Below are 112,463 nucleotides of genomic sequence, written 5' to 3'. Positions count from 1 at the left end.
CGGCGCACGCCCCGGTCCCCGCCACTGAGCAGGGCACCGCGCCGCTCACCGACGTGGTCCCGGACTCCGTCACCGACTCGGTGGCCACCGTGGGGCGCTGACCGGATCAGTCCGGCAGGGCGCGCCGCAGCGCCTCGTCCAGCCGCCGCGCCAGTTCCGCGTCGCCCGGCGGGTTCTCGGCGAACAGCGCTCCCAGCTCGGCGGTGAAGGTCTGGGTGAACGCGCCGTACAGCGGCGTGCGCGGGCGGTGGACCGCTTCCCTCAGGGCGGGCAGCAGGACGTCGCGGGCGTACGCCGGCCGCCCGGCGGCGTCGCGCGGCACGGTGTCGGCGCCCTCGCCGGTCGGGGCCGCCGAGGGCGTCGCGGCGGCCACCGCGCACGTCACCGCGTCGTCCGTGTACGCGGAGGTGCGCGTCGCCGCGAAGCCGGCGTCGAGCAGACACCGCTCGCTCTCCCTGCCGGTCAGGTACCTGATCAGCTCGGCCGCCTTCGTCGCCCGCGGGGACCCGGCGGTCACGGCGAGGTTCTGGCCGCCGAGCACGGCCCGGCCCGGCAGCGCGGTCACGCCGAGCCGCTCGCCGCCGGGGAACGACTGGTGCAGGGCGGGATACACGTACGGCCAGTGGCGCAGGAAGGTGGTGCGGCCGGCGGCGAAGTCACCGAGGGAGGCCGCCTCGTCGGACGTGAACGCGTCCGGCAGGACGGCCCCCTCCTCGGTGCGGCGGCGCAGCTCCGTGATGCCCTCCGTCAGCTCCTCGACGGTGGCGGTGTAGCGGCCGTCCTCGTCGGTGAGCGCGAAGTCGTCCCCCGCGGCGGACGCGAACGCCTCCACGGCGTTGACCGTGCGTCCCTCATAGCCGGCGAGCTGGGTCGTCCACCCCTCCTCGTAGCCCTCGGGCCGGTGGTCGTCGAGGGTGGAGATGAGCCGCTTCAGCCGCGGCCAGTCCAGGCCGCCCGTCAGGTCGGGGCGCTCGACGCCCGCCTGCCGCAGGTGGTCGCGCCGGTAGTAGAGCAGGCCGACGTCGCTGTTGAACGGCGCGGCGTACACCTCGCCCTTCCAGCGGGCCGTGCTCGCGACGGCCGGGATGACGTCCTCGTCGAGCAGCGACCCGGGCAGCGGGCTGATCAGGCCCGCGGCGGCGAACTCCGGGACCCAGGTGACGTCGAGGTTGACCACGTCGTAGGCGGCGCTGCCGGACTGGAGCGCCCCGAGCAGCTGGCTGCGCTGTTCGTCGGCGTTGCCGGGCAGCTCGACCAGCCGGGCGTGGTAGCCGGTGCCCGCCTTCTCCTGCTCGGTGTTCCAGGCGTCGATGAGCCGCTGGCGGATGCCGTTCTTGCCGGTGACGTCCCGGCCGCTGGCGAGCACGATGTCACCGGGGACACCGGTGGAGGAGGCGGTGGCGGGACGGTCACCGTGGCCGTCGTCGCCGCCGCCGCACGCGGCCGGCAGGAACAGGAACAGCGCGGCCGACAGCACGGCGAGGCGCCGGCGCCGTGGCCGCGGTGGCCGCCGGGCCCGCCCGAGTCGCTCCGCTCGCTGCCGCCGGTCCATCAGGCCTCCCCCGTACCGATGCGTGCCACCTCGTCGTGCAGGGCGGCGCCGAGGTCGTCGTCGGCGTCGACGCACCGGCCGCCGCTCGCCTCGGAGACCCGGGCGTCCGGCTTCCCCTCGTCGCAGGCGCCACCCTTGAACGACACCATCGCGACGGGTACGTCCAGCGCGCGGGCGAGGGCCAGCAGGTCGCCGAACCGGTCGCCGCGCAGCGCGCCCACGTCCTCGTCGTCGGTGACGAAGACGATCAGCCCCGGACGCTCGTCCCCGGCGCCCCGCTGCTCCATGGCGTCGAGCGCGGACCGCAGGGCGCCGAGCGGATCGGCCTCGGCGTCCCGGACGCGGACCTCGCGGTCGATGGCGCGCTCGGCCTCCGCGCGGGTGTGCGCGCCGAAGGACAGGACGGTGTCGTACGTGTCGCCGCCGGTGTCCGCCACCTCCCACACGGCGTACTCGTCCCGCTCGCCGAGCCCGCCCAGGGACTGCTTGAGCAGGCCGGGACCGCCGCTGGGCCCCTCCCACTGGCCGGCCATCGACCCCGAGGCGTCCAGCAGGAACAGCACCCGGCCGGGCCCGTTGGCGTTCTTGTAGCCCTCCAGGGACGCCTCCATCGCGTCCCGTCCGGCGGACTCGGTCAGCGGCGACGGCGCGTGCAGCACACCGTCCCCGACCTCGCCGGTGTCGAGCAGGGCCCGGTCGCCGTCGGCCGCGCGGAAGCCGTCCCGGGCGAACGCCGCCCGGCCGCCCTCGCCGCCGAGCCACCGCCGGAAACCGTCCGCCGCGCGGTCCCGGTCCGCCGCGTCGCGCTCGGCGCCCTGCCAGCGGACCCGCACGAACAGGGGCTCCAGCCCCGGTACGTCGCCGGGGTACTGCGCCATGCGCGGGGTGCGGCGGGCGCTGTCGCAGCCCACGCCGCTCTTGAGCAGGAACTCGGGGACGAGGGCCGCGGTGCGGTTGTCGACGGCGTCGTCGTCGGGCAGCGCGCACAGCAGCTCGGCGGCGGTCGGCGCGGGCGGGCCGGACTGGGCGACCCGGTCCTCGGCGCGGCGCGGGTCCGGGTCGGACGCGTCGCCGGTGCCGCGGTACAGGCCGATCGTCGCGAGCAGTCCCGTGGTGGTGTGCTCGGGGTCGGGACGGCGCACCCCGGCGGCCGGGTGCCGGGCGCGCAGGGCGTCGATCATGCGGGTGAGCGGGGGGCCGACGCGCTCGTCGCGGGCGTCGGCGGCGAGCTCCTGGGGGACGGCGAGCACGACCGGTGAGTACGCGAAGGGCTCGTCGTCGGCGTCCAGTACGGCCACCGCGTCGGTGTCCTGGCCCGCGGTGACCCGGGCGGCGTCGGCGGGGGAGCCGGGTATCCACACGTCGGGCTGCGGGCCGACGTCGCGCTGCGGGTTGGTGTCGTCGTCGCGGGGCTCCTGCCAGGCCCGGGTCTGCTTGCGCAGGGCGGTGACCGCGTCGGCGGCGCCCGCGCTGTAGACGGTGATGCCGCTGAGCCGGCAGCCCTCGCCGGTGGTGTTCTCCGCGGACGTCAGGTAGGCGTCGGCGGCGGCCCGTACGGTCGGTTCCAGGTCGGGGTCGGTCAGGACGCGCAGCTCCAGGGGCGTGGCGCAGGAGGGCGGGGCTCCGCCGCGGCCGGTGAGCTGGTGGACGCCGAAGCCGCCGGCGACCAGGACGAGCAGTGCCGCGGCCCCGACGACCAGGCGCCGGGCCCGACCGCCCTGCTGCGGGCCGGGCACCAGGGAGTCGGCGACGCGCACCATGCCGCGGACCAGCGCCCGCCCGGCTCCCCCGACGGCACCCGGCAGCCCGGCCGGCCGCACCAGTGCCCGGCGGACGAGTCCCGGGCCGGGGGCGGGGCCGGGAGCGGGGTGGGGGTCCGGGCCGGGCGTGGGAACGGGCGCGGGGTGGGGGTCCGGGCCGGGGGCAGGCGCCGGACCGGGGACGGGCGCGGGGCCGGGGACGGAGCCGGGGCCGGGACCGGGGCCGGGACCGGGTGGTTCGTCGAGGGTCTTCGTCCCGGCGGCGAGGAGCACGTCCTCCCCCGGCTCGACGCGGCTCTCCGGCTCCCACGCGTCACCCCGCACCGTCCGGTGACCGGCGGCGGCCATCCGCGCCCGCAGACGGTCCGTGAGAGCGCGGAACCAGACGTCGCCGCCCTCCTCCAGCAGTGCCGTGAGCTCGGCGGTGAACGGCGTCGGCGTGTCGGGCCCGCCCGCGTCGATGCGGTGGTTGGCCTGCACGCTCATCAGCAGCAGCACGCGCCGCTTGTCCCGCGGGTCGGGGCGGATCCAGGCGGCGTTGCCCGCGAAGCAGCAGTCGAGGACGACCACGATCCGCCGGGCCCGGCTGGCGGCGAGCACCGCCTGCACGATGCTGAACGTCTCCGCGCCGGGGAAGACCGCGTGCCCGCCGGCGACCACGCGCGCGTTGCGCATCTGGAGGAACAGCTCGTCGCCGGCGTTCGGTATCGCCCCGTGCCCGGCGAAGTACAGCAGCAGGACGCCCTCGGCCTCCTTCGTGGCCGTCCACAGCTCCCGGCCGAAGGTGACCTGGTCGGGAGAACGGCACACCGTGATCTCCCGGTCGCCGAACACCCCGCCGTGCCGCAGTGCCTCTTCCAGCCGGTTCAGGTTGTGCTTGACCGCGGGGAGGTCGCCGGGCACACCGTCCGGAGGCGCTGTGTTGTCGTACTCGGACACCCCGACCAGCAGCGCCCGGTTCGCCTTTCCACGCGGGTCGTAACCGGTGTTCGCCTTCCCCCGCGAGTCGTGACCGGTCACCGGCCGCCTACCTGTCGTCGGGACGCACCGGCTCGACGCTGGCCTCGGGAGGCTCGCCGTCCTCCACCGCACGGCGGTTGGCCCGCCAGGCCTCCACGGAGCGGGAGACCTGGTCCACCACCGTCTGGAACATCGCGCCCGCCGCGCCCCCGATCACCGCCACCACGATGTCCATGCCGGTGCCCATCGGGGCTCCGGCCTCGTCGGTCCGGCTCCGTTCGTCGATGCGCAGCTGGTCGGTCCGGGCCAGGTCGGCGAGCGGTTTCTCCCGTTCGAGCCACTTGTGCAGCGCGCCGACGTCACTCTCGCTCGCGGTCCCGTCCAGCCGGATGCGGATACCGCGCGTCACCACTCCATCCCCCTCAGCCATAACTCGACATCATGGCACCCCTGTTGCGCGCAGGGGAGGGCCTGTACGCCGCTGACGTGACGTGCGCGCGGGCGCACGGGCCCAACGGGAGCGCACCCGAGCCCGTCGCACGCCGGGCGCCCGCCCCCTCGCCCCCTACCGGCGGCGGATGCCGGGCGCCGCGCTCAGCCCTGCGTCTGCAACCGGCTCAGCTCGCGCCGCACATGGTCCAGTGCCCCCTCGCGCCGGCCCGGCACCCGGCCCCGCAGCGCGGCGAGTGCCGTGCCCAGTTCCCGGGCGGCCCCGTCGTCGCGGACCCGGCCCCACTGATGGTGGGCCCGGTCGACGGCCGCCTCCACGGCGGGCGCCCCGGGCGGCTGGCCGGCGTCCAGGCGCGTCTGGGCCACCGTCAGCCAGGCCCGGCAGCTGCGCGCCGGGTCCCCCGCGAACATCGCCAGGTCGGCCCGGACCTCCGCCCAGTGCAGCGCGTCCTCGGAGGCGGGGCCGCGCGCGTGGGCGGCGGCCAGCTCGTGGCGGGCGGCGCGAGCGCGCGGCGTCCGCGTCCGCCGTCCGGACCGCACGGCGGCGGCGAGGACGGCGTGCGGGTCGCCCGCGGCGGGCCCCGGCGCCGTCAGCACCAGGTCCGCCCCGGCCGGCGCGCCGCTCGCCGCGGCGTCGGCCGCGACGCGGGCCAGCGCCTGTCGGTGCAGCTGGTCGACCGGCGGCCGGTGCCCGCTGCGCAGGATCGTCGCCACCGCGCGCATGTACGCCGGGGCGGCCACCGTCCGCCGGGACGGCGGCGGCGCGATGCGCCCGTGCACGGCGTTGTTGCGACCGCAGTCCAGCGGGTTGGCCCGCAGCCACTGCCAGGTCTCGGGGTCGGCGTGCAGATCGAGCAGCAGCGTCGTCGCGCCGCTCGGCCGCAGCCGCAGCTCCTCCTTGATCCAGTGCCAGGGCAGCGCCGTGTAGCGGACGGTCGCCGGGGTGGTGCGGGCCAGCGCGAGGTGCGGCAGGCGCTGGCGCCGGTCGAGCTGGAGCTGCCCGGCGACGTAGACGGTCAGCGGTCCGGGGGCCGCCGCGGCGGCGCGCAGCCGGGTCAGGACGGCCTGCGGCTCCAGCGGGTCGGCGAGCTCGACGACGTTCGCGGTGTCGGTGCCGGAGAGCACGGCGGGCTCCACGGCCGCCAGTACCGGAAGCACGGAGGCGGCGTCCACCAGGCACCCCTTGCCCACGGGCGACGCCGCGAGCAGCAGCACGGTTCCGGGCATGTCCCCTCCCCCTGTCGATCACGTACGGCAGCACGTTAACCGCTGCGGCTGCGAAGCGGGGCACTCGGCGGGGCACTCAGTCGCGGGCCGGCCCGGCCCGCCGCCGTACCGCGAAGATCGTGGTGTCGTCGGACAGCCGCCCCCGGCAGTGCCGCAGCGTGCCGTCCCGCACGAGCGCCACCAGCCGGGACGGCGCGGCGTTCGCGGGGTCGGCGGCGACGGCGCGGGAGACCCGGTCGGCGTGCGGGTAGAAGCAGCCCTCGGCGTCCCGGGCCTCGGTCACCCCGTCGGTGACCACCAGCAGTGTCTCCTCCGGGGCGAGGTACAGCCGCGAGACCGGCGGCGCCCCCGGGCCGGGGAGGAGGAGGTCGCTCATGCCGAGCGGGAGCCCGCCGCCGGCCGGCAGGTACCGTACGCCGCCCGGCCCGGCCGCCAAGGGGGCCTCGTGGCCGAAGACCACGGCTTCCACGGCGTCCGGCAGGTCCGGGCGGAACCCCACCAGCACGGCGGTGGCGAAGCGGTCGCCGTCGGAGCGGCCGAGGGCCGCGGTGTGCGCGCGATGGCGCCGCATGCGGATCTCCAGGCGTTCGGCGACCGTGGCGAGGTCCGGCTCGTGGTAGCCGGCCTCGCGGAACGTGCCGAGCAGCGCGGCGGCCGTCTCCACCGCGCCCAGCCCCTTGCCCTGCACGTCGCCGACGAGGACGCGGGTGCCGTGCGGGCCGGGCTGGATGTCGTAGAAGTCGCCGCCGACCCGGGCCTCGCTGTCCGCGGAGAGGTAGACGCCGGCGTGGTCGAGGTCTCCGAAGCCGGACGGGAGCGGGCGCAGCACGGTGCGCCGAGTGGTGTCCGCGATGTCCCGCATGTGCAGCATGCGCTGCTCGCCGCCGACCCGGACCGCGGCGGCCAGCACGGCGATGACCCCGCCGAGGACGACGAGTATCAGGCCGGGCAGCCCGGTCTCGTCGCGGTGCTGCCAGGTGGTGTCGGCGAGGACGTAGACGGTGGCGGCGGCCACCGCGAACACGGCCGTGGCCCGCACCCCGCAGATCGACGCGGCGACACCGGGTACGAGGACGGTCCAGGAGATGATGTGGAACGCGCCGGTGGCGGTGTCGATCGCGGCGATGGCGACGAGCATCAACAGCGGGAACAGCCAGGCCACGCTGTGCCCGCGCACGCTGAGCAGTTCGTGCCGGGACACGGCGTCACCCCGGCCGGCGGCATGGACGAGCCGGCCGAGCGGCCGCCACCGGCCGCGCACCGGCCTGCGCACGCGACCCCTCACGGACCCCAGCGAAACACGCCCTCCTGCGGCCCGCATCCTGACTTGCCGGCCGGCGCGGGCAGGTGTGCCCTGGTAGGCGGGGGCGAGCGAGAGGAGTGCTCCCATGGCTCACGCGATACCGACAACCGGCACCTCCGCCGGCACCTCCACCGCAGCGGCCGCACGCGGCCGTCCGCCGAACGCCCTGCCCGACGTGTTCAGCGAGCGGACCCACGTGGTGGTGAGGTGGACGCTGCTCGTCATGGCCGGGCTGGTCTACGGCTACTGGGCCGCGTCCATCAGCCGTCGCGGCGGTCCCGTCACCGGCTGGAACCTGCTGTTCGGCTTCATGACCGCACTCGCGTTCGTCGTCCTCTACGCCGTGGTCCGCGTCCTCGCCCAGCGGCTGCCCCGCGAGGGCCACGCGGTGCTGTGGGGCGCGTTCGCGGGGAGCGCGGTGGGATTCCTGTACTCCAGGAGCGGCGTGGCCATGTTCACCTGCGTCCTGGTGTCCCTGCTGGTCGCGGCCGCGGTCACCGGCGCGTTGTTCTACCGCTACTACACCTGCGAGGACGCGGAGGGCCACCGCATCGCCTGACCGGGCCCGGTCCGGGACCCGGGAGCCACGCCGGGGGCGGCCCCGCCGAGGGCGCACGGGGCTCGATCGAGGCCCCGCCCGGGGCCATATGCAGTCACGCCGGTCGCCCCCGCCGCCCGCGAGGCCTTGCCTGGAAGGGTGTCCCCACGTCCTCGCAACGTCCTGTCGGCCGCCCTGATCGTCCTCGCCTGCCTGCTCGCACCGTGCGGCGCGCTGGCCGGATGGGCGGTGTACGGGCTGGCCGACACCGGGCGGTACGTCGCCGTCATGGCGCCGCTCGCCAAGGACCCGGACGTGCGGGAAGCGGTCGCCGACGCCGTGGGCGACGGCGTCGCGGGCGAGGTAGCGGCGGCCGGCCCGCTGCACGGCACCGTGCGGGACTTCGTGCAGGACGCGGCACGGTCGTTCACGCTGACCGACGCCTTCCGCGAGGGCTGGAACGAGGCCAACCGGACCGTGCACGCGGCCGTCCTGCGCGCCCTGCGGGACGACCGGACGGCGGGACGCCCGGTCACCGTCGACCTGGCCCCCGTCACCGCCCGCGTCAAGGACCGGCTGGCCCAGGGCAACGTGCCCTTCGCGCGGCGCATCCCGGTCCGCCGCACCGAGGTCACGGTGCTCCCGGCCCACGAGACGGACCGGCTCAGGAAGGGCTACCACGTGCTCGACGTCGCCGCCTTCTGGCTGCCGCTGGCGGCCGTCGTCTTCGCGCTCACCGGCATCGCCGTCGCCGCCTGCCGCCGCCGCGCGGTCACGGCCGCCGGGATCGGCACCGCGCTCGGCGGCGCACTGCTGGCCCTCGCCGTCGTGATCGGCCGCCGAGTCACCCTCGCCGGTCTGCCCGGCGCGGACGACCCGGCCGCGGGCGTGGTCTACGACGCCCTCACCGAGACCCTGCGCACCGCCGCCTGGCTGCTGGTCGGCCTCGGCCTCACGGTCGCCCTCGCCTCCTGGCTCACCGGCCGGTACGGACACCTGCTGCGCCGCCGCCGGGCCCCCGCGGGCACCCCCGTCGACCCCGCACCGTCCCGGCCGCCCCGCGCCCGCCGGTGAACCACGGGGGTGCGTACGGGGGTGTGTACGGGGGTGTGTACGGGGGTGTGTACGGGGGTGCGCAACTTTCCGCCCGCGGTTCCCGTCTTTGAGGGAGGATTCGGGCATCGCACCAAGCGCAAGAACAGGCACCGCACCCGCGAGTGGAGGGCCGGGACTTGGACACCGACACGGCGACCGGCGAGTGGACGGCCGCACGCGAGGGGCAGACGACCCGCCGCACCGGGGGCCGGCGGTTCGGGGCCTGGTGCGCGGGGCTGCTGTTCGCCGCCGTGAGCGTGGTCGTCGGCTGCCGCGCCGCCGACACCGACGGCGTCACCCCCGTACCGCAGCTGCTCGCCTTCCTGCCCTGGCTGCTCGTGCCGACCGGTGCCGGACTGCTGCTGACGCTGCTCGCCCGGTGGTGGACCGGCGCGGTGTGGGCAGTGGCGCTGCTCGGACTGCTGGCCTGGTTCATCGAGCCGTACGGCAAGACCTCCGAGCCCGCCGGGCCCCCGGTCGCCGAGGTGCGGGTACTGACCTCCAACGTGGAGTTCGGCCAGGGCACCGACTCGCTGGTCTCCGCCGTACGGCGCGAGAAGCCCGACCTCGTGTTCGTGCAGGAGTGCGAGTACACGTGCGACGCGGCGCTGCGGCGCGAACTCGCCGCCGACTTCCCCCACCGGCGGGCCGTGGCGGGCGGCGGCTCCGAGGGCTCGGTCGTCCTGAGCGCCTTCCCGCTCGAGCCCACGCCCGGCGTCCCCGCCACCATGGGCATGCCCGGCGCCGTCGCCGACGTGCGCGGCCACGCCGTACGGCTCCAGCTCGCCCACCCGATGCCGCCGCTGCCGGACCAGGTCGGGCTGTGGCGCGAGGAGCTGGACGCGCTGCGCGACGCCGTCGCCGGGGACGACGGCACCCCCACCGTCCTCGCCGGGGACTTCAACGCCTCCCAGGACCACGCCGCCTTCCGCCGCATCCTCGACACGGGGCTGAGCGACGCGGCCCGGCTGGCCGGGGCGGACCGTACGGTCACCTGGCCGGCCCGGACCGCGCCGGCGTTCGGCGTGCAGATCGACCACGTGCTGGTCTCGGAGGAGTTCGCCGCGCACCGCGCCCGGTTCCTGGACCTGGCCGGCACCGACCACCGGGCGCTGGTCGTCGACCTGACGCTGCACGGGGCCGGCTGACACCGGCCCCGCGTGTTCCGCCGGGCTCAGACGCCGATGTCGCGGCCGTCCTCGCGCCACACCGCCACGACCGCCGGGCGCACGTACGTGCCGGGCCCGTCGGGCCAGGTGCTGGCCGGCTCCGCCACCGAGGCGCCGTCGACCTCGCCCGGGTGCTGCACCGCGACCAGCACGCGCCGGTCCTGGATCAGCGGGCCGCAGGTCTCCGCGCCGGTCGGCACGGTCAGGAACTGCTTCAGCTCACCGCGCCGGTCGCCCCGGGTCGCCACACCGAAGAGACCGTCGTGGCTGCCCAGCTTGTTGCCGTCGGTGGACAGCCACAGGTTGCCGTGGTCGTCGAAGGCGACGTTGTCGGGGCAGGAGATCGGGCTGACCCGGTCCTTGGGGAAGCCCGCGAAGTAGGTCGCCGGGTCCTCCGGGTCGCCCGCGACGAGGAACAGCGACCAGGCGAAGCGGGTGGCGTCGGCCCGGTTCCAGCGCTCGGTCAGCTCCAGCACGTGGCCGTGCTTGTTGCCGTTGCGCGGGTTGGCCTCGTCGGGGCCGGCGTAACCGGTCTTGCCGCGGTTGGTGTTGTTGGTGAGGGCGACGTAGACCTTGCCGGTCTTCGGCGACGGCTCGATGTCCTCGGGCCGGTCCATCTTCGTGGCCCCGACCTTGTCACCGGCGAGCCGCGTGAAGACGCACACCTCTTCGGCGGTCATCCCGTCGACGTGCGAGACGGCACCGTCCTCGGTGGCGGTGACCAGCGGAATCCACGTGCCGCTGCCGTCGAACTCGCCGTCGCGCGGCAGCTTGCCCGTGCCGTCGATCTCCATCTCGGGGGAGTCACCGCTCAGCTTGGCGACGTACAGCGTGCCCTCGTCGAGCAGCGAGAGGTTGTGCTCGCGCGCCCACCGGGAGCTGCCGTGCCGCATCCGCTTGCTGCCGACGAACTTGTAGAAGTAGTCGAAGCGCTCGTCGTCGCCGGAGTAGACGACCGGGCGCCCGTCCCAGGTCAGCCGCACGGTCGCCGCCTCGTGCTTGAAGCGGCCGAGCAGCGTGTGCTTGCGCGGGGTGGAGTCGGGGTCGTACGGGTCCAGCTCGACGACGTACCCGAAACGGTGCACCTCGTTGGGCTCCTGCGCGACGTCGAACCGCTTGTCGAACCGCTCCCACTTGCGCTCGGTGGCGCCGGTCCCGATCCCGTACCGCTTGTCCGTGGCGCTGCCGCCGTTGGCGAAGTACTGGTTGAAGTTCTCCTCGCCGTGCAGCGTGGTGCCCCACGGGGTGGTGCCGCCGGAGCAGTTGTTGAGGGTGCCGAGGACCTTGCGGCCGGAGCGGTCGGCGGAGGTCTTCACCAGGTCCGACCCGGCGGCCGGGCCGGTCAGCCGGAACTCGGTCGTGGCGGTGACCCGCCGGTTCAGGCGGTGCCGGGTGACGGGCGTCAGCTTCCCGCTCCGGCGCTCCTCCTCCACGACCACGGCGGACAGGCCGTGCGCGGCCCAGGCGATCTCGACCTGCTCGCGGGTCGGGTTCTCGGGGTCGTAGTCGCGGAACATGAGCACCTCGTCGGTGTACTCGTGGTTGGCGACGAGGACCTGGCGGCCGTGCTCACCGCGCAGCGGCAGCAGCGCGAGGAAGTCGTTGTTGTACCCGAACTGCCCGGCCTGCGCCTTGGCGCTCTGCTTCTCCGGGTCGAAGGCGGGCGCCCCGCGCAGGATCGGCTCGCCCCAGCGGATCACGACCTCCTGCCGGTACCCCTCCGGAACGGTCACGACGTCGTCGGTGTTGGGCGCGACGGGCGCGAACCGCAGCCCACGCGCACCGTCCGTCTTCGACGGTTTCCCGTGCCCGTGTCCGTGCCCGTGCCCCCTTCCGGCCGCCGGCGCGGCCTGCGCCGACGGTGCCCCGGCCACGACCGTGGCCCCGGCGCCCGCCGCGGCCACGGTGACGACGGCGGCGGCACGCATCATGGAGCGGCGGCTGAGGGCGCCGGCGATGACGTCGCCGACGTACTCGTTGGAGCTGGTGTTGGGCACCTCGTGGAAGCAGGCGTCACCACACCGGAAACGGCAGGTCATGGCGGACCGGCCGCCGGGGTGCGAACCGGACGGCGTTCCGATCAACGGCAGCAGCTTGCGCACTGTGTTCTCCCCTTGAGAATCCCTGGATGCCCTTGGTGTCAGCGCGACCGTAGGTGCACATACGTGCGGGAGACGGGCGCCGCGGTGAACGACGGGTGAACCCGTGGAAGCCGGAGGGGAATTGCCTCGGCGGCTCGATCCCGCCTTGACGCGCCCGTCCTTCCGTGGCAGACCCTGCACAAGATCACAAGCCGGGGCCGCTAACCTTACGTGTCCGTCCTGGCCAGGGATCGACGGGGATCAACTCACGCGAAGGGTTGCGCACATGGGCATTCTCACTCTCCTGCGGAACGCGTTCGGCCGCTCACGCAAAGAACGAGCCGCCCAGGCGGAGGGTGCGGTGCAGGAGGCGGCACCGCCGGCGCCGCAGCTCCCGTCCCAGCCCACGGCACCCGGGGAGCCGGCCGCCTCCCCGGAGACCGCCCGGCTCCCCGAGCCCCGTCCGGAACCGGCCGCCCCCGACGAACACGAACTCGTCAAGGCCGCCTTCGCCAACCTCACGGTCCCGAAGCCGACGAAGTCCCAGGACCCGGTACCGATCCCGGAAGCCGAGGAAGCGCCGGCTCGGAAGCCGGAAGCAACCCCGCAGACCGAGCCGACAGCGCCCCAGGCCACCAAGCCGACGCCGCCCTCGGAGGCCGAGCCGAAGCCGCAGGCCGAGTCGACGACTGAGCCCGAGCCGACGACTGAGGCCGAGCCGGCGGCGGAGGCCGCGGCGAAGCCGGAGGCCGAGGCGACGGCTGAGGCCGAGCCCGTGCCCCAGCCCGAGGCTGAGGCCGGGCCGGAGCACGACACGAAGCCGAAGACCGAGGCCGAGCCTGCGGCGCAGCAGGAACCCCAGGCTGAGGCGGAGGGCAAGGCCAAGGCGGAACCCGAGGCTGAGCTTGTGGCGAAGCCGGAACCCGAGGCCAAGCCGGAGCCTGTCGCTGAGGCGAAGCCGGAGCCCGAGGCTGAGGCCGAGCCTGAGCTTGTGGCGAAGGCGGAGCCCGAGACTAAGCCGGAGCCTGTCGCTGAGACGGAGCCCGAGGCCAAGCCGCAGCCTGTCGCTGAGGCCAAGCCGGAGCCCGAGACTAAGCCGCAGCCTGTCGCTGAGGCGGAGGGCAAGGCGGAGCCGGAGGCTCAGCCGGAGCCCGAAGCCGAGACGAAGTCGGAGGCCGAGACGGAGCCCGCAGCCAGGCCGGAGGCCGAGGCGGAGGCTCCTCCCTCCCCCGCCCCCACCCCCGCAGCCGCCGACGGCGAGCAGCCCCCACAGGGGCCACCCGCACCCGACGACGAGAGCAGCACGGGTGGTGCGGGTGGGAACCCCGGGGCCGAAGGCGCAGCCGAGGCCCCGAAACCCGCGACACCCCCCACCCACCTCCGCTCCCGCGCCCCCGGCCTCACCACCGCCTACAAGGCCGCCGCCGCCACCCTCAAGAAGCACGACCTCACCGGCACCCGCGCCAAGGTCCACCTCGTCCTCGACCGCTCCGCCTCCATGCGCCCGTACTACAAGGACGGCTCCGCCCAGGCCCTCGCCGAGCAGACCCTCGCCCTCGCCGCCCACCTCGACCCCGAGGCCACCGTCCACGTCACGTTCTTCTCCACGGAAGTGGACGGCACCGGCGACCTCACCCTCACCGACCACGAGAACAAGATCGACGAGCTGCACGCGGCGCTCGGCCGCATGGGCCGCACCAGCTACCACGCCGCCGTCGAGGCCGTCCTCGCCCACCACGCCGAGGAAGCACCCCCCGGCACCCCGGCCCTGGTGGTCTTCCAGACCGACGGCGCCCCGGACGCCAAGACCCCGGCCACCCGGTCCCTCACGGACGCGGCCGCGAACCACCCGAACGTCCACTTCTCCTTCGTCGCCTTCGGCGACCCGGAGAACAAGGCCTTCGACTACCTCCGCAAGCTCAAGACGGGCAACACCTCCCACTTCCTGGCCGGCGAGACCCCCAAGGAGCTCACCGACAAGGAGCTCTACGAGGGCGTACTGGCCACCTGGCGCCCGTAGGGACACGACGGCGGACAGGGAGGCCCGCACCGCCGCCCCCTGTCCGCCCCCCGAAACGCGTGTGAGCCGATCTCCACCGGACCAGTAGGATTTCGCCCATGGCGGCCACTGGAACCGAGAAGCAGGGGGCGAAGGCGTACTACGTCTCGACCCCCATCTACTACGTGAACGACGCTCCTCACCTGGGCCACGCCTATACGACCGTCGCAGGCGACGTGCTCACCCGCTGGCACCGCCAGCGCGGCGAGAAGGTGTGGTACCTCACCGGCACGGACGAGCACGGTCAGAAGATCATGCGTACGGCCGAGGCGAACGGGGTCACCCCGCAGGCCTGGGCCGACAAGCTCGTCACGGAGTCGTGGAAGCCCCTGTGGGAGCACCTCGACATCGCGAACGACGACTTCATCCGCACCACGCAGAAGCGGCACACCGACCGCGTCCAGGAGTTCGTGCAGGACCTGTACGACAAGGACGAGATCTACAAGGGCGGCTACGAGGGCCCGTACTGCGTGGGCTGCGAGGAGTACAAGCTCCCCGGCGAGCTGCTCGACGGCGAGGGCGAGTACGCGGGCCAGAAGCTGTGCCCGATCCACAAGAAGCCGGTGGAGATCCTCAGCGAGGAGAACTACTTCTTCAAGCTGAGCGAGTACAGCGAGAAGCTGCTCGCGCACTACGAGGCCAACCCGGGCTTCATCCAGCCGGAGTCCGCGCGCAACGAGGTCGTGAACTTCGTCCGCCAGGGACTCCAGGACCTCTCCATCTCCCGCTCGACGTTCGACTGGGGCGTGCCGGTCCCGTGGGACGACAAGCACGTGATCTACGTGTGGGTCGACGCCCTGCTGAACTACGCGACGGCGGTCGGCTACAACGAGAACCCGGAGAAGTTCGAGTCGACGTTCCCCGCCGACGTGCACCTGGTCGGCAAGGACATCCTCCGCTTCCACGCGATCATCTGGCCGGCGATGCTGATGGCGCAGGGCCTGCCCCTGCCCGGCAAGATCGCCGCGAACGGGTGGCTGATGGTCGGCGGCGAGAAGATGTCGAAGTCCAACCTGACCGGCATCAAGCCGCAGGACCTGACCTCGCACTTCGGCGTGGACGCGTACCGCTGGTACTTCCTGCGCGCGATCGCTTTCGGCCAGGACGGCTCGTTCTCCTGGGAGGACTTCTCCGCCCGCTACACCAGCGAGCTGGCCAACGACTACGGCAACCTCGCCTCCCGCGTGGCGGCGATGGTCAACAAGTACTTCGGCGGCGAGCTGCCGGCCGCGACGGCCGACGGGGACGCGGAGAAGGCCGTCCACGACGGCCTGACCAAGGCGGTCGCGGAGGCCGACCGGAAGATCGGCGAGGAGCTGGACTTCCAGGGCGGCATCCTGGCGGTCTTCGACTTCGTCAAGCAGGTCAACGGCTACATCACCGAGCAGGAGCCCTGGAAGGTCGCCAAGGACGATTCGCCGGAGGGCAGGGCCCGCCTGGCGACGATCCTCTACACGGCCGCGGAGTCCCTCCGCGCGGTGGCGGTCCTCCTCAACCCGATCATGCCGGACACCTCCCAGAAGCTCTGGGACTCCCTGGGCGCCGAGGCATCCCTCGGCGGCCTCGCGGACCAGAAGGTCCAGGACGCGGCGGACTGGGGCCGGCTGCCGGCCGGTTCGACGGTCACCAAGGGCGCGGTGCTGTTCCCCCGTCTCGAGGAGAAGCCGACCGCGTAACGCACTCGCTACAGCACGGGCCCGGGAGAGGGCAGACCTTCTCCCGGGCCCTGCTCGTTTGCGAGGATCGGACGCGAAACCGGCACACATGGGGGGATCGTCCATGGCACTCTTCGGCAACGCGCACACCGTCAACCCGGCCAAGGCCCAGCAGGACTACGCCCGGCTCCTGGGCCACGGCGAGCAGATCCACGCGGCCTACCTGCTGATCCGCGACACCATCCTGTTCACGGACCGGCGCCTCATCCTGGTCGACAAGCAGGGCATCACCGGCAAGAAGACCGAGTACCACTCGATCCCGTACCGCAGCATCACGCACTTCTCGGTCGAGACGGCCGGCCACTTCGACCTCGACGCCGAACTGAAGATCTGGCTCTCCGGCACCCCGGCCCCGATCGAGAAGACCTTCACCAAGGGCGTCGACATCTACGAGGTCCAGGCGATCCTGACCCAGTTCGTAGCGCGCTGACGCGAGCACCGGGGCCGGAGCGAACGATTCTCCGACCCTCGAACGAGTGAATGCCCCGGCATATGCCGAGCGCTCCTGCCATGACCGCGCTTAATTGGCGCTCATGGTCAAAGCAACACACGAGGCCTCCCACCGGCTCTTCCAGGAGCATTCGGAGGCTCTCGCGCCCGCCTTCGAGGCACTTGGGCTTCCGCCGCCCTCGAAGGACGACTTCGACGAGCTCTCCCCCGACGCCACCGAGATCCGGCCGTTGGAGCGCCGTGTGGACACGGTGCTCAAATTCGCACCTGACATGGGGGAGAACTTCGTGCTCGCCCTCGAGTCACAGACCAAGAAGGACCCCGACAAAGCAAGAAGCTGGTCGTACTACGTCGCGTACCTGTGCGCGAAATACGACCTGCCGGTCGTGCTGGTGGCGGTCTGCCGGGACCGTGCCACGGCAGAGTGGGCCATGGGCCCCTTCGAATGCACCGTGGCCTCCTGGCCGACCCAGACCACCCGGCCGATCGTCCTGGGGCCCCAGACCGTCCCCGAGGTGACCGACGAGGCCACAGTGGCCCGACGCCCGGCATTGGCGGTGCTCTCCGCCATCGTCCACAGCGAGAGCCGCCGTGCGCCCGCCATACTGGAAGCCGTTGCCCGCGGGCTGCTGTCCTTCGAGCCGGACATCACGAGGTACTGGTTCGAATTGGTGGAAGTCGGTCTGGAATCCACTCCGACCAGGGAGAACTGGAGAAAGCTGATGCAGAAGGTTGTCACCCACTTTCCGGGACACAGGACGCTGTTCGAGGAGAAATACCTTGAGGGAAAGGCCGAGGGCGAAGCCCGCGGCGAGGCCAGGGGTGTGCTGCGGGTACTGGAGGTGCGTAACCTGGTGATCACCGACGCCGTCCGTGAGCGGATCGTCACATGCTCCGACCTCACCGTCCTCAACGACTGGCTCGACCGCGCCGGCACGGTGGAACGGGCGGAGGACCTGTTCAGCACCAGCCCCGAGTCGCCTCCGATGCCGGGCCGCTGAACCGAAGTCAGCTTCCCGAGGCGTACGCCACGAACTCGGCCCACGCCTCCGGCACGAGGGCGAGACGGGGACCGGCGTCCCGGTGCTTGGAGTCGCGGACGTGAACGGTGCCGGGGGTGGCGGCGACCTCGACGCAGGAGTCGCCGTCGGGGCCACTGCTGTAGCTGCTCTTGAACCACGCCGGTTCGGAGGCGTCAGCAGCGAGAGCCTTGCGGATCATGTGTCCCCCAGCAGTTGCTCGATGAAGGCCAGCGATTCCCCTGGCGGGAAGGCCTGCGCCCGGATGGTGCCATACCGCAGCTCAAGGATGCGAAGCTGCCTCGGATCGTGCGTCGGGCGGCCGTTGAACGCCCCGTCGGCGCGTCCCACCGCCGTGCCGTCCTCGAACTTCAGTACTTCGATCCTGCCGCTCATGCCTGGGTGTGGTCCACTCTCCATCGGCATCACCTGGAGAGTGACGTTGTTCATCTGCCCCACCTCCAGCAAGCGTTCGAATTGCTGCCGTCGGACCATTGTGCCTCCGACCTTGCGCCGAAGCGTCCCCTCTTCCAGGACGAAGCTCAGCGCGGGCGCGGGAGACCGGTCGAACACGCTTCGCCGAGCAATACGTGCGGCTACTTGGCGCTCCAGGTCCTCCGGTGTGTAGGCAGGCTGCCACGACTCAAGCAACGCCCTGACGTACTCCGGAGTCTGCAACAGCCCGGCGATATTGCTGTTCTCGTACACCCCGATCTCGACCGCTCGAGCCTCCATCTGCGCCAGATCCCGCACCTTCTTCGGATACCAAACCTTCGCCACATCCTCCTTCATCGCGGCGATCAGCCCACCCGCGTCCAACACCTCGTCGGCCATGTCCAGATACTCCGGCCGGGGAATCCGCTTCCCGCCCTCGATCTTGTAGACGAGGTCCTCGCCGTACCCCACCGCCTTGCCGAACTCCCCGGCCCGCATCCCCACGGCCTCCCGGCGCAGCTTCAACTGCCGCCCCACGGTGGCGACCACCGCCACGCCCCACTCGTCGTCCGGGTCCACCTCCCACCCGGGCTCGTCAGCCTCGGTCCTGAGCTGCCGAACCTCACCGTCCACCGACATGCGCGCCCCTCCGTCGTACCACCTGGTGCCAGCCACGCCCTACCCGTACGGCCCGCCCTGACAAGCCCGGACAACACCGGACAACCGGCGGACACTGAGCGGGGGCAACGACCGGAACGCCACGAGTCGGACTCCGGTCGCACCTGCGCTCCCTATGAACTACTCACTGGGAGGAAAGCACCCCACCAAGCCCCTCCCCGCCCTCCCGCCGGGCGCGGTCACTCCCGCGAGTGAATATGCCAACTCGGCTGGATTCGGGGCTGGTTGTCTGCCCTACGCTCAGCGGCGACACAACCACCAGACATGCGACGGCCCCCGCCGGGAGTGGGATCCCAATGCGAGGGCCTGGCCACCAAGGAAGAAGAAGCTTCCCGATGGATGCACAGCACCCTAACGCGCCCGTACTCACCACGTCCCGAACCCCGGACGAAGACCACCCCCAGGAACAGCCCCTCGCAGGCGTCGTCCACGACCACGTCCGCCACACCGAGAGCTTCACGGTGGTCGGCAACCACCTTGTCCAGCACAAGGAAATGTCCCTGCTCGCCATCGGGCTCGCCTGTTACATCCAGTCGGTGCGCCAGGGGACGTCCGTCGACATCAAGTCCCTCGCCGCCCGCTTCCCCGAGGGTCCCACCCGCATCGCCGCCGGGCTGCGCGAGCTGGAGAAGTTCGGTTACCTCCAACGCACGTGTACGCGTACGTCCACCGGCCGGATCGTCACCCGCACGGTCTCCCGCAACAGGCCCGGACACAGCCGCGGCGGCGCCGCACGGGAGACGGCACCCCGTCGCCCCGCCCGGCGCGCGGACCAGGAGAAACCGCCGTCACGCAAGCGCCTCCCCGCCGTGCCCCAGCCGTCGTACCCCGCCCCCGCCCTCCTCCAGGCGGCCGTCGACGTCCTCACCGGCCTGCGTCGCCGCGACCCCCGGCTCCTCCTCTCCGCCACCGACGCCGAACACCTCGCCCCGGGCGTCGCCGCCTGGCTGGAGCGCGAGATCGCCCCCACCGCCGTACGCCACGCCCTGACCGAGAACCTGCCCGACGAGCCCCTGATCCGCCCCGCCGCCTTCCTCGCCCACCGCCTGACCGCCCAGCTGCCGCCCCCACCGCCGCTGCGGCCACCGGTCCCGTCGGCCGCCCCCGAGCCCCGGCACCCCCTCCAGACCTGCGACGACTGCGACCGCGCCTTCCGGGGGCCGGACCCCGGCCGCTGCCGCGACTGCCGAACCGATCGCCCGGAGGGCGCCTAGCATGAACTCGACGATCCTTGCCCGAGCCCGTGGGCACACACGACGAGGAGCGAGCGCCATGACCATCGCCCCGGACAACCCTCAGCAGGGCGCCTCCCACCTGTACCGGGCCATGCGGGACTTCGTTCAGGCCATGGACGACACGCTGCCCGGCAAATTCGAGATCACCAAGGAAGGGATCGTCCACGACATGATGTCGCCCGGAGGGCCGCACGAGGTCACAGCTGCGCACATCAGCCGCCGTCTGGAAAGGATGCTGCCGGACGCGTTGCTGGCCCATACCGGCACACCTGATGTGGAGGACGAGCCCGAAGGCATCATGCGCCATCCCGACGTCATGGTCATCGCATGGGCGGACCTGGACGTCCAGGGCTCGATCGACCCTCGCGCGCTCATCGCCGCCATCGAAGTGGTCTCCCAGTCCAACCCGGAGAACGACTGGGTCACCAAGATGCGCGACTACCCCCTCATGGGCGTCCCCGTTTACGTGATCTTCGACCCCCGTAAGGGCGAGGGCGCGGTCCTCACCGACATCCACTCCACCCCGGACGGCCCCCGCTACGCCACCCGCAAGGACTTCGTCTACGGCGAGGACGTCACCATCGCCGACTGGACCATCTCGACCCAGAACCTGCCGATCTACCAGGGCGAGGACCAGGTGTGACGACGGCGAGGGGCTCGGAACCGCTCAACGGCTCCGAGCCCCTCGCTGCGATACTGCCGCCGCAGGTTACTTCGGCTGCGGCTTGCGCACCGTCAGGTGCAGTTCCCTCAGCCGGGTCTCGTCCAGCTCGGTCGGCGCGCCCATCATCAGGTCCTGGGCGTTGCCGTTGAGCGGGAAGGCGATGGTCTCGCGGATGTTGGGCTCGTCGGCCAGCAGCATGACGATGCGGTCGACGCCCGGGGCGATGCCACCGTGCGGCGGAGCGCCGAAGCGCAGCGCGCGCAGCATGCCGGCGAACTCGCTCTCGACGGTCTCCGCGTCGTAACCCGCGATCTCGAAGGCCTTGAGCATGATGTCCGGCTCGTGGTTCCGGATGGCGCCGGAGGACAGCTCGACGCCGTTGCAGACGATGTCGTACTGCCAGGCGAGGATGTCCAGCGGGTCCTGGTTCTCCAGGGCGTCCATGCCGCCCTGGGGCATCGAGAAGGGGTTGTGGGAGAAGTCGATCTTCCCCGTCTCCTCGTCCTTCTCGTACATCGGGAAGTCCACGATCCAGCAGAACCGGAAGACGTTCTCCTCGAAGTGCCCGGCGCGCTGGGCGGCCTCGACCCGCACCGCGCCCATGATCTTCGAGACCTCGTCGAACTCGCCCGCGCCGAAGAACACCGCGTGGCCGGCGGCCAGGGAGAGCCGCTTGGTCAGCTCCGCGACGTTCTCCTCGGTAAGGAACTTCGCGATCGGGCCGGACAGCGTGCCGTCCTCGCCCACGCGGACCCAGGCCAGGCCCTTGGCGCCCTGCGAGACGGCGTAGTCGCCGAGCTGGTCGAAGAACTTGCGGGGCTGGGAGGAGACGTCCGGCACCGGCAGCGCGCGGACGTGCTTGCCGGCGAAGGCCTTGAACTCCGAGCCCTCGAAGATGTCGGTGATGTCGACGAGCTCCAGCTTGGCGCGCAGGTCCGGCTTGTCGGAGCCGTACTTCAGCATCGCCTCGCGGAACGGGATCCGCGGGAAGGGGGAGGTGACCTCACGGCCACCGCCGAACTCCGTGAACAGCTCGGTCATCAGCTGCTCGATCGGGCGGAAGACGTCCTCCTGCTCGACGAAGCTCATCTCGACGTCGAGCTGGTAGAACTCGCCCGGCGAGCGGTCGGCGCGGGCGTCCTCGTCGCGGAAGCAGGGCGCGATCTGGAAGTACCGGTCGAAGCCGGAGATCATCAGCAGCTGCTTGAACTGCTGCGGCGCCTGCGGGAGGGCGTAGAAACGGCCCGCGTGCAGGCGGGAGGGGACCACGAAGTCGCGGGCGCCCTCGGGGGACGTCGCGGTGAGGATGGGCGTCGCCATCTCGTTGAAGCCCAGGGTCACCATCTTGTGCCGGATCGCGGAGATGACCGCCGTGCGCAGCATGATGTTGCGGTGCATGCGCTCGCGGCGCAGGTCCAGGAAGCGGTACTCCAGACGCCGCTCCTCGTTGACCCCGTCCTCGGTGTTGATGGTGAAGGGCAGCGGCTGGGCGGCGCCGAGCAGCTCGACCTCGCCCACCTCGACCTCGACCTCACCGGTCGGCAGGTCGGGGTTGATGTTGTCGGCGCCGCGGGAGACGACCTTGCCGTCGACCCGAACGGTCGACTCCTTGGTCAGCTTGTCGAGCGCCGCGTACGCCTCCGTGCCCGGCCGGGCGACCAGCTGCGTGATGCCGTAGTGATCACGCAGATCGATGAAGAGGATGCCGCCCAGGTCGCGCCGATTGTGCAGCCAGCCACTCAGCCGGACGTCGGTGCCGACGTCAGAGGAGCGGAGCTCGCCGCAGGTGTGGGACCTGTACCGATGCATCGTCGTTCATCCAGCCTTCGCGGATCGGGAGTGGTGTTTCACGTGAAACGACCAGCGTTGAAACAACCCCAGCGTACCGGGCGGCCGCCCCTGCCTTCCTCCCCATTGGCACCGGGCGAGCGGTGGCAGCGTGCGATCAGACCTTCTTAAAGTGGGGCAATGCGCACCGATGAGCCCCTGCCCGAAGTAGGGGACGTCCTTGCCGCTCTCGCGACCGGTCTGTGGCACTGGAACACGGCCACCGGCGAGGTCACGGTCGACGCGGAGGCGGCCCGGCTGCTCGGGCTGCCCGCCGAGTGCGCCCGGCTCACCGAAGCCCAGGTACGGGCGCGGCTGCACCCCGTGGACTGGAACGAGATCACCGGCGTGGTCCAGCTCGCCGTCGCCGAGGGCACCCTCGCCGAGGTCCGCATCCGGATCATGGACGAGCGGGGCCACATGGTCCGGGTCGTACGCAGCCGCTCCAAGCCGGCGTTCGACCCGGTGCACAAGACGTACGAGCTGACCGGCACCCTCCAGGAGGTGGCCGAACCCAGGCCGGGCACACCCGCCGGACGCAGCGCGGTGACCGGCGAGTGGCGCCGCTCGCGCGAGGCCTTCCTGCTGGACGCGGGCCGGGCCCTGGCCGAGGCCCGGTCCACCACCGAGGTGCTGCGGGTCGCGGCGGGCCTGTCGATGCCGGGGTTCTCCCCGGACGGACTCGCGGTCTTCGGGGTCTCGGGCGACCGTCTCACGGTCATCGGCCACCACGGGCAGCCGCAGAACGACATGAACGCGTTCGTGAACATGCAGCTGGACACGGACTACCCGGCCGCCGAGGTGGTGCGCACCGGCCGTGCCGTCTATCTCTCCTCGCCCGAGCAGTACCGCTCCCGCTACCCCCTCACCTGGCCGCTCGCCGAGCGCTACGGCCGCCGCTCCTGGGCCTTCCTGCCGCTGACGGTGGCGGGCCGCCCGATGGGCGCGTGGATGGCCGCCTTCGCCTACCCGGTGGCGTTCACACCGGACGAGCGCTCGGTGCTGACCACCGTGGCGCGGATGCTGGCGCAGGCCCTGTCCCGGGCGAGCGCCGCCGAGACCCAGCGGGAGCTGACCGACGGACTGCAACGCAGCATGCTGCCCGTGCTCGGCCCGGAGATCCCCGGCATGGGCCTCGCCGCCCGCTACGTCCCCACCGGCGGCGGCCTCCAGGTCGGCGGTGACTGGTACGACATGATCCCGCTGCCCGCGGGGCGCTTCGCCCTGGTCATCGGCGACGTCCAGGGACACGACGTACGCGCGGCCGGCCTCATGGGCCAGCTGCGCATCGCGCTGCGCGCCTACGCCGCCGAGGGGCACCGCCCCGACGCGGTGCTCGCCCGCGCCTCCCACTTCCTGCACGGCCTCACCGCGTCCGACGACGACCCCGGCGACATTCGCTTCGCGACCTGCTACTACGCCGAGGTGGACCCGGCGACCGGCACCGTGGAGAGCGCCCGCGCCGGCCATCTCGACCCCGTCGTCCGGATGGCCGACGGAACGGCACTGATCCGCGCCACCGCGGGCGGGCTGCCGCTGGGCATCGACCCGGACTCCGACTACCCGACCACCCGGCTGGCCCTGGAGCCCGGGGACACCCTGATGCTGTGCACGGACGGCCTGGTCGAGACCGGCGGCCACGACCTGCACTCCGGCTGGGACCGCCTGCGCGTCATCCTGGAGCAGCACGACGGCGACCTGGAGGAGCTGGCCGACGCGCTGGTGCAGGCCGTGCACGGGCCCTCCTCGCACCACACCACCGGCCCGCTCGCCGACCGGCGGGAGGACGACATCGCCCTGCTCCTGCTGTGCCGGCAGGGCGAGGGTTGCGGCTGCGGCGACAGCCCGGTCCTCCGGACGCCGGTGCGCCGCACGATGCTGACGGTCGCCCAGGCCGAACCGGAGCGGATCGCCACCGCCCGGGAGCACCTGCGCGACCTCCTGCACGACTGGCCCAGCGAGGACCAGCTCGACGCTTCGGTGCTGCTGCTCTCCGAGATGCTGACGAACGTCCTGGTCCACACCGACGCCGACGCCCTGCTGGTCGCCGAGGTCACCGGGGAGCCGGGCGAGCGCCGCATCCGGGTCGAGGTCACCGACAACGGCGACGACCTGCCGCACAAGCGCCGCCCGGGGGAGATGGCGTCCTCGGGGCGCGGCCTGATGCTGGTCGAGATGCTCGCCGACGAGTGGGGCGTCGCCCCGCGCGGCGACGGCAAGAGCATCTGGTACGAGGTCTACGAGTCCACGGACCCGGACGCCGGCCGCGGCGGCGGTGGCCCCGACGGCGGCCCGGACGCCGCGTAACGCCCCTGGAGCTCGTGCACGATCCCGAACGCGGCCGCGGTCAGCGGTACGGCGAGCAGCATCCCCAGGATGCCCGCCACCGACGCCCCCGCGGTGAGCGCCAGCAGCACGATCGCCGGATGCATCTGCACGGTCCGGCTCTGGATCATCGGCTGGAGCACGTGCCCCTCCAGCACCTGCACGGCGAGCACCACTCCGAGGGCCCACAGCGCGATGGCGAACCCCCGGTCGGCCAGCGCGACCAGCACCGCCACCGCACCGGAGATGAAGGCGCCGAGGTAGGGGATGTAGGCGCCGACGAAGACCAGCGCGCCGAGCCCGATCGCGCCGGGCACCCGCAGGATCAGCAGGCCCACCGTGATGCAGAAGGCGTCGATCAGGGCGATGAGGGTGGTGCCGCGCATGAAGCCCTCGACGGCGCCGAAGGCCCGCCGGGCCATCGCCTCGACCATGTCGGCGCCGCCGGGCGGGGCGAGGTGGCGCACCGTGGAGACGGCGCGGTCGGAGTCGCGCAGGAAGAAGAAGACGAGCAGCAGGGCGAGCACGGCCATGGCCAGCATCTCGCCGACGACGCTGATCCCGGTGACCACCCCGGAGGCGGCGGTCCCGCCGAACTTCCCGAGCAGCTCCCGCGCGTTGGACGCCATGTCCTCCAGCGAGGTGCCGGCCGCACCGAAGTGGTCGGCGATGTCGCGCGCCGCGTTCCGCAGCGAGGCGATGATCTGGTCGCCGGTCTCGATGAGCGCGGACACCACGATGTACACGGCCCCGCCGACCACGGCCACGACGGCGACGCAGGTGAGCCCGGCCGCCAGCGACCGCTGCACGTGCGCCTTGACCAGCCACCGGTGCAGCGGCCGGAGCAGCGCGGTGCCGAGCAGCGCGAGCAGCGCCGGCGTCACCGCGGTGCGGAACTCGACGCAGAGCCGGATCGCGACGTAGACGACACCGCTGGCGAGGAGGACGACGGCGCACCAGGCGGCGAACCGACGCACCGGGTCGGGAAGCAGGTGCACGTCCCCAGCCGATCACGCACCGGGCGGGCTGTCCTGCGCGGACGGCCCGCCCGGGTGACGGATCACCGGTTCACCTAGAGGCTGCTCCCCGGCCGGCGTCAGGCCTCCGGGCCCGCCTCCGACATGCCGTGCACGGCCGGGACGGTGCCGAGGCGGCCCTTCTGGAAGTCCTCGAAGGCCTGCATCAGCTCGTCCTTGGTGTTCATGACGAACGGGCCGTAGTGGGCCATGGGCTCCCGGATCGGCCGGCCGCCCAGCAGCACGACCTCCAGGTCCGGCGTGTGCGAGTCCTGCTTGTCGTCCGCGCGGACGGTCAGCGAGCCTCCGGCGCCGAAGACGGCGGTCTGGCCGAGGTGGATCGGACGCCGCTCGGCACCGACCGACCCGCGACCGGCCATCACGTACGCCAGGCCGTTGAAGTCCTCCCGCCACGGCAGGGTGACCTCGGCGCCCGGCGCGAGGGTCGCGTGGACCATCGTGATCGGCGTGTGCGTGATGCCGGGGCCCTCGTGGCCGTCCAGCTCACCGGCGATGACCCGCATCAGCGCGCCGCCGTCGGGGGAGGTGAGCAGCTGGACGCTGCCGCTGCGGATGTCCTGGTAGCGGGGGGCCATCATCTTGTCCTTGGCCGGCAGGTTCACCCACAGCTGGAGGCCGTGGAAGAGACCGCCGGACATGACCAGCTGCTCCGGCGGCGCCTCGATGTGGAGGAGACCGGAGCCGGCCGTCATCCACTGGGTGTCGCCGTTGGTGATGGTGCCGCCACCGCCGTTGGAGTCCTGGTGGTCGAAGACCCCGTCGATGATGTAGGTGACGGTCTCGAAGCCGCGGTGCGGGTGCCAGGGCGTGCCCTTGGGCTCCCCGGGCGCGTACTCCACCTCACCCATCTGGTCCATCATGATGAACGGGTCGAGGTGGCGGTAGTTGATCCCGGCGAACGCGCGGCGAACCGGGAAGCCCTCGCCCTCGAAACCGCTGGGCGCGGTCGTGACGGTGAGCACGGGACGTGCGACGGCGTCGGCGGACGCGGATACGCGGGGCAGCGTCAGCGGGTTCTCGACGGTCACGGCAGGCATGTCGACCTCCTCGGGCGGCGTGCGCCCCACTTTAGTTGAGCGTTGAACTTCTTGCCACCCAGAACCGCGAAAGCCCGGAGGGCATTCCCTCCGGGCTCGCACAGCGCCATCGGCGACGCCTAGCCGTACATCCGGCGCATCGCGAAGTCGACCATCTGCTCCACGGCCTTCGCGTCGAACACCATCCGGTGCTCGCCCTCCATGTCGAGCACGAAGCCGTAGCCGGTCGGCAGGAGGTCGATCACCTCGGCGCCCGTGATCACGAAGTACTTGGACTCCTTGCCCGCGTACCGGCGCAGCTCCTTGAGGCCGGTGAACATGGGGATCACCGGCTGCTGGGTGTTGTGCAGCGCGAGGAAGCCGGGGTTGTCGCCGCGCGGGCAGTAGACCTTCGAGGTGGCGAAGATCTGCTGGAAGTCCTCGGCGGACATCTGACCGGTGGTGAAGGCACGCACCGCGTCCGCGAGCGAGGGCGGGGACGGCTCGGGGTACAGCGGCGGCTGCTGCCCGTAGCCACCGGACATCGGCTGCTGCGGCGGGGCGTACTGCTGCTGCTGTTGGCCAGCGGTCTGGTCGTAGCCGTACATGCCGCAAAGACTAGCGAGTGACGGGTCACAGATGACCGGCTCGGGGTTGCTTCTTATTACCGACGGGTAGCATCATCGTAGCTACTGCTTGGTACGCGCAGTCGGTATGTGTACAGATGCGAGGATTCAGTGCCTCGCCGATCTCTCAACGGAGCCGTCGCCATGGGGCACTACAAGCCGAATCTCCGGGACATCGAGTTCAACCTCTTCGAGGTGCTCGGCCGCGACAAGGTCTACGGCAGCGGCCCGTTCGCGGAGATGGACACGGACACCGCCAAGAGCGTCCTGGAGGAGCTGACCCGCCTCTCGGAGAACGAGCTGGCCGAGTCCTTCGCCGACGCCGACCGCAACCCGCCGGTCTTCGACCCCGAGACGAACACCGCGCCGGTCCCGGCGTCCTTCAAGAAGAGCTACCAGGCCTTCATGGACTCCGAGTACTGGCGCCTGGGCCTGCCCGAGGAGATCGGCGGCACCACCTCGCCGCGCTCGCTCATCTGGGCGTACGCGGAGCTGATCCTCGGCGCGAACCCGGCCGTGTGGATGTACTCCTCCGGCCCGGCGTTCGCGGGCATCCTCTTCGAGGAGGGCAACGAGGTCCAGAAGCACATCGCCTCGATCGCCGTCGAGAAGCAGTGGGGCTCCACCATGGTCCTCACCGAGCCGGACGCCGGCTCGGACGTGGGCGCCGGCCGCACCAAGGCGGTCCAGCAGGAGGACGGCTCCTGGCACATCGAGGGCGTGAAGCGCTTCATCACGTCCGGCGAGCACGACATGTCGGAGAACATCCTCCATTACGTCCTCGCCCGCCCCGAGGGCGCCGGCCCCGGCACCAAGGGCCTGTCGCTCTTCCTCGTCCCGAAGTACGAGTTCGACTTCGAGACCGGCGAGCTGGGCGAGCGCAACGGCGTCTACGCCACCAACGTCGAGCACAAGATGGGCCTGAAGGCCTCCAACACCTGCGAGATGACCTTCGGCGACCGCCACCCCGCCAAGGGCTGGCTGATCGGCGACAAGCACGACGGCATCCGCCAGATGTTCCGCATCATCGAGTTCGCCCGCATGATGGTCGGCACGAAGGCGATCTCCACCCTCTCCACGGGCTACCTCAACGCCCTGGAGTACGCCAAGGAGCGCGTCCAGGGCCCCGACCTGGCCAACTTCATGGACAAGTCGGCCCCCAAGGTCACCATCACGCACCACCCGGACGTCCGCCGCTCGCTGATGACGCAGAAGGCGTACGCGGAGGGCATGCGCGCCCTCGTCATGTACACCGCCTCGGTCCAGGACGAGATCCAGGTCAAGGAGGCGAACGGCGAGGACGCCGCCACCGAGCACGCCCTCAACGACCTGCTCCTGCCGATCGTCAAGGGCTACGGCTCGGAGAAGGCCTACGAGCAGCTCGCGCAGTCGCTGCAGACCTTCGGCGGCTCCGGGTTCCTCCAGGAGTACCCGATCGAGCAGTACATCCGCGACGCCAAGATCGACACCCTCTACGAGGGCACCACCGCGATCCAGGGCCAGGACTACTTCTTCCGGAAGATCGTCCGCAACCAGGGCGCCGCGCTGAACTCGCTCGCCGAGGACATCAAGAAGTTCCTCGCCCTCGGCACCGGCGGCGAGGAGCTGTCCGGCGCCCGCGAGCACCTCGCCAAGGCCGCCGTCGAGCTGGAGGCCATCGTCGGTCTCATGCTGACCGACCTCGCGGCCACCGAGCAGGACGTCAAGAACATCTACAAGGTCGGGCTGAACACCACCCGCCTCCTGCTGGCCTCCGGCGACGTGATCGTCGGCTACCTGCTCCTCAAGGGCGCCGCCGTCGCCGCCGAGAAGCTCCCGACCGCGTCCGCCAAGGACAAGGCCTTCTACACCGGCAAGATCGCCGCCGCGAAGTTCTTCGCCGCGAACGTCCTGCCCGGCCTCACCCTGGCCCGCAAGGTCGCCCAGGGCGTCGAGCTGGACCTGATGGAGCTGGACGAGGCCGCGTTCTAGGTCCCGCCCTCCACGAACTCCACACACCGGTACGAGGGCCCGCTCCCGCTCCACGGGAAGCGGGCCCTCACACGTCGTTAAGGTGAACCCATGAGCGCACCCTCCCGCTTCGACCGCGGCCACACCGACGACCTGATGACCTTCCTCGCGGCGAGCCCCACGCCGTACCACGCCGTGGCGAACGCCGCCGAGCGGCTGGAGAAGGCCGGCTTCCGGCAGGTCGCGGAGACGGACGCCTGGGAGGGGACGAGCGGCGGCAAGTACGTGCTGCGCGGCGGCGCGATCGTGGCCTGGTACGTCCCCGAGGGCGCCGAGCCGCACACCCCCTTCCGCATCGTCGGCGCCCACACCGACTCCCCCAACCTGCGCGTGAAGCCCCGCCCCGACACCGGTGCGTACGGCTGGCGCCAGGTCGCCGTGGAGATCTACGGCGGACCGCTGATGAACTCCTGGCTCGACCGCGACCTGGGCCTGGCCGGCCGCCTCACCCTGCGCGACGGCTCGACCCGCCTGGTGAACGTCGACCGCCCGCTGCTCCGCGTCCCCCAACTCGCCATCCACATGGACCGCAACGTGTCCGCGGACGGCCTCAAGCTCGACAAGCAGCGCCACCTCCAGCCCGTCTGGGGCCTCGGCGACCCGGTCCGCGACGGCGACCTGATCTCCTTCCTGGAGGAGGAGACCGGTCTCACGCGCGGCGAGGTCACCGGCTGGGACCTGATGACCCACTCCGTGGAGCCCCCGGCGTACCTGGGCCGCGACCGGGAGCTGGTGGCCGGCCCGCGCATGGACAACCTCCTGTCCGTGCACGCCGGTACGGCCGCCCTGGCCGCCGTCGCGGCCTCCGGCGCGGACCTGTCGTACATCCCCGTGCTGGCCGCCTTCGACCACGAGGAGACCGGCTCCCAGTCGGACACGGGCGCCGACGGCCCGCTCCTCGGCAGCGTCCTGGAGCGCTCGGTGTTCGCGCGCGGCGGCACGTACGAGGACCGCGCCCGTGCCTTCGCCGGCACGGTCTGCCTGTCCTCCGACACGGGCCACGCCGTCCACCCCAACTACGCGGAACGGCACGACCCGACCCACCACCCGCGCGTCAACGGCGGCCCCATCCTCAAGGTCAACGTCAACAACCGCTACGCCACGGACGGTTCGGGCCGCGCGGTGTTCGCCGCCGCCTGCGAGAAGGCGGACGTCCCCTTCCAGACCTTCGTCTCCAACAACGCCATGCCCTGCGGAACCACCATCGGCCCGATCACCGCGGCCCGGCACGGCATCAGCACCGTCGACATCGGCGCGGCGATCCTCTCGATGCACAGCGCACGGGAACTGTGCGGCGCCGAGGACCCGTACCTGCTGGCCAACGCGCTGGTGGCGTTCCTGAGGCCGTAGGACCGAGGCGGAACGAGGGCCCACGGCATGGTGGTTGAGACCCGGGGTACCCGCACGGAACCGGATCGACCGGAAACCCGGAACCGACCGGATCTGACAGGGAGGCAACACTCATGGGCCTCGGCGGGTGCATCATCCTCATCGCCGTGGGAGCCATCCTCACGTTCGCGACCGACTGGGACATGCAGGGCGTCAACCTCGACCTGGTCGGTGTCATCCTCATGGCCGTCGGCCTCATCGGTGTAGCGACGTTCAGCAGCATCGCCCGACGCCGCCGCGTCGTGATGCCGCCGACGACCCCGGTCGTCGAGGACCGGCCCCACCACCACACGCGTGACGGCTACAGCGACGGCTACGGCGCCTGAGCGGCGCCGTTGCGTGCCACGCGTCCAGGCCGACGGGGGCAGCGGGCAGACGGCCCGCCCCGGAGCCCGTCCCCCTCGGCGGTCTGCCGTCCCGATCTCCCTCCGCGTGACCTCAGTGGCCCTCTGGGTGCCGTCGCAGGAAGACGTTGCAGTCGGTCACGGTCGTCATGTCGCCCACGGCTCGCGCACGGTTCCGTACCGCAGTGAGTTCGGCGCACCCCGCGCACCCCTCGACCGCTGTCGGTTCCTGGTCCAGGCACAGCGGCAGTTCGACGGGTGGCGTGCTGTAGCGCGTAGGTACGGTCATGACGGCATCGTGGCTCACCCTTGAGGACGTATCTCCCCGGTACGCCGGACAGTTGGAGCTTTGGGCCCTACCTTCGAGAAAAGCCCAAAAGGCCCGGGTACGGGGGTTGACTTGAACGACGCTCTTCAGCTCGCCATGAACGACGCGGGGTTGTCCGCCCGACAGCTCGCGTACCGGGCCGGGGTATCTGCGAAGCAAGTGGAACGATGGCTGAGCAATCCTGATCTCACACCACACGCAAGGAACCGAGCGGACGCCTGCCGGGCGCTGGGAGTGGACGAAGAGATGTTGTGGCCAAAGGCTGTGCAAGACCGCGTCAAGACCGGGACCGATCGCGAACTGGTGCACAGCTACCCGTACCGGTCCGCATGCCCGTCGACGGTCTGGGCCGAGCTCGCGGAATCGGCCGACGTCGACCTCTTCCTCGCGGGCTACACGAACTACTTCTTCTGGACCCAGGTGCCGCACTTCGCCGACACGGTCCGACGCAAGGCGGAGTCGGGATGTCGTGTGCGGTTCCTGCTCGGCGATCCGAACGGTGATGTGACCCGCCAGCGAGAGACCGTCGAAGACGTGGCCCTCTCCGTTTCGACGCGCATCAGCATCACGCTGGAACACCTCGACCGCTTGGGACCGCTGGAGGGGTTGGAAACACGCTTCTCCGCTGCGCAGGACGCCATCAACCACGTCAGCCTGTCCGTGTTCCGGTTCGATGACGATGCCCTGGTGACACCCCACCTCGCACGGTTGGTGGGGCACGACTCCCCGCTGTTGCATCTGCGGCGGCACGGCAGCGGAGGCATGTTCGACCGATTCGCGGAGCACAGCGAGGAGCTGTGGAAGCGTGCTGAGCCACGGAACCCGGAACCCGCACCCCGCAGGTGACCGGTGCCCGGTACCGGCTTCACGTCAGCGCGTGCCCCGTCGTCGCATCCACGTGGTCGGGCACCTCGTCGTGCCGGTCGCCCACGGTCGATGTCCCTGTCGGTTCGAGGAGCAGGATCGCGGTGGCGGCGGGGGCGTACGGCTTGTGTTCTGTGCCGCGCGGGACGGTGAAGACCGAGCCCTTGGGCAGGACGACCGTGCGTTCACCGTCGGGTTCGCGCAGGGCGATGTGCAGTTCGCCGTCGAGGACGAGGAAGAACTCGTCGGTGTGGTCGTGCACGTGCCAGACGTGCTCACCCTCGACCTTGGCGATGCGGACGTCGTAGTCGTTGACGGCGGTGACGATGCGGGGGCTCCACTGTTCGGTGAACGACGCGAGGGCGGAGGCGAGGGAAACGGGTTCCTGTGTCATGACGTCATCGTGCGGGGTGCCGTACCCGGTGGACGAGTGCTAGAAATCGCACATGCCGCAAGGATCCTCTCAGCAGCCGCGTCCCCACCGGGTCGCCGTCATCGTCGACGAGGGCACCAATCCGTTCGAGGTCGGTTGCGCCACCGAGCTGTTCGGGCTGCCGCGTCCCGAGCTGGACTTGCCGGGGCCGCTGTACGAGGTGACGCTGTGCGGGCCGACACCGGGAATCCGGATGAACCACGGGTTCTTCACGCTCGCCGACGTGCCCGGCCTGGAGGCCGCGGACGGGGCCGACACGCTGGTCGTCCCCGGGCGGCCGGACAACGTCGTACCCCGCGGCCCGGCCGTCCTGGACGCCATCCGGCGCGCGCACGCGCGTGGCGCACGCATCGTCAGCCTGTGCACCGGCAGCTTCGCCCTCGCCGAGGCCGGGCTGCTGGACGGGCGGCGGGCCGCCACACACTGGTTGTGGGCGGACGCCTTCCGCCGACTGCACCCGCGGGTGCTGCTGGAGCCCGACGTGCTGTTCGTGGACGACGGTGACGTTCTCACCGCCGCGGGCAGCGCGGCGGCGCTCGACCTCGGACTGCACATCTGGCGCAAGGACCACGGCGCCGAGATCGCCAACGCCGTCTCCCGGCGGCTGGTGTTCGCCACCCACCGGGAGGGCGGGCAGCGGCAGTTCGTGGAGCGGCCGGTGCCCGATGTCCCCGACACGTCGCTGGCGCCCCTCCTGGAGTGGGCGCAGGGGCGCCTGCACGAGCCGCTGACCGTGACGGATCTCGCGGACCGCGCCGCGATGTCGCCGGCGACGCTGCACCGGCGTTTCCGGGCCCAGCTGGGAACGACGCCGCTCGCCTGGCTGACGGCCGAGCGCGTGACCCTCGCGCGGCGTCTCATCGAGCGCGGAGAAGAGCGGCTGGACGTGGTGGCGGACCGCAGCGGACTGGGCTCCGCCGCGAACCTCCGGGCGCAGCTGCGTCGCGAGACCGGGCTCAGCCCGTCGGCCTACCGGCGGCGTTTCGGAACCGACGCCGGGGAAGCGATCACGCCATGAGATTCCTCGTGTACGACCGGCTCCTCGGCTTCGGTGACGACTACTGGATCGAGGACGACAGCGGCAACAAGGTGTTCCTCGTGGACGGCAAGGCCATGCGGCTGCGGGACACCTGGGAGCTGAAGGACGCCCAGGGGCGGGTCCTCGTCGACATCCACCAGAAGATGCTCGCCCTGCGGGACACGATGGTGATCGAGCGGGACGGCGAGCCGCTGGCGCGCATCAAGCGCAAACGGCTGTCCCTCCTGCGCAACCACTACCGGGTCTCCCTGGCCGACGGCAACGAACTGGACGTCAGCGGCAAGATCCTCGACCGGGAGTTCGCCATCGAGTACGACGGCGAGCTGCTGGCCGTCGTCTCCCGGCGGTGGCTCACCCTCCGGGACACCTACGGCGTGGACGTCGTACGGGACGACGCCGACCCGGCGCTGCTGATCGCGCTGACGGTGTGCGTGATCCACCTCGCGGAGAAGGAGCGGGAGGAGGGGTGAGGGGCCCGGGGCGACGGGCCCGTTCGGGGCTCACGCCGTGCGGCGGACGGCGCGGGTGAGGAGCAGGGGCACGGCCAGGTGGTGCACCGGCGCGGCCAGGGCCCACAGCGCCCGGCCGGCCCGGCGCTCGTAGCGCGCGTACGTCGCCCAGAGCAGCCGCGTGTCGTCGAGGGTGACGACGTTGCGGACGGTCAGGGAGGGTGCGCGGGCCTCCAGGGCGATCCGGTCCGGCCCGGCCTCCACCCTGCGCCATCCCACCACGTGCCGCGCCGAGGAGCGCGGTCCCAGCCGCAGACCCAGCACGCCCGCCCAGCCCGTCCGGAAGAGCTCGCGCAGCGCCACCGGGACGTCCTCGAAGCTGGCGCGCACCCACTCCTCCGGTGTCAGCCGGGGCAGTCCGGCGGCCGGGAGCTCGAACGCCGTCGCGAAGGGGAAGCCGGCGGGGTCGACCCGGACACGGCGCACGGCAGGGGTACCGGTCGGTGCCATGCGCGGAATCCTAGCGGCGTGGGCGACCGGTCGGCCACAGTGCGTCACACCCTCATTACGGTTGGTGCCGCTAACGGCGCGGTGCCTCCAGCCCCAGCACCCGGTCCTTCAGCGCCGGGAACTGCTCCCGGGTCCGCACCACCTTCGCCGGGTCGAACTCCACCGTGAGGACCTCCTCCTCCGCGCCGGCCCGCGCCAGCACCTCGCCCCAGGGATCGACCACGATCGAGTGACCGGCCTGCGGAACCCCGGCGTGCGTCCCGGCCGTTCCGCAGGCGAGGACGAACGCCTGGTTCTCCACCGCGCGTGCCTGCGCCAGCAGCGTCCAGTGGGACCGGCGGCGCTCCGGCCAGCCCGCCGGGACGACCAGGGTCTCGGCACCGGCGTCGACGAGGCCGCGGAAGAGTTCGGGGAAACGGAGGTCGTAGCAGGTGGCGACGCCCAGGGTCGTCTCCGGCAGACGGACCGTCACCAGCTCGCGCCCGGCGCCCATCAGCACGGCCTCGCCCTTGTCGAAGCCGAAGCGGTGGATCTTGCGGTAGGCGGCGGCCAGGTCGCCGGTGGGGGAGAAGACGAGGGAGGTGTTGTAGAGCGTCCCGTCGGGGTCCCTCTCCGGCACGGAACCCGCGTGCAGCCACACGCCCGCGTCGCTCGCCGCCTTCGCCATCGCCTCGTACGTCGGACCCTGGAGCGGCTCGGCCGCCGTGCCGAACTCCTCGAAGGCGAAGGCGCCCGTGGTCCACAGCTCCGGCAGCACGACCAGGTCGGCGGCGCCCGCCTGATCCCGTACCAGGGACGCCACGCGCCGACGACGCGCTTCTGCCGATTCGCCCTCGTTCACGGCGATTTGGATCAAAGAGGCGCGCACACTACCACCGTCCTGGCATTCGAGCCGTCCACACGGGCCTACGATCGTCACACGAAAGCACTGCCGGGGTGCCGGACAGCAGCGTAACTTAGCGTTTCAAGACGCCCGCCGACCGCAGCCACCTCCCACTGGCACCGACGCCACAACCTGCCCGTGTACCGACCGCCGAGGGGTCCCGTTCCGTGAGTCTGCATCCCACCCTCCAGCCCTACGCCGACGCCTGGACTCACTCCATCGAGGCGATATCCGAGCTGGTCCAGCCGCTTGCGGAGGCAGAGTGGAACCGCCGCACGCCCTGCCCGGGCTGGTCGGTGCGCGACGTGGTCTCCCACGTCCTGGGCCTGGACTCCGAGATGCTCGGCGACCCGCGTCCCATCCACTCCCTCCCGCGCGACCTCTTCCACGTCACCAACGAGCACCAGCGCTACATGGAGATGCAGGTCGACGTCCGCCGCCACCACACGGCGCCGGAGATGACGTCCGAGCTCGAATACATGATCATCCGGCGCAACCGCCAGCTGCGGAACGAGTCGCGGGACCCCGGCACCAAGGTGCGCGGCCCGCTCGGCACCGAGCTGACCCTCGCGGAGGCCATGCGCCGGCACGCCTTCGACGTGTGGGCGCACGAGCAGGACCTGCGTACGGCCCTCGGCCGCCCCGGCAACCTGGACTCCCCCGGCGCGCACGTCACCCGTGACGTGCTGCTCGCCGAGCTGCCGGCGGTCGTCGCCGAGCGCGCGGACGCGCCGCGCAGCTCCGCCGTCGTCTTCGACGTCCACGGGCCGGTCGAGTTCCTGCGCACCATCCGCGTCGACATCCAGGGCCGCGGCACCCTGGAATCGTCCCCCGCCCTCGGTCCCGCCGCGACCCTCACCCTCGACTGGGAGACGTACGTCCGCCTGGCCTGCGGCCGCGTGACGCCGGAAGCGGCGGCGGACCGCGTCAAGACGGAGGGCGACCCGGATCTGACGGCGGCGATCCTGCGCCACTTCACGGTCACGCCCTAGCTGCGGGCAGTCGTGCCTCCCCCAGTGCCTGAACGGCCTGGGAGGTACCCCCAGGGGCGGCACGGGTGGGCGCAGCGGCACCCCGTCAGCGCCGGGCTGCGACCCGCCCCCGGCCCGTACCCACGCCGGGTGCCTATACAGGCACGTGCACCGTCTCCACCCGGCTCGCGTCCAACCGCTCCCGTTCCCTGCGCGCCGCCCGCTTGCGCAACCGCAGGATCTGCGACAGCCCCACCGCCTGCAGCACGAACACCGACGAGAAGGCGACGGCGTAGTCGTCCCCGGTCGCGTCCAGCAGCACGCCCACCGCGAACAGCGTGGTCATCGACGCCACGAACCCGCCCATGTTGGTGATCCCGGACGCCGTACCCTGCCGCTCCGGCGGGTTCGCCGGACGGGCGAAGTCGAAGCCGATCATCGACGCCGGCCCGCACGCCCCCAGCACCGTGCACAGCACGACCAGCAGCCACATCGGCGCCCGGTCGGCCGGGTAGGCGAGCGTCGCCGCCCACAGGGCCGCCGTCGCGCCCACCGTGCCGAGCGCCAGCGGCAGCCGCGCCGCGTGGTGCCGGGCGATGATCTGGCCGTAGACGAGGCCGACCGCCATGTTGGACAGGACGACGAGGGTGAGCAGTCCGCTCGCCGTCTCCCTCGTCAGCCCCTGCGCCTCCACCAGGAAGGGCATGCCCCACAGCAGCAGGAACACCATCGCCGGGAACTGGGTGGTGAAGTGCACCCACAGCCCGAGCCGCGTCCCCGGTTCGCGCCAGGACGTGACGATCTGGCGCCGTACGTACGCGGCGCCCTGGTGCCGCATCGGCTCCGGCTCGTGCCCTTCGGGGTGGTCCTTGAGGAAGAGCAGGAGCAGCACCAGCACCACGACACCGGCCAGCGCGCTGCCCGCGAACGCGGCCGTCCAGCCGATGCCGTGCAGCAGCCGGGCCAGGACCAGGGTGGAGACCAGGTTGCCCGCCATGCCGACCAGTCCGGCGAGCTGGGCGACCATCGGGCCGCGCCGGGCCGGGAACCAGCGGCTGCCCAGCCGCAGCACGCTGATGAAGGTCATCGCGTCGCCGCAGCCCAGCATCGCCCGGGAGGCGAGTGCCATGCCGTACGACGGGGAGAAGGCGAAGCCCAGCTGCCCGACCGTGAACAGCACCACGCCGATGCCGAGCACCTTCTTGGTGCCGAGCCGGTCGACGAGCAGGCCGACGGGTATCTGCATGCCGGCGTAGACCAGCAGCTGGAGGATGGAGAAGGTGGACAGGGCGGAGGCGTTGACGTGGAAGCGGTCGGCGGCGTCGAGGCCGGCCACGCCCAGGGACGTGCGGAAGATGACGGCGACGAAGTAGACGGAGACGCCGATGCCCCAGACGGCGATCGCGCGCCGGCCGCCTGGGGGTGCCCCCTCTGGGGGAGGATCGCCCGGCAGGGTCCGCCCCGCCGAGGTGGCCGAACTCATCGGACCTCACCCCGGGCCAGGTGAGAGAACCAGCCCACGTGCCGATGGACCACGCCGACCGCCGTGTCCGCGTCACCGGAGCGCAGCGCCTGAAGGATCTCCTCGTGCTCGGCGAGGGTCTTGGCGATGCGGTCGGGGTGGGAGTGCATGACGGCGACGCCCATGCGCAGCTGGCGGTCGCGGAGCTGGTCGTAGAGGCGGGAGAGGATCTCGTTGCCGCCGCTGCGGACGATCTCGGCGTGGAAGCAGCGGTCGGTGACGGAGGCGGCGGCGAAGTCTCCGGCGGCGGCCTGCTCCTTCTGCCGGGCGAGCAGTTCCTCCAGCCGCTCGACCAGACCGGGCGGCGCGGGTACGGCCTTGCGCGCCGCGTGCTCCTCCACCAGCAGCCGGGTCTCCACCACGTCGGCGATCTCCTGCGCGGAGACGGGCAGCACCAGGGCGCCCTTCTTCGGGTAGAGCCGGATCAGCCCCTCGACCTCCAGCCGCAGCAGCGCCTCGCGCACCGGTGTGCGGGACACGCCCACCGCTTCGGCGAGCTCGCCCTCGGTGAGCAGGGTCCCGCCCTCGTAGCGGCGCTCCAGGACGCCCTGCTTGACGTGGGTGTAGACGCGGTCCGCCGCTGGGGGCTGCTTCACTGCCGTAGTCATGCCGACAGGATAGATACAACAGGGACACAAGAAGGGTGCCGTCCACCATGCGGACGCCCGGCCACCCGCAGGAGGGACCCGGCGGCCACACCCCGCTGCCGCGCGGCCGTCCGTGCTATTCACATGTCACACGGGCGCGGCCGGACCCGCACCGACCACAACTCGGCAGCGCCCCAGGGGAATTGCGTTCCAGCATTCATGACAATCGGGGTACTCGACTTGATAAACGTCATTCCGGGCGCACGCCTGCGCAGAGCCACAGCCGTCGCCCTGACCAGCGGCGCCCTGCTCACGACCGGCGCCCTCGCCACCACGCCCGCGCAGGCCGCGCCCGCACAGGCCGCGCCCGCACAGGCCGCGCCCGCCCGGGAGGCGCCCGCGCGGGCGCCGCTCGCACCCGCCGCCGCCACACCGTCGATCGTCGCCAAGGGCGGCTTCGTGATGAACGACACGAGCGGCAGGGCGCTCTACACCAAGGCCGCGGACACCAAGCGTGCCACCGGCTCCACGACCAAGATCATGACCGCCAAGGTGGTGCTCGCGCAGCCCGGGCTGAACCTGGACGCCAAAGTCACGATCCAGATGGCGTACAGCGACTACATCGTCTCGAAGAACGCGTCCTCCGCCCGCCTCATCGTCGGCGACAAGGTGACGGTCCGGCAGCTGCTGTACGGCCTGATGCTGCCGTCGGGCTGCGACGCGGCGTACGCGCTCGCCGACCGGTTCGGTTCGGGGAAGACGCGCGGGGCCCGCGTGAAGTCGTTCATCGGCAAGATGAACGCGGAGGCGAAGAAGCTCGGCCTGAGGAACACCCGCTTCGACTCGTTCGACGGCATCGGCAACGGCAACAACTACTCCACGCCGCGCGACCTGACGAGACTGGCGAGCAGCGCGCTGCGGAACTCCACCTTCCGCACGATCGTGAAGACGAGGAAGTACACCGCCAGGACGGTCACCAGGAAGGGCGGCACCCGCACGATGGCGCCCTGGGTCAACACCAACACCCTGCTCGGCAGTTACAGCGGCGCGATCGGCGTCAAGACCGGCTCGGGCCCCGAGGCCAAGTACTGCCTGGTCTTCGCCGCGACCCGGAAGGGGAGGACCGTCGTCGGCACGGTGCTGACCTCCTCGTCGTCGGCGCAACGCGCCAAGGACGCCACGAAGCTCATGAACTACGGCTTCGCCAGGCTGAGCTGAGCCGGACCGACCGCAAGGGGTCCGTCGCGACCGCGACGGGCCCCTTGCCCGTTCCGGTACCCCTGCCTCTATGAAGCTTATGGTGATAGCGTCATTAGCACCATGCTGCTGAGTCTGGACACCACCGACACCCGCCCGCTGCACGAACAGGTCGCGGGCGCCGTACGGCGCGCCATCGCCGAGGGCGAGTGCGCCCCCGGGGACCGCCTGCCCTCCGCGCGCGACCTCTCGGCCGCGCTGGACATCAACGTCAACACGGTGCTGCGCGCCCTGCGCGGGCTGCGGGACGAGGGCCTGCTGGAGTTCCGCCGGGGCCGGGGGGTGACCGTCGCCGAGGGAGCCCGGCCGCACTCGGGCCTGCAGATCCGTGTGCGGGAGCTGGTCGCCGAGGCGGCTCGGCTGGGCTACAGCAGGACCGATCTCATCGACATGATCAGGGGGATGCCGTGAGGGACACGACGGTGGCGGTGCGGACGACGGCGGTGGTCTGGACGGTCGGTGTCACGGCCGTGCTGGCCGGGATGCCGCTCATGGTGCGGGGACGGCTGCCCGACCCGCTGGCGACCCACTGGGGGCTGAGCGGTGGAGTGCCCGACGGGTCGATGCCGCTGTGGGCGGCGTCCCTCTTCCCGGCGCTGATCTGGCTGCTCATGGCGGGGGTGACGCTCGGCCTGCTGCTGCGCGGCCGCACCGGGTCGCACCACCCGTGGACCGCCGCGACCCTGCTGCCCACCGGCATCGTGCTGGCCGGCTCCCAGGCCGCCCTCGTCCGGGCCAACCTGGACCGCGCCCACTGGCAGGAGGCCCGGCAGCCCACCGCGTGGATCGTCGCGGTCCTCGTCGCGGCCGTCGTCGCGGGAGTGGGCGCCTGGTTCGTCGCCACCCGGCGCCCGGCGGACACCGCGGCCGCCGGTGCCCACGCGTCCGGCGTACCGGCCCTGGACCTCCCCGACGGCCGACGGGTGGTGTGGTTCTCCCGGACCGCCAACCCCTGGCTCCGGCTGGTGGCCGCGGTGACCGGCCTGGCGGCCGCGGGGGCCCTCGTCGCCGTCGTCGGCGGCCTCGCGGACCCCGGCGGCCTGTGGGCGGCGTTCGCCGGCTGCGCCGTCGCGTCCCTGTCCTGCGCCCTGTTCTCCTCGGTGCAGGTGCGGGTCTCGGAGCGGGGCCTGGAGGTGTCCTTCGGCCCGTTCGGCCGGCCCGCGCGACGCTGGGCGCCCGGCGACATCGAGGCGGCGCGCGCCGAGGTCCGCTCTCCCGCCCAGGTGGGCGGCTGGGGTTACCGCGTCAGCGGCCTGGGCACCACGGTGATGCTGCGCGCCGGGGAGTGCCTGGTGATACGGCCCCGGGGGCGCCGTACTGACTTCGCGGTGAGCGTCGACGACGCGGAGCGGGGCGCGGCCCTGCTCAACGCGGTACGCGCGGGCCGGGCTTCCTGAGACCGGCGGTCAGCCGGTGACGCGGGACGACGGGGCCGGGCCGGCCGGTCACAGGGACTCCGCCCGCTCCCTGAGCGCCCGCAGGAAAGCGTCCGGTCGGTCGACGGACACGTAGACGGTGTCGACGGAGACGGCGTCACCGGTGCCGAGATCCATCGGCACCGGCGGGTCGAGGTGCAGCCGGACACTGGTCGTGCCGCCGAGTGAGCAGGCGACGGCGGTCGGCTCGGTGGGCACCCGGCGCAGGCCGCGGCCGGGGATCGTCCGCAGGGTGAGGGCCGCCGAGCGCACCGCCGTACGCGGCAGGCCGAGGCTGCCCATGAAGCCGGTGTGCAGGACGACCCGGGACGCGGTGACCGTGTGCGGGTACCGGGCGAGCGCCGCCAGGACGCCGAAGCCGGTGAGTACGAGGGCGGCTTCCGCGAGCGCGTGGAACGGCCGGGCCGGCGGCGGCAGGATCCCGGAGAGGAGGAAGGCCACCGGGATCTCGGTGAGCGTCAGGGCCAGGACCATGGCGCGCAGTTCGCAGGAGTGGCGCACCGCCGTCGTCCCCGGGGCGGCGTGGGCCGGCGGGCGGCGGGCGGCGACGGCGAGGAGGGACCGGTACAGGATGTGCGCCCGGTGGCGCACAGGCGGCTTCAAGGTCACCTCGGGCACAGCTCTCCGACCTCCTGACCGGCGGTGGACGGGCGGCCGGCCGGCCCCTTGGTCCAGCTTCGGCCGCCGGGGCCACCGGGACCAGTGACATACGTCATCGGCGGGCCGGGAACGACGGAGCCGCACACCCCGGGCGGGGCGCGCGGCTGCGTCTCTCGTGCGCTGCCGGTGGATCAGGCCCAGGTGAGCAGCCGCTTCGGCTGCTCCAGGATGGCCGCGACGTCGGCGAGCACCTTGGAACCCAGCTCGCCGTCGACCAGGCGGTGGTCGAAACTCAGTGCCAGCGTGGTCACCTGACGCGGCTTCACCTTGCCCTTGTGGACCCACGGCTGGAGCTTGATCGCACCGACCGCGAGGATCGCGGACTCGCCCGGGTTGAGGATCGGCGTGCCGGTGTCGACGCCGAAGACGCCGACGTTGGTGATGGTCACCGTGCCGCCCTGCATCCCGGCCGGGGAGGTCTTGCCCTCCCGGGCCGTCGACACCAGCTCGCCCAGGGACTCGGCCAGCTGCGGAAGCGTCTTGGCGTGGGCGTCCTTGATGTTCGGGACGATCAGGCCGCGCGGGGTCGCGGCGGCGATGCCCAGGTTGACGTAGTGCTTGACCACGATCTCCTGCGCCGCCTCGTCCCAGGAGGCGTTGACCTCCGGATTGCGCCGGATCGCCACCAGCAGGGCCTTGGAGACGAGCAGGAGCGGATTCACCCGCAGACCCGCGAACTCCTTGTCCTGCTTCAGCTCCTCGACCAGCTTCATCGTGCGCGTCACGTCGACCGTCACGAACTCGGTCACGTGCGGCGCGGTGAACGCCGAGCCGACCATCGCCGCCGCCGTCGCCTTGCGCACGCCCTTGACCGGGACGCGGGTCTCGCGCGCCGTGTCGTACGACACCGCCGCCGGGGCCGGGGACGCGGCCGCGGAGGCGGCGGGGGCGGGGGCGGGGGCGGCGGGGGCCCGGTCGGCCGGTGCCGCCTGCGGTTCGGCGGCCTGCGTGGCGGCGACCGCCGCGTGCACGTCCTCGCGGGTGACGACGCCGTCCGGGCCGGTCGGGGTGACCGTGGCCAGGTCGACGCCGAGGTCCTTGGCCAGCTTGCGCACCGGGGGCTTGGCGAGCGGGCGCTCGCGGGTGGCCGGCGCGGCCGGACCGTGGCCGTTCATCTCGGCCTGGATCGCGGCGGACGCCGCCGGTACCTCCTGGGCCGGGACCTGGGCGCCCTTGCGGGGGCGGCGACGGGTCGAGGAGGTGGACACCCCGTACCCGACCAGGACCGGCTGGCGGGCCTCGGGCTTCTTCTCCTCCGCGGCGCCGGTCGTCGCGGCCGGTGCGGCTGCCGGAGCGGCGGCCGTCTCCTCGACGGCCTCCTGTGCCGGCTCCGCCGCGGCCCCGCCGCCGACGGCCACCGCGATGATCGACGTGCCCACGTCGACCGTGGTGCCCTCGGGGAAGTGCAGCTCGCGCACCACACCGTCGTAGGGGATGGGCAGTTCGACGGCGGCCTTCGCCGTCTCGACCTCGCACACCACCTGGCCGTCGGTGACCGTGTCACCGGGCTGTACGTACCACTTGAGGATCTCGGCCTCGGTGAGTCCCTCGCCCACGTCGGGCATCTTGAACTCGCGCACGGACCCTTCAGTCATCGTCGTCACGACCCTCTCCTCAGTACGCCAGCGAGCGGTCGACGGCGTCCAGCACCCGGTCCAGGTCCGGCAGGTACTCCTCCTCCAGACGCGCCGGCGGATACGGCGCGTGGTAGCCGCCGACCCTCAGGACCGGGGCCTCCAGGTGGTAGAAGCAGCGCTCCGTGATCCGGGCCGCGATCTCCGCGCCCGAGCCCAGGAACACCGGTGCCTCGTGGACCACGACCAGGCGGCGGGTCTTCTCCACCGAGGTCTGGACCGTGTCGAAGTCGACCGGGGAGATCGAGCGCAGGTCCACGACCTCCAGGGAGCGCCCCTCCTCGGCCGCCGCGTCCGCGACCTCCTGGCAGAGCTTCACCATCGGGCCGTACGCGGCCAGCGTGAGGTCGGTGCCCTCGCGCACCACCCGCGCGGCGTGCAGCGGGCCCGGGATCGCCTCGGCGTCGACCTCGGCCTTGTCCCAGTACCGGCGCTTGGGCTCGAAGTAGATCACCGGGTCGTCGCTCTGGATGGCCTGCTGCATCATCCAGTAGGCGTCCGCCGCGTTCGACGGGGAGACCACCTTCAGGCCGGCGACGTGCGCGAACAGCGCCTCCGGGGACTCGGAGTGGTGCTCGACCGCGCCGATGCCGCCGCCGTAGGGGATGCGGATGACGACGGGCAGCTTGACCTTGCCCAGCGAGCGGGCGTGCATCTTGGCCAGCTGCGTGACGATCTGGTCGTAGGCCGGGAAGACGAAGCCGTCGAACTGGATCTCCACCACCGGGCGGTACCCGCGCAGGGCCAGGCCGATGGCGGTGCCGACGATGCCGGACTCGGCCAGCGGGGTGTCGATGACCCGGTCCTCGCCGAAGTCCTTCTGCAGGCCGTCGGTGACCCGGAAGACACCGCCGAGCTTGCCGACGTCCTCGCCCATGATCAGGACCTTGGGGTCCGACTCCAGCGCGCGGCGCAGCGACTCGTTGATCGCCTTGGCCAGCGCCATCTTTTCGGCTGCCATGTCAGACCCCCTCGGCCTCTGCGAACGACGCCTGGTAGGCGGCGAACCGGGCCCGCTCCTCGTCGACGAGCGCGTGCCCGTCCGCGTACACATTCTCGAAGATGGCGAAACGGTCCGGGTCCGGCATGGCACGGACCACTTCGCGCACTCGTTTGCCCAACGCCTCGCTCTCCGCCTCCAGTTCCGCGAAGAATCCCTCGTCCGCGTGGTTTGCGGACTCCAGGAAGCGGCGAAGGCGCAGGATCGGGTCCTTGGCCTCCCAGGCGGCACGCTCGTCGTCGTGCCGGTAGCGCGAGGGGTCGTCCGAGGTGGTGTGGGCGCCCATGCGGTACGTGTACGCCTCGATCAGCGCCGGTCCCTCACCGCGCCGGGCGCGGTCCAGGGCCCAGCGGGTGACCGCGAGGGAGGCGAGGACGTCGTTGCCGTCGACGCGGACGCCGGGGAAGCCGAAGCCCTGGGCGCGCTGGTAGAGCGGCACCCGGGTCTGCTTCTCGTTGGACTCGGAGATCGCCCACTGGTTGTTCTGGCAGAAGAACACCACGGGGGCGTTGTAGACGGCGGCGAAGTTGAACGCCTCGCTGACGTCGCCCTGGCTGGAGGCGCCGTCGCCGAAGTACGCGATCACGCCCGAGTCCGCGCCGTCCTTGGCCACGCCCATGGCGTAGCCGGTGGCGTGCAGCGCCTGCGAGCCGATGACGATCGTGTAGAGGTGGAAGTTGTTGCTGTTGGGGTCCCAGCCGCCGTTGTTCACACCGCGGAACATGCCGAGGAGATTGGTCGGGTCGACGCCGCGGCACCAGGCGACGCCGTGCTCGCGGTAGGTCGGGAAGACGTAGTCGTCGTCCCGGGTGGCCCGGCCGGAGCCGATCTGGGCGGCCTCCTGGCCCAGCAGCGAGGCCCACAGGCCCAGCTCGCCCTGGCGCTGCAGAGCGGTGGCCTCGGCGTCGAAGCGCCGGGTGAGCACCATGTCGCGGTACAGGCCGCGCAGCTCGTCGGGGGTGATGTCGGCGACGTACTGGGCGTACTCGGCGTAAGCGGAGTCGCCGGCGGTCTCGATCCGTTCGCCCTCGGGCGTCAGCAGCTGCACCAGCTCCGTCTCGGAGCCCTTCGCTGCGGCGGCGCCGGTCTTGCGGGTGGTACGGGTGCGCTTGGCGCCGGTGGTGCCAGCCTTGCCGCCGGTCGTACCGGCCGCCTTGCTTCCGGCGCTGCGTCGCGGCTTGCGCGCGGCAGTGCTCTCGGTCACGTGTGCTCCTCCGTCGGTCCGGCCCCCGGGTTCGCCGGAAGCCAGTGCGGCTCACCTGCGGCCCGGCGGACGCACAAGGGTGGGTGCGGCCCGTTCGGGAACAGGCGTGACAGGTGCCCCGGCGAGCGCCCTGCGAACAGCACGTTACCCAGTGCTCCACAATTCTGTGAAACCCCTCCTGACCTGCGTTTTTACTCGGATTTCCAAGTAAATCGGCGAAGTATGGAAGTTTTACTGGTCACAGCCTCGCAGGGGGCCGGAACAACGGCACGTTATCCCGGCCACCCCGGGCACGGGAAGAGTCGGTGTGTGAGACTGACCGCGTGCGCGAAGACGGAAAAGTCCGGGTATTCCTCCTCGACGACCACGAGGTAGTGCGCCGCGGGGTGCACGATCTGCTCTCGGGCGAGCCCGACATCGAGGTGGTGGGCGAGGCCGGTACGGCGGCCGACGCGCTGGCCCGGGTCCCGGCCGCCCGGCCCGACGTCGCGGTGCTGGACGTCCGGCTGCCCGACGGCAGCGGCGTGGAGGTCTGCCGCGAGATCCGCTCCCGCGACGAGTCCGTCCGGTGCCTCATGCTGACCTCCTTCGCGGACGACGAGGCGCTCTTCGACGCGATCATGGCGGGCGCCTCCGGGTACGTCCTCAAGGACATCCGGGGCGCCGAGCTGCTGGGCGCCGTCCGGGAGGTGGCCGCGGGCAAGTCGCTGCTCGACCCGGCGGCCACCGCGCGGGTGCTGGAGCGGCTGCGCGACGGCGGCACCCGCACCGACGACCGGCTCGCCCGCCTCACCGAGCAGGAGCGGCGCATCCTGGACCTGATCGGCGAGGGAATGACCAACCGAGCGATCGGCGAGAGACTGCACCTCGCCGAAAAAACGATCAAGAATTACGTGTCGAGTCTGCTGGCCAAACTCGGAATGCAGCGGCGTTCCCAGGCGGCGGCCTTCGTGGCCCGGTTGCAGGCCGAGAACCGCTGACCGCCGCTGACAGGACTTTATTCGGGACTTACGTCCCTTCATGCGGGGGCGGGCGCCTCTGTTCCCCTTTCCGTCCGCCCGCGCACAGTGGACGCATGCCCTCCGACGCACAGCTCGCCGTCGGCCTGCTCGGCCGCACCGCCTACGGCCGGGCGGCCACCACCATGCGAGCCTTGCCCTTCCTCGCCACCGCGCGGCACATCGTGGCCGACGGCCGGGTCCTGCTGCGCATGCCGAGGAGCTGCGGATACCACCAGGTGTGCGCCGGGAGCGTCGTGGCGTACGGCGCGGACAACCTCGGCTCGGCCGCGCCCGGTGAGAGCGTGTGGACCGTGCAGGTCGTGGGGCGGTGCGAGACGCACGAGCCGAGCGCCGCCGAGATCGACCGGTTCGGTCCGGCGCCGGGCCGGGTGGACGGTGAGCCGTTCGAGCCGGTCTACCTGCGGATCGAGCCGCGGTTCGGGTCGGTGCACGTGACGGAGGGGCCCGCCGGGGTGCTGTGACGGCCGGTGGGGCGACCGGGAAACGCAGACGCGCGCGTGGAGCCCGGTTCGGGCCGCACGCGCGCGTGGGGGTCGTTCGGTCAGTTGCCGCCTTCGCCGCCCTCGGAACCGCCCGGAGCGCCGGTGCCGCCGCCCTCGGTGCCACCGCTGTCGCCCGGCGGAGACTCGCCGGTGCCCGGAGACTCGCCGGTGCCGGGGGACTCGCCCGTGCCCGGGGATTCGCCGGTGCCCGGGGAATCCCCACCGTCCGGCGGTGTGGCCGGCGCGCTCTCGCCGCCCGACGGCTCCCCCGACGCGCTCTCGGACGGCGTGTACGACGGCGAGTAGGGCTCGTCGTCCCAGTCCCCGCCGGTGCCCCCGCTGCCGTTGTTCCGGTCCGTCTCCGGGTCGGTGTTCTCCTGCGTCTCCTCGTCGCTCGGCGAAGGGCTGGAGGACTCGCTGTCGGTGCTCTGCGAGGTGGACGCCGACGGACTGTTGTCCGTCTTCGTGCCGCCCTGCTCGCCCCCGCCGTTGTTCATGGCCAGCGCGACGCCCGCGGCGATGGCGATCACCGCCAGGACGGCCAGGATCCACAGCTTGCCGCGTCCGCTGCCCCGGTTGCCGTGGCCCTCGAAACCGCCGTCGTCGCCCCCGCCGTAGCCGTTCGGCAGGATCGGCTGGGGGATCTGCTGGGTGCCGGAGGCGCCGTGGTCGGGATGCGGCAGCACCGTCGTGCCCGCGAGCCCGGCCGCCGGGGCGTGCCGGCCGTCGTGCGCGGCGACCGGGCCGGTGTTCCAGGTGCCGGTGTGACCGCCCTGCTCGTACAGCATCTGCAGCCCGTACTGGACCAGGCCGCGCATCTCCTCGGCGGTCTGGAAGCGGTCGTCGGGCTCCTTGGCCAGCGAGCGCATCACCAGTCCGTCGAGCTCCGGCGGCGAGGCGTCGGAGGCCTCGGACGGCGGGGTCGGGATGTCCTGGACGTGCTGGTAGACCACCGACAGCGGGGTCTCGCCGGTGAACGGCGGGCGCAGCGCGAGGAGTTCGTAGAGCAGGCAGCCCGTCGCGTACAGGTCGGAGCGGTGGTCGACCGCCTTGCCGAGAGCCTGCTCCGGGGAGAGGTACTGCGGGGTGCCCATGACCATGCCGGTCTGCGTCATCGTCGTGGACGCGCCGTGCAGGGCGCGGGCGATGCCGAAGTCCATCACCTTCACCGCGCCGTTGTTGGTGATGATGACGTTGGCGGGCTTGATGTCGCGGTGCACGATGCCGTGCTGGTGCGAGTAGGCCAGCGCCTCCAGGACGCCGGAGACGATGATCAGCGCCTGCTCGGGGCCGGGCGCCTCGGCGTTGAGGAGGAGGTCGCGGATGGTGCGGCCCTCGACGATCTCCATCACGATGTACGGCACGGACTGACCGCCGACGAAGTCCTCGCCGGAGTCGTAGACGGCCACGATGGCGTGGTGGTTGAGCCCGGCCACCGACTGCGCCTCGCGCGTGAAGCGGGCCTTGGAGACCGGGTCCTCGGCGAGGTCGGCGCGGAGCAGCTTGACCGCCACGGTGCGCCCGAGGCGGACGTCCTCGGCGGCGAACACCTCGGCCATGCCGCCCCGCCCGAGTCTCCGGGTCAGCCGGTACCGGCCGTCGCCGACCAGGCCGCCGTTGCCCCAGTTCTCCGGCGCTTCAGACATACCGCCGCCAGATGCCTCGGGTTCGGACGGGCCCTGGGCGCGCTGCTGCTGTGCCATCAGTCCTCGCCGTCGTTTCTGCCCGCGGTACGCGCGGTGTTGTTACGGTCTCCGTCGGCCACGCTACAGCCTCCGCGCAAGCCTCTGGTCCGAGACGGGCTGCCGGGACCGGCATCGAGACGGACCGGTCATGAAACCCTGGCTCCGCGCTGCCGTGCAAATTCGGTGTACCGGTGGTACGCCGGCTGTAACGCTTCCGCGACGCTTCTTTCGCGTACGGTCACGGAACGGGCACCGCGCTTGACGTGTCAGTGCCCTCGGGCAGACTTGGCCGGGAATAGCACTTTCGATCACGAAGCGTGCGTGCCGCCGCCAACGGCGCCGACGCCTATGGGGGACGCAGACACATGAGCCAGGACGCCGGACAGGGCCGGTACGCGGGGCGCGCGCTCGCCGGCGGCCGCTACCAGCTGCGCGACTTGCTCGGCGAGGGCGGCATGGCCTCGGTGCACCTGGCGTACGACTCGGTGCTGGACCGGCAGGTCGCGATCAAGACGCTCCACACCGAGCTGGGGCGGGAACAGGCCTTCCGCGAGCGCTTCCGCCGCGAGGCCCAGGCAGTGGCCAAGCTCACGCACACCAACATCGTCTCCGTCTTCGACACCGGCGAGGACGACCTGGGCGGCATGACGACGCCGTACATCGTCATGGAGTACGTCGAGGGCCGGCCGCTCGGCTCGGTGCTCGACGAGGACGTCCGGCAGCAGGGCGCGATGCCCGCCGACAAGGCGCTGAAGATCACCGCGGACGTGCTGGCGGCGCTGGAGATCAGCCACGAGATGGGGCTGGTCCACCGCGACATCAAGCCGGGCAACGTGATGATGACCAAGCGCGGCGTGGTCAAGGTCATGGACTTCGGCATCGCCCGCGCCATGCAGTCCGGCGTGACGTCGATGACGCAGACCGGCATGGTCGTGGGCACCCCGCAGTACCTCTCGCCGGAACAGGCCCTCGGCCGAGGCGTGGACGCCCGTTCCGACCTCTACTCGGTCGGCATCATGCTCTTCCAGCTGGTCACCGGGCGCCTCCCGTTCGACGCGGACTCGCCGCTGGCCATCGCGTACGCGCACGTGCAGGAGGAGCCGGTCGCGCCCTCGTCGGTCAACCGCGCGCTGCCCCCGGCCGTGGACGCCCTGGTGGCCCGCGCGCTGAAGAAGAACCCCAACGAGCGTTTCCCCAGCGCCGAGGCCATGCGCGACGAGTGCCAGCGGGTGGCGGCCTCCTTCCAGGCGGCCGCGCCGAACATCGTGCCCGGCGCGCAGACCTCCAGCGGCGCGGGCGTCGGCTCCGCGGTGTTCCCGCCGGTCGACCAGAGCACCCCGGCGCCGACGGGCCCGGTCCAGACGCCGTACCAGCCGACGCCGAACCCGGGCCCCAACCCGTACGGCACGCCCGCCCCCACGCCGTCGCCGGCGTACGGCTACCCGCAGCAGGGCGGCTACCAGGCCCCGGCCGCGTCGCCGTACGGGCAGCAGCACCCGCAGGGCGCGCACACCCCGCCGCCGTACAACCTCACGCCCTCCGCGCCCGCCTCGGGTTCCGGGGTCGGCCGCAAGAGCAACAAGATGATGGTCGTCGGCGCGATCGCGGTCGCCGTCCTGGTCGTCGGCGGCGGCCTGATCGGCGCGCTGGCCATGAACGACGGCGGGGAGGACCCCAAGGGCGGGGACACCACCGCGAGCGGCTCCCCGTCACCGTCGAAGGCGGAGGGCTACCGCGGGCCGGACAAGACGAAGACCATCGAGAAGGACGAGTGCACGGAGCCCCAGGAGTCGTACAACGACCCTGACAAGATCAAGGTGCCGGACTTCACCTTCAAGTACATCGGCTCGGTCAAGGAGTGCTTCCAGGCCGCCGGCTGGTCGATGGAGGTCGTCGAGGTCGACGAGAACACCTACGGCGAGGGCTCGGTCCGGGACCAGTTCCCGGTGGCCGGTACGGACGTCGACCCCGACCCCGACAAGATGCCGACGATCCAGCTCAAGGTGTCGACGGGCAACCCGCCGTCCTCCTGATCAGGCGCTGGTCGCACCCGCGCGACGAAGGGCCCGGCGGCCGGTGCCGCCGGGCCCTTCGCGTCGTCGTCGGGGTGTTCGCTGACGTTCTCCGGGTGCTACAGGTAGGGGCCGCCGGTGCGGCCGCCGGGGTGCGGCTCCTCGCCCTCCGGGCCGGCGCCCGGCGGCAGCGCCCGGCGCATCTGCTCCAGCTGGGCCCGCGCGGCCATCTGCTGGGCGAACAGCGTGGTCTGGATGCCGTGGAAGAGGCCCTCCAGCCAGCCGACCAGCTGTGCCTGGGCGATCCGCAGTTCCGCGTCGGTCGGGGTCGCGCCGTCCGTGAACGGCAGGGACAGCCGCTCCAGCTCCTCGACCAGCTCGGGGGCCAGTCCGTCCTCCAGCTCCTTCACCGAGCTGGCGTGGATCTCCTTGAGCCGGGCCCGGCTCGCCTCGTCCAGGGGCGCTACACGCACCTCCTCCAGCAGCTGCTTGATCATGCTGCCGATCCGCATGACCTTGGCAGGCTGCTCCACCTGCTCGGTCACCGGAATCTCCCGGGAGTCGTCGTCTCCCCCGCCGCCGCTGAGCGCCATTCCGTCCTGGCCGACGACCAGGATCTGGGGGTTCTCCGGCGACCTGTCGTTCCTCGGCATCTCCATGCCGACATTCTCTCGCACCCGTACGCCTCGACAGGGTGGTGCCCCCGCATTCGGGGACGTCCGGAATGCCGGGAAGGCTGAATGATGTGAGGCTTGTTCCGTCGAACTCATCACCGGGAGGGGGGCACGGGCGTGAATCCATGGCTGCGCTCTCTGCGAGCGACGGGGTTGGTGGGGGTGCTGGGGGTGGGTGCGCTGGTGTCGCCGTGCGGGGCGGGAGCGGCGTACGCCACCGGGTTCACGGGGGCGGGAGCCGCCGTGGCACCGTCCCCGACGGTCCCGGCCGCCGCCCCGGGGAAGGCCGCCGCCCCGGGCAGGCCTTCCGGGCCGGACGGCTCCAAGGACGACGACGGCCCCGGGAGGGAGGGCGCCGGGGAGAGCGGGTCCAAGGGGGACGGCTCCGAAGGGGGCAGCTCCGTGGGGGACGGTTCCAAGGGGGACGGTCCCGAGGAAGACGAGCGCCCCCGGGGACAGAACGGTCATGACGGCCCGGGCGGCCCGGGCGCCGGTCCCGCCGACGACGACGGCGAGGGCGACGGGCCGGCCTCCTCGGCGCCGTCGGGCGGCGCGGGGCGCGGTACCGCTTCGTCCTCCCCGTCGTCCTCCGCGTCCGCCGCCGCCACGGCCGACCCGGAGCCCTCCCGGGCGGGGAGCGGCCCGGGTGAGGGGCGGCAGCGGCCCGGGCGCCCCGAGGGCCCCGGGCCGGAGCGGGACGACGCGGACGAGGGCGGCGGCCTGCGGGCGGAGGACGAGGGCGGGGATCCGGCCGACGACGCGGTCCCTGTCGTGCCGTCCCGGGAAGCCGGCCCGGTCCCCTCCGCGGCCCCGTCCGGCCCGCGGGCCGGCACCCACGCCGACCAGGCCGCCGGGGGCGTACCGCGGGTCCTGCCGCTGGGCACCGGCCTGGTCCTGGTCGGCCTGGGGCTGGCCCTCGCCTTCGTCGGCCTCCGCCTGCGGCGCGGCTGAACCGCCGCCGCTACGAGGTGACCAGCAGGACCTTGCCGATGTGCCCGCTCTCCTCCACGACCCGGTGGGCGCCCGGGGCGTCGCTCATCGGGAGCTCACGGTCCACGACCGGACGGACGTGCCCTGCGGCCAGCAGCGGCCAGACGTGCTCGCGGACGGCCGCCACGATCGCCGCCTTCTCCTCCAGGGGGCGGGCGCGCAGCGAGGTCGCGCTGACGGCGGCGCGCTTGGCGAGGAGCGCGCCGATGTTGAGCTCGCCCTTGCGGCCGCCCTGCATGCCGATGATGGCGAGGCGGCCGTTGACGGCGAGCGCCTGGACGTTGCGGTCCAGGTACTTGGCGCCCATGTTGTCGAGGATGACGTCCGCGCCCGCACCGCCGGTGGCGTCCTTCACCTCGGCGACGAAGTCCTGCTCCCGGTAGTTGATCAGGATGTCGGCGCCGAGCTCGGCGCAGCGTTCCAGCTTCTCCTTGGTGCCCGCCGTCACGGCGACCTTCGCGCCGACGGCCTTGGCCAGCTGGATCGCCATGGTGCCGATGCCGCTGGAGCCGCCGTGCACGAGGAGCGTCTCGCCGGGGCGCAGGTGGGCCACCATGAAGACGTTCGACCAGACGGTGCAGACCACCTCGGGCAGCGCGGCCGCCTCCCTCAGGCCGACGCCCTCCGGCACCGGCAGCAGCTGACCGGCCGGGACGGCGACCTTCTGGGCGTAGCCGCCGCCCGCGAGCAGTGCGCACACCTCGTCGCCGACGGACCAGCCGGACACGCCGGGACCGAGCGCGGCGACCCGTCCGGAGCACTCCAGGCCGGGGTAGGGGGAGGAGCCCGGCGGGGGGTCGTAGAAGCCCTGGCGCTGCATGATGTCGGCGCGGTTGACGGCACTGGCCACCACCTCGACCAGGACCTCGCCCTCGCCGGGCACCGGGTCGGGGACCTCGGCCCAGGTCAGCGCCTCGGGGCCACCGGGTTCGGAAATCGTGATCGCATGCATGGGGGCGACGCTACTCCTCCGCCCCCGGCCGGGACCCCGTGCCCGGGTCCGTGGTCGCAGAGCCCTGCGACTTTGGGACCGTCCGTGGGAAAAAGCCTGTGCGCGACCGATGAATTCGCGCGACGGTAAAGGTCTTCCCATGCGTAGTCCAAGAACGCGGAAGGACCATCGATGAGCACGCACACGTCCGGACTCGCGATCGAGACCGCGGGCCTGGTGAAGACGTTCGGCGAGACCCGGGCCGTGGACGGCGTCGACCTCGCCGTGCCCGCCGGCACGGTCTACGGCGTCCTCGGGCCGAACGGCGCCGGCAAGACCACCACGGTGAAGATGCTCGCCACCCTTCTGCGGCCGGACGGCGGCCAGGCCCGCGTCTTCGGCCGCGACGTCGTGCGCGAGGCGGACGAGGTGCGCAGCCGGGTGAGCCTCACCGGTCAGTACGCGTCCGTGGACGAGGACCTCACCGGCATCGAGAACCTGATCCTGCTGGGCCGCCTCCTCGGTCACGGCAAGACGGCCGCGCGGCAGCGCGGCGAGCAGCTGCTGGAGGCCTTCGGGCTGACCGACGCGGCGGCCAGGCAGGTCAAGCACTACTCGGGCGGCATGCGGCGGCGCATCGACATCGCCGCGTCCATCCTCAACACGCCCGACCTGCTCTTCCTCGACGAGCCGACCACCGGCCTGGACCCGCGCAGCCGCAACCAGGTGTGGGACATCGTGCGCGCGGTCGTCGCCCAGGGCACGACCGTGCTGCTGACCACGCAGTACCTGGACGAGGCCGACCAGCTGGCCTCCCGCATCGCCGTCATCGACAAGGGGCGGGTGATCGCCGAGGGCACCAAGGGCGAGCTGAAGGCGTCCGTCGGGGCCGGATCGGTGCACCTGCGGCTGCGGGACGCGGACCAGCGGCCGGAGGCCGAGCGGCTGCTGCGGGACCTGCTGGTCGCCGAGGTGCAGCTGGAGCCCGACCCGGTGGCGCTGACCGCGCGGCTCGCGGTGACGGCCGGCGACGCGGCCGCCGACCAGGCCGCGAAAGCGCTCGGCGAGCTGACGCGGGCCGGCATCACCGTCGACAACTTCTCCCTGGGACAGCCCAGCCTCGACGAGGTCTTCCTGGCGCTGACCGGGCACGACACCGGTCAGGGTGGCGATGACGCCACCGGGGCCGGCCCCGACACCGACACGAAGGACGAGGTGGCGGCATGAGCACGGCCACGAGCACCGAGGGCAAGGAGCTCTCCGCGGTCAGCACCGAGTCGCTGGCGGCTCTGCTGGTCGCCAAGGAGCGGCCGCCGCGGCCCAGCGCCCTGTCGACCTCGCTGACGTTCGGCTGGCGCGCGATCCTCAAGATCAAGCACGTGCCGGAGCAGCTCTTCGACGTCACCGCCTTCCCGATCATGAACCTGCTGATGTTCACGTACCTCTTCGGCGGTGCGCTGGCGGGCTCGCCCAGTGACTACATCCAGTTCGTGCTGCCGGGCATCCTCGTGATGTCGGTCGTCATGATCACGATGTACACCGGGGTCTCGGTCAACATCGACATCGAGAAGGGCGTCTTCGACCGGTTCCGCTCGCTGCCCATCTGGCGGCCCTCGGCGATGGTCGGCTATCTGCTCGGCGACGCGCTGCGCTACACGATCGCGTCCGTGATCATGCTCGTCGTGGGCCTGCTCCTCGGCTACCGGCCCGACGGCGGGTTCGGCGGTGTAGTCGCCGGGATCGCGCTGCTGCTGCTCTTCTCGTTCGCGTTCTCGTGGATCTGGACGATGTTCGGGCTGATGCTGCGCACCGAGAAGTCGGTGATGAGCGTCAGCATGATGGTGATCTTCCCGCTCACCTTCCTGTCCAACGTCTTCGTCGACCCGAAGACGATGCCGGGCTGGCTGCAGGCGTTCGTCAACAACAGCCCGATCACCCACCTGGCGTCCGCGGTGCGCGGGCTGATGGCGGGCGAGTGGCCCGGCGCGGAGATCGCCTGGACGCTGGGCTGGGCCGGTGTGCTGCTGCTGGTCTTCGGGCCGATCACCATGCGGCTGTACAACCGCAAGTGATCCGGCCGGTACGGCGCCGGCGCCGACCGCTCGCGGTCGGCGCCGTCAGTCGCGGGGCAGCGGGCGGGCGTCGGGGGCCACATGGGTGGCCGGTGTCGCCCGCACGATCGTGATCAGGCGGTCCGTCAGCTGGAGCCCGCCGACGACCGGGTCGTCGTAGCCGAGCACCCGGTGCCCCCGCACAACGCTGACCACCAGGTCGTCCACCTCCCGCGGAACCCTGCCCACCTCGGACTTTATGACCGGCCGCTCGATGAGGTCGAGTCCGCTGCCCTGGCTGATCAGGTCTTCCATGACCATGCCGGCGGCGGGGCTGAGCACCGAGAGACCGAGCAGGCGGCCCGCGGCGCTGGCGCTGGTGATCACGGCGTCGGCACCGGACTGCTTCAGCAGCGGCGCGTTCTCCTCCTCACGGACCGCGACCACGATCTTCGCGCCCCGGTTGAGCTGCCGGGCGGTGAGCGTGACCAGTACGGCCGTGTCGTCGCGCTGGGTGGCGATGATGATCTGCTTCGCCCGGAACAGTTCGGCCCGGTTGAGCACATCGCTGCGCGTCGCGTCGCCTATCACCCCCGCGTAGCCGTGGGCCGTGGCGGCCTCGATGGCCTTGCCGCTGGGGTCGACCACGACGACCTGCTCCTTGCGCAGCCCGGTCGCGCAGACGGTCTGGATCGCCGACCGTCCCTTGGTGCCGAAGCCGACGACGACGGTGTGATCGCGCAAGGTGGACCTCCAGCGGTTCAGGCGCCACTCCTCCCGAGTGCGCTCGGTGAGGGCTTCCAGCGTGGTGCCGACCAGGATGATCAGGAACATCACGCGCAGGGGCGTGATGACGAAGATGTTGGTCAGCCGGGCGGCGTCGCTGACGGGCGTGATGTCGCCGTAGCCCGTGGTGGAGAGGGTGACGGTGGCGTAGTAGAAGGCGTCGAGGAGGTCGACGGAACCGTCTGAGTTGTCGTTGTAGCCGTCGGCGTCGGCGTAGACGATGAAGGCCGTCACCAGCAGGACCACCAGGGCCAGGGACAGCCGCTTGCCGACCTGACGGATCGGGTGCTCGACCAGCTTCCTGGGGAGTTTCACCCGGTGGGTCACGAGGTGTTCGTCCGCCTGGCGGGCGATCGCGTCCTGGCCCGGAAGTTTCACGTGAAACACACTCCGATACCGCCGGTGGTCCAGGGCAGGTCGAGCAGTTCGGCCTCCTGGCCGGGACGCGCACCGCCCGGTGGTACGACGGCCAGGGCGTCGGCGGCGGCGATGCCGCGCAGCATGGCCGGACCGTTGTAGTGCAGGGGCACGGCACGGTCGCCGCGCAGGACGACGGGGACCAGCCGGGTGTCGTACGGGTGCCCGTGCACCGCGTCCCGCAGCGGCAGCCTGTAGGACTCGGGCGCCGGGCGGGCGGCGAGGGTGCGCAGCAGCGGCTCGGCGAGCGTGAGCAGTCCGGAGACGGCGGCGAGGGGGTTGCCGGGCAGGCCGACGAGGTGCTGGTCGTCCCCCAGGCGGGCCAGCAGCATGGGGTGGCCGGGGCGCACCTGGACGCCGTCCACGAGGAGTTCGGCACCGATGCGGCTCAGGACGGGGTGCACGTGATCGACGGGGCCCGCGGCGGTGCCGCCGGTCGTGACGACCAGGTCGGCGTCGGAGGCCGTGACGGCGCGGTACAGGGCCTCGGCGTCGTCGCCGACCCGGCAGACCGTGCGGACCTCGCCGCCCAGGGCACGCAGCCAGGGCGGCAGCATCGGGCCGAGTGCGTCCCGGATGAGGCCGTCGTGCGGCAGCCCCCCGGTGAGCAGCTCGTCGCCGAGGACGAGGACGTCGACGCGGGGGCGGGGGACCGCGGTGAGCGTGTCGTACCCGGCGGCCGCCGCGAGGCCCAGCACGGCCGGGGTGACCACGGTGCCGACGGGCAGCAGCTGGTCGCCGCCGCGGCACTCCTGGGCGCGCGGCCGGATGTCCTGGCCGTGGACGACCTCGCGGGTGGGATGCAGCCGGTCCCGTTCGTCGGTGCGGCCGTGCTCGGTGCGCAGGACGGCGGTGGTGTCCGCGGGGACGCGGGCGCCGGTGGCGATACGGACGGCTTCTCCGTCGGTCAGTGCCGCGGGTTCCGCGTGTCCGGCCAGAACACCCTCGTCGCGCACCGTCCAGGGGGCGGGGCCGGAGACGGCCCAGCCGTCCATCGCGGAGGTGTCGAAGGAGGGCAGGTCGGTGAGGGCGGTGAGCGGGGTGGCCAGGGTGAGACCGAGGGCCGCGTCGAGGGGCGCCGGGGCGGGGGCCCGGCGGGCGGCACGGACGGCGGAGCGGGCCGCGCGTTCGGCGGTCGCGCGGGCCTCGGGCCAGGGGGTCGCGCTGTGGCGGTCGCCGTGGTGACGGGGGCCGCTGTGGGGGTGCGGGCCGCCGTGGGGCTGGGGATCGCCGTGGTGTGGGGCGTGCGGGTGGGTGGCCGGTCCGCCGGGGGTGCCGCCGGGAGGGCCGGGGTTCTCCTTCACGAGGGCGAGCGCCTCCTCGACGTCGAGGTCGTCGGCTTCCTCGCCGGTCCGGGTGCCGGGGGAGGTCATCGGGCGTCCGGGCGGGTGTCGGGGGTGGCGTCGGGAGCCACGTCGGGCTGGCCCGCCCGGGGCGGGGCGGGCGGGGTCTCGGCGGCCGCGGCCTCCTCAGCCCAGCGCCCGGCGAGGGCGGCCGCCTTGCGGGCGGTCTCGGCGACGGCCTCGGGGCCGCCCCCGGCCCGGCCGGCCGCGTAGCCGACGAGGAAGGTGGTCAGCGGCGCCGCGGGCCTGGCCACCCCGTGGGCGGCGTCCCGGGCGAGGTCGAGCAGGAGGCCGGTGTCGACGTCGAGGTCGATGCCCAACTCGTCCTTGGCTGCGGAGATCCATTCATCCAACACGTGACCATGCTCCCTGATGCGTGCCCTTGCGGTGGCGAGGTCGTCCCAGGTGTCGCAGTCGAACGAGGCGACCGCGTCGGGGACACGGGTGAGGCGGAGGGCGCCGGTCAGCCGGCGCAGGGGCAGCCCGGTGAGGCCCGCCCGGCCCGTCCCGTCTCCCCGGTCCCGGGTGAGCGCGGCCAGTTCGCGGCGCAGCGCGGACGCGCGGTAGGCGGCGACGAGGGGCTGGTCGCGGCCGTCGGCGTCGGTGAGCAGGACTCCGTCGGCGTCGCTCGCGGCGAGGGCGGACAGCAGGCGTCCGACGGTGGGGCCGGCCAGGAACGGCAGGTCTGCGGAGAGGACCACGACGTACTCGGCCGTGGTGTGTGCGAGGCCGGCGGCGAGGGCGGCCAGCGGTCCGCCGCCCGGCGGGTCCTCGCGCGCCCAGGTCACCGGGCGCGCGGTGGGTCGCGGGGCAGCCACGACGACGGTGCGCCGCGCTCCGGCGCAGGCGGCGAGCACCCGGTCCAGCAGCGCCCGCCCGCCCACGCGCAGGCCGGGTTTGTCGGCACCGCCGAGCCGCCGGGCGGCACCGCCGGCGAGTACGACGGCGTCGTACCCGACGAGGGCCGCGCCCGGCGCGGGATCGGTGCCGGCGCCGGGGGCACCGGGGGGCTCGTACGCGGTCACCCCCCGAGTATGCGTCCCGGCGCGATCACAGGGAACGCTGGGGAGCCCGCGCGGCAGAGCCGGTGCCCGGGGCCGGTGCCGACACCTCCGTCACTTCCGTCACTCCCGTCACGCCGGTCACGCCGGTCACGCCGGTCACGCCGGTCACAACGTCCGCAGCAGCACCGCCGGTTGTTCCACGCAGTCCGCCACGTACCGCAGGAAGCCGCCCGCAGTACCGCCGTCGCACACCCGGTGGTCGAAGGTCAGCGACAGCTGCACGACCTGACGCACCGCCAACTCGCCCTCGTGCACCCACGGCTTGGGGACGATGCGGCCGACGCCGAGCATGGCGGCCTCGGGGTGGTTGATGATGGGCGTGGAGCCGTCGACGCCGAAGACTCCGTAGTTGTTCAACGTGAAGGTGGAACCGGTCAGTTCGCCGGGCGTCAGCCGCCCCTCGCGAGCCGTCTCCGTGAGCCGGGCGAACTCGGCGGTGAGCCCCTCGGCGTCCCGCGCGTGCGCGTCGCGGACGACCGGTACGACCAGCCCCCGGTCCGTCTGCGCGGCGAAGCCGAGGTGGACGCGGTCGAGCTGGACGACCTCCCTGGCCTCCGTGTCGACCGTGGAGTTCAGCTCGGGGAAGCGGGCCAGGGCGGCCGTGCAGATCCGGGCCAGCAGGGCGAGCAGGGCGATCTTCGGCCCGCCCGCCGCGTTCATGGCCGTGCGCGCCCGCATCAGCTCGGTCGCGTCGGCGTCCACCCAGCAGGTCGCGTCCGGGATCTCGCGCCGGCTGCGGGAGAGCTTGTCGGCGACGGCGCCGCGGACGCCCTTGAGCGGCGTACGGATGCCGCCCGGCGGCACCGCGGGGGACAGGGTGCGCGCGGTGGCCGCGGGGACCTGCCCCGCGGTCGTCCCGGCCGCGTGCGGGCCGGTCGCCCGGGCCGCCGTACGGCCGCTGCCCTGGGCCTCGGCGGCCCGCAGGGCGTACTCCACGTCCGCCCGCAGGATCAGCCCGTCCGGTCCGGAGCCGGTCAGCTCCCGCAGATCAAGGTCGTTCTGCCGGGCGAGCCGGCGCACCAGCGGGGAGATGACGGGCACCGGCCCGTCCGCCGGCTCGGCGGCCCGGGCCCGGCCGTTGACCCGCCCGACCGCCTCCGCACCGGTCGCCGGCCCGGCGACCGGTGCCCCGGCGGACACCCGCCGCTCCGGCCGTACCCGGCGCCGGCGGGCGGGTGCCTCCGAGGTGCCGTACCCGACCAGGACGTTGCCCGAGCCCTCGGACTTCGCCTCCCCCGTCCCGGGCTCCTCGGCCCGAGGCGTCCGCGCTCCACCGCCGCCGGTGCCCGAGCCCTCCGCCGGACGGTGGCCGTCGGCCCCCTCGCCCACCGCCACCGTGATCAGCGGCGCCCCGACCGGCAGCTCGGCGCCCTCCTCGCCGAAGCGGGCGGTGACCACGCCGCCGTACGGGCAGGGCACCTCGACCATCGCCTTGGCCGTCTCGACCTCGACGACCGGCTGGTCGACGGCGACGACGTCACCGACCTCGACCATCCAGCGCACGATCTCCGCCTCGGTGAGGCCCTCACCGAGGTCGGGGAGCCTGAATTCCAGGCTGCGACCGTCAGAAGCGTGTGCCATCAGCTTTCGGCCTCCCACTGCAGGCGCCCCACGGCGTCCAGGATCCGGTCCACACCGGGCAGGTGGTGACGCTCCAGCATCGGCGGCGGGTACGGGATGTCGAACCCGGCCACACGCAGCACCGGCGCCTCCAGGTGGTGGAAGCAGCGCTCCGTGACCCGGGCCGCGATCTCCCCGCCCGGGCCCCCGAAGGAACCCGACTCGTGGACGACGACCGCGCGTCCCGTCCGCCGCACCGAAGCGCACACCGTCTCGTCGTCGAACGGCACCAGGGAGCGCAGGTCGACGACTTCGAGGTCCCAGCCCTCGGCCCGGGCCGCCTCGGCCGCCTCCATGCAGACGGCCAGCGACGGCCCGTACGTGATGAGTGTGGCGCTCCGTCCGGAGCGACGCACCACCGCGCGGCCTGTAGGTTCAACGGGCGTGGGCTCCTCGGGGTTCCAGGTGTCCTTCGACCAGTAGAGCCGTTTGGGTTCGAGGAAGACGACCGGGTCGTCGGAGGCGATGGACTGCCGCAGCAGCCCGTAGGCGTCGGCGACGGTCGCGGGCGTGACGACATGGAGCCCCGGAGTCGCCATGTAGTACGCCTCGGACGAGTCGCTGTGGTGCTCGACGCCGCCGATGCCGCCGCCGTAGGGGACACGGATGGTCAGCGGCAGGGCCAGCTTCCCGCGCGTGCGGTTGCGCATCTTGGTGACGTGGCTGACGACCTGCTCGAACGCCGGGTAGGCGAAGGCGTCGAACTGCATCTCCACGACCGGGCGCAGCCCGTACATCGCCATGCCGACGGCGGTGCCGAGGATGCCGGCCTCGGCGAGCGGGGTGTCGGTGCAGCGGTCCTCGCCGAACTCCTTCGCGAGTCCGTCGGTGACCCGGAAGACGCCGCCGAGGGTGCCCACGTCCTCGCCCATGACGTGCACGCTCGGGTCGGCGGCCATGGCGTCGCGCAGCGCGCGGGTGAGGGCCTGCGCCATGGTGGCCGGCTTGACGGCGACCGTGGTCATCGCTGTCCCCCTTCGGATGCCCCGGACACGGAACCGGACGCGGAACCGGTCTCCGCCTCGGCCTCCGCCGCCAGCTCGGCGCGCAGCAGGTCCCGCTGCTCGCGCAGCTGCCCGGTGGGCTCGGCGTAGACGTGGGCGAACAGGTCCATGGGATCGAGGGCCGGGTCCTGGTTCATGCGGGCGCGCAGGTCGGCGGCCATGGTCTCGGCCTCCTCGCGGGCGGCCGCGACGCCGTCCTCGTCCAGCAGGCCGCGCTCGGTCAGCTCCCGCTCCAGCAGCTCGACCGGGTCGTGCCGGCGCCAGGCCTCGACCTCGGCGTCCCCCCGGTAGCGCGTGGCGTCGTCGGCGTTGGTGTGGGCCTCCACGCGGTACGTGATCGCCTCGACCAGCGTGGGGCCGCCGCCCGCGCGGGCGTGCCGGACGGCGTCGGAAAGGACCTCGTGCACGGCGACGGCGTCGTTGCCGTCGACCAGGCGGCCGGGCATTCCGTAGCCGACGGCCTTGTGGGCCAGCGACGGGGCGGCGGTCTGCTTGGCGAGCGGCACGGAGATCGCGAAGCCGTTGTTCTGCACGAGGAAGACGACCGGCGCCCGCCAGACGGCGGCGAAGTTCAGCGCCTCGTGGAAGTCGCCCTCGCTGGTGCCGCCGTCGCCGACCATGGCGAGGGCGACCACGTCGTCGCCCCTCAGCCGGGCGGCGTGCGCGAGGCCCACGGCGTGCGGGAGCTGGGTGGCGAGCGGCGTGGACAGGGGGGCGACCCGGTGCTCGCGGGGGTCGTAGCCGGTGTGCCAGTCGCCGCGCAGCAGGGTGAGGGCCTCGACGGGGTCGACGCCGCGGGCGACGACGGCGAGGGTGTCGCGGTAGCTGGGGAAGAGCCAGTCGCGCTCCTGAAGGGCCAGCGCGGCGGCGACCTCGCAGGCCTCCTGGCCGGTGCTGGAGGGGTAGACGGCCAGCCGGCCCTGCTTGGTCAGCGCCGTGGCCTGCGCGTTGTAGCGGCGGCCGTGGACCAGCCGGGCGTACAGGGTGCGCAGCAGTCCGGGGTCGGCCTGCTCGGCGGCCTTCGTGCCGAGGACGCGGTACGGCTCCGCGTCGGGCAGCAGCGGCGCGGGGTCGGTACGGGGCTGCCAGGCGGGCGGCGGTGTGGGCCGGTACGCGCCCCGCTGCTCCATGACCGTCATGACGGCACCTCCTCGTGGGAGCGGCTCCGGGCTCGTCACGGGTGTGACGGGCCTCACCTACCGATTGTTCGGTCGTCGGCACATTTTGGCTACAGGCGGCCCCAGGCTGTGGACAAACGGTTCTCCACAGCCTGAGATGGACGCAGTACGTCCATCGTAAGAAGGCGGGGGGACATGGCATCTGAACAAATGGCCGAACGCCCGGACGACGCCGCCGGTCCCGAGGACTCCGCGGCCCCGCCGCCCCCGCGCCCGCTGGACGCCATCGATCAGGACATCCTGCGCATGCTCCAGGCGGACGGCCGCGCCTCGATACGCTCGGTCGCCGAACGGGTCCACGTCTCCCGCGCGAACGCCTACGCCCGCATCAACCGGCTCGTCGAGGACGGCGTCATCCGCGGCTTCGGCGCCCGCGTCGACCACGAACGGGCCGGGCACGGCACGTCGGCGTACATCACCCTGAAGATCGTCCAGAACTCCTGGCGCACCGTCCGCGCACAGCTGCGGCAGCTCCCCGGGGCCTCGCACATCGCCCTGGTGGGCGGCGACTTCGACGTCCTGCTCCTGGTCCACACCCCCGACAACCGGGCCCTGCGCGAGCTGGTACTCACCCGCCTCCAGGCCATCCCCGAGGTGCTCAGCACCCGCACCCTGCTGGTGTTCGAGACCGAGGACCTGGAGCCGCAGGGCTGACCTCCGGACCGCCGGGGCCGCCGAGGCCACCGGGGCCACCGGGGATACCGGGGATACCGAGGCCACCGGGGATACCGAGGCCACCAGGGATACCGACGAGCCGCCCGCTCAGGACGGCTTGCGCAGCCCCCCGAACACCAGCCGCGCCACCGCGTCGACCACCTCGCGCTCGCCCGCGCCGCCGGCGCCCCCCGCGCCGCCCCGGCCGTCGGGACCGTCCGGGCGGTACCACTCCACGATCGAGTTGATCATGCCGAAGACCAGGCGGGTCGCGAGCCGCACCTCCACGTCCGCGCGCACGTCCCCCTCGGCGGCCGCCGCCTTCAGCAGGTCGGCCACCCGGTGGTCGAATGCGCGCCGCCGCTCCAGCGCCCAGCGCTCGGTGTCCGTGTTGCCGCGTACCCGCAGCAGCAGGGTCACGTACGGCAGTTCGGCCATCAGCACCTCGACCATGCGCCGCACGACGTACTCCAGCCGCTCGGCGGCGGAGCCCACGCACGCGTGCTCCTCGTCGAGGATCCCGAACAGCTCGTCGAGGGCCCGGCACACGGCCCGCCGCAGGAGCTCCTCCTTGCCGGCGACATGGTGGTAGATCGACGACTTGGAGATGCCGGCCGCCTTGGAGAGGTGCTCCATGGAGGTGCCGTCGTAACCGCGCTCGATGAAGACCTGCACGGCGACGGAGAGCAGCGTCTCGGGCGTGTACGTGTCGCGCTTGGCGGTGGTCATGAGGTGCCGCCTTCCTGCTTGTCGGAGGCGTAGGCGTGGCGGTAGAGCGCCAGGGACGGCGCGTACCGGCCGGTGGGGGCGCACGCGTGCAGGTTGTCGAGGAGCTCGCAGGCCCAGCCTCCGCCGAGCCGGCGGCTCCACTCCAGCGGACCCAGCGGGTAGTTGACACCCAGGCGCATCGCGGTGTCGACGTCCTCCTCGGTGGCGACGCCCTTGGCGACCGCCTCGACGGCCAAATCGATGATCCGCGCCACCGTACGGGCGACGATCATGCCGGGGACATCGCCGATGACGCTGACCTTCTTGCCGAGCGCCTGGAACAGGCCGGTGGCCTGGGCGACGGTCTCCGGCGAGGTGGACTGCGAGGCGGACAGGGCGACGCGGGTCGCCGCGCGGTAGTCCAGCGCGAGGTCGAAGTACACGACGTCCCGGAACTCCACCGAGGTCTGGCCGTCGGCGAGCACCAGCTGCCCTCCACTGGGCAGCACGAGCCGGGTGCCCTTGTCCTCGTCCTCCCGGCGCACCTCGATGCCCGCCTCGCGGACCATCGCGACCACCTCGGCGGCGGGCCCGAGGTCACCCTCGACGACGACGTACGCGGGCGGACCGGCCGGTTCGGCGGTGTGCGGCTCGGGGCGCTCGGCGCCGTCGCGGTAGTCGTACCAGCCGTGCCCGCTCTTGCGGCCGAGCCTGCCGGACTCGACCAGGCGGCGCTGGGCTAGCGAGGGCGTGAAGCGCACGTCCTGGAAGAACGCCTGCCACACGGAGTGGGTGACGGACTCGTTGACGTCCTGCCCGATGAGGTCGGTCAGCTCGAAGGCGCCCATCCGGAAGCCGCCCGACTCGCGCAGCACGGCGTCGATGGTGGCCGGGTCGGCGCCCTGGTCCTCGTGGACCGCGAAGGCCTCGGCGTAGAAGGGGCGGGCGACGCGGTTGACGATGAAGCCGGGGGTGTCGGCGCAGGCGACCGGGGTCTTGCCCCAGGCGCGGGCCGTCTCGTACGCGCGCGTGGCCGACGCGACGTCGGTGGCGGACCCGGAGACCACCTCCACCAGCGGCAGCAGCGGGGCCGGGTTGAAGAAGTGCAGGCCGACGAAGCGGCCGGGGCCGCGGAGCGCGCCGCCGACGGCGGTGACGGAGAGCGAGGAGGTGTTGGTGGCGAGCAGGCAGTCGTCGCCCACGACGTCCTCCAGCGCGCGGAACAGCTCCTGCTTGACGTCCAGCCGCTCCAGGACCGCCTCGACGACCAGGCCGCAGTCGGCCAGCTCGGCGAGGGACCCGGCGGGCCGGAGCCGGGCACGGGCGGCGTCCCGTTCGGCGCCGGTGAGGCGTTCCTTCTCGACGAGCCGGTCGAGCCGGGCGCCGATCGCGTCGGCCGCTTCCCGGGCCCGGCCGGGGGCGGCGTCGTACAGCCGCACGGGATGGCCCGCGACCAGCGCCACCTGGGCGATGCCCTGACCCATGGTGCCGGTGCCGACGACGGCGACGGGGCTGCTGAGGTCGAGTGCTGTCATGTGCGCGATCCTCCCGCACGGGGTTTTCCACAGATGCGGCGGTCCCCCTTGTCCCGACCGATCGTTCGGTTACTCTAGCCGTGTCCGCCCACCCGTCTCCCACCACCACCCTGCCCGAGGCGCTGCGCGCCGCACCTTTTGATATTCCCGCCCAGGTTTCCCCCCAGGTCCCGGACTCGACGGAGAGACTCGACGAAGAGTCGACGGCGCGTCCGGAAGAGACGAGGAGTTGGTCCCGCATGGCCGCCGAACTCACCGCGCACCAGCTGATCGACCGGCACCGGCCGACCCTGGACCAGGCGCTGGAGACGATCCGCACGCGCGCGTACTGGTCCCCCCACCCCGAGCACCCCAAGGCCTACGGGGAGAACGGCAGCCTGGACACGGCCGCGGGCAAGGCCGCCTTCGACGCCCTGCTCGGCACCCGCCTCGACCTCGGCCAGCCCGGCACCGACGACTGGGTCGGCGGCGAGGTCTCCCCGTACGGGATCGAGCTGGGCGTGGAGTACCCGCACGCGGACCTCGACGTGCTGCTGCCCGCCATGAGGGCGGGGCAGCGGGCGTGGCGGGACGCGGGCGCGGAACTGCGGGCGATGGTCTGCCTGGAGATCCTCAAGCGGATCGCGGACCGCACCATGGAGTTCGCGCAGGCGGTCATGCACACCTCCGGGCAGGCCTTCATGATGGCCTTCCAGGCGGGCGGCCCGCACGCGCAGGACCGCGGCCTGGAGGCGGTGGCGTACGCGTACGTGGAGCAGTCCCGCACCCCCGAGACGGCCGAGTGGACCAAGCCCCAGGGCAAGCGCGACCCGCTCGCGCTGACCAAGGCGTTCACGCCGGTACCGCGCGGCATCGGTCTGGTCATCGGCTGCAACACCTTCCCGACGTGGAACGGCTACCCGGGCCTGTTCGCCTCCCTCGCCACCGGGAACGCGGTCCTGGTCAAGCCCCACCCCCGCGCGGTGCTGCCGCTCGCGATGACCGTGCGGGTCGCCCGCGACGTCCTCACCGAGGCCGGCTTCGACCCGAACCTGGTGGCGCTGGCCGCCGAGCGCCCCGGCGAGGGCATCGCCAAGACCCTGGCCACCCGGCCCGAGATCCGGATCATCGACTACACCGGCTCCACCTCCTTCGGCGACTGGCTGGAGGCCAACGCCCGCCAGGCCCAGGTCTTCACCGAGAAGGCCGGCGTCAACACGGTGATCGTCGAGTCGACCGACGACTACAAGGGCATGCTCGGCAACCTGGCGTTCTCGCTGTCCCTCTACAGCGGCCAGATGTGCACCACCCCGCAGAACCTGCTGATCCCCCGCGACGGCATCCGCACCGACCAGGGCGACAGGACCTACGACGAGGTGACCGCCGACCTCGCCCGTGCCGTAGAGGGCCTCCTCGGCGACGACGCCCGGGCCAACGCCCTGCTCGGCGCCATCGTCAACCCGGACGTCAAGGCCCGCCTGGAGGCCGCCGCCGGACTCGGCGAGGTCGCCCTCGCCTCCCGCGAGGTGGCCAACCCGGAGTTCCCGGACGCGGTCGTGCGCACCCCGGTGATCGTCAAGCTGGACGGCGCCAAGCCCGACGACGAGGCCGCCTGGACCAGCGAGTGCTTCGGCCCCGTCTCCTTCGCCGTGGCCGTCGACTCCGCCGACCACGCCGTTCAGCTGCTGCGCCACAGCGTCCGCGAGAAGGGCGCGATGACGGTCGGCGCGTACACGACCGACCCGGAGGTGGAGCGGTCCGTGCGGGAGGCCTGCCTGGAGGAGGCCGCCCAGCTCTCCCTCAACCTCACCGGCGGGGTGTACGTCAACCAGACGGCCGCCTTCTCCGACTTCCACGGCTCCGGCGGCAACCCGGCGGCCAACGCGGCCCTGTGCGACGGCGCGTTCGTCGCGAACCGCTTCCGGGTGGTGGAGGTCCGCCGGCCCGCCTAGGACGGCCGGCCAGGACGGCCGGTCAGGACATCTGGGACACCCGCGGTGCGCCCCCGCCCGCGCTCCAGTGGTACAGCGTCATGGCCACACTGGTCGCGAGGTTGTAGCTGGAGACCTGGGGGCGCATCGGCAGCGCCACCAGGTGGTCGGCCCGCGCGCGCAGCTCCCGCGACAGGCCGCTGCGCTCGGAGCCGAAGGCGAGCAGCGCCTCGTCCGGCAGCCTCAGCCCGCGGATGTCCTCGCCCTCCGGGTCCAGCGCGAACAGCGGCCCGGACGGCAGCCGATCCACCTCCAGCCGCTCCACGGCGGTCGCGAAGTGCAGCCCCGCCCCGCCCCGCACCACCGTGGGGTGCCACGGGTCGAGGGGGCCGGTGGTCACGACACCGGTCGCCCCGAAACCGGCGGCCAGCCGGATCACCGCCCCCGCGTTGCCGAGGTTGCGCGGCTGGTCGAGAACGACCACGGGCGCCCGGCGGGGCGTGTGCGCCAGCGCCCGGAGCCCGGCCTCCCGGGAGGGCCGTACGGCCAGGGCGGCCACGGCGGTGGGGTGCGGGCGCGGCACGAGGGAGGCGTAGGTCTCCGGCGCCACCTCGGTCAGCAGCCCGTCCAGGGCGTCCCGTACGTCGGGTGCCAGCTCGTCGGCGAGGGCCAGGGCCGCCGTGCGGTCGGCGGTGACGGCCACGGGGACCTCGGCACCGAAGCGCAGCGCGTGCTTGAGGGCGTGGAAGCCGTCGAGCAGCACGCAGCCACCGGCGTACCGGCGCCAGTCGGCCGACGGGTCGAGGTCGGGATCGGTCATGCCCCGAAGCCTACGTGCGTGTGATCGGGGCCCCGTCCGCCCCGGAACCGGTCTGCTGGACGCCGGCTTCCTGCGCACCACCGGTCCCGCCGGAGTGGGCACGCGGCCCGGGCACCGTCGCCGTACCACCGCCGTCCCCGCCGATGCCCCCGCCCCCGGCCGGCGGCCCGCCCGCCCGCGAGCCCGGCAGCAGGAGCAGCAGCCGGTCCCGCCCGCGTACCGCCCAGCCGCCCGTCCGGCGCAGGAAGGAGGTCGGCAGGAAGACCGCGTCGGCGGCGATCATCGCCAGCGAGAAGAACGGCAGCCCCAGCACCACGGCGATCACCGCGTGCTCGGTCATCATGGCGGCCAGCAGCACGTTCTTGACCCGCCGGTTGAACAGCGTGAACGGGAAGGCGACCTGCACGGCGACCGTGCCGTAGGTGATGAGCATGACCATCGTGCCGCTGGCCGCCAAGGCGTCGGAGAGCGCGGGCCACGGCGAGAAGTAGTCCAGGTGCAGCGGGTAGAAGACCGCGGTGCCGTCCTGCCAGCGCGAGCCCTGGATCTTGTACCAGCCCGCCGTGGCGTAGATCAGACAGGCCTCGGCCATGATCACGACCAGGGCGCCGTTGTGCACGACGTTGGTGACCACGTCGAGCAGGACGCGCGGCTGGCCGCTCCCCGTACCGCGCCCCACGACCCACCACAGGCCCTGCGCCACCCACACCGCCCACAGCAGCGCCGGGACGAACCAGTCGCCGTCCAGCCCGCCCGCCAGCGTCACCGTGAGCAGCACGAACCCGAACACGCACCACAGCACCGGCCCGACCCGGTCCGCCACCCGCTCACCGCGCGCCCGTGCCTGCTCCGCGCGCCGCGCCCGGCGGGCGTCCAGCGACCACACCTGGCCGCAGCGGGTGAGGACCAGGTACATGCTCATCAGGTGCAGGACGTTGTCGCCCCCGTCGCCCATGAACACGCTGCGGTTCTGCAGGGACAGCACGCCGACCATGAAGAGGACGGACACGGTCCGGGTGCGCCAGCCCAGCAGGAGCAGCACGCTGCTCAGCACGGCCAGCGCGTAGACGATCTCGAACCAGACCTGCCCGTCGGACCACATCAGCACGGTGAAGGCGCCGTTGTCCGCGATCAGCTGCTCGGCGAGGTCGTGGCCCCAGGGGCTGTCGGGGCCGTACAGCTCCTGGCGGTGGGGCAGCTCACGCAGCAGGAACAGCAGCCAGGTGGCGCTGAAGCCGATGCGGATCACGGCCGTCTGGTACGGGCCGAGCGCGGCACCGGTGACGCGGGCGACACCGCGGGAGACGGAGAGGACGATGCGGTTCACGCGGCGCCCCCCTTCTTCTCGCTCTCGCCGGACACCGGCCACCAGGGCAGTTGGCGCACGGTCGGCCGGTCGGAGACCTTCACCCCGCTCCACGGGGGCGGCTCCACGTTGGTGGTCCGGGAGCGGTACTGGACGCGCTCGACCACGCCGTCCGGTCCGGCGGCGTCGTTGCGTTCCAGGCGCAGGACCGCGATGCGCCGCAGATAGGACTCGGAGAGCGCGCCGCGCAGACCCACCGGGCGGTCGTCGGAGTCGTGGGTGGAGACGAAGAAGTCCCAGGCCCGGCGCAGCTCGTTCTGCTGGGTGTGGCTCGGCGCCGGGTTGCCGTCGATGGCCCGGCCGTCCTCGGCGGACAGGTCGTACCAGCCGGTCGTGCGTATACCGCCGTCCGCGGTGCTCACCTCGGCGCGGACCTGGACGGAGACGTTCTGCTGGAGGGGGTTGGGGGCGAAGAGCTTCCAGTTCTGCTCGAACTCCGGGAAGACCCACTCGTCCACCGCGGCGCCGTGCTTCTTGGTGAGGGTGTTCGACGGGGCCACGTGCAGGAAGACCAGCCCCAGGTGGGCACAGACGGCGACGGCGACGACCGCGAGGGCGATCACGGCACCGACCTGGTAGCGCGGGGAGAGCGCGGCGACACCGGTGCGGGGCTCGGCGGCCTCGCCGGGCTCCCCGGCGGCCCCGGCCTCCGCCCCGGTACTCCCGGCAGCCCGGGTACTCCCGGCAGCCCCGGTACTCCCGGTGCCGCCGCCCGCTCCGGCCGGGACGTCCTGATCGTCGCCCCGCCCCTGCCGAGCGTCCGAGCCTGTGCCGTACGCGTCCATTCCGCCCCGTTCCGGTCCTGATCCTCGTTCCGCCCGCCCCGCCACGGGGCGCCAGCGCACCACGGTGCGGCTGCTCGGCGACGTTCGAACGGGAACGGTACTCAGGACCGGCCGCCCGCACAGCCCCCGGTGGGCCGACCGCGCCGTGGGGGACACCACACCGGCGACAGGGGCCCGGTCTGCCCCAGGGCCTGTCGGACAGGCCCTAGACGACGTGCCCCGGCTCGCCCTTGCCGTCCACCACGGGCCGCCCGGCCGCCGCCCACACCTGCATGCCGCCGTCGACGTTCACGGCGTCGATGCCCTGCTGGACCAGGTACATGGTGACCTGGGCCGAACGGCCGCCGGAACGGCAGATCACGTGGACGCGGCCGTCCTGCGGCGCGGCGTCGGTCAGCTCACCGTACCGGGCGACGAACTCACTGATGGGAATGTGCAGCGCCCCGGCGGCATGACCCGCCTGCCACTCGTCGTCCTCGCGGACGTCCAGCAGGAAGTCGCCGTCCTTGAGGTCCGCGACCTCGACCGTGGGCACACCAGCTCCGAAACTCATGCCCCAGACGCTACCGGAGCCACCGCCCGGCTCAGTCCTGCCCGAGCGCCGCCGCCAGCTCCGCCTCGCGCTCCCGCACCTGGGTCGCGAGCTGTTCGGCGATCTCCTCCAGCAGCCGGTCGGGATCGTCCGGGGCCAGCCGCAGCATGCCGCCGATCGCGCTCTCCTCCAGCTCCTTGGCGAGCAGCGTGAGCATCTCCTTGCGCCGGTCGAGCCATTCGAGACGCGCGTACAGCTCCTCGCCCCGGCTCGGGCGCCGCTCGGGCACCGGCCCCGCGGCCCACTCCCCGGCCAGCTCCCGCAGCGCGTCCTCGTCACCGCGGGCGTAGGCGGCGTTGACCCGGGTGATGAACTCCTCGCGCCGGGCCCGCTCGTCCTCCTCCTGCGCCAGGTCGGGGTGGGCCTTGCGGGCCAGCTCGCGGTAGAGCTTGCGGGCCTCCTCGCTCGGGCGCACCCGCCGCGGGGGGCGTACCGCCTGGTCCGTGAGCATCGCAGTGGCCTCCGGGAACAGCCCGTCCCCGTCCATCCAGCCGTGCAGCAGCTCCTCGACCCCGGGGATGGGCATCAGCCGGGCCCGCGCCTCGTCGGCCCGGCGCCGGTCCTCGGCGTCACCGGTGCGGGCGGCCCGGGCCTCCAGGATCTGCGCCTCCAGCTCCTCCAGGCGCGCGTACACCGGTCCGAGCCGCTGCTCGTGCAGGCGGGAGAAGTTCTCCACCTCCACGCGGAAGGTCTCCAGCGCGATCTCGTACTCGATGAGTGCCTGCTCGGCGGCCCGTACGGCCTTCTCCAGCCGTTCCTCGGGACGCGGCGCACCCCCCTGCTCGGGCTCAGCTTCGGGCGTCGTCACCCGACCAGCCTAGGGCCTGCGGGCCGGGGAAGCCGCCCGCGCGGTCCCCGGCACTCCCCTCACACCCCCAGCTCCGCCGCGACCCGTCCGGTCCGCACGGCGGCGAGCAGTACGGCGTGATCGGCCTCCGTGCGGTCGGCGTAGGCCACGGCGAAGGCGGCCACCGCCTCGTCCAGCTCGCCGTTCTTGCCGCAGTAGCCGGCGATCAGCCGCGGGTCGGCGCTGTGCGCGTGGGCACGGGCCAGCAGGGCGCCGGTCATCCGGCCGTAGTCGTCCATCTGGTCGGCGGCCAGGGCGGTGGCGTCGACGCTGCCCTTGCGGTTGCGGAACTGCCGTACCTGGAAGGGCCGCCCGTCGACCGTGGTCCAGCCCAGCAGGATGTCGCTGACCACCTGCATCCGCTTCTGCCCCATGACCACCCGGCGCCCCTCGTGCCCGGCCTCGGGGGTGTCGAACCCGGCGGTCGCCAGGTGGGGCAGCAGAGCGGAGGGCCTGGCCTCCTTCACCTGGAGCACGAGCGGTTCGCCGCGATGGTCCAGGAGCAGGACGACGTACGACCGCGTACCCACGCTGCCGGTGCCCACGACCCGGAAGGCGACGTCGTGCACGGCGTACCGGGCCAGCAGCGGGAGCCGGTCCTCGGAGAGGGTCGCCAGGTACGGCTCCAGGGCCGCCGCGACCGACGCCGCCTCGGCGGCCGGGACGCGCCGCAGCACCGGAGGGGCGCCCACGAAGCGCCGTCCGCCGTCCTCGGTGGCCTCGGTCGACTTGGCGGCGAAGCGTCCGCTGGTGTTGGCGCGGGCCTTCTCGGAGACCCGTTCCAGGGTGCCGAGCAGGTCGTGGGCGTCGGTGTGGGAGACCAGCTCCTCGTCCGCGATGGCGTTCCAGGCGTCCAGCACGGGAAGCCTCGCCAGCAGCCGCATGGTGCGCCGGTAGGCGCCGGCCGCGTCGTGGGCGGCCTCTCGGCAGGTGTCCTCGTCGGCGCCGGCCTCCCGGCCCGCGAGGACGATCGAGGCGGCGAGCCGCTTGAGGTCCCACTCCCAGGGGCCGTGGACGGTCTCGTCGAAGTCGTTCAGGTCGATGACGAGGCCGCCGCGGGCGTCGCCGTAGAGCCCGAAGTTGGCGGCGTGCGCGTCGCCGCAGATCTGCGCGCCGATGCCGGTCACCGGGGTGCGCGCCAGATCGTACGCCATCAGCCCGGCCGACCCGCGCAGGAAGGCGAACGGCGTGGCCGCCATCCGGCCCGCGCGTATGGGGGTGAGCCCGGGTATCCGGCCGCGGTTGGACTCCTCGACCGCGCTCACCGCGTCCGGGCGGGAGCCGTCCAGGCCGAGGGCGGCGTGCGCGGACCGCGGGACGCGCGTGCGCAGCGCCTTGCCCTCCGCCTTCGGCGACCCGCCGGCGGGCCACCGCGCGAACCCGGGCACGTCCGGCACCCGGCCGACGCCTCCCTCCGCGCCGCCCGCCGACCCCGCCGCGCCCGTCACGTCCGTCACGTCCACCACACTCACCGCGTCACCCTCGTCCACCGCACCGGCCTCGTCCGCCGCGCCGCGCGTCCCCGTCATCGCCTCGGCCATCCCGGCCGCCCTCCCCGTCCTCGTACCTGAGCCGTCCCGCCCGCCCGGGCCACCGCCCGAGCCGTACCCGGCCGCAGGCCGCCGCCCGAACCCGGAACCGACGCCCGGCCGGAGCCACCCCCGCCCCGGACAGCCGCCCGGGCCAGGGCCGCCCCCGAAACCCGGCAGACCCCAAGCCCACCCGGCCTCATCGACCCGGCGTCAACGCGCCACGACCGTACCGCCGCACGAACCGCCCGTACACGCCGCCTCCCACCACCCACGTGTACGGCCGTGCCCAACCCACCGGAACCGCCCCCGCCCCACCCCCCGCCTCCACCTGCACAAGCACCCCACACCCCCGCGACACCCACCCCCACGAACACGACCACACCGCCCACAACCCGCCCGGCCGCCCCGCGACCACCACCCGAACGCCCCCGAGCACCCGACCACCCGAGCGCGCCCCACCCCGAACACACCTCGCCCCCACATAACGCCGAACAGAGGGCGAAGCAGGAGGTGCCCAGGCACCGGCCGCCGCGCCTACGGTTTCCAGCGATCACCACGGAGCGCGCCCGTCGAAGCAACGACAGCAGCCTGCCCCGCGCCGGCGGGTGCGCTCCCTGTCCCGACGTCCCGGATCCCGCACGTCCCGCCCAGCTTCCCCAGGGACCACCCCACCGAGGAGACCGAGGAACCGCCATGACCTCCGACGCCCCCATCTCCCCCACCGGCCCCCACGAGCCCGGGCCCGCCGCAGCCCCCGACCGCGGCGTCAGCCGCAAGACGCTGCTCAGGGCGGCCGTGGCCGCCGGCGCCGCCGTCCCGCTGATCGCCACCGGCTCGATCGCACTGGCCCGGGACGCCGCCCGCGGCTCCACCGGCCGGACCCTGCCGCCGACCCCCTACTGCGACGACGGCGACGACCCGACGCCCGACCAGATGGAGGGCCCCTACTTCAAACCGAACTCCCCGCTCCGCACCGACCTGGTGACACCCGGCGCCCCGGGCACCCCGCTGACCGTCAGCGGCTACGTCTTCGGCCGCAACTGCGTCCCGCTGTCCGGCGTGCTCCTGGACTTCTGGCAGGCCGACAACGCCGGCGCGTACGACATGGCCGGGTACCGCTTCCGCGGCCACCAGTTCACCGACGCCTCCGGGGCCTTCACCCTGCGCACGATCGTCCCCGGCCTCTACCCGGGCCGCACCCGGCACATCCACGTCAAGGCGCAGGCGCCCGGGGAGCCCGTGCTGACCACCCAGCTCTACTTCCCCGGCGAGCCCCGCAACAGCACGGACGCGATCTTCGACCCGGCGCTGCTGATGAACGTCCGCGACGCCGGCGGCGGCAAGGAGGCCACCTTCGACTTCGTCCTGAACGTGGACGGCGGCCCGGGCCCGGACCCCACCGACCCGCCCACCGACCCCCCGGGCGGCACCTGGGCGGCCGGCCGTTCCTACGCGGCCGGGGACCGGGTGACGTACGGCGGGGGCGGCTACCGCTGTCTCCAGGCGCACACCTCGATGACCGGCTGGGAGCCGCCCAACGTGCCCGCCCTGTGGCGCCGCGAGCCCTGAGACCTTCCCCACAGCACCCGGCACCCCACGGCCCGGCACCCGAACACGCGAAAGCCCCTCAGGGCCGAGACCTGAGGGGCTTCCGGCCGGTGGGGCACCGACGATGCAGTTGTCCCGCGCCCACGGAGATCATTTCCCGCCGCCCCGGTCGGCGCCGTATCGGGCTCCAGGAGTCGGCGATGCCATACCCCGCGAGTTCGCCGAAGCTCGCCACGGCGAGGGGTCGGGGTCTCGTAGGTCTGGGTGCCTACTCCCGACATCGCGGTGGACGCCATGGCCGAGCCCGTCTGAGCACAGCGCACCGCGGCCATGTTCGTAGCCATGGGGGGGCCGGACAGCCGGCCTGGCCGGCTGCGGCTTCGTACAGAATTCCGGATCGGACCGAACGCGGGCGAAGTGATGGGCAGGGGCGCACGGAGTCGTGTGCAGCGGGTGGTACACGCGGTCGTCGGATCTCGTAGTCCTCCAACGGCCCGGGCCCGGGCGGACACCGAAGGCGAGCGGTCGTCTTCAGCCTCCGCAAGGAAGCCGGCTTCCTGAACACCGGCCCACGCCCGACCGGAACGGCACCGTCAAGCCACATCACCAGCGGGCCTGACGCACCACCAGCAATGTCACGGCCATACCGGCGCCGGGCTGCGGCCCCCGTGACCATTGCCTCGGACCCGGCCATCAGGACGTGTCGCATCCCGCCAGACGTGGCTCACCCAACGCCGTCCACACTGTCGTCCGGCACGCCCTCTGCCATGCCGGCCGCCAGCGTCGTACCGTCCACCGGGTCGATGAGCAGGAAGGAGCCCGTGCGCCGTGATCGTGCGTACGGATCCAGCGCCAACGGCTCGGTCGTACGCACCCGAACCCGGCCGATGTCGTTGGCGAGCAGCTCGCCGGGCGCCGGCTGTTGCGAGAGATCTTCCAGGGTGAGCCGCGACGAGATCTCCTCGACGATCGCCTTGACCGTGCGGGTGGTGTGCTTCAGCAGCACCCTCTGGCTGACTGTCAGCGGCCGGTCGGAGAGATGGCACACGGTCGCCTCGACCTCGCGCGTGGGGGTGGGCGCGACGGCTGTCGGCGCGATGAGATCGCCACGCGAGACGTCGATGCCGTCGCGCAACCGCACGGTCACCGACTGCGGAGCCCATGCGGAGTCCACGGCCCGGCCGAGCAGCTCGATGGTCTCGATGGTGCTGGTGCGGCCGGACGGAAGCACGGTCACCGGCTCGCCGACGCGCAGCGCGCCCGAGGCGATCTGGCCCGCGTACCCGCGGTAGTCGGGGTATTCGGCGGTCTGCGGACGGATGACGTACTGGACGGGGACCCGGGTCGGCTCCTCGTCCGGGCGGTGGCCGACCGGCACGGATTCCAGGTGCTCGAGCACAGTGGGGCCCCCGTACCAGTCCATCCTCCTCGACGGCTCGACCACGTTGTCCCCGGCGAGCGCCGAGACCGGGATCGCGGTGACCTCGGGGACGCCGAGCCCGCGCGCGTACGCGCTGAACTCGTGGGCGATGGCGGCGAAGACGGACTCCTCGTACGCCACGAGATCCATCTTGTTGACGGCCAGGACCACATGGGGGACGCGGAGCAGGGCCGCCACGGCGACATGGCGCCGGGTCTGCTCGACCACCCCGTTGCGGGCGTCGACGAGGACCACGGCCAGGTCGGCCGTGGACGCTCCGGTGACCATGTTCCGCGTGTACTGGACGTGCCCCGGCGTATCGGCGAGGATGAACCGCCGCCGCGGCGTGACGAAGTACCGGTAGGCGACGTCGATGGTGATGCCCTGCTCGCGTTCGGCCCGCAGACCATCGGTGAGCAGCGCCAGGTCCGGCGCCCCCTGGCCGCGTGAGCGGGAGACGCGTTCCACTGCCTGGAGCTGATCGGCGAGGACCGACTTGGAGTCGTGCAGCAGCCGGCCGACCAGGGTGGACTTCCCGTCGTCCACCGATCCGGCGGTGGCGAAGCGCAGCGTGTCGATGACCATCGTCAGAAGTACCCCTCGCGCTTGCGGTCTTCCATGGCGGCTTCGGAAAGCCTGTCGTCGGCGCGGGTCGCGCCGCGCTCGGTGAGCCGGGAGGCGGCGATCTCGGCGATCACGGCGTCCAGTGTGGTGGCATCGGAGTCGACGGCGCCGGTGCAGGACATGTCGCCGACCGTGCGGTATCTGACCAGCCGGGTCTCGACGGTCTCACCGTCCTCCGGTCCGCCCCAGTCACCGACGGCCAGCCACACGCCGTCGCGCGCGAACACCTCGCGCTCGTGCGCGAAGTAGATCTCGGGGAGCTCGATGTGCTCGCGGGCGATGTACTGCCAGACGTCCAGCTCGGTCCAGTTCGAGAGCGGGAAGACGCGTACGTGCTCGCCGGGGGCGTGCCGGCCGTTGTACAGGTTCCACAGCTCGGGGCGCTGCCGGCGCGGATCCCACTGCGAGAACTCGTCGCGCAGCGAGAACACCCGCTCCTTGGCGCGGGCCTTCTCCTCGTCCCGGCGCCCGCCCCCGAAGACCGCGTCGAACTTCTCCGCCTGGATCTTCTCGGTCAGCGGTACCGTCTGCAGCGGGTTGCGCGTTCCGTCGGGGCGCTCGCGCAGTGCGCCGGCGTCGATGTACTCCTGCACCGAGGCGATGTGCAGCCGCAGCCCGTGCTTCTCCACCGTACGGTCGCGGAACTCGATGATCTCGGGGAAGTTGTGCCCGGTGTCCACGTGCAGCAGCGAGAAGGGGATCGGCGCGGGGGCGAACGCCTTCAGCGCCAGGTGCAGCATGACGATGGAGTCCTTGCCGCCCGAAAAGAGAATCACCGGGCGTTCGAATTCGCCCGCCACTTCCCTGAGGATGTGGACGGCCTCGGACTCCAGCGTGTCCAGGTGGGAGAGGGCGTACGGGTTGTCGGTATGCGGGCGGTCCGCCACGACTGCGGTCATGCCAGTCCTCTCTCTTTGAGCGCTGTGTGCAGCGCCGTCGCGGACTGCGCGGCGGTCTGCCGGTGCGTCTCGATGCGCAGGTCCGGGGCCTTTGGAATCTGGTAGGGGTCGTCCACGCCGGTGAGGCCGGAGATCTCACCGGCCGCCTGCCGGGCGTACAGCCCCTTCACATCGCGCGTGCGGCACACGTCGACGGGGGTCGCGACATGCACTTCGACGTACGCGGTCGCGCTGTTCGCGTGGCGTTCGCGTACGGCCGCGCGGCTGGCCGCGTACGGAGCGATCACCGGCACGAGCGCGATGACGCCGTTGCGGGCCAGGACCTCGGCGACCAGGCCGACGCGCTGGACATGGGTCTCCCGCTCCGCCCGGCCGAAGCCGAGTCCGGCGGACAGGCAGGAGCGCATCTCGTCGCCGTCCAGCACCTCGACGCGGCTGCCCTCGGCGCGCAGTCGCCCGGCGAGTTCACGGGCGATCGTGGTCTTGCCCGCGCTCGGCAGTCCGGTCAGCCAAACCGTCGCACCGGGCCGACACGTACAGAACTTCTGCGAGGTCATGAGCCCCTCTCCTCACCGCGGTCGTGTCGGGCGGAGGTCTGCGGGACGCTTGCGGCCTGCGCGGGAACGGGCACACCGGTGCCCGCGCCGGAGACGCGCACTGTGGTGCCGGCACCGGCGAGCGCTCGGCTGACGGGTTCCGGCGTGCGTCCGTCCGCGATGCGTACGGTGGTCACTCCGCCGGCGAGGGCTTCGCGTGCGGCGATCAGTTTGAGCGCCATGCCGCCCGTGGCGGACGGGTCGGGTGGGCCGGTGGGAGCTATGCGGCAGGTGCTGCGCACGCTGGCGGGGTCGTCGGGGTCGGCGAGTACGCCGGGCGCGCCGGTGAGAAGGAGGAGTCGGTCGGCGCCGAGTGCCGCCGCCAGCGCCGCCGCGGCGCGATCGGCGTCGACGTTGACGGGGCGGCCCTCTTCGTCGATGGCGGGCGGTGAGACCACGGGTACGTATCCGGCGCGCAGGAGCGTCTCGGGAAGCTCGGTGCGTACCGTGGCGATGCGGCCGCTGTGGTTGTCGCGGATGAGGACGGTGCGGCCGTCGACAACGGCTCGGACGGCGGACTTCCGGCGGGCGCGGAGCATGTCGCCGTCCATGCCGGTCAGGCCGACCGAGGGCACCTTGTGGCGAGAGAGTTCCGCCACCAGCGCGGGCTTGACCGCGCCGGCCAGGGCGAGGACGACCACTTCGAGGGTGTCCGGGTCGGTGTAGCGCGTGGTCACGTTGTCCGGGGCGACGAGGGTGCGCTGGGCGACGCCGAGTCTGCCGGCGAGACGCCCGATCTCGCCGGAACCTCCGTGCACCAGGAGGATGGAGTGTCCTTCGTGGACGAGACGGGCGACGTCGGCGCAGATGCCCACGGCGTCCACGGCCGGATTGCCGCCGCATTTCACGACTGTCAGCGGTTTGGTGGTCACGCTCTCTCCGGTGGGCCGGGATTTACAAGGGGTGGAGGCCGGGGAAGGTCAGGCCGAGAGTCTCGGGCCACCCCATGCGGATGTTGAGGCACTGCACGGCGTTGCCCGCGCCGCCTTTGACGAGGTTGTCCAGGGCGGCGATCGTGGTCAGGCGGCCGGTGTCCTCGTCGAGGGCGTAGCCGACGTCGCAGTAGTTGGATCCGAGGAGGATCTTCGGGTCGGGGTAGCGGAAGATGCCGCGTCGGTGCGCGACGACACGGACGAAGGGCTCCGCCGCGTACTGCTCGCGGTAGGCGCGGCGCAAGGCCTGCGTGTCCACGCCGGTGCGCAAGGTGGCATGGCAGACGGTCTGGACCCCGCGCACCGCTTCGACGCCGGTGGCGGTCATCGCGGCCGGCAGGCCCAGATGCCGGGAGATCTCGGCCTCGTGCCGGTGGCCGGTGGGCGCGAACACCCGCATGGCACCGCTGCGTTCGGCGTGCAGGTTGGCCGGGCCCGCGGTGGCACCCGAGCCGCTGGACCCGGTACGGGCGTCGAACTGCGCCCCTCGCTCGAGATCGATCAGACCCCGAGTCACCAGCGGGTACAGGGCGAGCACGCCGGCCGTCGCCATGCAGCCGGGAACACTGATCAGGTCTGCGGTGCGCATGCTCTCGCGGTGCAGCTCGGGAAGGCCGGGTACGAAAGCGTCGAGGAGATGGGGTGCTTGGTGGTCCTCGCCGTAGTAGCGCCGGAAGACCTCGGCGTCGTCGAGTCGGAAGTCCCCCGTCAGATCGACGACGAGTTTCGCGCGCCGGGCCCACTGCTCGGCCTGTGTCATCGCGACGCGGTGCGGCAGGGCCAGGAATACCACATCGCACTCGTCCACTTGGTCGGCCGAGCAGAACAGCAGATCCGTGGCGGACCGCAGATTCGGATGCACCCCGTCGACCCGTTTGCCCGGGAAACGCGAGGAGACCGCGCCCACCACCTCCACCTCGGAATGGCCGATCAGCAGTCGCAGCAATTCCCCGCCGATGTATCCCGCCGCACCGACTACCACCACCCGGGTCACGACCAGACCTCCCTCGTCGGCATGTTCCGATTCCCCACCAGGATTCTCTTTCGTAGAAACCGACATCGATATGCAGGGACTCTAGGAACTCACCCGCATCATTCGCGTCCGTACTGCGCTTACTTCTTCGGTCACCGATCCGGTCGGATCGGCCGGCGTTGTTCCGGAACCGGGTTCCCCGCATAAAGGACACGTTCGATCTCGCGCAACTTTTCATAATCCGCGCGGAGCTGCACCGGGTCGTCGGAGATCAGAATCACGTAACCCGGCTGCGAGGGGAAGTCGACCGTTCGCGTCAGCGGTGCGCCTTCCGGGTGCATCAGAACGGTGTGGGCCCAGGACGGCAGCGCGCGGACGACTCCCATGTCCTCATGGGAGGGTGCGATGCCGTGGTCGTTCGGGTTGATGAGATGTACGTAAAGGGTGTGCCGCAGCAACCGGTGCAGGCTGGCGGGCAGTCGGTTGAATTCGTCGGGTCTGGCCACCGAGAGGGCGATGAGATCGATCTGGTTGCTGGCCATGCTCCGGCTGAGGATCTGCGGGGCCGCGCCACCGCCGAGCCGGCCGGCGCACTCGACCAGCACGGGACCGTCGGCGGTCATCATGATCTCGACATGTGCGGCGCCGTTGTGGATTTCCAGCGCGTCGAGTATCCGGTGACTGTAGGACTCCAGTTCTTGGGCGTCCGGATCGTCCGGCGAAAGCGGCTCTACGTAGTCGTGGATGATGTGGCCGCCGGGGATTCGGCGTTTGCAGTATCGCCAGATCTCAGCCGTGTGATGCCGACCGTCACGGCTGACCGTATTCACGAAGTATTCGGTACCGGCCAGGAATTCCTGGGCGAGAACCACTGTGTTGCTCTGCCCCTGGCGGTTGGTGCTGCTCCTGATCTTGTCGTGGGCGGCGCGTACCTCCTCCGCTGACGCACAGGCCATGACGTTGTCCTGCCCGGCGCTGGAAACCGGCTTCAGAACGACCGGGTAGCCCGCGGTCGTCTCGGCCCACGCGATGATCTCGTCGGCGTCGGGCGAGACGATGGTGGCCGCGTGCGGAAGTCCGCCGTCGCGTACCGCGAGGACCATCTCGTATTTGTTGCGTCGGCAGGTCGGCCGGCTCATCCCGTTGCCCGGGGTGCCGAGTTCCGCGTTCAGTTGATCGGCCAGTTCCACGCCCGACTCGCCACCGGCGATCACGCAACCGATCCCCCACTCACGCAGCGCGGCGGCCGTGGCCGTCAGGTCGCCCTCGTGTCTGATGTCGTCGAGGAAGCCGTCGGGGAACTTCAGTTTCACCATGTTGACGTCGGGTTCGGGTGACCGAACATGCACACACTCCACACCCTCCCGGTTCAGCGCGGGAACCAGCAGATTCCCTGCCGAGTAGGCGTCGACCAGAGCCACTCGTGTCGTGGGGGAGCGCAAATCGGTTGCCATCGTCAGCTACCTCCGGGCAAGGGGCTTGTGTCGTGGTCGGAATGAGTTCGGTGACAGGCCGGCCGGCGCCGCGCGGTGAGGGCCCGCTGGCTACGCCTGGCCCCCGGGCCGCAGCCGTAGACCGTGCATGCCGTTGTCCACGGCGAGCACCGTGCCCACCGAAGCGCCGGACAAGGGACTGGCCAGGTAGGCGATCGCACCGGCGACCTCGTCAGCCGTCACCAGGCGGCCCGTCGGCTGGAAGGCGTCGAGCGCGGCCCGGGCAGCCACCGGGTCCGCCGCCTGTCGGAGCGACCTGTCGATCCAGGCGGTGTCAGCGGAGCCGGGGGCCACGCAGTTGACCCGGATGCCCTCGCGGACGTGATCGGCCGCCATGGCCAGCGTCAGCGCGTACACCGCCCCCTTGCTGGCCGAGTACAGCACCCTCTGCTCCACCCCCGCCCAGGCCACGACCGAGCAGGTGTTGACGATCGATGCGGCGGGTGAGCGCCGCAGATGCGGTATCGCGTGCCGGGCAACCCTGGCCATCCCGACCACGTTGACGTCCAGCACGCGCGACCACTCGTCGTCGTCGTTCGCGGTGACGTCCCCGACAGCGCCGATCCCGGCGTTGTTCACCACGATGTCCAGCCTGCCGAACCGCTCGGCCACCGCGTCGACGGCGGCTTTGACCTCGATGTCGTCGGTGACGTCGGCCTGGACGCCCACGATGCCATCCGGGAGCCCCTCCGGTTTCAGATCGAGAGCGGCGACCCTGGCTCCCCTGCTGCTCAGCAGCTTCGCCGTGGCCAGACCGATTCCCGACGCACCGCCCGTGACAAGGGCGGCCAGACCTGCGAAGTCACTCATGAATCCCTCTCCCGTCCACTCGGTGGCCAAGGCGCCTTCGTCCCGGCGCGTGCGCTGGTGGGCCCGGCTCACCCCAGTACGTCGGCGATGATGTCGACGCCCAGATCGATCTCCTCGCGCGTGATCACCAGCGGAGGCGCCACCCGCAGATGGCCCTTGGCCTCCTTGCACAGCAGACCGCGCTCGGCCAGCTCCTCGGTCACCCGGCGGCCGGCCACCCGCTCTTGTGCGAGCTGCACACCGGCCCACAGGCCACGGCCCCGGACCTCGGTCACACCGTCGAGCTCGACGAGGCGGGCGTGCAGATGCGCACCCAGTTCGCGGGAGCGGGCCTGGAATTCCCCGGTCGCCAGGAGCCGCACCGCCGCTCGGCCGACCGCGCACGCCAGCGGGTTGCCACCGAAGGTCGAGCCGTGGTCGCCGGGCGTGATCACGCCGAGCACCTCGGCGCGGCCGATCACCGCGGACACCGGCAGCAGCCCGCCGCTGAGGCTCTTGCCCAGGGTGTACATGTCCGCTCGGACGCCTTCGTGGTCCAGCGCCAGGGTCGAGCCGGCGCGGGCCAGTCCACACTGGACCTCGTCGGCGACGAGCAACGTGTTGGTGTCGTCGCACAGTTCTCGGACCTCGCCGAGGTAACCCTTCGGCGGGGTGATCACACCGGCCTCGCCCTGGATCGGTTCCAGCAGGACCGCCGCCGTGTGCTCGGTGATCGCCGAGCGCAGCGCGTCGATGTCGCCGAACGGCACCACCTTGAAGCCGGGCGTGAACGGGCCGAAGCCGGCACGGTGGTTGGCCTGCGTGGAGAACGACACGATGGTCGTGGTCCGGCCGTGGAAGTTCGCGCCCGCGACAATGATCTCGGCGCATCCGTCCGGCACGCCCTTGACCTGGTAGGCCCACTTCCTGGCGATCTTCACGGCCGTGTCGACGGCCTCACCGCCGGAGTTGGAGAACAGCACCGTCTCGGTGCCCGTCAGCTCGGCAAGCTCACGGCAGAACGGCCCGTACTGATCGTGGTGGAATGCCCGCGTGCTCAGCGTCATCCGGTCGAGCTGCGCCTTTGCCGCGGCGATGAGTTCGGGGTGCCCGTGGCCGAAGTTCATCGCGGAATACCCACCGTGGAAGTCGAGATAACGCCGGCCTTCCACGTCGGTCACCCAGGCGCCCTCCCCCTGGGCGAGCACCACCGGGAACGGCACGGAGTCATGTGCTCCCCAGCGCTCGGAAAGGCCGATGTGGCCCTGGGCGGAGAGAACGTCCACAGTCATGGCGAAACTCCTCCTGCGTGCTCCCGTCGGAGCCGTCGTCGTAAAGATGGTCCTGCTGGGTCTGCCGCGTTTCCCACGCGTGAGTCAGCTCGCCGCCACTACGCCTTGTGACCGACTCCGGCATAGATGGCAAGGTCGGCCTTTTCTCCGGACGTTCCCTCGGCCGGATGCCACTTGGCCGCGGGCACCACACCGGGCGCGACCAGTTCGAAATCACCGAAGAATTCGGCGACCTGCGCTCGGGTGCGGGGATACATGTCCTCGAAGGCGCGCCTCAGCGTCTCTACATTGTTACGTTCCGTCCAGGGAATGTCGCCAGCGACGTGGGAGACCACCAGATAGCTCCCCGGGGGCAGGGATTCACGCAGAACCGCGGTGATTCTCTCGGGATCCGCGTCCTCCGGCACGAAGTGCAGCACCGCGGCAAGCACACAGGCCACCGGGCGGCCTGAATGGATCAACTTCTGGATGGCCGGCTGGGCCACCAGCTCCTCGGGGCTTCGAATGTCGCCCTGAACGAAGTCCGTCCCCTTCGTGCCGGCGATAAGCGCGCGCGTGCGCTGCCCCACCTCGGGATCGACGTCGCAGTAGACGACGGAACCCGAAGGTGCCATCGACAAGGCGATCTCGTGCGTATTCGGAGAAACGGGAAATCCGGAGCCGATATCGATGAACTGATCGACACCCTGCCGGCTCAGCCAACGCACCGCCCGCGAAAGGAAGGACCGGTTCTCCTGCATGGCCGCAAGCAGATCGGGCGCCTGCAGTCGAATCCAGGCACCGGCCGACCGGTCGGCTTCGAGACCGCTGTCGCCACCTATGAAGTAGTCGTAGACGCGTGCGGGGTCACTGCCCCCGGCCGGCCGCTGAGTCACATTCTCGATGGTCATGGCTCGACGTGCTTCCCCTCGACGATCCACTTCTGTCGACCCGTGGCAGGTCGCCTGGCAGGAAAAGAGTGGCACGGACCGCGGGAACACCGGGGTAAGCGAGAGGCTTATCAACAGCGGACAAAATTCAACGTACCGTGTCCTCGTGAACGAACCTGCCACAGACGCGCATCCGGCCTCAGCATGGAACCATTGAGGCGCACCATTGAAATCGAAATGCTGGGGGATCGATGCCGCTTCACCCCGTCGTTGAGGGAATCAGAAAATTTCGCATGGCAACCAAGTTCACCCCGCTCTATGAGATGTCGGTGGCGGAGGCCAGGAAGGCGGACAGTGAAACCGAAGCCGAAATCTGGGAGTGGATCGAGAAACCCCAGGAAATCTTCGACCTGGACATCGAAGGACCGGCAGGGCCCCTGACACTCAGGGTGTACCGCCCGCAGCAGGAAAGCGACGAGCCGCTGCCCGTCCTGGTGTACTTCTTCGGCGGCGGCTTTGTCGTCGGCTCGCTTGACACCTCGGAGGCGATCTGTCGCGCACTGTCAAGCATGGTTCCCTGCGTGGTCGTTTCCGTAGGCTATCGGCTTGCGCCCGAGCACCCCTTCCCGGCCGCTCCCGAAGACTGCTACGCCGCCGTGCGATGGGTGGCGGACAACGCCTCCAAGATCGGTGCGGACGGCGGGCGCATCGCCGTCGCGGGGGACAGCAACGGCGGAACCCTGGCCGCGGCGGTGTCGCTGATGGCAAGGGATTCCGACGGACCTCGGATCTCCGCCCAGGTGCTCATCTACCCGGCGATGCGTCATGGATGGGTCACGGCCTCCATGCGCGACAACAAAGACCCGATGTTTTTCAACGGCCACTCGGTCCCCTGGTTCTGGAACCACTACCTGGCCGATCCCGCGGACGGCGCCTCGCCCTACGCCTCACCGCTTAATGCGACCGACCACAGCGGACTGCCCGCGATGCTGATGATCACCGCCGAATACTGTCCACTGCGCGACGAGGGCGAGGCCTACGCGGATGCGCTCTCGATCGCGGACGTGCCGGTGGAGTACCACCGGTACAAGGACCTGCCGCACGGGTTCTTGGCCATGGCCTCCGTACTCGAAACCGCAAGGGAGGCACTGGACGGGATCGTCGCGTTCCTGCGCCGGCGGCTGGCCCCGGACGACGTGGAGCAAAGCCGTCTCGAGGGCTGATCGGAGTACTGATCGACGTGTGTGAACCGACCATGAAGCGAGGTGCAAGGTGAGCGACTCGGACATCCTGCAGCAGCCGGAAGCAGCCCCGGCCCCTCCCGCCCGGCAATCCACCGGTGGCCGCAACACAGCGGTCCTGGTCGGCTTCACCGCCGTGACGAGCCTCGCCGACGGCGTCATGAAGACGGCCCTGCCGTTCCTCGCGGCACAACTCACCGACTCCCCCACCCAGATCACCGCGGTCTCGATGACGCTCACGCTGCCCTGGCTGCTGATCGCGCTGCACATCGGTGTGCTCGTCGACCGCTTCGACCGGCGGCGGCTGCTGTGGGTGGCGAACGGGATGCGGATGGCGGCGATGGGCTGGCTCACCCTCTCCGCCGTGGGCGGCGGCGTCGACCTGGCCCAGCTCTTCGTTGCCGGCGCGGTCCTCGGCGTCGCCGACGTACTCGCGTCGATCTCCGCCTCCGCCCTGGTACCGGCGGCGGTCCCGGAGGCCGGCCGGGAACGGGTCAACGCCTGGATGCTCGGGGCCGAGACCGTGGGATTCGAGTTCGTCGGGCCGTTCACCGGTGGCCTGCTGCTGGCCGCGGGGACCGCTATGGCGCTGGGGGCCATCGGCATCTCGTACACCGTGGCGGCGCTCGCGTTGCTTTTGCTGGTGGGCCGGTTCCAGGCAGCCGGGCGCGCCGCCCTCGGGGCGGCTCCCGCCTCGGTCGGCAGCCGGATCGCGGAAGGGCTGCGCTTCATCTGGCGCGACCGGGTGCTGCGCACCCTCATGCTGGTCGTGGCCATGCTGAACGCCACGTGGGGCGCGTGGCTGGCGCTGTTTCCGCTGTACGCCACGCACACACTGGAGTTGAGCCCGCAGCGATACGGCCTCGCGCTCAGCGCTCTCGGCATCGGCGGATTGACCGGCGCGCTGGTGGTGGCCCGGGTGAACCTGCTCCTGGGCCCGCGCTGGGCCATGTTCGCGGCTCCCCTCGGCACCACCACCCTGGTCGCTCTGCCCGCCGTGACCACCAGTCTGTGGGCGGTGATCGTCGGGGCCTTCCTCGGTGGCATGGGAGGCACTCTGTGGACCGTCAACTCCCGCACCGTCACCCAGCGGTTGGTGCCCGACGAGATGCTCGGCAGGTTCAGCGCCACCTTCCGCTTCTTCGCCTTCGGGGCCCTGCCCGTGGGCGCCGGCCTGGTGGGCGTACTGGCCGAGCTCATCGACGTGCGGGCGGCCTTCGGGGTGTTCGCCCTGGCGACGCTGGCGACCCTGCTGCCCTTCTTCAGGAACATCACCCCCTCGGCACTGGAACCGCGCTGATGCGGGCCGCCAGGCCGTCCGGGACAGCGACCGCCGACCAGGCGGCGAACGGCTCGGGGTGAAGGGAGGGGCCTGCCGGCCCGCCCGGCGAGACGGCCCTCCGTCCCGCCCGCGGGGTCGGCAGGCCCGGGCGCCGTGTCAGGCCCGTGCCGACGGCCACCGGCAGGGGACCGGCCGCGCCGCGCCGGCGACCAGTTCCGCGCCGCCGCGCACGGACAGGGACGGTCGGGGCCCACGTACCGCGAGCGATCCCACGTACGGGGCGGGCAGCGGCAGGTCGCACAGAGCGAAGTCCTGCGGGCTGCCGAGTTCCTCGGGGAGCGCGACCGGCGTCGAGCCGCTCATCTCGATGCGCCTCGGGTGGATCCCAAGGCCTTCGCCCACGGCCTTCAGCAGTGCTTCCTTGCGTGTCCACAGCCGTGCGAAGTCCGCGTAGCTCAAGCAGGTCGCGCGCTCCCGTTCCGTCAACGCCGACACCAACGGCTGCTCGCCCGCCGTGGCGTCCTCGATGTCGACGCCGACAGCCCGGTCCGATACGGCCACCACGGCGAGGCCTCCGACGTGGGAGAGCGAGAAGTCGCAACGGACCCCCGCGGTCTCCACGACCGGTTTCCCATGGCTGCGATCACCGCAGTGGGCGCAGGTGCGGTCGAAGCTCAGCATCGCCGGATCCACGCCCAGCCTCTCGCCGAGAACGAGTCGCGTCAGAGCCCACGCGGCGAGGAAGCGTTGCCGGTCCGCCTCGCCCAGGATCCGCCGGCGGCGGGCGCGGTCGCGGCCGTCGAGGAGCACGGCGAGTGACTCGGGCACCTGGTGCACGCCGATGTACCAGACGTCGGCCGCGGACACCGCACTCCTGCCCGCGGCCCGGGCCGCCGGCTCCGCGGCCGGCCCTGTCGGCGGTGGTGCTGCCATTCTTCTCGGCCTCCGGTTCGGGTGGCTCGCTCGGTGGCCGCCGCGAGACCGCGTGGCCAACGCCGCATGGAGCGCAGTGGACATGAGTACGGTGTCCACGACGCTCCAGCGTTTCCGTCGTCGAGTCGTTCGGTCAGCCCACCGGCACGAGGAACTTCGCGCTGATCCGGTCGAGCGTACGGAAATCGTTGACGTCCAGTGAGCCGACGTCGATGGGCTCTCCGGACAGCTCTTCCAGCAGAGCGACGAACTCGAGGAACGAGACCGACGCGATGAGTCGGGACTCGATGAGATCGGTGTCCCCTGTGATCTCCGTCTGCAGATCCGGGTTCTTAGACCGGATCCACTTGATGATTTCCTCCATGCCCTTCCCTCCTAATCTACGGACTCATTGAGCGCGGCAAGCGCCCGCTGAGGATTGCCGTGCGCCTGCAGTACGGCGTGAACCCAGCGCTCCACACCGAAAGCCAGGCAACCGCTGTAGGCGTCCTCCTCCCCGAAGGAGATACCGAGACGCTCACCGAAGAAATTGCGGTGCCGATTGACCGATGCGATGGCCGTCCCGTCGTCCGACACGAACTCGAACTTCACGGGATCCATTTGATTGAGGAGCGCCCTCGATCCGCTTCCGAGGTAGAACGGATCCGTCGCGGGTTCATGACGTACCTTGATGCCCAGTCGGTCGGCCAGGCCCAGCACGAGCTCGGTCGACCGGGTCAGATGGTCCGCCACGCCTTCCCTGCTGCCGAGATAGAGCGCTTCACGCATGTGGAAGGAACGCAGCCGACGCAGACCGTCGTAGTGGTCCTCGTTCCGGTAACAGCGGCCGACCGAAGTGATGACCTCCGGCGCCTCGAGGTGGCGCCCCCCGAAACTCAGGAGCAGGCCGTAACAGGTCGCGGTCGGGAGACAGTTGCCGGTCGGCACGAGGTCGTGGTCGCCGGACGGTGCCGATTCCTCCCCGCGCGCCAGCACTTGGCGGGTCTCGTCCGTGAGCGTGGCCACGGGCAGCGCGAGGTGTGGGAAGTTGCGGAAGAAGTCGAGGCGCGCCAGGTCCTCCACGGGGAGCAGTGCCGGGCCGGCCACCGGCCGCGCACCCAAGGCGACAGCGATCTCCCGGAAGCGGGCCTCCAAAGCGTCGAACAGGGCGGCCTCTTCTGATTCAAGAACCGTGATTCCAGGGGCGACGAACGCCGGCATGAGGATCTCCCGTCAGCGGAACAGGCCGATGTGTCGGTAGAAGTTGTTGGTTCGCCTGGTGATGCGAGCCGTGATGGCCGCCCTCGCAGGATCGGCGATGACAGTGGCCCGGAACCGTGCCGGATCGGGGATACCGGCGTCCTGGTAGGCCTCGCGGCTGTAGAGCATCTGAATGATCAAATCGATGTACCCGCGCAGGTACCGGCCGACCTCTTCGACTTCCTCGGCTGAGTGCTTCCGCCGGACCTCGTCGAAGAGTGCCGAAACCAGCTTGCCGCCGAAGGCGATATGCCGGGACTCGTCACGGTGGTGAATGCGGTTGACTTCGCGCACCGTTTCCGGCAGGTTCTCGTCGGCCGCCATCTTGGCGTTGAAGTAGTCACCGATCTGCTCGAAGATGAGTATCTGGCTGAAGACGATGAAGTTGTTCATCTCCGGCGAGCGGTCATCGGTCGGGAACACCATGCGCCGATCGGGATAGATGCGGCCGGCATACCGCAGACAGAACTCGGCGAAGAACCACATGTGCTCGTTCTCTTCACCGATGAAGTGGTGGAAGTACGGCGTCGGTATTTCGTAGCCGGGCGTGTGGATGCGACGCATCACCTCGATGAGCAGCTCCCTGATGCCATGAGCAATCAGGCTGTAGAGGTTGACGCTCTCCCATCGAGAGAGCTCGACGAGCTGCTCCCGGCTCAGTTCCTGTTCTGCGCTCGTGCCGTGAACGGACAGCAGATCCCGGCTCATCCACAGGTCTTTGGGCTCGATCGATTCGGGCCACTGGAAGGTGCGGTACGGATTGTAGTAGTCATCGACGGAAACGTCGATCAGCCGGTGCACGGCTCGGGAGAACTCTTCCGTCCACTCGATTGTCGTCGGGGCTGACACGTGACCTCCGCAATAGGACCATTGGTTGACCGGCCGACACCACCGGTTGCCGCGCCTGGAAGAACGCTACGACCGGGTCGACGGCAGGAGCGTCCGCGACGATTTCATTCGCGGAGACCCAGTGCGTTGACCTTTCTTCCCCGCCGCTAGACCTCCCGCTTACCCCGTCGGCGGCTACTGCCGGCGGGGACTCGGGCCGGCCTGGAATCCGGACCCGACCAGGGCTCCCTGAAAGTGGTTGAGCACGTCCTTGCCCGCCTCGGCAGGGGCGCAGCGGGTGAAGAACCCACCGTGCCCGCGGGCCATCATGACCACCCCCCAGCTCACGATCCAGGGCCGGGATCCGACGCCCGGCTCCGGGAAAGGCTCGGGAACCGGATGGATGCGCCGCTGCAGCACGTAGGGGCCATCCATGGCGTCGAGCAGCAGCTTGCGCCACTGGTCCGAGGTGACGTCGGACGACCAGCCCGGAACGACACCCTGACCACCATGCAGCAGGGTGGGCTTGAGGATCAGCTCGTGCTGGTCGGCCATCGCGTGATCGAGCAGCGAGGCCTCCGTGCCGTCCTCGAGGAGGACGGGTCCCGAGGTCACCGGTGAGGTCCAAGGAAGCAACCGGTCGATGACATCCAGCTCCCGCGCCGAGAACAGATGGCGGTGTGCCCGGTTGGAGAGCATGGCCAAAGCGGCCTTGCTGCCGTACAGCTCCGACTCCAGCGAGGTGAACATGCGCACCTCGCCCCCTTCCAGCGCCCCGAGCAGGGGCTCCATCAGCGCCTCGGCGTCGTCCGAGAGGAGGTCCTCCATGAGGAACTGCCGGTAGACGATGTCAATGGGGCGGTCGTCGAGCCACAGCCTTCCGTCCCGCCGCTCGAGCTGCCCGACATGGCACGGACGGGCTTCCAGTCCGTGATCGCCCCACCGCTCGCACATGGCACTCATGTACGGCTCGTTCATCGCGAAGTGCCGGGGCCACTCCACGTGCGCGATGAACGGGCGGGCATCGGGCGCCAGCTCCATCTCGGCCCGGACCGTGCGGACCTGCTCCGTCAGCGTGTGGACGTGCTGGAGTCCCTCCTCCGCGGCGAACCGGCTGAATTCGGGGTCCGCCAGGAATCCGCTGCAGATGTCCAGCTCGAAGCCGATCGTGCCGCCCATGTTGAATTCCATGAGGCGAAAACCCGTCCGGTCGTGGTAGAGATCCGCCCGCCCCATGCTCGTGGGAGGGTTCGGCAGACCGGCAAAGGAGCGCTCGATGGCGCGTACCTGCACGTCCTCCATTCCGCTGGCACGGGCGAACGCGGCGACATCTCCGTCGAACAGAAGACGCGGAAGGCGGAAGAGCGCGTCGCGCAGCACTTCCAGGTCCCGGTTCAGCGCTTCGGTCTTCGCCGCCGAGAGAAACACCGGGCGCGGCGCGTACGCGTCTCCGTAGGAGGCACGGCCGGCCTCGCTCCTGTGGACCGGTCCGAGGAGTCGCCCCCCTATCCGCTCCAGGTACCTCTCGGTCAGTGCGTGGTCACGTGACATCTTCCTGGCACTCCTCAATATCCGGTGGGACCGCGGTGAGCCGCCGGTCGCACGTCGTCGATGCCCGGTTCCCGCGGGCCGGCCTCCCGCTGGGCGGCGAGCCATGCCTCGACCTCGTGCGACTCCGTGGGGAGCGCCTCGGTCAGCAGACGGTGGCCATGGGCCGTGACCAGGACGTCGTCTTCGATCCGCACCCCGATACCGCGCAGCTCCTCGGGTACGAGCTCGTCGTGCGGCTGCAGATAGAGGCCGGGTTCCATGGTCAGTACGTGGTTCTCCCGCAGCACACCGCTGCCGTAGGTCTTCGGCCGGGCATGTCCGCAGTCGTGGACGTCCAGGCCGAGCATGTGCCCGAAGCCGTGCAGCGACCAGCGGCGGTAGGTGAGGGAGGACGGGTCCATCGCCTCGTCCACGCTGCCTTTCAGGAGGCCGAGCGACCTCAGCCCCTCGGCCAGCACGCGCATGCAGACGTCGTGGATCTCCGCGAAGGCCGCGCCCGGAGCCAGCACCGCCAGCCCCGCGTTCCGCGAGGCGTGCACGATGTCGTACACATCGCGCTGGGCCGGACTGAACGTGCCCGAGACCGGCAGTACCCGGGTGACGTCCGCGGTGTAGCAGTTGTTGTTCTCGATGCCCATGTCCATGAGCAGGATCTGTCCGGGTTCGACGCTGCCGTCGTTGCGTGCCCAGTGCAGGATCGTGGAGCGGGGGCCGCCCGCCACGACGGAGCTGTAACCGAGGGCGTTGCCGTCGACGCGGGCACGCCAGGAGAACACCCCCTCGATGTAGCGCTCGGGCGTCGGGGCGTCGGGCCGCAGCCGCCGGGCGACGTCCTCGAAACCACGGACCGTGGCGTCCACCGCGTCCTGGATCTGGGCGAGTTCCCACTCGTCCTTCTCCATCCGCAGCTCGCTCAGCACACTGGCCAGCATGGCGTCGCGGCCGGTGTTGTCGGGTGTCACGGGCAGCATGCCGTGATCGAGGCCGCCGTCGATGCCGGCGTCGTAGCCGCGCAGGACGCGCAGCCGGTCCGAGGAGGCCATCGCGCGCAGCGCCGGGCGCAGTCGGTGCAGCGGGCGCGTGTCGATCGCCAGGGTGGCGGCCTTCTCCTCCGGGGACTTGCGCCGGCCGACCCAGATCTCGCCGTCCATCCGGTCGAGGTACTGAGCACCGGACTCCGCGTTCGAACGCGGCCGCGTGTAGAGGACGGCGTCGTGTGTGCCGGCCGTCGGGTACATCACGAGCACCGAATCGGGCTCCTGGTCGCCGGTGAGCCACAGGAAGTCGCTGCCCGCCCGGAAGGGGTAGGGGGAGCCGAACGTGCGTGAGTGGATGGTGCCCGTGGGGATCACCAGGGTGTCGCCCGGGAACGCCGCCGAGAGCAGGTCCCGGCGCCGGGCGAGGTGCTTCACCTGGGGAACGGGGGCGAGATCCGCCTCCCCGTCGCGCCAGCCGGTCGTCATGAAGTCCAGGAATCGCTGGGGAAGCGCCCGGTCGTGGCCGCCCGAGCGCTCTTCCCGTCCGATGTTGGCCAAGCTCTTGTCCTATCCGTGTGTGGCCGGTGATGCGTCGTGGTCGATCACGTGGGCGCAGGTGATCAGGTCGAGGTAGGCGCACCCGGTGGACGCGAAGACCGTCCGCCGTTGCGCGAAACCGGCCGAGCCGGGTCCGGTCAGGACGTCGAGTTCCGCGGCCGCCGCGTGGCTCTCGCCTGCTTCGGCGATCGCTGTGGCCAGGTCTTCGACGATCACGACGCTGGTACGCAGGAGTTCGGCGGGCAACTCGCGGGATTCGGCGGTGTGCGCGCCCATGCAGTTGATGTGGATGTTGGCGGGCAGGTCCGACGAGATCGGCAGCGGTGCCGTGGACGTGGTCGCGGTCGACAGGATGTCGACCCCCCGGCTCGCCTCCTCGGCCGAGTCGCACACCACGACATCGACCGCGGACCCGGCGACGCTCGCCATGGTGGCGATGTCACGAGCGAACGCCGCTGCCCGGCGTGCGTCACGGGAGAAGACCCGGACCTCACAGAGGTCACGCACCGCCGACACCCCGAGGAACTGCTGCCGGGCCTGGACTCCGGACCCGATGATCCCCAGTACCCGGCTGTCCCGTACGGCGCACCGATCGGTCACCAGGGCCGTCACGGCCGCACACTTCGCGTTGGTGACGGTCTCTCCGTCCAGCGTGCCGAGGTGCCGGCCGGTGGAGACGGAGAACGCCGGGACCCGCGCGGTGACGGTCGCCCCCCGGCCCGCCACGTCCGGCGCCACGATCGTGGCGACCTTGTTGATGTAGAGGTCGTGGTCGGGTGACACGGCGGGCATGGAGATGAACTTCGCCCCAGTCCCGTCCTCGACGGTCTCGCGCGGCGGGACAAGCATCCGCGCCACGGCCCCGCTGCGCAGGGCCTCGCCCATCGCCCCGGCCAGTGAGCGGACGAACCTCGCGGACGACGTGCGCTCGATCGCCGTTGCCGTCACAGGAATCCGTCCAGCACGTCCTGGAGGGTGTCGACGAACTTCTCGGTCATGGCCGTGGTCATGTCGCCGCGCAGCATCAGCCGGATGCCGGCCTGTCCACGAGGCACCACCGGGAAGAACATCGCCGAGCAGTAGTAACCGCGCCGGTAGAGCTCGGTGGCCAGTTCCACGGCCCAGTCGTTCTCGCCCACGGTGACGAACTTGATGTGCGATCCGACGCCGCGGATCGACCGGTTCTCCATCCTCCGGTCGAACAGCGCGATGTTCTCGGCCAGCTGTCGCTGGCGCGCACCCAGCTCCGGAGACCGGTGGACGGCGATGCTGCCCAGGGTCGTCCCGATGGCGGCGGTACGCAGTCCCTGGGACCAGCCCATCGGGCCGGAGCGGTACAGGAAGTCGAAGACGCTGGACGAGCCGAGCATCGCGATCCCGCCGGTGGAGCCGAACGCCTTGGCCGTGGAGGCGACGATCATGGTGCGTTCGTCGAGATCACTAAAGACCGACCGGGCGTAGCCCTCGCCGTTCGGCCCCTGGGTGGACAGGGCGTGGGAGTCGTCCATGTAGACGTACATGCCGTACTTCTCCTGGAGGGCCCTGATGGCCTCCAGGTCGGCCAGGCCGCCGGTGGAGTAGGCGCCCTCACAGACATAGGCGACGCGCGGGTACTTGCGGCACACCTCTTCCAGGAAGTTCATGTCGTTGTGCGGGGCGGTGAGCACGAGCGTCTCGTCGGCCACGACCGGCTTGAGGAAGTTCATCGAGAAGTGCGCGAACCGGTCGAAGACGACGACCAGGGGATCGGTCCCGGTGATGTGCCCGGACGCCAGCAGCGGCAGCACCGCCGCGCTGATCACCCCACACGAGATCGAAGGCAGCACGGGCGTGTCGAACAGCGCCGAGAGCTCCTCCTCGAGGCGGTGGGCGGCCTCCAGCCGGATCCGGAACTCGGCCATGGCCAGTCCGGTGACGTTCTCGCTCCGCAAGGCCTCGACGCCGCTTTCGACGACGGTCGGATGGCTGTTGAGGCCGAGGTAGGAACAGGAGGCGAGGTTCAGGAACTCATGCCCTGTGCGTACGTCGCGCAGCCGGTTCTGGCCACCACTGGCGTCGACGCGGATGTCGAGCATGCCGTGCTCCGCGGCCAGGTTCCAGGCTGCCTCGCCCGCCGGGACCATGCGCTGGTTGTTGCGGAACCGGTGCGGTCCCATCGTGGTGTCGTACAGGGGGTCGATCACGGTGGTGTGCATGCGTCTCCTCGTCGGGGCGGTTGGGAGGGAGGGGACGGCGGACGCGGGCGCTCACGGCGAGGTGCGAAGTGGCGTGGCCGCCTGACGTGTCTCGAAACTGAGGGACGACGGCACCAGGCGTGGATCGTCCCCGGCCGGACCGCGGCGGCGGCCGATGCCCGGCGCCGGCCGGCTTGATCCCGGTTCGCCCCGCCGTCACCGTCAGTTGCCTCGGGCGGACGGTCCCTGGGCCGCGAGTACGGCGTCCACGCCCCGGTGGTAGCGGTCGTGGTCCGAAGTGTTCACCTCAGGCACCTTGACGTTGACCTCGGGCATGCCGAGGCGGTAGTGGCGGTACCAGTTGCTGAGGTTCTGTCCGTCCGCGAACTGCAGCTCCATGTGGCGCAGCGGGCGCTTGCCGGGCTTGTCGGGGTCGATCAGCCACGGCGCGGAGCCCGCGTGCGCGAGCCCGCCGTCGACCTCGTTGTTGAGGACAACCATGATCATGTCATCGAGGAGGTCGCTGTCCACGACGACCGCGTGGTCGGCGAGAAGCGCCTCGACATGCTCAGGCCTGACCGCGACGTTGTAGCTGTGCGGCATCAGCTCGATGAGATCCGCCGGGTCCACGCCCGTCCGGTCGCAGTACTCGCGGGTGTTGCACACGATGGGCCGGCCGCCGTCGATGTTGGTGTTGGGGCCGTAGACGTTGGCGATGAACGTCGTCGCGGCATCGAAGTGGATGCACTTGGTGGTGAGGAACTCGCGTGACTCGGTGTGGTCCGAATTGGGCGTGAAGCTGGTGTTCTTGTTGAACCCGTCCACGTCCATGCTCGCCACCTGGTCGTAGTCCATGACGACCGGGGTGTGCTTCGCGAGGTCGGTCTGGTCGGTGAAGGAGCGGAATATCGCCTTGAGGTAGTCGCGCGCCGCCGCGGCGTCGGTCTCGTCGTGGATGTCCTTGCCGTGCTTGGCCAGCAGCGTGCTGAGGCCGTGGCACACCGCAAGTCCGGCCTTCCGCGCGACCAGCTTCTCCAGCCGGGCCGTGAGGTCGGCGGGCACGGGGCCGAACCGGCCGTCGGTCAGCTCGACCTCGTAGTCGGAGATGTCGACCATCGCCTGCTGTACGAGGTCTTTCATCGGGATGCTCACTGTGCTTCTCCTCGGGTGAGGGGTGTTCGGTTTCAGCGGACGGGATGTGCGATGCCGCTGTGCAGCGCGATCGTGCGCCGGGCCTTCAGGACGAAGGGCGGAGCGAGCACCTGGTCCTTGCTGACGGCGAAGCCGGCCTCGTCGGCCTCGTAGTCCTTGATCGTCTGGTAGTGACGGTCGATTTCTCCGGGTGAGGTGCCGAACGTCTCGACGATGACGTCGACCTGCTTCGGGTGGATGGCCGCCTTGCCGGTGTAGCCGCACTGCTTCGCCGCCTTGCTCTGGGCCAGGACGATGTCCATGTCCCACAGCTCGAAGGAGTTCGTGTCGATCACTGGCAGGCCGTAGCGCGATGCCGCCACACACATCCGGGCTCGCGCATGGGCCAGATAGGACTCGTCCGGCGCCCACATCTCGGCCACCAGGTCGGCTTGTCCGAAGCACAGTCCGTCGCTGACCGCCGCTATCTCGAAGGCGTTCTCGACGGCGTCCACCGTCTCGATGAAGCTGCAGATCTCCGGCGGGTCGGAAAGGCCGGACAGGAGCGACCGGTAGATGGCGACATCGCGGGCGTCGCAGACCTTCGGCACCAGCACCGTCTCCACGGGCAGACCGCCGACCTGCCCGTCGAGCGCGAGGAGCGTTTGTATGTCGAGCAGGCCGTCCGGTGTCTCGATGCTGTTGATCCGCACCCAGACACCGGCATGGCCCGTACCCGTCAGATCGACCGCGCCGAGCCGCTCGCGGGCGGCGGGCTTCGCCTGCTTCGGGACGGAGTCCTCCAGGTCGAGCACGAGCGCGACCGACTCGCGCGGCACGTGCTTCAGCAGCTTGTCGACGCGCGACGCGGGGACGTAGAACAGGCAGGGATGAACCTTCACGACCGGACCTCCTCACTCCCGAAGAAGGCGTTCAGCCTCTCCGGCGAGAAATCGTCGTGGCGGGCCGGCTCGTACGCGGCCGGTCGCACCTGGGTGTACTTCGGGAACCACTCGATGACGGCGGCGTCGTGGGCCGGCTTGAACAGCGCGATCGACTGCCCTGACCGGTTGCCCTCGCCCGCCCAGCGCGGCGAGACACGCGCCTCGTGCGACCAGCGCATCTCGAATTGGCCGGTGCTGACGACGAACCAGTCCCTTTCGGGGACGTCCACGTCGATCCAGTCGCCGGCCGGATCGCACAGCTGCAGCCCCGGGCCGTCCTTGGTGAACAGCGTGAGCAACGCGTCGTCGACGAACTCGCCCAGTCCCAGCGCCACGGTCAGCATCCCGGTCACTCGGTCGGCGACGGTCCGGCATGCGGCGAAATAGGTCTTGAGCGCGTCACGCAGTGCGATTCCCCGCTTGTCGGCCGGAAAGGGAAGGGGCTCGGAGCCGTCGAGCACGAGCCGTCCCACGCCGGCCTTGTCGGTGCACCCGGCCGGCCCGCCCTTGCCGCCGGCGTACACGCAGGCGTTCTCCGGCGCCTGCCGGAAGAAATCGTGGGCCAGTTCGTAGGCGTCGTCGAAGACCTTCCGGTCGATGCCGTGGTCGCGCACGACGAGGAATCCGGTCTCGGTGCAGGCCCGGAAGATCTCGGCACAGATCCTCGCCTCGTCCTGCTGCTCGACCTGGGCCAGGCTGATGACGGGAATGTCGGTCATGGGCGTTTCCTGTCTCGGAACGAGGGGCCGACGGCGGGATCCCCCGGGGCCCGCATGGTGGCGAGGAGAGTGCGGTCGAAGTCGATGACCCGCACTCCGTCCTGGTTGCGGCCCACCGTGTGGACCGTGACGATGCCCTCGCCCGGCCGAGTGGCGGAGGGGCGCTTGGAGACGATCGTGGTCTCGGCGTAGAGCGTGTCCCCGACGAACACCGGGGCGCTGAGCCGGACCTTGTCCCAGCCGAGGTTGGCGACCGCCTTCTGGCTGATGGTCTTGACCGTCATCCCGTTCACGATCCCGAACGTGACCAGGCTCGACACCAGCAGCCTCTTGAACGGGGTCTTCGACGCGTACACCTCATCGATGTGGAGGGGGTGCTGATTGAGGCAGATCAGCGAGCTCCAGATGTTGTCGGTCGCGGAGATGGTGCGTCCGGGCCGGTGCTCGAAGACATGGCCGACGACGTAGTCCTCGTAACTCAGGCCGGAGTCCTCACGGAAGCGCCCGGGTTCGACTTCGACGTACGGCGCGGGTATCGGGTCGTTCACCGGTTCCCCTCCCGGGCTCCGGCCAGCTGCGGCACAGACCCGCCGTTCGCCGGCCGGGCCCCGCTGCGGTGCAGGGCCGACAGCACCGCCCGCACGGTCGCCTCGTCGGGGAACGCACCCAGTCCCGCTCCCCACACCGGCTCGTGCGCCACGAGCAACTGCGCGTAGCAGACGTGCCGTGCGCCGGAATCCGGCCCGCCCTCGTCGCGGACCAGTTGCTCCACGTGGGCGTCCACGCCGTACGCACGGACCTCGGCCAGCAACGCCTCGACCGGGTCGTCGCCGGAGGCGAGCGCCGCGAAGCCGCCCCAGTCACCGGCACCGCAGTACTCGGCGCGGAAGATCTCCCAGATCCGGCCCGGATCAATCTCGGTACCGGAGAGATCGGTGACCCGCTGCATGACGCGGGCGAACTCGGCGCGCAGCGCGACGGGCAGCTCGATCCCCCATCGTGTGCGCAGCACATGGGCGATACCGCCCTTGCCCGACTGGCTGTTGACCCGGATGACCGCCTCGTAACTGCGACCGAGGTCCTGTGGATCGACCGGCAGATAGGGCACGTCCCACGGCATCTCCGCGGCCGGCACCCCCGCGGCGGCGGCCTGGTTCTCCAGGTGCAGCAGTCCCTTGGCGATGGCGTCCTGGTGGGTGCCGGAGAAGGCGGTGAAGACGAGGTCGCCGGCGTACGGATGCCGGTCCGGCACAGGCATCCGGTTGCACTCCTCCACAGCGCGGCGGACGGACGGGATGTCGGAGAGGTCGAGCTGGGGATCGACGCCACGGCTGAACAGGTTCAGCGCCAGCGTGACCAGGCAGACATTGCCGGTCCGCTCACCGTTGCCGAAGAGGGTGCCCTCGACCCGGTCGGCCCCGGCGGCGAGCGCGAACTCCGCCGCGGCCACCGCGGTACCGCGGTCGTTGTGCGGGTGGACGGAGAGGATGATGCCGTCGCGTCGGTCGAGACTGCGGCTCATCCACTCGATCTGGTCGGCGAACACGCTGGGCGCGTGCGTCTCCACCGTGCTGGGCAGGTTGAGCGTCAGCGGGCGCTCCGGCGCGGCCTCGACGATCTCGGCCACCGTGTTCGCGATCTCCAGGGCGAACTGCGGCTCGGTGACGTTGAACGTCTCCGGCGAGTACTCGAACCGGATGGCGCCGTCGGCCCGGTCGGCCAGCCTCACCATCCGCTGCGCGCTCTCCTGGGCCAGCGCCATCACCTCGGACGGTGTCTTTCGGAACACGACCTCGCGCCACAGACAGGCCGTGGCGTGGCAGAGATGGACGACGGCGCGGTCCGTGCCACGTATCGCCTCGAAAGTGCGGTCGATCAGCTCCGGGATCGCCGGGGTGAAGACCGTGACGGTGACATCGTCGGGGATGTGGCCGCCGGTGATCAGATGGCGCACGAACTCGAACTCGGTCTCACTGGCCGAGGGGTAACCGATCTCGATGTCCTTGAATCCCAGGCGGACCAGCAGGTCGAACATCTTCCTCTTGCGCCGCAGGTCCATCGGGTTGGCCAGAGCCTGGTTGCCGTCGCGCAGGTCCACCGAGCTCCACAGCGGGGCGTGGCCGGGCGCGCGGCCGAGCCAGGTACGCGTGCCGGGCTCGAGGAGGTCCTGCGGCTCTGCGCGCTGGTAGCGGTGAACCGGCATGCCGGACGGTTGCTGGGCGTTCCACCAGGGCTGTGTACGCAGCCGCTGATCCGCGGATGTCTTCGTCTTCATGAATCCCCTTGGCTCGTTGCTTTTTCCGGCGGTTCTCCAGTCGGCGGTTCACTGTGGTGACGAGCTCGGAGGCGGCGGGCCGTCCGCACTGCGGGGCGGGTCAGCTGCCCGGCGTGCCTGACGTCATCCGAACGCCCTGGTGTCGTTGGCACGTGACCTCCGTAGTGGGACCACTGATCGACCGGACGACTACGTCCGGTCCCCCGCCGAAGCACGCTACGAGCGGGTCGCCACCAGGTGCGTCTGCGGCAAGTTCATTCGAGGGGACGCGTTGCGTCGACTTCGGGCCCCTGCCGCTGCGTATTTCACTTACTCGTCGGCCGCGACGCGGTGAAACGCTCGGTCGCCTTCGCTTGTGTGCCGCAGTGAGCTTCTTCCGCGTGGGCCGGCGACGCGGACCCGGTCCGCACGGGCAGACCGTCGGACCTGGCCCGAAAGGACCGGGTCCTGGCGGCCTGCCGCGTGCGCGACGGAGATCACAGCGAGGTGAAGGCCATGATCAGGACGTCGCGGTGACCCGGTTCACCGTCGTCATCGGGACGCACCGCCGTGACTCCGTGGAAGGTGCGGCGGTCGTCACCCAGCAGGATGTCGCCGGGTTCACGGAGCGTTGTGGTGACGAGGAGCTCGCCGTCTTCCGTGTGGACCGAACTCTCCCCGCCGGTCACGTTGTTGCGATCGATCATCAATGACGTGATGAAGGTGACGCCGTCCCTGTGCCGGCCCTCCGGGGTGGGCTCGCCGACCTGGTCCTTCGTGGTGGTGGTACGGACGGGGGTGACCTTGACGTTCCACTTCTTGGTGCCGTCGACACCGGTGAAGATCTCGGCCGACCTCACCAGTACGTTGCGCAGGACGGGGTCGCCCACGAACGCCTCGGTCAGTGGTTCGTACACCCTGTCGACGCCGCCGTGCAGCTTGTTGACGTCGGCCTCCTGGCGGTACGGGCCGTGCGGAAGTCGGGTGAGGTCCCCGGTTTCCATGTCGAGCTCGAACTGGCCGTACCGGCGATAGCGATAGGTGCCGCCGTCGGCCATGTAGGGGTCGCGCTGGAGAACCTCCCAGTTCTCGGCGAAACGCGCCCAGTCGGCGGGACGGACGCCTGTCAGGGCCGAGAAGTCGTCGTGCCGGACGAGATGGGCACCGGAGTCGGACAGATCCTTGATTGCGGTGAGCGTGACGCCGCTGGTCGGCCGTGCAGTGATCATCGGTACTCCATGGGTACGTCAGGACGAAGCGTGACCGGCGCGGTTCCAGGTGGCCATCGCCCGGCCGCGGGAGAGGTGCGCCTGATGGGCCCGAACCCGTCTTCGGCCGTCACTCCCCCCAGTCCTCTTCGACATCGGGCGCAAGGGCGAGGACGAGAGGGCTCAGCGCTATGATTTCCAGTTCGATACGGCAGCCCACGCACTCCAGAATTTCGTTGAGCCGCACGGAGTCGCCGATCTGTACCGGCTCCTCGCAGCCCGGGCAGGCCTGTGCAGTGGTCGTGGTCATGAGATGAGTTCCTTCCGATCGGTCTTCCCGGGGCGGGCCTCGGTGTCGAGAGCGGTTCGGACCGCCCTCACGACCCGCTCCGCGGTGAGGTCGTAATGCGCGACGAGATGCTCCTGGTTGCCCACCTCGTCGACGAACTGATCCGGCATGCCCAGCCTCAGCACCCGAGTGGGCGCCGCCTCCGCCAGGGTCTCCGCCACCGCGCCGCCGAGACCGCCGCCGCGCCAGTGCTCCTCCAGCGTCACGACGAGCGCCGCCGGCCGGGCCGCGGCCACCAGCGTCTGCGTGTCGAACGGCCGCAGGGTGTGCATGTTGAGGACCGTGGCCCCGATCCCCTGCTGGGCGAGCACGTCCGCCGCGGCCAGACAGGCGAGCACCGGATACGGGCCGCAGCAGGCGAACACCACGTCGCCGCCCTCCCGCAACGTCTGCGCCTGCCCGATGACCGGTGGCGGGGCGGCCGGCAGTTCGGGGGTGGGTTTGCGACCGAGCCGGACGTAGAGCGGTCCGGGCAGGTTCAGGCTCTGGTCGACGAACGCCTCCGTGGCGGCGGCGTCGGCGGGCACCACCACGGTCATCGAGGGCAGTACCCGCATCACCGCGAGATCTTCCAGTGCCTGGTGCGTCGGACCGAGATGACCCGCGGCGAGGCCGCCGTGGGTGGCCATGATGCGGACCGGCAACCGGTTGTAGGCGATGTCGACCTTGATCGTTTCCAGAGCCCGGGAGGTCGCGAAGGCCGCCATCGTGTTGACGAACGGGACCCGCCCGCACGCGGCCATCCCCGCGGCCACGCCCAGCAGGTTCTGTTCGGCGATGCCGAGATTGAGGTACTGGTCGCCGGCCGCCGTGGCGTGGTCGGCGTTGAACAGACCGGTGTCGGAGTCCAGGCACATCAGATCGGAATGCCGCTTCAGGAGCGGAAGCAGGCTGTCCCGGTACGCCTCCCGGGTCGCGCGGCTCATGCGGCGTCCTCCGCTGCTCGCAGCCCACGGACCGCCCGTGCGTGGTTGCGCGGCGACAGCGTCACGTAGTGGCTGGCACTGCGGCCGGCGAGGAACGGCAGCCCCTGGCCCTTGACCGTACGGGCGATCAGCACACTCGGCTTGCCCGGCTCCCAGGGTGCGCAGTCGAGATGCGCCGCCAGCTCGTCCGGATCGTGCCCGCCCACCTCGCGGACCGCCCAGCCGAAACCGCGCCAGCGGTCGGCCAGTGGTTCCATCGGCGCGATCGCGTCGGTGGGGCCGGTCAACTGCAGTCCATTGCGGTCCACCACGGCGACCAGTCGGTCGAGGCGCAGCGACACGGCCGCGATGGCCGCCTCCCACACCGAACCTTCCTGGAGCTCGCCGTCGCCGAGCAGGACGAAGCTGCGCGCGGAGCGGCCCGCGTACCGGGCGGCCAGCGCGAACCCGCAGCCCAGCGCGAGTCCGTGGCCGAGCGATCCGGTCGGCAGCTCCACGCCGGGCACCGCGCGCACCGGATGGCCCATCAGCCTGCTGCCTGGGCGTCCATAGCCGGCGAGCTCCCCGACCGGGAAGAAGCCGCGTTCGGCGAGCGCCGCGTAGAGGCCGACGGCGGCGTGGCCCTTGCTGAGCAGAAAGCGGTCGCGATCCGGGTCGTCCGGACGCCGCGGGTCCACGTTCAGCACCGAGAAGTACAGCGCGGCGAGAACGTCAGCGCAGGAGAGAGCACCGCCGAGATGCCCGCCTTCGGGTCCCGCGCACATGTCGACGACGTGCGAGCGGATGCGTGCGGCGGCCGAGGCCAAAGAGGTCCGCTCCAGGACCGGGGTCGCGTTCATGAGGCCGCCTTCGCGAACGTGGCCACCATGTCGCGGTTCGCCCACACCTTGTCGAAGGCGTCCGCGTACAGGCCGAGCAGTTCGCCCGCTCCGGGATGAAGGTGGCGCTTCTGGAGGGTCAGGGAGTCGGCGATGACCGCGCGGGTGACCGGGTAGTCCTCACCGACGACCGTTGCGGGCGCGCCGGTCACGGACCACGGGTAGCCCGAGCCGAAGCCGGCGCGGTCCACGAACACCTTCTGGTCGGGCAGCGGCATGAGCTGGTACTGCGACATCGGTACGCCCTCGGCGCGCAGCAGCCGCCGCAGAGCCCCGCGCAGTGCCTCGGGCCGCACCCCGTCCAGGCCGAACGCGGCCGGGTCGAACCGGAACCGCAGGATGTGCCAGGCGTGGGTGCTGTCCGGCAGCGCGGTCGGCACGCGCAGACCGGGCAGCTGTCCGAGCCGGGCGAGGAACTCGGTGACATTGTGCTGCCGCGCGCGCTCGTACTCTTCGTACCGGTCGAGCTGCGCGGTGGTGAACGCGGCCTGGAGAGCGTTCATCTTGTGATTCCAGCCCAGGCCGTACGAGACGTAGTCGCGCTCCCGACCGGCTTCGATCATCTCGCCGAACTGCCTGCCGCGGCGCATCGCCTCGGCCAGTTCCGCGTCGCGGGTCACCAGCAGGCCGCCTTCACCGCAGGTCGGTATGTTCTTGCTGACCTGGAGGCTGAAGGCGCCGGCGGCACCGATCCCGCCGACCGGCCGACCGCGGTGGGTCGCGCCGGGGGCCTGTGCGGCGTCCTCGATCACCGCGATGCCGTGCTTGCGCGCGATCCCGGTGATTCGGTCCATGTCGGCGGGCGCGCCGTGCAGGTGCACGGGGATGATCGCCTTGGTCCGAGCCGTGATCCGGCGCTCCACGTCGTCCGGGTCGATGTTGAAGGTGACCGGGTCGATGTCGGCGAACACGGGAACGGCCATCTGGTGCACGGGTGCGAGCCCGGTGGCGATGAAACTGAGTGCGGGCACGATCACCTCGTCACCCGGTCCGACACCGAGCGCGGCCAGCGCGAGGGACAGCGCCGCGGTGCCGTTGGAGACCGCGACGCAGTGCTCGAAACCGAAGCGGCGGGCCCACGCCTCCTCCAGCGCGGACACCGGGTTCACGCCGTCCGTGTCGGACACCAGTCTCGCCCCGTCGAGCGCGTCCAGAACCGCCTTGCGGTCCTCGTCCTGCACCAGGGGCCACGGCACGTGGCGCCGGTCCGTCGGCACGGTCGCGGTGCCGCCGAGCGCTGCCAGCTTGCTCATCACTCTCCACTCCACAGGTTCACGGTGGTCGATGCGTACGCGGTCACAGCCGGACGGCCGCCGCGCCGACGGCATCGACCGCGAGGGCGTACGCGCCGCGCAGTCGCGTGACGTGGCGCGCGATGTCGGGTGCGGCGGCGCGCGGGTCCGCGAGCCCGTGCGCGCCGGTGAAGCGCAGGCCGGTCCAGGCGTGCGCGACGGACTCGACCGCCCGTCCGGCTGCGGCGAGCACCGGGTCGTCCCATCGGCCGCCGCAGCGGCGCAGGAGCTCACCGTGCAGTGCCGCCTGCGCCTGCATGCCCCAGCCGAAGGGGTACAGCTCGCGCAGTGCGCCGGCGTCTGCGCCCCGGCACCGGTCGAGGAGTTCCGCGGCGAACTCGTCGTATCCGGCGAGACCGGTACGGGCCGAGGTGGCCATGGTGAAGCCGTCGACGTCGGTGCGCAGGAACTCGCCGAGCCGTTCGGGCGTCAAGGGCTCGGGCGGGGTGTCGAGGCGGACGTCGAGACAGCGCCGGCCGATCCGCGAGTCGCTGAAGAAGGCGTCCTGGACGTCGGACGGGTTCGCCGAGCCCCAGCTCCGCAGGAAGTCCTCGATCGGGACGGCACCGCGGAACGCGGGCGGCATCGCGTCCGAGACGTGCACCACCCCGCGCGTCTCGTCCAGTCCGTGGACGACCACCAGGTGTGCGGCGTGCACGTCTCCGTACGCGGGCCGGAACGGCAGGTGGAAGTTGTCCACGGCGGCGATGACCAACCGGTCGTCGGCCAGCGACTCGCGCACCTCCCGCCAGACGTCGTCGTCGGCAGGCTGCCACCAGCGCGCGTGCAGCTCGTGGTGGGGCGCCAGCGCGGCACCGAGGTCAGTGACGCCGGACCCGTCCGCGAGGCAGGGGTAGTAGAACTCCTCGGACCTGACGTCGCCCGGCAGGTGCAGGAATCGCCAGCCCGCGCCGAGCACGGCCAGCGGATCGGCGCCCGCCCGTGCCAGCACCGAGCCGATGGTGGACTGCAGGCAGCTGATGAGATCGCGGTACCACAACTCGGGTTCCGGTCCGGTGATCATGTAAGTGCGTGCCGTCGTGTCGACGGTCATCTCAGAGCTCCGTCCGCTGGAGGGTGACCGCGAAGAGATGGATCGCCACGTTGCGGGGCAGCAGGATGCCGGTCAGCCCGGCCCGCCGGGTGACCGGCACCCGTTGTGCCCACATGACGGCGGGAATGCCTCGTTGCACGTGGTGCGGGTAGTGCATGACCAGACTCTCGAACGCCTTGACCTCGCCGAACCACGCCGGCGCCGCCCAGAAGTCGGAGACCCGCAGCGCTTCCGCGTCGACGAATCCGTCGGCGAAGCTCAGCTCGACGGTGTCCTCGCAGCGCCGTTCGGACGCCGCCAGGACGTGGATCCAGTCGTAACGGCCTTCGGGCACACGAATGAACTGTCCGGCGCAGCGGACATTGTCCGGCCCCTCACAGACCGGAGGGAACTCGAAGGGAACGCCGTCCACGTGCACAAGACTCTTGCCCGCCGGCAGATAATCGGCAGAGAACGAGTTTCCCCATACGTTGAACTCTCCCGCCTTGGTCTCCGTGGCAGCGGAGACGGCTGCATTGTTGCGATGGCCGGAAATGTCCACCGGTTCGCACCGGCCTGTCCTGGCGGAGAACACCGGATTACCCCTCAAGTGATCCACCTCACTGAAGCACCGTCTTAAGTCCCGAACCTAGCCCGGTCATTAAGTCTTTCGTCAGGGCCGCACCTGGCTTGAAAAGCGATTTACGTGCTGCGCCCCCGTGCTGATGTATTAATTTCACCAACCCCGGGGCGTTCGGTCAATGAATTCTCGATCGACTTAGGGAATCGCGGGGTTCGGACATTCTGATGGGTCGCGGTATCGGGTCGGCAGCGGCGGCCGGTCGAGAATTCAGGCGGCTATTCGATCAGTTTCTTCGGCCAGGAATTCACTGACCTTTTCCGCGCAGGCCCGCATGCCCGTGGTCAATCGTGTGCCGCGGCGCCACAGGAGCTGGGTGCTGACCTCGAAGGGTGGCCGCCAGGCGAGCGGGGCGAGGACACCGGTGTCGATGTCGTCCGCCACGGCCACGGCGGGCAGCAGGGCGATCCCGAGCCCGGCTGCCGCCCAGCGCTTCGCGGACTCCACAGTCCCGGATTCCAGCAGCGGCGCGGGCTCCCGCCCGCTCCACAGCTCCCGTTCCAGCAGCCTGCGGCAGCGCGGCCCCGCCTCGGGCACCAGAAGGGGCGTTTCCCGCAACTGGTCCGAGGTCACCCGCCGGCGTGCGGCCAGCAGGTGGTCCGGACAGACGACGGCGACCAGCGGCTCGGTGCGCAGCACGACGCCCTCCATGCCGGCGTGCCGGGTCTCCACGTCCATCACCAGACCGAGGTCGAGGGCGCCCCGTCCGAGCGCCTGGAGGGTGTCCTCGCCGGAACCCGGCCGCAGTACCACTTGCAGCCCCGGGTGGCGGTGATGGAAGAACTCCAGCACCGGGGGCATGTGGTAGGTCGCGATGCTCTCCATGGTTCCGACGAGGACCCGGCCGACCGGCTCACTGCCGCCCCGGGCCGCGCTGCGGGCCTCGTCGGCCAGGCAGAGCAACTGCTCGGCGTACGGCAGGAACCGTTCCCCGGCCTGGGTGAGCCGGACGCTGCGGCCCGAGACCCGCTCGAACAACTCGATGCCGAGGGCGTTCTCCAGGCCCCTGATCTGGCCGGTGACGCTGGACTGGGCGTAGTTGAGCTCCGCTGCCGCCCGGCTGAAGCTGAGCAGGGTGGCGGCCTTCTGAAAGGTCGTGAGCTGGCGGATGTCCACGTGGTCCTCCGGGGGTTGTCGCGCCGCTTGCCGGTCAGTCGCCGTACGTGCTTCCGTCGCTGCCCTCGCCGAGGCCTGCCTCGGCCAGTTCCCGGGCGACGGCGGCGATGTCCGCCAGCAGTTCGTCGACGTCCGCCTCGGTCGTCGCCGGGTTGAGGAAGACGAGCTTGAGGTGGACCCGGGGCTCACCATCCGGGCCGGCCACCTTGGTGCGGGCCACGAGCGCGCGTCCGCGCGCCATGAGCGTGCGCCGGACCGCGGCGTTCCAGGCGTTCTCGTCGGTCACGCCCCACGCGGGCGGCCGGCAGCGGAAGATCACCGTGCTGAGCAGCGGCTCCGCCAGCAGGTCCAGGTCCGTGCCGGCCGTGATGCGGGCCGCGGCGTACCGGGCCAGACCATGGCACCGGTCCATCCAGGCGCCCATGCCCTCCCGACCCAGCGTCAGCAGGGACGCGGTCATCTTGAAGGCGTCCGAGCGACGCGTCGTCTGCATCGAGGTGCCCAGCAGCGCGGTGAACCCGGCCGCCTCGTCGTCCGCCGGGTTGAGGTACACAGCCTGCTGGTCCAGGCACCGCAGGTGCCGCTCGTCGCGGACCAGGAGCACGCTCGACGAGGCCGGCGTCCAGCCGAACTTGTGCAGGTCGAAGGCGACGGAGTCGGCGCGGTCCAGCCCGGTCAGGAGCGGGGCGAGCGTGCGGGAGAACAGCGCCCCGATGCCGTACGCCGCGTCGACGTGCAGCCACATGTCCCGCTCGGCGGCCAGGTCGGCCAGCTCGGGCAGCGGGTCGAAGGCACCGCGGTCCGTCGTGCCCGCCGTCGCGACCAGCGCCAGGGGGAGCTCGTCGGGACCGAACCGGTCGAGGATGCGGCGTGCTTCGTCCACCCGCATCCGGCCGAGGTCGTCCACCGGCACACACACCACGGCGTCCTGGCCGAGGCCGAGGAAACCGGCCGCGCGGGCCACGGAGAAGTGTGCGGCCGCCGAGCACAGGATCCTCGGCCCGACCCGCAGACCGGTCAGGCCCGAGCGGGACACCTCGCCGCTCTCCCGCAGCGCGTGTTCCCTGGCGACCAGCAGACCCATCAGGTTGGAGATGCTGCCCCCCGGTGTGAGGGTGCCCGACGCCCCGGCGCCGAAGCCGGCCCACGACGCCATCTCCGCGATCAGCCGCCGCTCCAGCTGCAGGGCGAAGGGACCGCTCTCCCAAGAGTGCAGGGACTGGTTGAGGGCGGCGGCGAGCAGCTCGGCGGCGACGGAGGCGGCCGTGGGCGCGCACTGCATGCGGGACACGGCGGCCGGGTGCGCGAGGTCGGCCGCACCGGCGGCGTACGCCTCGAACAGCGCGGTCACCCGCCGGGGGTCGGGGCTCTCGGCGAGGAACGCTCCCCCTTCGAGGAACCGGTCCATCGCGGCGGCCGCCGCCTGGGGGCCGCCGGCCGCGACCGGTCCACCCCGCTTCAGCGAGGCGTCGTGGAGCGCGCCGAGCGCGGAGTCCACCAGTGTCCTCAGCTGTTCGAAGGCTTCCGGCCGGCCGACCAGCGCCGCGTTCCTGCCCGTGTCGATCATTGGCGGAGTCCTTGCTCTCGTGAGTCCGGTATGTCTCGTGAAGCGGCGTCCCGCTCGACGGGGGCGCCGCGTGTGCCGCGGATGACGCCGATCGACGCGACGACGACGGCCGCGAGGCCCAGCGTCTGCAACGGCGAGATGGTCTCGTGCAGGACGAGCAGGGCCACCAGGGCGCCGATCGCCGGTTCCAGGCTGAGCAGCACCCCGAAGACGAGCGCGGAAACCCGGCGCAGCGTCTCCATCTCGCAGGTGTACGGCACCAGGGACGACAGCATCGCGACGCCGAACCCGAAGGCGAGCACCGCCGGGTCCGCCAGCGCGGAGCCGCCCTCCCACAGCCCGGCCGGCAGCGCGCACAGCGTGCCGAAGGCCATCGCGAGCGCCAGTCCGCCCCCGCCGGGCAGCAGCGCGCCGACCCTGGCCGACAGCGGCACGTACGCGCCCCAGAACACCGCGCACGCCAGGGCGATGAGCAGCCCGGTGATCCCGGCGGCGCCACCCTGCCAGCCGAGGAGGGCGATGCCGCACCCGGCGAGCACCGCCCACAGCCGGTCGCGGGCCCGACGTGAGGACAGGGCCGCGACGGTGAGCGGCCCCGCCATCCCGACGGTCAGCGCGACACCGACGGGCATCCGGGCCATGGCCAGGTAGAAGCACAGATTCATGCCTGCGATGGCGATGCCGAGGACGGCGACCGCACCCGTCGTGCGCCGGTCCAGTCGCAGCGACGGCCGCCAGAACAGCAGGAGCACCGCCGCGGCGAAACCGAGCCGCAGCACGGTCATCGCGGCGGGTCCCACGGTGCCGAACAACTGCTTGGCGAAGGCCGCCCCGAGTTGGGTGCTCACCATCCCGACCAGCATCAGCACCGGTGCCGGGACGGCACCGATGCCGCGGGGGGCGGTACCGCCGGCCGGGACCGCGGTCCCCTCGGTGGCTACGTCGGCGCTCATGATGTCGTCCTTCCTCCGCCTCCACAGCGGCTGCGGGTACGGCTCGGGGTGCGGTCGGCGGCGGGGCCCGGCCGGTGCGTCATGGCGTGAGGAGGACCTTGCCGGTGGTGGCCCGGCTCTCCAGCAGGACGTGGGCCCGTGCCGCCTCGGCCAGCGGCAGCCGTTCACCGACGCCGGGACGGACCACGCCGTCGGCGACGTGCGTGAAGAGCTCGGCGGCCGCCGCCCTGAGCGAGGCCGCGTCCGGTACGTGGTCGGCGAGGGTGGGCCGGGTCAGGTACAGGGAGCCCGCCGTGCGCAGCAGTTCGACGTCGACCGGCGGGACCGGGCCGCTGGACAGCCCGCACACGGCGAGGGTGCCCCGGCGGCGCAGTGCCTTGACGCTCTCCTCGAACGTGGCCGCGCCCACCGAGTCGTAGACCGCGTGCGCGCCCTGGCCGCCGGTGAGTTCGCGCACGCCGGCCGCGAAGTCCGCGTACGGCAGGGCGTGGTGGGCGCCCGCGGCCAGGGCGGCCTCTCGCTTCTCCTTGGTGGAAGCCACGGCGACGACCTGCGCGCCGCGGTGTGCGGCCAGCCGTACCAGGAGCTGACCCAGCCCCCCGGCGGCCGCCAGCACCACCACGGTCTCGCCGGCCGCCACGGGGTGCGTGGTACCGCTGAGGTACAGCGCGGCGAGCCCCTGGAGCAGGACCGCTGCCGCGTCGGACAGCGCGACGCCGTCGGGAACGGGCACCAGCTTGGTCTGGGGGACAGCGGTGTACTCGGCGTAGGCACCGAGCTGGGTGGCGTACGCGACCCGGTCGCCCGGGGCGAAATCCGTGACGCCGTCGCCCACGGCGGTGACCACTCCGGCGGCCTCCTGGCCGGGGACGAACGGGTAGGCCGTGGGGTAGGTGCCGTCGCGGAAGTAGACGTCGATGAAGTTGAGGCCGACGGCCTCGTTGCGGACCACGACCTGGCCGGGCGCGGCCTCGGGGCGGGGCAGGTCGGTGACGGCCAGGACCTCGGGTCGGCCGGGGCGGGTCACTTGCAGGGCACGCATCAGTTCCTCGATTCGGCGGGTGCGATGGGGGTGGCGGCCGTCGCATTGCGGGACCGCCCAGGTCCGTGGGCCCCGGTGTGCGGCTCGGACTCGCGAAAAAGCCCGCGGAAGTAGTTGATGTCGCCGGTGAGGCCCGCCATCAGGGTGTCGATGCCCGGTTCCCCGAGGCCGTCCACGCCGTGCAGCAGTTCCTCGTTGCGGCGCAGCCGGGCCGGGGCGAAGGGCAGGGCGCCCGCGGTCTGGTAGCGGATCGCGCCGGTGGCGTCGCGCCGCGGGATGATGTCGGACCGGGCGGAACGGCTGGCGCTGAACGGTATGTCCAGCCGCCCCTCGGTGAACGCCTCGACGATCGCCTCGATCAGGTCGGGGCGCCGCAGCAGTGGCTCGACGAGATCGGCGACCTCGTCGAGGATCCACCTCTGCTCCTCGGTGACCCGGTCGTCG

General features: G+C 71.6%; 105 protein-coding genes (2 of these 105 cut by a window edge). 32 read left to right on the top strand and 73 right to left on the bottom strand.

From position 1 onward, the window contains the following. Nucleotides 1–101 carry the 3' portion of a hypothetical protein gene (locus tag M6G08_RS08770; RefSeq protein WP_272586609.1) on the top strand. Its footprint begins 106 nt before the window's first position, so only the last 101 of its 207 coding nucleotides appear in the window; the start codon falls outside the window, past its left edge; it ends in the stop codon at nucleotides 99–101. 5 nt (nucleotides 102–106) lie between these two features. Here M6G08_RS08770 and M6G08_RS08765 read toward each other — a convergent pair whose 3' ends face one another. The 5 genes from M6G08_RS08765 to M6G08_RS08745 form a co-directional block, all read right to left on the bottom strand. After that, nucleotides 107–1,552, bottom strand: coding sequence for an extracellular solute-binding protein (locus tag M6G08_RS08765; protein WP_272586608.1), 1,446 nt, complete (start codon nucleotides 1,550–1,552; stop codon nucleotides 107–109). Continuing rightward, the gene (locus M6G08_RS08760; RefSeq protein WP_272586607.1) at nucleotides 1,552–4,332 is read right to left on the bottom strand and encodes a substrate-binding domain-containing protein; all 2,781 of its coding nucleotides are present in this window, start codon (nucleotides 4,330–4,332) and stop codon (nucleotides 1,552–1,554) included. The genes M6G08_RS08765 and M6G08_RS08760 overlap by 1 nt, the downstream gene beginning before the upstream one ends. A gap of 7 nt (nucleotides 4,333–4,339) precedes the next feature. Then, nucleotides 4,340–4,702, bottom strand: coding sequence for a hypothetical protein (locus tag M6G08_RS08755; RefSeq protein ID WP_272586606.1), 363 nt, complete (start codon nucleotides 4,700–4,702; stop codon nucleotides 4,340–4,342). A gap of 164 nt (nucleotides 4,703–4,866) precedes the next feature. Beyond that, a complete protein-coding gene (locus tag M6G08_RS08750; protein WP_272586605.1) occupies nucleotides 4,867–5,949 on the bottom strand; it encodes a hypothetical protein in 1,083 nt (360 codons plus the stop codon). 76 nt (nucleotides 5,950–6,025) lie between these two features. Further along, a complete protein-coding gene (locus tag M6G08_RS08745) occupies nucleotides 6,026–7,270 on the bottom strand; it encodes a PP2C family protein-serine/threonine phosphatase (protein WP_272591294.1) in 1,245 nt (414 codons plus the stop codon). Between the two features lie 67 nt (nucleotides 7,271–7,337). Between M6G08_RS08745 and M6G08_RS08740 the strand changes: the two genes are divergently transcribed. From M6G08_RS08740 to M6G08_RS08730, 3 genes are all read left to right on the top strand, one after another. Further along, nucleotides 7,338–7,811 carry a hypothetical protein gene (locus tag M6G08_RS08740; protein WP_272586604.1) on the top strand — a complete coding sequence of 158 codons (474 nt, stop codon included), beginning with the start codon at nucleotides 7,338–7,340 and terminating at the stop codon, nucleotides 7,809–7,811. Between the two features lie 138 nt (nucleotides 7,812–7,949). Further along, nucleotides 7,950–8,864, top strand: a complete 915-nt coding sequence (locus tag M6G08_RS08735) for a hypothetical protein (protein WP_272586603.1) — start codon at nucleotides 7,950–7,952, stop codon at nucleotides 8,862–8,864. 158 nt (nucleotides 8,865–9,022) lie between these two features. After that, nucleotides 9,023–10,033 carry an endonuclease/exonuclease/phosphatase family protein gene (locus M6G08_RS08730; protein WP_272586602.1) on the top strand — a complete coding sequence of 337 codons (1,011 nt, stop codon included), beginning with the start codon at nucleotides 9,023–9,025 and terminating at the stop codon, nucleotides 10,031–10,033. Nucleotides 10,034–10,059: 26 nt separating this feature from the next. Here M6G08_RS08730 and M6G08_RS08725 read toward each other — a convergent pair whose 3' ends face one another. Beyond that, nucleotides 10,060–12,156 (bottom strand): PhoX family protein, encoded by a 2,097-nt coding sequence (locus M6G08_RS08725; protein ID WP_272586601.1) that lies wholly within the window; start codon nucleotides 12,154–12,156, stop codon nucleotides 10,060–10,062. Nucleotides 12,157–12,421: 265 nt separating this feature from the next. Between M6G08_RS08725 and M6G08_RS08720 the strand changes: the two genes are divergently transcribed. The 4 genes from M6G08_RS08720 to M6G08_RS08705 all read left to right on the top strand — a co-directional run bounded on the left by M6G08_RS08720 (nucleotide 12,422) and on the right by M6G08_RS08705 (nucleotide 17,360). Then, nucleotides 12,422–14,155 (top strand): VWA domain-containing protein, encoded by a 1,734-nt coding sequence (locus M6G08_RS08720; RefSeq protein ID WP_272586600.1) that lies wholly within the window; start codon nucleotides 12,422–12,424, stop codon nucleotides 14,153–14,155. Nucleotides 14,156–14,253: 98 nt separating this feature from the next. Then, nucleotides 14,254–15,870 carry a methionine--tRNA ligase gene (gene metG, locus M6G08_RS08715; RefSeq protein ID WP_272586599.1) on the top strand — a complete coding sequence of 539 codons (1,617 nt, stop codon included), beginning with the start codon at nucleotides 14,254–14,256 and terminating at the stop codon, nucleotides 15,868–15,870. Between the two features lie 103 nt (nucleotides 15,871–15,973). Beyond that, complete coding sequence (locus tag M6G08_RS08710; RefSeq protein ID WP_073726254.1) at nucleotides 15,974–16,339, top strand: PH domain-containing protein; 366 nt, start codon at nucleotides 15,974–15,976, stop codon at nucleotides 16,337–16,339. Nucleotides 16,340–16,442: 103 nt separating this feature from the next. Then, complete coding sequence (locus M6G08_RS08705) at nucleotides 16,443–17,360, top strand: hypothetical protein (protein ID WP_272591293.1); 918 nt, start codon at nucleotides 16,443–16,445, stop codon at nucleotides 17,358–17,360. Between the two features lie 7 nt (nucleotides 17,361–17,367). On the opposite strand, the gene M6G08_RS08700 is transcribed toward M6G08_RS08705, so the two are convergent. Beyond that, on the bottom strand, nucleotides 17,368–17,580 hold the full coding sequence (locus M6G08_RS08700; RefSeq protein WP_272586598.1) for a DUF397 domain-containing protein: 213 nt from the start codon (nucleotides 17,578–17,580) through the stop codon (nucleotides 17,368–17,370). Beyond that, nucleotides 17,577–18,452 carry a helix-turn-helix domain-containing protein gene (locus tag M6G08_RS08695; protein WP_272586597.1) on the bottom strand — a complete coding sequence of 292 codons (876 nt, stop codon included), beginning with the start codon at nucleotides 18,450–18,452 and terminating at the stop codon, nucleotides 17,577–17,579. Before M6G08_RS08695 ends, M6G08_RS08700 begins: the two co-directional genes overlap by 4 nt. 374 nt (nucleotides 18,453–18,826) lie before the next feature. Here M6G08_RS08695 and M6G08_RS08690 point away from each other — a divergent pair, with 374 nt between their 5' ends. Then, complete coding sequence (locus M6G08_RS08690; protein ID WP_272586596.1) at nucleotides 18,827–19,705, top strand: helix-turn-helix domain-containing protein; 879 nt, start codon at nucleotides 18,827–18,829, stop codon at nucleotides 19,703–19,705. Nucleotides 19,706–19,763: 58 nt separating this feature from the next. Beyond that, entirely contained in the window at nucleotides 19,764–20,369 is a 606-nt protein-coding gene (locus M6G08_RS08685; protein ID WP_272586595.1) for a Uma2 family endonuclease, read from the top strand. 66 nt (nucleotides 20,370–20,435) lie between these two features. Here M6G08_RS08685 and aspS read toward each other — a convergent pair whose 3' ends face one another. After that, nucleotides 20,436–22,199: an aspartate--tRNA ligase gene (gene aspS, locus M6G08_RS08680; RefSeq protein WP_272586594.1), complete on the bottom strand. Its 1,764-nt coding sequence runs from the start codon at nucleotides 22,197–22,199 to the stop codon at nucleotides 20,436–20,438. Between the two features lie 159 nt (nucleotides 22,200–22,358). Here aspS and M6G08_RS08675 point away from each other — a divergent pair, with 159 nt between their 5' ends. After that, nucleotides 22,359–24,524 (top strand): SpoIIE family protein phosphatase, encoded by a 2,166-nt coding sequence (locus M6G08_RS08675; protein ID WP_272586593.1) that lies wholly within the window; start codon nucleotides 22,359–22,361, stop codon nucleotides 24,522–24,524. Here M6G08_RS08675 and M6G08_RS08670 read toward each other — a convergent pair. The 3 genes from M6G08_RS08670 to M6G08_RS08660 all read right to left on the bottom strand — a co-directional run bounded on the left by M6G08_RS08670 (nucleotide 24,455) and on the right by M6G08_RS08660 (nucleotide 27,203). After that, complete coding sequence (locus M6G08_RS08670; RefSeq protein ID WP_272586592.1) at nucleotides 24,455–25,540, bottom strand: AI-2E family transporter; 1,086 nt, start codon at nucleotides 25,538–25,540, stop codon at nucleotides 24,455–24,457. The genes M6G08_RS08675 and M6G08_RS08670 overlap by 70 nt on opposite strands. A gap of 98 nt (nucleotides 25,541–25,638) precedes the next feature. Continuing rightward, complete coding sequence (locus M6G08_RS08665; RefSeq protein WP_272586591.1) at nucleotides 25,639–26,616, bottom strand: pirin family protein; 978 nt, start codon at nucleotides 26,614–26,616, stop codon at nucleotides 25,639–25,641. Between the two features lie 119 nt (nucleotides 26,617–26,735). Beyond that, nucleotides 26,736–27,203 carry an SseB family protein gene (locus M6G08_RS08660; RefSeq protein WP_107477858.1) on the bottom strand — a complete coding sequence of 156 codons (468 nt, stop codon included), beginning with the start codon at nucleotides 27,201–27,203 and terminating at the stop codon, nucleotides 26,736–26,738. A 162-nt stretch (nucleotides 27,204–27,365) separates the two neighbouring features. Here M6G08_RS08660 and M6G08_RS08655 point away from each other — a divergent pair, with 162 nt between their 5' ends. From M6G08_RS08655 to M6G08_RS08645, 3 genes are all read left to right on the top strand, one after another. Continuing rightward, entirely contained in the window at nucleotides 27,366–29,192 is a 1,827-nt protein-coding gene (locus tag M6G08_RS08655; protein WP_272586590.1) for an acyl-CoA dehydrogenase, read from the top strand. A 90-nt stretch (nucleotides 29,193–29,282) separates the two neighbouring features. Next, nucleotides 29,283–30,581 (top strand): M18 family aminopeptidase, encoded by a 1,299-nt coding sequence (locus M6G08_RS08650; protein ID WP_272586589.1) that lies wholly within the window; start codon nucleotides 29,283–29,285, stop codon nucleotides 30,579–30,581. A 113-nt stretch (nucleotides 30,582–30,694) separates the two neighbouring features. Next, nucleotides 30,695–30,946, top strand: coding sequence for a DUF6458 family protein (locus M6G08_RS08645; protein WP_272586588.1), 252 nt, complete (start codon nucleotides 30,695–30,697; stop codon nucleotides 30,944–30,946). A gap of 112 nt (nucleotides 30,947–31,058) precedes the next feature. Here M6G08_RS08645 and M6G08_RS08640 read toward each other — a convergent pair whose 3' ends face one another. After that, the gene (locus tag M6G08_RS08640; RefSeq protein WP_272586587.1) at nucleotides 31,059–31,253 is read right to left on the bottom strand and encodes a hypothetical protein; all 195 of its coding nucleotides are present in this window, start codon (nucleotides 31,251–31,253) and stop codon (nucleotides 31,059–31,061) included. A 285-nt stretch (nucleotides 31,254–31,538) separates the two neighbouring features. Here M6G08_RS08640 and M6G08_RS08635 point away from each other — a divergent pair, with 285 nt between their 5' ends. After that, entirely contained in the window at nucleotides 31,539–32,138 is a 600-nt protein-coding gene (locus M6G08_RS08635; RefSeq protein WP_336299028.1) for an XRE family transcriptional regulator, read from the top strand. Between the two features lie 19 nt (nucleotides 32,139–32,157). Here M6G08_RS08635 and M6G08_RS08630 read toward each other — a convergent pair whose 3' ends face one another. Further along, the gene (locus M6G08_RS08630) at nucleotides 32,158–32,550 is read right to left on the bottom strand and encodes a cupin domain-containing protein (RefSeq protein ID WP_272586585.1); all 393 of its coding nucleotides are present in this window, start codon (nucleotides 32,548–32,550) and stop codon (nucleotides 32,158–32,160) included. 52 nt (nucleotides 32,551–32,602) lie between these two features. Between M6G08_RS08630 and M6G08_RS08625 the strand changes: the two genes are divergently transcribed. Both M6G08_RS08625 and M6G08_RS08620 read left to right on the top strand, forming a co-directional pair. Beyond that, nucleotides 32,603–33,607 carry a helix-turn-helix domain-containing protein gene (locus tag M6G08_RS08625; protein ID WP_272586584.1) on the top strand — a complete coding sequence of 335 codons (1,005 nt, stop codon included), beginning with the start codon at nucleotides 32,603–32,605 and terminating at the stop codon, nucleotides 33,605–33,607. Beyond that, complete coding sequence (locus M6G08_RS08620) at nucleotides 33,604–34,098, top strand: LURP-one-related/scramblase family protein (RefSeq protein ID WP_272586583.1); 495 nt, start codon at nucleotides 33,604–33,606, stop codon at nucleotides 34,096–34,098. The genes M6G08_RS08625 and M6G08_RS08620 overlap by 4 nt, the downstream gene beginning before the upstream one ends. 30 nt (nucleotides 34,099–34,128) lie before the next feature. Here the strand turns inward: M6G08_RS08620 and M6G08_RS08615 are convergent, their stop codons facing one another. Both M6G08_RS08615 and M6G08_RS08610 read right to left on the bottom strand, forming a co-directional pair. Beyond that, nucleotides 34,129–34,587, bottom strand: a complete 459-nt coding sequence (locus M6G08_RS08615; protein ID WP_272586582.1) for a DUF2867 domain-containing protein — start codon at nucleotides 34,585–34,587, stop codon at nucleotides 34,129–34,131. A 70-nt stretch (nucleotides 34,588–34,657) separates the two neighbouring features. Beyond that, entirely contained in the window at nucleotides 34,658–35,455 is a 798-nt protein-coding gene (locus M6G08_RS08610) for a carbon-nitrogen family hydrolase (protein WP_272586581.1), read from the bottom strand. A 182-nt stretch (nucleotides 35,456–35,637) separates the two neighbouring features. Between M6G08_RS08610 and M6G08_RS08605 the strand changes: the two genes are divergently transcribed. Beyond that, nucleotides 35,638–36,462, top strand: a complete 825-nt coding sequence (locus tag M6G08_RS08605; RefSeq protein WP_272586580.1) for a maleylpyruvate isomerase family mycothiol-dependent enzyme — start codon at nucleotides 35,638–35,640, stop codon at nucleotides 36,460–36,462. A 133-nt stretch (nucleotides 36,463–36,595) separates the two neighbouring features. Here M6G08_RS08605 and M6G08_RS08600 read toward each other — a convergent pair whose 3' ends face one another. Beyond that, nucleotides 36,596–37,924: an MFS transporter gene (locus M6G08_RS08600; protein ID WP_272586579.1), complete on the bottom strand. Its 1,329-nt coding sequence runs from the start codon at nucleotides 37,922–37,924 to the stop codon at nucleotides 36,596–36,598. Continuing rightward, the gene (locus tag M6G08_RS08595) at nucleotides 37,921–38,571 is read right to left on the bottom strand and encodes a GntR family transcriptional regulator (RefSeq protein ID WP_272586578.1); all 651 of its coding nucleotides are present in this window, start codon (nucleotides 38,569–38,571) and stop codon (nucleotides 37,921–37,923) included. The genes M6G08_RS08600 and M6G08_RS08595 overlap by 4 nt, the downstream gene beginning before the upstream one ends. Before the next feature lie 198 nt (nucleotides 38,572–38,769). Between M6G08_RS08595 and M6G08_RS08590 the strand changes: the two genes are divergently transcribed. The 3 genes from M6G08_RS08590 to M6G08_RS08580 all read left to right on the top strand — a co-directional run bounded on the left by M6G08_RS08590 (nucleotide 38,770) and on the right by M6G08_RS08580 (nucleotide 41,204). Next, nucleotides 38,770–39,768 (top strand): D-alanyl-D-alanine carboxypeptidase family protein, encoded by a 999-nt coding sequence (locus M6G08_RS08590; RefSeq protein WP_272586577.1) that lies wholly within the window; start codon nucleotides 38,770–38,772, stop codon nucleotides 39,766–39,768. A gap of 102 nt (nucleotides 39,769–39,870) precedes the next feature. After that, nucleotides 39,871–40,218, top strand: a complete 348-nt coding sequence (locus M6G08_RS08585; protein ID WP_272586576.1) for a GntR family transcriptional regulator — start codon at nucleotides 39,871–39,873, stop codon at nucleotides 40,216–40,218. Continuing rightward, entirely contained in the window at nucleotides 40,215–41,204 is a 990-nt protein-coding gene (locus M6G08_RS08580) for a DUF1648 domain-containing protein (RefSeq protein WP_272586575.1), read from the top strand. Before M6G08_RS08585 ends, M6G08_RS08580 begins: the two co-directional genes overlap by 4 nt. A 48-nt stretch (nucleotides 41,205–41,252) precedes the next feature. On the opposite strand, the gene M6G08_RS08575 is transcribed toward M6G08_RS08580, so the two are convergent. From M6G08_RS08575 to pdhA (M6G08_RS08560), 4 genes are all read right to left on the bottom strand, one after another. Further along, entirely contained in the window at nucleotides 41,253–41,861 is a 609-nt protein-coding gene (locus M6G08_RS08575; RefSeq protein WP_272586574.1) for a hypothetical protein, read from the bottom strand. A gap of 173 nt (nucleotides 41,862–42,034) precedes the next feature. Continuing rightward, on the bottom strand, nucleotides 42,035–43,498 hold the full coding sequence (locus M6G08_RS08570; protein WP_272591292.1) for a dihydrolipoamide acetyltransferase family protein: 1,464 nt from the start codon (nucleotides 43,496–43,498) through the stop codon (nucleotides 42,035–42,037). Between the two features lie 19 nt (nucleotides 43,499–43,517). Further along, complete coding sequence (locus tag M6G08_RS08565) at nucleotides 43,518–44,483, bottom strand: alpha-ketoacid dehydrogenase subunit beta (protein WP_272591291.1); 966 nt, start codon at nucleotides 44,481–44,483, stop codon at nucleotides 43,518–43,520. A gap of 16 nt (nucleotides 44,484–44,499) precedes the next feature. After that, a complete protein-coding gene (gene pdhA, locus M6G08_RS08560; protein WP_272586573.1) occupies nucleotides 44,500–45,741 on the bottom strand; it encodes a pyruvate dehydrogenase (acetyl-transferring) E1 component subunit alpha in 1,242 nt (413 codons plus the stop codon). Nucleotides 45,742–46,064: 323 nt separating this feature from the next. Between pdhA (M6G08_RS08560) and M6G08_RS08555 the strand changes: the two genes are divergently transcribed. Then, nucleotides 46,065–46,721 carry a response regulator gene (locus tag M6G08_RS08555; RefSeq protein ID WP_272586572.1) on the top strand — a complete coding sequence of 219 codons (657 nt, stop codon included), beginning with the start codon at nucleotides 46,065–46,067 and terminating at the stop codon, nucleotides 46,719–46,721. Between the two features lie 95 nt (nucleotides 46,722–46,816). Continuing rightward, nucleotides 46,817–47,224: a pyridoxamine 5'-phosphate oxidase family protein gene (locus M6G08_RS08550; protein ID WP_217244784.1), complete on the top strand. Its 408-nt coding sequence runs from the start codon at nucleotides 46,817–46,819 to the stop codon at nucleotides 47,222–47,224. Nucleotides 47,225–47,304: 80 nt separating this feature from the next. Here the strand turns inward: M6G08_RS08550 and M6G08_RS08545 are convergent, their stop codons facing one another. Beyond that, complete coding sequence (locus tag M6G08_RS08545) at nucleotides 47,305–48,948, bottom strand: protein kinase domain-containing protein (protein WP_272586571.1); 1,644 nt, start codon at nucleotides 48,946–48,948, stop codon at nucleotides 47,305–47,307. Between the two features lie 347 nt (nucleotides 48,949–49,295). Between M6G08_RS08545 and M6G08_RS08540 the strand changes: the two genes are divergently transcribed. After that, entirely contained in the window at nucleotides 49,296–50,963 is a 1,668-nt protein-coding gene (locus tag M6G08_RS08540; protein ID WP_272586570.1) for a protein kinase domain-containing protein, read from the top strand. Between the two features lie 98 nt (nucleotides 50,964–51,061). On the opposite strand, the gene M6G08_RS08535 is transcribed toward M6G08_RS08540, so the two are convergent. Then, entirely contained in the window at nucleotides 51,062–51,601 is a 540-nt protein-coding gene (locus M6G08_RS08535; protein WP_272586569.1) for a bacterial proteasome activator family protein, read from the bottom strand. Nucleotides 51,602–51,859: 258 nt separating this feature from the next. Here M6G08_RS08535 and M6G08_RS08530 point away from each other — a divergent pair, with 258 nt between their 5' ends. Next, on the top strand, nucleotides 51,860–52,567 hold the full coding sequence (locus M6G08_RS08530) for a hypothetical protein (RefSeq protein ID WP_272586568.1): 708 nt from the start codon (nucleotides 51,860–51,862) through the stop codon (nucleotides 52,565–52,567). Nucleotides 52,568–52,577: 10 nt separating this feature from the next. On the opposite strand, the gene M6G08_RS08525 is transcribed toward M6G08_RS08530, so the two are convergent. Next, on the bottom strand, nucleotides 52,578–53,558 hold the full coding sequence (locus M6G08_RS08525) for an NAD(P)H-quinone oxidoreductase (RefSeq protein WP_272586567.1): 981 nt from the start codon (nucleotides 53,556–53,558) through the stop codon (nucleotides 52,578–52,580). A 171-nt stretch (nucleotides 53,559–53,729) separates the two neighbouring features. Between M6G08_RS08525 and M6G08_RS08520 the strand changes: the two genes are divergently transcribed. Both M6G08_RS08520 and M6G08_RS08515 read left to right on the top strand, forming a co-directional pair. Continuing rightward, complete coding sequence (locus M6G08_RS08520) at nucleotides 53,730–54,764, top strand: efflux ABC transporter ATPase subunit, DrrA-related (protein WP_272586566.1); 1,035 nt, start codon at nucleotides 53,730–53,732, stop codon at nucleotides 54,762–54,764. Beyond that, nucleotides 54,761–55,609, top strand: a complete 849-nt coding sequence (locus tag M6G08_RS08515; protein WP_272586565.1) for an ABC transporter permease — start codon at nucleotides 54,761–54,763, stop codon at nucleotides 55,607–55,609. The genes M6G08_RS08520 and M6G08_RS08515 overlap by 4 nt, the downstream gene beginning before the upstream one ends. Before the next feature lie 45 nt (nucleotides 55,610–55,654). Here M6G08_RS08515 and M6G08_RS08510 read toward each other — a convergent pair whose 3' ends face one another. From M6G08_RS08510 to pdhA (M6G08_RS08485), 6 genes are all read right to left on the bottom strand, one after another. After that, a complete protein-coding gene (locus M6G08_RS08510) occupies nucleotides 55,655–56,752 on the bottom strand; it encodes a potassium channel family protein (protein WP_272586564.1) in 1,098 nt (365 codons plus the stop codon). Further along, entirely contained in the window at nucleotides 56,749–58,164 is a 1,416-nt protein-coding gene (locus M6G08_RS08505) for a molybdopterin molybdotransferase MoeA (protein ID WP_272586563.1), read from the bottom strand. The genes M6G08_RS08510 and M6G08_RS08505 overlap by 4 nt, the downstream gene beginning before the upstream one ends. Then, nucleotides 58,161–59,159 (bottom strand): NTP transferase domain-containing protein, encoded by a 999-nt coding sequence (gene mobA / locus M6G08_RS08500; protein ID WP_272586562.1) that lies wholly within the window; start codon nucleotides 59,157–59,159, stop codon nucleotides 58,161–58,163. Before mobA ends, M6G08_RS08505 begins: the two co-directional genes overlap by 4 nt. Before the next feature lie 144 nt (nucleotides 59,160–59,303). Next, entirely contained in the window at nucleotides 59,304–60,779 is a 1,476-nt protein-coding gene (locus M6G08_RS08495) for a dihydrolipoamide acetyltransferase family protein (RefSeq protein ID WP_272586561.1), read from the bottom strand. Continuing rightward, nucleotides 60,779–61,783 carry an alpha-ketoacid dehydrogenase subunit beta gene (locus M6G08_RS08490; protein ID WP_272586560.1) on the bottom strand — a complete coding sequence of 335 codons (1,005 nt, stop codon included), beginning with the start codon at nucleotides 61,781–61,783 and terminating at the stop codon, nucleotides 60,779–60,781. The genes M6G08_RS08495 and M6G08_RS08490 overlap by 1 nt, the downstream gene beginning before the upstream one ends. Further along, nucleotides 61,780–62,961, bottom strand: a complete 1,182-nt coding sequence (gene pdhA, locus M6G08_RS08485) for a pyruvate dehydrogenase (acetyl-transferring) E1 component subunit alpha (RefSeq protein WP_272586559.1) — start codon at nucleotides 62,959–62,961, stop codon at nucleotides 61,780–61,782. Before pdhA (M6G08_RS08485) ends, M6G08_RS08490 begins: the two co-directional genes overlap by 4 nt. Nucleotides 62,962–63,135: 174 nt before the next feature. Here pdhA (M6G08_RS08485) and M6G08_RS08480 point away from each other — a divergent pair, with 174 nt between their 5' ends. Continuing rightward, complete coding sequence (locus tag M6G08_RS08480) at nucleotides 63,136–63,654, top strand: Lrp/AsnC family transcriptional regulator (protein WP_383137979.1); 519 nt, start codon at nucleotides 63,136–63,138, stop codon at nucleotides 63,652–63,654. A 108-nt stretch (nucleotides 63,655–63,762) separates the two neighbouring features. On the opposite strand, the gene M6G08_RS08475 is transcribed toward M6G08_RS08480, so the two are convergent. Then, nucleotides 63,763–64,383, bottom strand: coding sequence for a TetR/AcrR family transcriptional regulator (locus M6G08_RS08475; protein ID WP_272586558.1), 621 nt, complete (start codon nucleotides 64,381–64,383; stop codon nucleotides 63,763–63,765). Continuing rightward, nucleotides 64,380–65,897 (bottom strand): 3-hydroxyacyl-CoA dehydrogenase, encoded by a 1,518-nt coding sequence (locus M6G08_RS08470; protein ID WP_272586557.1) that lies wholly within the window; start codon nucleotides 65,895–65,897, stop codon nucleotides 64,380–64,382. The genes M6G08_RS08475 and M6G08_RS08470 overlap by 4 nt, the downstream gene beginning before the upstream one ends. A 239-nt stretch (nucleotides 65,898–66,136) precedes the next feature. Here M6G08_RS08470 and paaN point away from each other — a divergent pair, with 239 nt between their 5' ends. After that, nucleotides 66,137–67,828: a phenylacetic acid degradation protein PaaN gene (gene paaN / locus M6G08_RS08465; RefSeq protein WP_272586556.1), complete on the top strand. Its 1,692-nt coding sequence runs from the start codon at nucleotides 66,137–66,139 to the stop codon at nucleotides 67,826–67,828. Nucleotides 67,829–67,850: 22 nt separating this feature from the next. Here paaN and M6G08_RS08460 read toward each other — a convergent pair whose 3' ends face one another. From M6G08_RS08460 to M6G08_RS08435, 6 genes are all read right to left on the bottom strand, one after another. After that, nucleotides 67,851–68,627, bottom strand: coding sequence for a TrmH family RNA methyltransferase (locus M6G08_RS08460; protein WP_272586555.1), 777 nt, complete (start codon nucleotides 68,625–68,627; stop codon nucleotides 67,851–67,853). Nucleotides 68,628–68,637: 10 nt separating this feature from the next. Beyond that, nucleotides 68,638–69,954 carry an HTTM domain-containing protein gene (locus M6G08_RS08455; protein ID WP_272586554.1) on the bottom strand — a complete coding sequence of 439 codons (1,317 nt, stop codon included), beginning with the start codon at nucleotides 69,952–69,954 and terminating at the stop codon, nucleotides 68,638–68,640. Then, a complete protein-coding gene (locus tag M6G08_RS08450) occupies nucleotides 69,951–70,778 on the bottom strand; it encodes a DUF5819 family protein (RefSeq protein ID WP_272586553.1) in 828 nt (275 codons plus the stop codon). The genes M6G08_RS08455 and M6G08_RS08450 overlap by 4 nt, the downstream gene beginning before the upstream one ends. Nucleotides 70,779–70,983: 205 nt before the next feature. Next, the gene (locus M6G08_RS08445) at nucleotides 70,984–71,313 is read right to left on the bottom strand and encodes a rhodanese-like domain-containing protein (protein WP_272591289.1); all 330 of its coding nucleotides are present in this window, start codon (nucleotides 71,311–71,313) and stop codon (nucleotides 70,984–70,986) included. Nucleotides 71,314–71,362: 49 nt separating this feature from the next. Then, complete coding sequence (locus M6G08_RS08440) at nucleotides 71,363–72,178, bottom strand: hypothetical protein (RefSeq protein ID WP_272586552.1); 816 nt, start codon at nucleotides 72,176–72,178, stop codon at nucleotides 71,363–71,365. 59 nt (nucleotides 72,179–72,237) lie between these two features. Further along, nucleotides 72,238–73,758 (bottom strand): DUF2252 domain-containing protein, encoded by a 1,521-nt coding sequence (locus M6G08_RS08435; protein ID WP_272586551.1) that lies wholly within the window; start codon nucleotides 73,756–73,758, stop codon nucleotides 72,238–72,240. Between the two features lie 684 nt (nucleotides 73,759–74,442). On the opposite strand from M6G08_RS08435, the gene M6G08_RS08430 reads away from it, so the two are divergent. Next, complete coding sequence (locus tag M6G08_RS08430; RefSeq protein WP_272586550.1) at nucleotides 74,443–75,318, top strand: dioxygenase family protein; 876 nt, start codon at nucleotides 74,443–74,445, stop codon at nucleotides 75,316–75,318. Nucleotides 75,319–76,021: 703 nt separating this feature from the next. Here M6G08_RS08430 and cysN read toward each other — a convergent pair. From cysN to M6G08_RS08385, 9 genes are all read right to left on the bottom strand, one after another. After that, nucleotides 76,022–77,302, bottom strand: a complete 1,281-nt coding sequence (cysN, locus tag M6G08_RS08425; RefSeq protein ID WP_272586549.1) for a sulfate adenylyltransferase subunit CysN — start codon at nucleotides 77,300–77,302, stop codon at nucleotides 76,022–76,024. Nucleotides 77,303–77,304: 2 nt separating this feature from the next. Next, nucleotides 77,305–78,240 carry a sulfate adenylyltransferase subunit CysD gene (cysD, locus tag M6G08_RS08420; RefSeq protein WP_272586548.1) on the bottom strand — a complete coding sequence of 312 codons (936 nt, stop codon included), beginning with the start codon at nucleotides 78,238–78,240 and terminating at the stop codon, nucleotides 77,305–77,307. Next, nucleotides 78,237–78,797, bottom strand: coding sequence for an adenylyl-sulfate kinase (cysC, locus tag M6G08_RS08415; RefSeq protein ID WP_272586547.1), 561 nt, complete (start codon nucleotides 78,795–78,797; stop codon nucleotides 78,237–78,239). Before cysC ends, cysD begins: the two co-directional genes overlap by 4 nt. Beyond that, nucleotides 78,794–79,708 (bottom strand): [LysW]-aminoadipate kinase, encoded by a 915-nt coding sequence (locus M6G08_RS08410; RefSeq protein WP_272586546.1) that lies wholly within the window; start codon nucleotides 79,706–79,708, stop codon nucleotides 78,794–78,796. The genes cysC and M6G08_RS08410 overlap by 4 nt, the downstream gene beginning before the upstream one ends. A gap of 22 nt (nucleotides 79,709–79,730) precedes the next feature. Further along, entirely contained in the window at nucleotides 79,731–80,762 is a 1,032-nt protein-coding gene (gene argC / locus M6G08_RS08405; RefSeq protein WP_272586545.1) for an N-acetyl-gamma-glutamyl-phosphate reductase, read from the bottom strand. 131 nt (nucleotides 80,763–80,893) lie between these two features. Then, nucleotides 80,894–82,195, bottom strand: a complete 1,302-nt coding sequence (locus M6G08_RS08400; RefSeq protein WP_272586544.1) for an ATP-grasp domain-containing protein — start codon at nucleotides 82,193–82,195, stop codon at nucleotides 80,894–80,896. A 90-nt stretch (nucleotides 82,196–82,285) separates the two neighbouring features. Beyond that, on the bottom strand, nucleotides 82,286–83,044 hold the full coding sequence (locus M6G08_RS08395; RefSeq protein ID WP_272586543.1) for an SDR family NAD(P)-dependent oxidoreductase: 759 nt from the start codon (nucleotides 83,042–83,044) through the stop codon (nucleotides 82,286–82,288). 68 nt (nucleotides 83,045–83,112) lie between these two features. Further along, nucleotides 83,113–84,315 (bottom strand): ornithine--oxo-acid transaminase, encoded by a 1,203-nt coding sequence (rocD, locus tag M6G08_RS08390; RefSeq protein ID WP_272586542.1) that lies wholly within the window; start codon nucleotides 84,313–84,315, stop codon nucleotides 83,113–83,115. Nucleotides 84,316–84,413: 98 nt separating this feature from the next. Further along, the gene (locus M6G08_RS08385; protein ID WP_272586541.1) at nucleotides 84,414–85,205 is read right to left on the bottom strand and encodes an SAM-dependent methyltransferase; all 792 of its coding nucleotides are present in this window, start codon (nucleotides 85,203–85,205) and stop codon (nucleotides 84,414–84,416) included. Nucleotides 85,206–85,477: 272 nt separating this feature from the next. On the opposite strand from M6G08_RS08385, the gene lipP1 reads away from it, so the two are divergent. Both lipP1 and M6G08_RS08375 read left to right on the top strand, forming a co-directional pair. Beyond that, nucleotides 85,478–86,407 carry a LipP1 family hormone-sensitive lipase gene (lipP1, locus tag M6G08_RS08380; RefSeq protein WP_272586540.1) on the top strand — a complete coding sequence of 310 codons (930 nt, stop codon included), beginning with the start codon at nucleotides 85,478–85,480 and terminating at the stop codon, nucleotides 86,405–86,407. Between the two features lie 49 nt (nucleotides 86,408–86,456). Continuing rightward, nucleotides 86,457–87,725, top strand: coding sequence for an MFS transporter (locus M6G08_RS08375; RefSeq protein WP_443048758.1), 1,269 nt, complete (start codon nucleotides 86,457–86,459; stop codon nucleotides 87,723–87,725). A 138-nt stretch (nucleotides 87,726–87,863) separates the two neighbouring features. Here M6G08_RS08375 and M6G08_RS08370 read toward each other — a convergent pair whose 3' ends face one another. The 25 genes from M6G08_RS08370 to M6G08_RS08250 all read right to left on the bottom strand — a co-directional run. Continuing rightward, a complete protein-coding gene (locus tag M6G08_RS08370) occupies nucleotides 87,864–88,574 on the bottom strand; it encodes a 4'-phosphopantetheinyl transferase family protein (protein WP_272586539.1) in 711 nt (236 codons plus the stop codon). A gap of 199 nt (nucleotides 88,575–88,773) precedes the next feature. Continuing rightward, nucleotides 88,774–89,004, bottom strand: a complete 231-nt coding sequence (locus tag M6G08_RS08365) for an acyl carrier protein (RefSeq protein ID WP_272586538.1) — start codon at nucleotides 89,002–89,004, stop codon at nucleotides 88,774–88,776. A gap of 11 nt (nucleotides 89,005–89,015) precedes the next feature. After that, the gene (locus M6G08_RS08360) at nucleotides 89,016–89,840 is read right to left on the bottom strand and encodes an aminoacyl--tRNA ligase-related protein (protein WP_272586537.1); all 825 of its coding nucleotides are present in this window, start codon (nucleotides 89,838–89,840) and stop codon (nucleotides 89,016–89,018) included. 12 nt (nucleotides 89,841–89,852) lie between these two features. Next, a complete protein-coding gene (locus tag M6G08_RS08355) occupies nucleotides 89,853–90,728 on the bottom strand; it encodes a diiron oxygenase (protein WP_272586536.1) in 876 nt (291 codons plus the stop codon). A gap of 174 nt (nucleotides 90,729–90,902) precedes the next feature. Then, nucleotides 90,903–92,135: a hypothetical protein gene (locus M6G08_RS08350; RefSeq protein WP_272586535.1), complete on the bottom strand. Its 1,233-nt coding sequence runs from the start codon at nucleotides 92,133–92,135 to the stop codon at nucleotides 90,903–90,905. Between the two features lie 137 nt (nucleotides 92,136–92,272). After that, entirely contained in the window at nucleotides 92,273–93,793 is a 1,521-nt protein-coding gene (locus M6G08_RS08345; RefSeq protein WP_272586534.1) for an aminopeptidase P family protein, read from the bottom strand. A gap of 9 nt (nucleotides 93,794–93,802) precedes the next feature. Then, complete coding sequence (locus M6G08_RS08340) at nucleotides 93,803–94,741, bottom strand: ornithine cyclodeaminase family protein (RefSeq protein WP_272586533.1); 939 nt, start codon at nucleotides 94,739–94,741, stop codon at nucleotides 93,803–93,805. Continuing rightward, on the bottom strand, nucleotides 94,738–95,988 hold the full coding sequence (locus tag M6G08_RS08335; protein ID WP_272586532.1) for an aminotransferase class I/II-fold pyridoxal phosphate-dependent enzyme: 1,251 nt from the start codon (nucleotides 95,986–95,988) through the stop codon (nucleotides 94,738–94,740). Before M6G08_RS08335 ends, M6G08_RS08340 begins: the two co-directional genes overlap by 4 nt. A gap of 201 nt (nucleotides 95,989–96,189) precedes the next feature. After that, entirely contained in the window at nucleotides 96,190–97,119 is a 930-nt protein-coding gene (locus M6G08_RS08330; protein ID WP_272586531.1) for a hypothetical protein, read from the bottom strand. Nucleotides 97,120–97,151: 32 nt separating this feature from the next. Continuing rightward, nucleotides 97,152–98,000, bottom strand: coding sequence for an HpcH/HpaI aldolase/citrate lyase family protein (locus tag M6G08_RS08325; protein ID WP_272586530.1), 849 nt, complete (start codon nucleotides 97,998–98,000; stop codon nucleotides 97,152–97,154). Further along, nucleotides 97,997–98,761 (bottom strand): 2-oxoglutarate and iron-dependent oxygenase domain-containing protein, encoded by a 765-nt coding sequence (locus M6G08_RS08320; protein ID WP_272586529.1) that lies wholly within the window; start codon nucleotides 98,759–98,761, stop codon nucleotides 97,997–97,999. The genes M6G08_RS08325 and M6G08_RS08320 overlap by 4 nt, the downstream gene beginning before the upstream one ends. Next, complete coding sequence (locus tag M6G08_RS08315) at nucleotides 98,758–99,309, bottom strand: MaoC family dehydratase (RefSeq protein ID WP_272586528.1); 552 nt, start codon at nucleotides 99,307–99,309, stop codon at nucleotides 98,758–98,760. The genes M6G08_RS08320 and M6G08_RS08315 overlap by 4 nt, the downstream gene beginning before the upstream one ends. Continuing rightward, nucleotides 99,306–101,036: a 2-isopropylmalate synthase gene (locus M6G08_RS08310; protein ID WP_272586527.1), complete on the bottom strand. Its 1,731-nt coding sequence runs from the start codon at nucleotides 101,034–101,036 to the stop codon at nucleotides 99,306–99,308. The genes M6G08_RS08315 and M6G08_RS08310 overlap by 4 nt, the downstream gene beginning before the upstream one ends. A 476-nt stretch (nucleotides 101,037–101,512) precedes the next feature. After that, complete coding sequence (locus M6G08_RS08305; RefSeq protein ID WP_272586526.1) at nucleotides 101,513–102,244, bottom strand: 2OG-Fe dioxygenase family protein; 732 nt, start codon at nucleotides 102,242–102,244, stop codon at nucleotides 101,513–101,515. Nucleotides 102,245–102,353: 109 nt separating this feature from the next. Beyond that, nucleotides 102,354–102,533: a lysine biosynthesis protein LysW gene (locus M6G08_RS08300; RefSeq protein WP_272586525.1), complete on the bottom strand. Its 180-nt coding sequence runs from the start codon at nucleotides 102,531–102,533 to the stop codon at nucleotides 102,354–102,356. Continuing rightward, nucleotides 102,530–103,498, bottom strand: coding sequence for a transketolase family protein (locus M6G08_RS08295; RefSeq protein WP_272586524.1), 969 nt, complete (start codon nucleotides 103,496–103,498; stop codon nucleotides 102,530–102,532). The genes M6G08_RS08300 and M6G08_RS08295 overlap by 4 nt, the downstream gene beginning before the upstream one ends. Continuing rightward, nucleotides 103,495–104,337 carry a transketolase gene (locus tag M6G08_RS08290; RefSeq protein ID WP_272586523.1) on the bottom strand — a complete coding sequence of 281 codons (843 nt, stop codon included), beginning with the start codon at nucleotides 104,335–104,337 and terminating at the stop codon, nucleotides 103,495–103,497. Before M6G08_RS08290 ends, M6G08_RS08295 begins: the two co-directional genes overlap by 4 nt. Further along, complete coding sequence (locus M6G08_RS08285; protein ID WP_272586522.1) at nucleotides 104,334–105,629, bottom strand: DegT/DnrJ/EryC1/StrS family aminotransferase; 1,296 nt, start codon at nucleotides 105,627–105,629, stop codon at nucleotides 104,334–104,336. Before M6G08_RS08285 ends, M6G08_RS08290 begins: the two co-directional genes overlap by 4 nt. Before the next feature lie 43 nt (nucleotides 105,630–105,672). Further along, a complete protein-coding gene (locus tag M6G08_RS08280) occupies nucleotides 105,673–106,722 on the bottom strand; it encodes a BtrH N-terminal domain-containing protein (RefSeq protein ID WP_272586521.1) in 1,050 nt (349 codons plus the stop codon). Between the two features lies 1 nt (nucleotide 106,723). Continuing rightward, nucleotides 106,724–107,263: a beta-sandwich domain-containing protein gene (locus tag M6G08_RS08275; RefSeq protein ID WP_272586520.1), complete on the bottom strand. Its 540-nt coding sequence runs from the start codon at nucleotides 107,261–107,263 to the stop codon at nucleotides 106,724–106,726. A 288-nt stretch (nucleotides 107,264–107,551) separates the two neighbouring features. After that, nucleotides 107,552–108,457, bottom strand: a complete 906-nt coding sequence (locus M6G08_RS08270) for a LysR family transcriptional regulator (protein ID WP_272586519.1) — start codon at nucleotides 108,455–108,457, stop codon at nucleotides 107,552–107,554. 34 nt (nucleotides 108,458–108,491) lie between these two features. Then, the gene (locus tag M6G08_RS08265) at nucleotides 108,492–110,024 is read right to left on the bottom strand and encodes a pyridoxal phosphate-dependent decarboxylase family protein (RefSeq protein WP_272586518.1); all 1,533 of its coding nucleotides are present in this window, start codon (nucleotides 110,022–110,024) and stop codon (nucleotides 108,492–108,494) included. Beyond that, on the bottom strand, nucleotides 110,021–110,977 hold the full coding sequence (locus M6G08_RS08260) for an EamA family transporter (protein ID WP_272586517.1): 957 nt from the start codon (nucleotides 110,975–110,977) through the stop codon (nucleotides 110,021–110,023). Before M6G08_RS08260 ends, M6G08_RS08265 begins: the two co-directional genes overlap by 4 nt. 79 nt (nucleotides 110,978–111,056) lie before the next feature. Next, on the bottom strand, nucleotides 111,057–112,019 hold the full coding sequence (locus M6G08_RS08255) for a quinone oxidoreductase family protein (RefSeq protein WP_272586516.1): 963 nt from the start codon (nucleotides 112,017–112,019) through the stop codon (nucleotides 111,057–111,059). Beyond that, on the bottom strand, nucleotides 112,019–112,463 hold the 3' portion of the coding sequence (locus M6G08_RS08250; protein WP_272586515.1) for a methylaspartate mutase. 1,037 nt of this gene lie beyond the right edge of the window; only the last 445 of its 1,482 coding nucleotides appear in the window; its start codon lies off the right edge, out of view; its stop codon occupies nucleotides 112,019–112,021. Before M6G08_RS08250 ends, M6G08_RS08255 begins: the two co-directional genes overlap by 1 nt.

This window comes from Streptomyces sp. M92 (genome assembly GCF_028473745.1).
Classification (GTDB): Bacteria; Actinomycetota; Actinomycetes; order Streptomycetales; family Streptomycetaceae; genus Streptomyces.
The sequence above is the reverse complement of the archived record's forward strand: the minus strand, read 5'-3'. Positions and strand labels throughout refer to the sequence as shown.

Bases quoted from the DNA above. Each gene is read 5' to 3' on its own strand.
- M6G08_RS08655 (WP_272586590.1), top strand. From the start codon at position 27,366: ATGGGGCACTACAAGCCGAATCTCCGGGACATCGAGTTCAACCTCTTC.
- M6G08_RS08685 (WP_272586595.1), top strand. From the start codon at position 19,764: ATGACCATCGCCCCGGACAACCCTCAGCAGGGCGCCTCCCACCTGTAC.
- M6G08_RS08710 (WP_073726254.1), top strand. From the start codon at position 15,974: ATGGCACTCTTCGGCAACGCGCACACCGTCAACCCGGCCAAGGCCCAG.
- M6G08_RS08650 (WP_272586589.1), top strand. From the start codon at position 29,283: ATGAGCGCACCCTCCCGCTTCGACCGCGGCCACACCGACGACCTGATG.
- M6G08_RS08435 (WP_272586551.1), bottom strand. From the start codon at position 73,758: ATGGCCGAGGCGATGACGGGGACGCGCGGCGCGGCGGACGAGGCCGGT.
- M6G08_RS08720 (WP_272586600.1), top strand. From the start codon at position 12,422: ATGGGCATTCTCACTCTCCTGCGGAACGCGTTCGGCCGCTCACGCAAA.
- M6G08_RS08705 (WP_272591293.1), top strand. From the start codon at position 16,443: ATGGTCAAAGCAACACACGAGGCCTCCCACCGGCTCTTCCAGGAGCAT.
- M6G08_RS08280 (WP_272586521.1), bottom strand. From the start codon at position 106,722: ATGACCGTCGACACGACGGCACGCACTTACATGATCACCGGACCGGAA.
- M6G08_RS08490 (WP_272586560.1), bottom strand. From the start codon at position 61,783: ATGACCACGGTCGCCGTCAAGCCGGCCACCATGGCGCAGGCCCTCACC.
- M6G08_RS08620 (WP_272586583.1), top strand. From the start codon at position 33,604: ATGAGATTCCTCGTGTACGACCGGCTCCTCGGCTTCGGTGACGACTAC.
- M6G08_RS08495 (WP_272586561.1), bottom strand. From the start codon at position 60,779: ATGGCACACGCTTCTGACGGTCGCAGCCTGGAATTCAGGCTCCCCGAC.
- lipP1 (WP_272586540.1), top strand. From the start codon at position 85,478: ATGGCAACCAAGTTCACCCCGCTCTATGAGATGTCGGTGGCGGAGGCC.
- M6G08_RS08600 (WP_272586579.1), bottom strand. From the start codon at position 37,924: ATGAGTTCGGCCACCTCGGCGGGGCGGACCCTGCCGGGCGATCCTCCC.
- M6G08_RS08320 (WP_272586529.1), bottom strand. From the start codon at position 98,761: ATGACCGACATTCCCGTCATCAGCCTGGCCCAGGTCGAGCAGCAGGAC.
- M6G08_RS08565 (WP_272591291.1), bottom strand. From the start codon at position 44,483: ATGGCGCTGGCCAAGGCGATCAACGAGTCGCTGCGCCGCGCGCTGGAG.
- M6G08_RS08630 (WP_272586585.1), bottom strand. From the start codon at position 32,550: ATGACACAGGAACCCGTTTCCCTCGCCTCCGCCCTCGCGTCGTTCACC.
- M6G08_RS08505 (WP_272586563.1), bottom strand. From the start codon at position 58,164: ATGACCTCCCCCGGCACCCGGACCGGCGAGGAAGCCGACGACCTCGAC.
- M6G08_RS08755 (WP_272586606.1), bottom strand. From the start codon at position 4,702: ATGGCTGAGGGGGATGGAGTGGTGACGCGCGGTATCCGCATCCGGCTG.
- M6G08_RS08400 (WP_272586544.1), bottom strand. From the start codon at position 82,195: ATGGCAACCGATTTGCGCTCCCCCACGACACGAGTGGCTCTGGTCGAC.
- M6G08_RS08590 (WP_272586577.1), top strand. From the start codon at position 38,770: ATGACAATCGGGGTACTCGACTTGATAAACGTCATTCCGGGCGCACGC.
- M6G08_RS08295 (WP_272586524.1), bottom strand. From the start codon at position 103,498: ATGAGCCGCGCGACCCGGGAGGCGTACCGGGACAGCCTGCTTCCGCTC.
- cysN (WP_272586549.1), bottom strand. From the start codon at position 77,302: ATGGTCATCGACACGCTGCGCTTCGCCACCGCCGGATCGGTGGACGAC.
- M6G08_RS08285 (WP_272586522.1), bottom strand. From the start codon at position 105,629: ATGAGCAAGCTGGCAGCGCTCGGCGGCACCGCGACCGTGCCGACGGAC.
- M6G08_RS08660 (WP_107477858.1), bottom strand. From the start codon at position 27,203: ATGTACGGCTACGACCAGACCGCTGGCCAACAGCAGCAGCAGTACGCC.
- M6G08_RS08515 (WP_272586565.1), top strand. From the start codon at position 54,761: ATGAGCACGGCCACGAGCACCGAGGGCAAGGAGCTCTCCGCGGTCAGC.
- M6G08_RS08470 (WP_272586557.1), bottom strand. From the start codon at position 65,897: ATGACAGCACTCGACCTCAGCAGCCCCGTCGCCGTCGTCGGCACCGGC.
- M6G08_RS08305 (WP_272586526.1), bottom strand. From the start codon at position 102,244: ATGATCACTGCACGGCCGACCAGCGGCGTCACGCTCACCGCAATCAAG.
- M6G08_RS08750 (WP_272586605.1), bottom strand. From the start codon at position 5,949: ATGCCCGGAACCGTGCTGCTGCTCGCGGCGTCGCCCGTGGGCAAGGGG.
- pdhA (WP_272586559.1), bottom strand. From the start codon at position 62,961: ATGACGGTCATGGAGCAGCGGGGCGCGTACCGGCCCACACCGCCGCCC.
- M6G08_RS08460 (WP_272586555.1), bottom strand. From the start codon at position 68,627: ATGACCGATCCCGACCTCGACCCGTCGGCCGACTGGCGCCGGTACGCC.
- M6G08_RS08290 (WP_272586523.1), bottom strand. From the start codon at position 104,337: ATGAACGCGACCCCGGTCCTGGAGCGGACCTCTTTGGCCTCGGCCGCC.
- M6G08_RS08645 (WP_272586588.1), top strand. From the start codon at position 30,695: ATGGGCCTCGGCGGGTGCATCATCCTCATCGCCGTGGGAGCCATCCTC.
- M6G08_RS08625 (WP_272586584.1), top strand. From the start codon at position 32,603: ATGCCGCAAGGATCCTCTCAGCAGCCGCGTCCCCACCGGGTCGCCGTC.
- M6G08_RS08765 (WP_272586608.1), bottom strand. From the start codon at position 1,552: ATGGACCGGCGGCAGCGAGCGGAGCGACTCGGGCGGGCCCGGCGGCCA.
- M6G08_RS08310 (WP_272586527.1), bottom strand. From the start codon at position 101,036: ATGAAGACGAAGACATCCGCGGATCAGCGGCTGCGTACACAGCCCTGG.
- M6G08_RS08335 (WP_272586532.1), bottom strand. From the start codon at position 95,988: ATGCACACCACCGTGATCGACCCCCTGTACGACACCACGATGGGACCG.
- M6G08_RS08690 (WP_272586596.1), top strand. From the start codon at position 18,827: ATGGATGCACAGCACCCTAACGCGCCCGTACTCACCACGTCCCGAACC.
- M6G08_RS08255 (WP_272586516.1), bottom strand. From the start codon at position 112,019: ATGCGTGCCCTGCAAGTGACCCGCCCCGGCCGACCCGAGGTCCTGGCC.
- M6G08_RS08595 (WP_272586578.1), bottom strand. From the start codon at position 38,571: ATGACTACGGCAGTGAAGCAGCCCCCAGCGGCGGACCGCGTCTACACC.
- M6G08_RS08540 (WP_272586570.1), top strand. From the start codon at position 49,296: ATGAGCCAGGACGCCGGACAGGGCCGGTACGCGGGGCGCGCGCTCGCC.
- M6G08_RS08745 (WP_272591294.1), bottom strand. From the start codon at position 7,270: ATGCGGGCCGCAGGAGGGCGTGTTTCGCTGGGGTCCGTGAGGGGTCGC.
- M6G08_RS08300 (WP_272586525.1), bottom strand. From the start codon at position 102,533: ATGACCACGACCACTGCACAGGCCTGCCCGGGCTGCGAGGAGCCGGTA.
- M6G08_RS08520 (WP_272586566.1), top strand. From the start codon at position 53,730: ATGAGCACGCACACGTCCGGACTCGCGATCGAGACCGCGGGCCTGGTG.
- M6G08_RS08665 (WP_272586591.1), bottom strand. From the start codon at position 26,616: ATGCCTGCCGTGACCGTCGAGAACCCGCTGACGCTGCCCCGCGTATCC.
- M6G08_RS08550 (WP_217244784.1), top strand. From the start codon at position 46,817: ATGCCCTCCGACGCACAGCTCGCCGTCGGCCTGCTCGGCCGCACCGCC.
- M6G08_RS08675 (WP_272586593.1), top strand. From the start codon at position 22,359: ATGCGCACCGATGAGCCCCTGCCCGAAGTAGGGGACGTCCTTGCCGCT.
- M6G08_RS08545 (WP_272586571.1), bottom strand. From the start codon at position 48,948: ATGGCACAGCAGCAGCGCGCCCAGGGCCCGTCCGAACCCGAGGCATCT.
- paaN (WP_272586556.1), top strand. From the start codon at position 66,137: ATGGCCGCCGAACTCACCGCGCACCAGCTGATCGACCGGCACCGGCCG.
- cysD (WP_272586548.1), bottom strand. From the start codon at position 78,240: ATGACCGCAGTCGTGGCGGACCGCCCGCATACCGACAACCCGTACGCC.
- M6G08_RS08260 (WP_272586517.1), bottom strand. From the start codon at position 110,977: ATGAGCGCCGACGTAGCCACCGAGGGGACCGCGGTCCCGGCCGGCGGT.
- M6G08_RS08640 (WP_272586587.1), bottom strand. From the start codon at position 31,253: ATGACCGTACCTACGCGCTACAGCACGCCACCCGTCGAACTGCCGCTG.
- M6G08_RS08475 (WP_272586558.1), bottom strand. From the start codon at position 64,383: ATGACCACCGCCAAGCGCGACACGTACACGCCCGAGACGCTGCTCTCC.
- M6G08_RS08695 (WP_272586597.1), bottom strand. From the start codon at position 18,452: ATGTCGGTGGACGGTGAGGTTCGGCAGCTCAGGACCGAGGCTGACGAG.
- aspS (WP_272586594.1), bottom strand. From the start codon at position 22,199: ATGCATCGGTACAGGTCCCACACCTGCGGCGAGCTCCGCTCCTCTGAC.
- M6G08_RS08585 (WP_272586576.1), top strand. From the start codon at position 39,871: ATGCTGCTGAGTCTGGACACCACCGACACCCGCCCGCTGCACGAACAG.
- M6G08_RS08615 (WP_272586582.1), bottom strand. From the start codon at position 34,587: ATGGCACCGACCGGTACCCCTGCCGTGCGCCGTGTCCGGGTCGACCCC.
- M6G08_RS08265 (WP_272586518.1), bottom strand. From the start codon at position 110,024: ATGATCGACACGGGCAGGAACGCGGCGCTGGTCGGCCGGCCGGAAGCC.
- M6G08_RS08635 (WP_336299028.1), top strand. From the start codon at position 31,539: ATGTTGTGGCCAAAGGCTGTGCAAGACCGCGTCAAGACCGGGACCGAT.
- M6G08_RS08525 (WP_272586567.1), bottom strand. From the start codon at position 53,558: ATGCATGCGATCACGATTTCCGAACCCGGTGGCCCCGAGGCGCTGACC.
- M6G08_RS08450 (WP_272586553.1), bottom strand. From the start codon at position 70,778: ATGGACGCGTACGGCACAGGCTCGGACGCTCGGCAGGGGCGGGGCGAC.
- M6G08_RS08430 (WP_272586550.1), top strand. From the start codon at position 74,443: ATGACCTCCGACGCCCCCATCTCCCCCACCGGCCCCCACGAGCCCGGG.
- M6G08_RS08395 (WP_272586543.1), bottom strand. From the start codon at position 83,044: ATGAGTGACTTCGCAGGTCTGGCCGCCCTTGTCACGGGCGGTGCGTCG.
- M6G08_RS08570 (WP_272591292.1), bottom strand. From the start codon at position 43,498: ATGACTGAAGGGTCCGTGCGCGAGTTCAAGATGCCCGACGTGGGCGAG.
- M6G08_RS08535 (WP_272586569.1), bottom strand. From the start codon at position 51,601: ATGGAGATGCCGAGGAACGACAGGTCGCCGGAGAACCCCCAGATCCTG.
- metG (WP_272586599.1), top strand. From the start codon at position 14,254: ATGGCGGCCACTGGAACCGAGAAGCAGGGGGCGAAGGCGTACTACGTC.
- M6G08_RS08365 (WP_272586538.1), bottom strand. From the start codon at position 89,004: ATGGAGGAAATCATCAAGTGGATCCGGTCTAAGAACCCGGATCTGCAG.
- M6G08_RS08385 (WP_272586541.1), bottom strand. From the start codon at position 85,205: ATGACCATCGAGAATGTGACTCAGCGGCCGGCCGGGGGCAGTGACCCC.
- cysC (WP_272586547.1), bottom strand. From the start codon at position 78,797: ATGACCTCGCAGAAGTTCTGTACGTGTCGGCCCGGTGCGACGGTTTGG.
- M6G08_RS08360 (WP_272586537.1), bottom strand. From the start codon at position 89,840: ATGCCGGCGTTCGTCGCCCCTGGAATCACGGTTCTTGAATCAGAAGAG.
- M6G08_RS08700 (WP_272586598.1), bottom strand. From the start codon at position 17,580: ATGATCCGCAAGGCTCTCGCTGCTGACGCCTCCGAACCGGCGTGGTTC.
- M6G08_RS08740 (WP_272586604.1), top strand. From the start codon at position 7,338: ATGGCTCACGCGATACCGACAACCGGCACCTCCGCCGGCACCTCCACC.
- rocD (WP_272586542.1), bottom strand. From the start codon at position 84,315: ATGACTGTGGACGTTCTCTCCGCCCAGGGCCACATCGGCCTTTCCGAG.
- M6G08_RS08480 (WP_383137979.1), top strand. From the start codon at position 63,136: ATGGCATCTGAACAAATGGCCGAACGCCCGGACGACGCCGCCGGTCCC.